Below are 115,343 nucleotides of genomic sequence, written 5' to 3'. Positions count from 1 at the left end.
CCTCGAGAACTTCGAACGCACCCGCACGGCCTTCCGCGAGTACGTCACGACGATGCTGAGCCTCGCCGGTGTCGCGGATGCCGCGGCGCAGGCCGATCGTGTGCTCGCACTCGAGACGGAGCTCGCCGGCCACCACTGGGACAACGTCCGCAGTCGCGACGCCGTCGCGACCTACAACCTGATGGCCTGGGATGACGTGCAGGAGCGGGTGGGTGTCGACCTGGAGGGCTGGCTCGACGCCGTCGCCGGGGAGCACCGCGACGGATTCACCGAGATCAACGTGAACCAGCCGAGCTATCTCGACGGCCTCGGCGCTCTCCTCACCGAGGAGCGGCTCGAGGACTGGAAGGCGTGGCTGCGGCTGCACGTCGTGCGCGCCTCGGCTGCGTTCCTGTCCGACGACTTCGTGAGCACGAACTTCGCCTTCTACGGCACCGAGCTCACCGGGGTTCCGGTCAACCGCGAGCGTTGGAAGCGCGGCGTGAGCTTCGTCGAGGCGGCCCTCGGTGAAGCGGTCGGGAAGGTCTACGTCGAGCGGCACTTCCCGCCTCGCGCGAAAGAAGAAATGGACGAGCTCGTCGCCCACCTGATCGAGGCGTATCGGCAGTCGATCTCGGAGCTCGAGTGGATGACCCCCGCCACGCGCGAGCGCGCGCTCGAGAAGCTCGCGGCCTTCACGCCCAAGGTCGGCTTCCCGGTGAAATGGAAGGACTACAGCGCGCTCGAGGTCGACGCGGACGACCTGATCGGCAACGTCCGCCGCACGAACGCGTGGGAGCACGACCGGCAGCTTGCCAAGCTCGGCTCGCCCATCGACCGCGATGAGTGGTACATGACACCCCAGACCGTCAACGCGTACTACAACCCGCTGATGAACGAGATCGTCTTCCCGGCCGCGATCCTGCAGCATCCGTTCTTCGACATGGATCGGGATGCTGCGGCCAACTACGGCGGCATCGGCGCCGTGATCGGCCATGAGATCGGCCACGGCTTCGACGACCAGGGCAGTGCCTTCGACGGCACGGGAGCACTCAACGACTGGTGGACCGACGAGGACCGCTCGGCCTTCGAGGAGCGCACCAGCGCCCTGATCGCGCAGTACAACGATCTCGTCCCGCAGGGGCTCGCCGCCGAGCACACCGTCAACGGTGCCCTCACGATCGGCGAGAACATCGGCGACCTCGGCGGGCTCGGCATCGCGCTGAAGGCCTATCGGTTGCACCTGGGCGAGGATGCCGGCGACGGACCGGTGATCGACGGGTTCACCGGCATCCAGCGTCTGCTGCTCAGCTGGGCGCAGATCTGGCAGCAGAAGGGGCGGGATGCCGAGACCATCCGCCTGCTGACGATCGACCCGCACTCGCCGAACGAGTTCCGGTGCAACCAGATCGTCCGCAACGTCGACGAGTTCTACCGGGCGTTCGAGGTTGCCGAGGGTGACGAGCTGTGGCTCGAGCCCGACGCACGCGTCACGATCTGGTGACCGAGCGGCCGAGTTCGCGCGCCGCGGCCCGGGCAGCCGGGTCCGGCGGCGCGGGTGCGGAGCGCGAGCTGCGCTCCCGTCGGGGCGGGGACTCTCGCGCGGTTGCCGGCGCGCGGCGCGCTCTCCGGCAACCGTCGCTGCTCGGCACGCTGAAGGCCCTCGACGCGCTCTCGACCGCCGGCGCCCAGGTGTCGGTGCGGGTCTCCGACCTCGACAGCGGTGACGGCATCCTCATCGGCGATGATCACCTGACCCTCCCGGTGGCGGGCCTGGGCATCGTGCCACTGCTGGTCGACGTCGCGGCGCAGATCGAGGCGCGAACGCTCGACCCGCTGGAGATCCTGGAGCGCCGGTCGGTCGACCCGGTCGGGGTCGCGGGGCTCTGGCAGCACCTCAAGGCGCCCGCGCTCCCGGTGTGCGACCTCGCGGTGCTCGCGGCGGCCGCCTCGGACGCGTCGGCGGCGAACGCCCTGCTCGCTCGGGTGGGGTTGGATGCCGTCCGCGCGCGCATCGAGTCGATCGGCCTGACGAAGACCGCCCTGCTCGACCGCTTCCGTGATGTGCGCGGACCCGATGACGCCCCGCAGGTCGCGCTGTCCTCTGCCGGTGAACTGGCGGCCCTGTTCGCCGGGATCGTCAACGCACAGGTCGTCTCTCCGGCCGTCAGCGCCCAGGTCGGGGAGTGGCTGAACCTCACCCAGGACCTTGCGCTCGTGGGGTCGGCGACGGCGATGGACCCGTTCGCCCACGAGGATGATCGTCACGGCCTGCTGTTCGTGAACAAGACCGGGCGCGCCGACGGCATCCGTGCCGAAGCCGGAGTGATCGCCGGCCCGCGCGGAGGCCTTTCTTATGCGCTGATCGTCTGCTTCGACGATCTGTCGATTGCGCACCGCCTGCGGGCGAACGAAGCATTCCACACGCTGGGCCTCGACCTCATGGAATACGTGTTCTGACCCGCGTCCCACTCTGGGCACCGTGTGTCCCACTTGCGACACAGCATGTCCCACTTCTGGTTGCTTCTGGTGCTCAGAAACGACCAGAAGTGGGACATGGGGTCAAAACACGATCGTGTGGTTGCCGTCGCGCAGCACGCGGTCTTGCGCGTGCCACAGGACCGCACGCGAGAGCACCTGACGCTCAACGTCAGCGCCGCGCCGCGCAAGCTCGGTCGCCGACTCGGCGTGCGTGACGCGGACGGTGTCCTGCTCGATGATCGGCCCCTCGTCGAGGTCGTCGGTCACGTAGTGCGATGTCGCCCCGATGAGCTTGACGCCGCGCTCCTTGGCTTTCTTGTACGGCTCGGCGCCGATGAAGGCGGGCAGGAAGGAGTGGTGGATGTTGATGACCGGCACGCCCAGCTGCGACAGGAAGTCGCCGGACAGAATCTGCATGTACCGGGCCAGGACGACGAAGTCGACGTTGCCGACGAGCAGCTTCAAAATCTCGGCTTCGGATGCCGCCTTGTCAGGCCCGGTCACCGACGGCACGTGGAAGAACGGTACGCCGAAACTGCGGACATCCTCCGCAGTCGTCGTGTGGTTGGAGACGACCATCGGGATCGTGACGGGCAGGTCGCCGCGGCGGTGACGCCACAACAGGTCGAGCAGGCAGTGGTCCTGCTTGCTCGCGAGGATCGCCATGCGCTTCGGTACCGACTGGTCGGTGAGCTCCCACGAAAGGTCGAAGTCGGCGATGGTGCGAGCGACCTCCTGCTCGATCTGCGGTCGATCGGCGGCGAAATTCGGGCGGTGGAACACGACCCGCTGGAAATACGCGCCTCCGCGCGCATCGTCGGAGTACTGATCGAACGCGACGATGTTGCCACCGATGCGCGTGATCATCGCCGAGACCGCCGCGACGATTCCGGGGGTGTCCTTGCCCTGCACGATCAGACAGGCGTGAGCGGGCAGGAGGTGCGGTGTGTGGACCGGAGGCATGCATCGATTCTGCCGTGTCGGAGCACGCACACAGCACGATGCCCCCGCCGAGTCGGGCGGGGGCATCGTGTCGGGGGCTTACTTGAACGCGTCCTTGACGTTCTCGCCGGCCTTCTTCATGTCGGCCTTGGCCTGGTCGGCCTGGCCTTCAGCTTCGAGGCGCTCGTTGCCGGAGACCTTGCCGGCTGCTTCCTTGGCCTTGCCGGCGAGGTCTTCAGCGGCGTTCTTGATCTTGTCGTCGAGTCCCATGGGTAACCCCTTTCGCTCCGGTCGGCGTGGACACCGACCATCTGTGTCTCACGTTACGACGCGATCGAAAGGATGCCGATGGGGTTGACGCGTGGGCCGATGTGACCTAGACGGTGCTCAGCGCACGCCCCGCATCAGAGCCAGCACCGGCCTGACCGCCAACAGCAACGCGATGCCCATGACGATGGCGACTCCACCGATGGTGGAGAAATAGGGCACCTGGTCGGCCGGGTCGTACAGCTTCGCCTCGCGAGAACGGCCACGATCGCGCTTTGGCTCGGCATTCGGGTCCTGCGGCGGCGCGCGTGGTCATCCCGTGTGTTCACTCATCGACGCTTTCGGCGCGACCGAGGGCCGGGGCCGTCGGGCGTAGGGTGGCGCCATGAGTGAGGAGACCGCGTCCGCCGACATTGAGATCCGCGCGCTGGAGTCGGTGGAGCAGATTTTCACCGCGAGCGAGGTGCTGAGCGAGGTGTGGGGTGGCGATCGCACCGGCATGCCGCCGAATCTGCTCCGCGCGCTCGCGCACTCGGGAAACTACGCCGTCGGCCTCTTCGACGGCGATCGGATGATCGGCGCCTCCGCGGCCTGGTTCGCGGCGCCCGCCGAGCGGTCGATGCACTCGCACATCACCGGCATCCTGCCCGGCTACCGCGGCCGCGGTCTCGGGCGCCTCCTGAAGAATCACCAGCGCGCCTGGGCGCTCGCCCGTGACGTCGGGCACATCACCTGGACTTTCGATCCGCTCGTTGCGCGCAACGCCCATTTCAATGTGCGGGTGCTCGGCGTGCGTATCACCGAGTACCTGATCGATCACTACGGCGCGATGGACGACGGCGTGAACCGGGGCGACGAATCCGACCGGCTGATGGCCTCCTGGGCGCTGGCGGCGCCGGCATCCGCTCCGCGGGAAGAGGACGTCGTCACGTCGGTCCCGGTGCCGCACGACATCGAGGGGCTGCGCCGGGCCGACCCGACCGAAGCGCTGGAGTGGCGCTACCGCGTGCGTGACGCATTCGGCGGGCTGCTCTCGGACGGGTTCGTGGTCACCGGGTTCGACGACGAGCGCGGATACCTCTTCTCCCGCCGGATCTGAGCCGAGGGGCGGGTGTTTTCTGCCAACCTCCCGCCCGCGTGCCGGAGCGGTGGGTGCGAAACCCTACGCTGGCGGCTATGCCGATCGTCGATCTCAGCCACCCCATCCGCGCCGGACTCGTCACGTATCCGGGGCTTCCCGCCCCGGTCATCACGTCGCACCTCACGCGTGAGGCGTCTCGCGCGAACTACGCGCCCGGAACCGAGTTCGCGATGGATATCATCACGATGATCGGCAACACCGGTACGTACCTCGACTCGCCGTTCCACCGGTACGCCGAAGGTCCCGACCTTGCCGGGCTCGATCTCGCGACCCTCGTGGGCCTGCGCGCCGAGGTCTTCCACCTGCAGGATGCGGGCGCTCGCGGCATCGATGGCGACACCTTCGCCGGTCGTGACCTCGGTGGTGCGGCCGTCCTGCTACACACCGGGTGGGATCGGTTCTTCGGCACCCCGGAGTACGGCGTCGGGGCGCCGTTTCTGAGCGAAGACGGCGCGCGGACGCTGATCGCCGCGGGTGTCGGGCTCGTCGGCATCGACTCGGTCAACATCGACGACACGGAGTCCGGGGGCGAGCGGCCCGCTCACACGCTGCTGCTGGATGCCGGCATCCACGTCGTCGAGCACCTCACCCGGCTGGGAGATCTTCCGGCGTCGGGGGCGCGCTTTACGGCGGCACCGCCCGCAATCGAGGGATTCGGGACGTTCCCGGTGCGGGCGTACGCCGAGCTGAGCACGGCGAGAGGGGATGCGCACACCGGAGGGTGAATGCGGGGGATTCATCCTCCCGGGCGCACATCTCCTCTCCTCGCGCCCGCGGGCTGGCTGCCGCACTAGCCTGGGCGCATGCCGATCGACCGAGCCGCCGCATCCGTCGCCCTCGAGGGTGTCGAGCTTCGCGTGTTGCACCTGCCGCTGGTAGCGCCGTTCACGACCTCGTTCGGGACGGAGACCGTGCGCGAGGTCATCGTCGTACGGGCGCTGACCTCGGATGGCGACGGGTGGGGCGAGATCGTCACGCAACAGGCGCCCCTGTACTCGAGCGAGTACACGCAGGGCGCATGGGATGTCGCCGCGCGCTTCCTGATTCCCGCGCTGTTGGATGCCGGTACCCTCGCGCCCGAGTCCGTCGCGGGGGTGCTGGCGCCCTTCGTCGGGCACCGGATGGTCAAGGCGGGCCTCGAACTCGCGATCCTCGACGCCGCGCTCCGGGCCGAGGGGCGCCCGCTCGGCGAATACTTGGGCGCCACGGTCGATCGTGTGCCGAGCGGGGTGAGTGTCGGCATCCAGGCTGATCCCGCCGCTCTCGTCGAGACCGTCGGCGGCTATCTCGATGAGGGCTACGTCCGCATCAAGATCAAGATCAAACCCGGACGCGACATTCTCGACACGGCCGCGGTGCGGGAGGCGTTCGGGGCGATCCCGCTGCAGGTCGACGCGAACTCCGCGTTCACGCTCGCGGATGCGGACGCCCTCGCCGAGCTCGACCGCTTCGATCTCCTGCTCATCGAGCAACCCCTGCAGGAAGACGATCTCGTCGACCACGCCGCCCTCGCCCGCCGGCTGCGCACCCCCGTCTGCCTCGACGAGTCCATCACGTCCCGCAAGGCCGCGGCTGACGCGCTGGCGCTGGGCGCGGCATCCATCATCAACATCAAAGCCGGGCGCATCGGCGGCTACCTGGAGGCCGTGGCGATTCATGATCTGTGCCGCGAGGCGGGAATCCCGGTGTGGTGCGGCGGGATGCTGGAGACCGGCATCGGCCGCGCGGCGAACGCGGCGCTCGCCGCCCTCCCCGGGTTCACGCTGCCGGGCGACGTGTCAGCATCCGGCCGCTTCTACGCGCGCGATATCGTGACAAGCCCCGCCGTGCTCGAGGACGGGCACGTCCGCGTGCCGACCGGCCCGGGGATCGGCGTCGAGATCGACCGTGCGGCGCTCGACGCGTTCACCGTCGAGCGGGTCGAGATCCGGCGGTAGATCCGCCGCGGCCCGCGCTCCGGATCGGGCGTCAGGCCCCGGGCTGAGCTCCGGCGGCGAAACGTTCGCCGATCGCGGTGGCTTCCGCCAGGCCCGCCTCCGGGTCGGCCGCGGCGGGAGTCTCCGCCCGGTCGGATGACTGGGCAAGCCCCTGCGCCATCCCGCGGCCGGTGGCCTGCCCCTGGATCACGGCGCGCAGGTCGATGCCGGTCGTCGCCTCCACGGCGTCGAAGGTGGCGCGCATGCCGGATGCGGACTCCGCCGCAATGTGCGACGACGCACCTTCACCGCCGAGCACGGTGATCGAGCCGACCTTGTCGAATCCGCGGGCAAACTCGGTCATCATGGGCACGAGGGTCTCGAGCGCACGCTGGGCGAGCAGAGCTTCCTGGTTCTTCGAGAGGGCCTCGGCCTCGGCGGAGATTGCTTCGGCGCGGGCCTGTCCGACGAGGCGGACGGCATCTGCTTCGGCCTGCGCGCGCAAGCGGGTCGCCTCGGCTTCTTGCGCGGCGATCTGGGCGCGAGCCTCGGCGGCCTTGACCTGCGCGTATGCGTCGGCGTCGGCACCGCGCTGACGCTGGTAGAGATCAGCATCGGCGACCTTGTTGATGTCGGCGTCGAGTTGCGCCTGCTTGTTCTCGGCTCCCTGCAACAGGACCGCCTGCTCGCGCTCTGCGCGGGCGAGGGCTTCGGCCTGGTCGGCTTCGGCGCGGGCACGCCCGACCTCGGCGGCAGCCGAGGCGGAGTTCTTGTCGAACGCGGTCTGCTCGATCAGGTTCGCTTCGTCGGTCGCGATCTGGCGGGCCTTGACCTCGCGGGCGGCATTGATGCGCGCGACCTCGGCCTCGCGGCGGACGCGCTCGACCTCGGTGGCGCCGAGGGCGTCGATGTACCCGTTCTTGTCGGTCACGCCCTGGATCTGGAACGAGTCGAGGATAAGGCCCTGCGAGAGCAGGTCGCTCTTGATGCCGTCGGCGATCTGATCCGACAGTTTCTGCCGGTCGTTCATGAGCTGCTCGACGGTCAGCGTCGCCACGACGCCGCGCAGCGCACCCTCGAGCTGCTCGGTCGTGAACTGTTCGATCGCGCTGTCCTGCGACAAGAAGCGCTCCGCGGCGCGACGCACCAGCTCGGGATCCGACCCGATCTTCACCAGCGCGACACCGCTGACGTTCACCGTGACACCCGTCGAGGATTGCGCCGTCGGCTCGATCTTGATCTGGCGCGCGCGGAGCGAGATCATCTCGGCGCGCTGCGTCAACGGGTTCACCAGGGCCCCGCCACCGGTGATCACCGAGATGCGCGACGAATCACCGGCTGCGTTCCGCTGGTTGCGACCCACGACGACGAGGGCCTGGTCGGCCTTGGCGACCTTGTACCAGGCACGCACCATGATCAGGATGAAGACCAGCAGGAGGATGGCGGCGACGGCGGCGATCCCGATGATCACGAGCGTGCCTCCGGCGGCGAAGAGGTTGTCCACGAGCACTCCACTTTCTGTGTTGCGACTATGTCCTTCGACCGTACCCGGTGGCACTCGCGGAAGTCGGGCTATCCCGATTCCCGGGGGGATGCCGCAGCTTTAGGCTCGGATCATGACCATGCCCCCGCCGCAGCCCCCGTATCCCGCCGCGCCGCAGCCCTTGAACCCGTCCGACGAGAAGATGTGGGCGACCCTCATCCACGTCGGCGGGATCTTCTTCGGATTCCTCCCCGCCCTCATCGGCTACATCGTGCTGAAGGATCGCGGGCCGTTCGTGCGCGCGCACACCGCGACGGCGCTGAACTTCCAACTCACCATGCTGATTGCCGAGCTGGTCGGCTACGCGCTGATGTTCGTGCTCGTGGGCTTCCTCGTCGTCCCGGCCGTCTACATCGTGCGGATCGTCTTCTCGATCATCGCGGCCATCCGCGCGAACAAGGGCGAGTGGTACACCTATCCGCTGAGCATCACGTTCCTCCGATGAGCCGTCGGTAGAATCGTGGATGCCGCCATTTTGCGGCATCCGCGATTTCTCGCACTCCGCACACGACCATTTGGAGCCACCTGTGGCCGAGCAGTCCCGCCTCGATAAAGTCATCGCCCTCGCCCGTCACCGCGGGTTCGTGTTTCAGGCCGGTGAGATCTACGGCGGCTCGCGCTCCGCATGGGACTACGGTCCCCTCGGGACGGAGCTGAAGGAGAACATCCGCCGGCAGTGGTGGCAGACTTTCGTCCGCGGTCGCGGTGACATGGTGGGCCTGGACTCGTCGGTGATCCTGCCGAAGCGCGTGTGGGAGGCATCCGGTCACGTGGCGACGTTCACCGACCCGCTGGTGGAATGCCTGCAGTGTCACAAGCGCTTCCGCGCCGACAACCTCATCGAGGACTTCGAGGCACGCAAGGGGCGTACGGCCGAGAACGGCCTGGCGGACGTGCCGTGCCCGAACTGTGGCACGAAGGGTCAGTACACCGAGCCGAAGGCGTTCTCCGGTCTCGTGAAGTCCTACCTCGGTGTCGTCGACGACGAGACCGGACTGCACTACCTCCGGCCCGAGACGGCGCAGGGCATTTTCGTGAACTTCTCGAACGTGCTGACGTCCTCGCGGAAGAAGCCGCCGTTCGGCATCGGGCAGGTGGGCAAGGCGTTCCGCAACGAGATCACGCCGGGAAACTTCATTTTCCGCACGCGCGAGTTCGAGCAGATGGAGATCGAGTTCTTCGTCCCGCCCGCTGAGGCGCAGGAGTGGTTCGAGCACTGGGTGACGGCGTGCTGGGACTGGTTCATCGATCTCGGGATCGACCCCGAGAACATGCGGCAGTTCGACGTTCCCGAAGAGGATCGCGCGCACTACTCCGCCGGCACGATCGACGTCGAGTACCGGTTCGGCTTCACGGGCAAGGAGTGGGGCGAGCTCATGGGTGTCGCCAACCGCACCGACTATGACCTCACGAGCCACACCGAGGCATCCGGTCAATCGCTCACCTACTTCGACCAGGCCACGGGTGAGAAATACACGCCGTTCGTCATCGAGCCGTCGTTCGGTCTCACCCGCTCGATGATGGCGTTCCTCGTCGACAGCTACCGCGAAGAAGAGGTGCCGAACGCCAAGGGTGGTACCGACACGCGCACGGTGCTCGGGCTTGACCCGCGCCTGGCGCCGGTCAAGGTCGCGGTGCTGCCACTCAGCCGCAACGAGCGCCTCTCGCCGCTCGCGCGCGAGGTCGCCGATACGCTGCGCGCCCAGGGCTGGAACGTCGACTTCGACGACGCCGGTGCGATCGGGCGCCGCTACCGCCGCCAGGACGAGATCGGCACGCCGCTGTGCGTCACGGTCGACTTCGACTCGCTCGACGACAACGCCGTGACGGTGCGCGACCGCGACACGATGGCTCAAGAGCGCGTGCCGCTCGAGGCCCTCGTCGCATATCTGACCGAGCGCCTCCACGGCGCCTGACCCCGGCATCCCCCTGACCTTGTCCCACTCCGGGCAGGGTGTGTCCCACTTGGTGCGGGGTTTGTCCCAAAAGTGGCTGGTTTAGGGCGCTGAAAACAGCCATAAGTGGGACATGGTCCGGAGGCGAGAAGCCGCGGAGTCAGGCGGTGACGGTGATCGTCGCGTAGGCGTTGCCGCCGGAGGTCGTCGCGGTGTACGACGCGGTCAGGATGCCGCGCAGCACCTCGAGGTCGACCAGGGTCAGATCCTTCACATACAGGCAGGCGACGCTCGTCGTGTGCGGCCCGAGCGCGGCGAGGGCGGCCGTGTGGGCACCCGCATCGTCGAGGTAAATCGTGGATGCGGCCTTCCGTGGCGCGAAGGCGAGGAGCGGCATGTCGCCTTCGTTGCCGGTCGGATACCGGTAATGACAGCTGCCGAAGCCGATGACGGTGCCCCACAGCTCCGGTTCACGACCGGTGACCTCGCGCATCAGCGCGATGAGCGTGTCGGCATCGCGCCGGCGCGTCGCCGGAGTGACCTGAGCGACGAACGCGGCGACGGAACCACCCGTGGGTTGCATCTCAGGCGCCTTTCGCGGCGGCTTTCGCCGCACGCTTGTGCTCGCGCACGAGCGTGAGCGACTCGGGCGAGACAATGTCGGCGACCGAGCGGTACGCGCCTTCGTCGCCGTACGCGCCCGCCGCCTCGCGCCACCCGTCGCCGGTGAACCCGTACTGCTTGCCCAGCAGGGCGAGGAAGATCTTCGCCTTCTGCTCACCGAACCCGGGTAGGGCCTTCAGTCGCTTCAGGACCGTCGCCCCGTCGGGTGCGCCGCGGGTCCAGAGGGCTGCGGCGTCGCCATCCCAGTCATCCAGGAGCGCTTGGCAGAGTGCCTGCACGCGCCCGGCCATCGATCCCGGGTACCGGTGCACGGCCGGAGTCTGCCGGAACACCTCGACGAACGCATCCGGATCGGCGCCGGCGAGGGTCGCGGCATCCATCGCCCCGGTGCGCTGCTGGATCTTCAGCGGTCCGCTGAACGCCGCCTCCATCGCGATCTGCTGATCCAGCAGCATGCCCACAAGGAGCGCCAGGGGGTTTTCGGTCAACAGGGCGTCGGCGCCAGCATCGCCGGTGATGTGCAGGCTCATGTATTCAGTCTCGCAGGAGGATCACCAGGCCGATGAGCGGCAACTGCGCGACTACCGCTTCGTGACAGTCACCTCGACGGTGTCACCGATGTCTTTTCCGAGGGCTGTGCGGACCTTGGCGTTGAGAGACACCATGTGCCCTCCGGTTCCGGTCACCATCGCGCCGACGTTCTCCAGCCGGACATCGTCCACCGTGGCGTCGACTCTGACGGTCTTTCCCGTGCCGAAGAACTCCGCCGATCCGGGGATCTCCACGCAGCTCCACACGGCGCCTTTGACCTCGACACCGATCGTCGTCCGAAAGCTCAGCTCGTCTGTGCTCATGGTGACAGCGTATTGGGTGCTCCTCTCACCGGTTCTTCGGATCATGGATGGAAAGATGGCGGAATGCCCGATTCTGAAGATGTCGTCACGCACGTGCGCGAGCGCCGTGTCGTCGTGATCGGTGCGGGCGTCGCGGGTCTCGTCGCGGCGTGGGAGTGTGCGCGGGTGGGCCTGACCGTCACCGTGCTGGATGCCGCGGACCGCTCGGGTGGGTCGCTAGCTCCGGTCGAGATCGATGGCCTGACCCTCGACGCCGCACACATCGACATCGCCCCGGGTGACCCGGAGGCCGAGGCCGTGCTGCACCTCCTCGGGTGCGACACCGTGTCTGTGCCCGACGCCCGGATCGCGCTCGCCGGCGGTGGACCGCTGCCTGGAGACGAGCTGCTCGGGATCCCGGTGAACCCGTGGGCGCCGGAGGTGCGCCGCATCATCGGATGGTCCGGCACGTGGCGGGCCTATCTCGACCGGCTCCGCCCCCCGCTGACGATCGGCCGCGAACCGCGGCTCGGCGCGCTCGTCCGCACCCGTCTGGGCGAGCGCGTCGCCGATCGCCTCGTCACACCGCTCGCCGCGGCACGCTGGGAGACCACTCCGGATGATCTGGATGCCGATGCCGTCCTCCCGGGCATCAGCACGGCGCTCACGCGGACGGGGTCACTGACGGGTGCCGTCTCGCAGCTTCAGGCACATCCCGAGCCCGCGCGGCGGGCGCTTCGCTCCGGCTTCGCTTCGCTCGTCGCGGCGCTCGACACCCACCTGCGAGACCTCAGCGTCGAGGTTCACACCGGGCGGGAGGCGACGGGGATCACCGCGCGGGATGAGGGGTGGCGCGTCACGACGGGTGACGCCGACATCCACGCGGATGCCGTCATCATCGCCACCGGCGCCGCAGACGCGGGTCGACTGCTCGAACCCGTCCTCGGCGACGTGGAAGCCCTCGTTGCCGTCGACGAGGTCGACGTCGTCACCCTCGTGGTCGACGCGACGGATGTCGCCCAGGGCGGGCCGGATGTCCTCGTGTTCCCCCGCGGCTCCGAGGTGTACTCGGCGACCGACGTGACCGCCCGTTCACCCCAGGTGGGGCCGGCGCGCCGGGTTATTCGGGTCGTGCTCGCTGCGTCCGAGCGCGACGACGCCGCACTCGCGGCGGTGGCTGCGGCATCCGTCACCGACCTCGTCGGCGCCTCGCTCACGTCGAGCCGCGTCAGGGGTGTCGCCCGGTCTCGTCGGGTCGCGGCAGGGACCGGGCGCCGGGTCGCCGACTCGGCGCGACGGGAGGCGACACGGGCAATGATCGACGCACACGAAGGCCTGGACATCGTCGGCGGGTGGCTCGCCGGAGGGGACGTGGCCGACGAGATCGGAGACGCGGTGCGCACCGCCGAGCGCGTGCGACACGGTTTGCTCTGGGGCCGGGAGCCGGACCTCGGTACACCGTAACCGGGCCCGGCGCAAGAGGATGCCCGAATCGGCATACAGCGTTACGCTGAAGACCCATCACCACACCGACACCAGCGTGAGGAGACCCCATGAGGGGCAAAATCGGTATCGTCGTCGGGCTCGCCGCGGGCTATGTGCTCGGGTCGCGCGCCGGACGTGAGCGTTACGACCAGATCACGTCCAATTTTCTGAAGGTCTGGAACACCGATCCCGTGCAGAAGCAGGTGTCCAAGGCCAAGGATCTCGGCAAGACCGCCGCGCTGGCCCTGCCGAGCGCCGTCTGGGACGGCGCCGTGAAGGTGACCAAGGCGGCCACGCGCTCCGGCACGCCCGGGCAGAAGCTCGACAGTGCGCTCAAGGCGGGCAAGGCCTCGGCCGACGATGTCGCGCGAGGCGCGGAAGTCACCGCCGACGAGGTCAAGAAGGCGGCCGACAAGGCGGTCAGCGATCTCAAGAAGACCGCGGATCGCTGATGGCAACGCCCCGCGGCTTCCGTGATCGCACGGACCAGAGCCTGCTCACCCTCATCGGTGAGGTGCCCGAGCTGGTGCGCAATCTCGTGGTGGCCGAGGTCGACTCCGCGAAGGCGTGGGCCAAGAACGCCGGCAAGGACGTCGGGATGGGGGGCGTCTGGTTTCTCGTTGCGCTGTTCTTTCTGTTCTGGTCGTTGCCCGCTCTCGCCGCGTTCGCCATCATCGGGCTTTCCTCCTGGATGCCGGCGTGGCTCGCGAGCCTGATCGTCGTGATCGTGGCGCTCCTGGGTGCCGCCGTGTTCGCCCTGATGGGGTTGATGCGCATCAAGAAGCTGTCCCGCACGCAGAATCCCGCGCAAGCAGTGAAGGTCGACGCACGCATTGTGAAGGAAGTGGCCGATGAGTTCTGAGATGTCCATTCCGCGGACCGCGGTGGCCCTGGGGATCACCGACCCCGTCGAGCGTGCGCGCGCCGAGCTGAAAGCCACGCTCGCGGCGATCGAGGTGAAGGCCAATGTTCCCAAGCGCGTCGCCATCGCCACCGATCGCCGGGTGACCGAGGCGCGTCGCTTCACGAACCAGAATCCTCAGGCCGCCACGGCAGCCGTCGCCGGTGTCGCCGCTGCCGTCGGCTTCATCGTCTGGGGAATCGTCCGTCTGTACACGCGCTGACCTCCTCGCCGACGCGTGGCCAGCGCCGCGCGGGTATGCTCGTGTGCGAGGCAGTGGCAACGGTGCGCACTCTGCTGGCTGTGCCGACCCGATGCACAGCATCCGGAACCGACACGGTCGGACGCGCAAACCGGCGTGTGTTCCGACCTGAGCACCACGAGAGTCGAGCATGAATTCTGACGAGCGGGCCACAGCGGCCGCAAAGCCCCTCAAGGGCTGGCGCGTGCTCGTGCCTCGCGGTGGCCCCTGGGGCGACTCGGTTGCCGCGACGCTGCGCGGTCAGGGAGCGACTCCGGTCATCGCGCCGCTCATCAACTTCGCTCCCTCGACCGATCAGGAAACTCTCGAAGCCGCGCTCGCAGATCTCGCGGCCGGCGCGTTCGACTGGGTTACCCTCACGAGCGCGACGACCGTCGATGTGCTGTACGCCTACCGCGCCGTCATTCCCGCCTCGACGCGGGTCGCGGCGGTCGGCGAGACCACGGCCACGGCGCTGTCGGCGGTCGGCTACCGCGTCGACCTGGTCCCCGACGACGACAACTCCGCCGCCGGCATGGCCGCGCAGTTGATCGCCCTCGAGCCCGCGCCGCGCCGCATCCTGACTCTCCGGAGCGAGATTGCGAAGCCGGTGCTGACGCGCGAACTCTCCCAGGCCGGACACGACGTGCGCAGCGTCGTTGCCTACCGGACGGTCGGCGTGCCCGTGACCGAGCGCATCGCGCACGATGTCGCCAATGGGCGCATCAATGCGATCCTCGTGACCAGCGGCTCGGTCGCCGAGCAAGTCCGGTTGCAGTTTCCGCATATTCCCGACAGCACGATCGTCGCCGCGATCGGCCCCCGCACGGCCAAGGACGCCCGCCGTGCCGGTCTCGGGGTGTCCGCGGTGGCGCGGGAACAGACGGTCGACGGGCTCATCGCGGCGGTCTCGACATTCCCCCTTCCGCACGCGACGGACGAGTACGCCGTCTGAGACCGGATTGTTGCCGCGGAGGGTGTGTCCGACGCGCGCGACGCTGGCAGACTGATCCCATGGTGACCCTGCTGCTGGACTCGACGCAGCTCGATGTGGTGCTTTCCACTGCCGAGCGTGCGCTGTCGAGGCGCAAAGACGATCTGCGGATCGACCGCAGCCACATCGCGAAGGTCCAACTCGTCGACGACGCGTGGACCTGGCTCCGCGGCGTGCCGAGCCCGGGGACCTTCGTTCGCGGCGTGCTCGCGATGGGCACCTGGAAGTCCGCCGGCGGGTCCGATTTCGTCATCGTGCGCCGCCGGCATCCCGCCGTCGTCATCGACCTCGACGGCGACCCGGAGTTCGAACGCATCGTGCTCACGACCCGCAACGGGCTGGCTCTCGTGCAGGCGCTGCGCCTCGAGACCGATGACAAGCCGCAGGAGGTCACCGAGATCGTGACGTCCTCGCTTCCGGTGATCGGCGGAAAGCACGCCCCCGCGCCGCACCCGCGTCCTGCGCTCGCCTGACGCCCCGCGCCGCTGGGGCGCGGGTAACGTTGCGGGAGTGAGTGAACCGGCATCCATCCCCGACGCCCCGTCGAACGTGCGCCTCCGCCGCGAGGGGAGCGTCGGACGCATCACGCTCGATCGGCCCCGCGCGATCAACGCGCTCGACCTCGGGATGATCGACGCGATCGCCGCAGCCCTGGATGCGTGGGAGAACGATGTCGACATCGCACTCGTGCTCCTGGACGGTGCCGGGGAGCGCGGTCTCTGTGCCGGCGGCGATGTTCGCGGGCTGTACGCACAGATCGTCTCCGGCGACGCCGATCTGACCGGCGGTTTCTTCCGGGCGGAGTATGCGCTGAACGCACGCATCGCGGAGTACCCGAAGCCGATCGTCGTGTACGCGGACGGCATCACGATGGGCGGGGGTGTGGGCCTTGCCGGCCACGCGGCCGTGCGCGTTGTCACCGAGCGCTCGACACTCGCGATGCCCGAGACCCGCATCGGTTTCACTCCGGATGTGGGGGGCAGCTGGTTGCTCGGCCGAGCCCCTGGCCGGGTGGGCGAGTACCTGGCCTTGACCGGCGGCACAATGGATGCCGCGGACGCGATCTACGCCGGCTTCGCCGATCACCTCGTGCGATCTGAGCACCTCGATGATCTCCGCGATGCGTTCGTCACCCGCGCCGACCCCGAAACGCCCACCGAACTTGTCCTGCTCTTCGACGAGACGGCGCCGGCATCCGCTCTCGAAGCGGCGCGCCCGTGGATCGACGCCGCGTTCTCGGCCGACACCGTACCGGAGATCCTCGAGCGACTGCGCGCGCGGCCCGAGCCCGCCGCGGTCGCCGCGGCAGAGTTGCTGGCGGGTCTGTCGCCGACGGCGTTGACCGTGACGTTGGAGGCTGTGCGCGCGGCCCGGGAGCTCCCGAGCCTGCGCGCCGCGCTCGAGCAGGAGTACAGGCTCGTGCTGTGGTTCGCTCGGACACAGCCGGATCTGCCCGAGGGGATTCGCGCTCAGCTCGTCGACAAAGACCGCTCGCCCCGCTGGCAGCCGGCGACCCTCGCGGAGGTGCCCGCGCACCTCGGGGCACAGGCGCTGGCGTTCGAGCCGGAAACGGCACTCTGGTCCTGATGTTCGACAGTCCGCTCTCCGCCTCGGCGTACGAGGTACTCGCGGTGGCGCCCGACGCCACGGAGGATGATCTCCGGCGTGCCTATCGACTGCGCCTGCGGCAGACGCATCCCGACACCGGGGGAGACGCCGCCCTGTTCGTCCAGGTGCAGCGTGCGTGGGACCTCGTGGGAACGGCCGAGGCCCGCGCTATCTATGACCGAGGACACGGATTCGCCGCCGAACAGGTGTCATTCGCGCCGGAGTCGGCGATGTGGCGCCCGCCGGGGCGCCCGGTCGACACGCGGCCGCGCGCCCGGTCGTTCGGTCAGCCCGGCGGCTGGAGGCGCGAGCGGTACCTCACGCTCATGCGCGAATGGGTCGGCCGTGGAGTGGCCCTCGACGATCCCTACGATCCTGTCCTCGTGCGCACCGCCCCGCGCGAACTGCGACGGATGCTGGCCGACGCCCTCGCCGAAGAGGCCACCGCGCGGATCGTCGGTGACCTCGGGATGGGCTTCACCGTCTGGCACGATGTGGCCGCCGACGCGCACGATCCGAACGCGAAGCTCGACCATGTCGTCCTCGGCCCGAGCGGCCTGTACGCCGTCCTGTCGGAGGATTTCGGTGGGCCGGTACGCACGCGCCGGGGTGAGCTGATCGGTGACGACGTCGTCGGTGCACCGGTCGCGCAGCTCGTCGCGCGTGCCCGCACCCTCGCGCGCGCGGCCCGGGTGACGTTCGGCGGGGTCATCGTCGTGCTGCCCGACGACGATGTGGTGCTCGCGATCGAGGAGCTCGGCAAGGTGCGGGGCCTTCCCGTCGCCGTCGTCGGGCGGTCGGCCCTATCGACCGTGCTGCGGCGGGGACTCTCCGGCGCCCGCGACATCGGCGGCAACGAACTGTTCGATGTGCGTACCCGACTGCAACAGAGCATCCGCTTCGTCTGAGTCCGGGGTGGCTAGGGTGAAGCCATGGAACCGGCATCCTGGACCTTCCTGATCCTGGCGCTCGCGATCGTCGGTTTCGTCAGCGGGAAGATCCCCCTCGCTGTCGTGTCGATCGGTGTCGCGCTGGCGCTCTGGGCGACCGGAGTTCTGACCCTTCCCGCCGCGCTGGCCGGCTTCGGCGACCCGACCGTGTTGTTCATCGCCTCGCTGTTCGTCGTGAGTGAAGCCTTGGATGCCACCGGCGTCACCGCCTGGATCGGCCATCAGGTGATCACCCGGGCCGGGCGCGGCCGCTCGCGGCTCACGATGATCATCGGGTTCATGGCCGCCGTGATCGCCGCCTTCATCTCGATCAACGGCGCGGTCGCGGCGCTGCTTCCGGTCGTCGTGGTCGTCGCGGTGCGAGCGGGGATCGTGCCGTCGAAGATGCTGATCCCGCTCGCTTTCGCCGCGAGCGCCGGGTCGCTGCTGACCCTCACCGGAACCCCCGTCAACATCGTCGTCTCCGAAGCCGCCGCCGCGGCCGGCGGCCGGGAGTTCGGGTTCTTCGAGTTCGCGCTCGTGGGCATCCCGCTCGTGCTGCTGACGGTGTTCATCGTCACGCTCGCCGGCAACCGGCTCCTGCCCGACCGGGTCGCGGAAGACCTCGGCGACGGCGTGCCCGATCCGAGCGAGCACGCGGAGGTTCTGCGACAGAGCTACGACGTGGATCTGGACACCGGTGTGCTCTTCAATGTGCGGGAGGGGGTGGCGGAAGTCCTCGTCGCTCCGCGATCTTCTCTCATCGGACGGGTCGCCTGCGCCGGAATGACCACGCGGTCCGAGAATCTCGTCATCCTCGCCGTCCGCCGAGGGGAAGATGACGGGCCCAACGCGTCACGCGGCACCGGTGTCGCCGGCTCACTGGAGTTGCAGGCGGGAGATGCCGTGCTCGTCCAAGGGCCGTGGGCCGCTCTCACCCGCTACACCCAATCGCCGGATGTCATCGCGGTGACCCCGCCGCATGCCCTGCAGCGCACCGTTCCGCTCGGGCGCGGCGCGCGGCGGGCGCTGGTGATCCTTGCGGTCATGGTGGTGCTCTTGGCCACCGGGATCGTCCCTCCGGTGGTCGCCGGCCTCCTCGCGGCCGGCGCGATCGTCCTCACCCGCGTGTTGACGATTCCGCAGACCTACCGCTCGATCTCGTGGACGACCGTGATCCTCATCGCCGGGATGGTCCCGCTGTCGGCGGCCTTCATCTCCACCGGTGCGGCGGCGATCGTCGCCGACATCGTGCTCGGCATCATCGGCAGCACCTCGCCGCATCTCGCGTTGCTGGTGTTGGGTGTGCTCACCATGGTGCTCGGCCAGTTCATCTCGAACGTCGCGACGGTGCTCGTGGTGACCCCGATCGCCGTCGCGATCTCGCAGGCGATGGAGGTGAGCGTGCAGCCGTTCATGATGGCCCTCACGGTGGCCGGTGCGGCCGCGTTCATGACCCCGATCGCCACGCCGGTGAACCTCATGGTCCTGCAGCCGGGTGGCTACCGGTTCGGGGACTATTGGAAGCTCGGGCTGCCCCTCATGCTCGTCTTCCTCGCCGTCGCAGTGCTCTACGTGCCGCTGATCTGGCCGTTCAGATAAGTCCCCAGAGTTCCAGGGGATGCGTCAGGCGCCACCACGCATCCGGTTCGGGGATGTCTGCGGCCAGGTGCACGCCCACGGTCTGCGCAGTGAGCGGACCGGTCAGCGTCACGTCGCCCGCGGGGGCGTTCGCTGCACGCGCATCGGCCAGATCGAGATCGATCGTCGTCGTCGCCGCCGCGGCGTTCCACAGGATCGCGGAGGCATCGGCATCCGTCATGATCTCCACGCGTGACCCCCAGGGGGTCGTCACGACCCCGGCGACGGTGCCGGCGGGAAGCACCTGTGGCTGGGAGATCTCGCCGATCACCTGGTCGAGCAATCGTGCCGTCTCGCTGTCGCGGAGTTCGTCATCCGGTTGACCCAGCACGCTCGCGGTGACGCGCACCGTCTCGTCGCCGACGGTCGCGTCTTTCGCGGCGAGGAGGTTGTACGCGCCGAACAGGCTGCCGGTCTTCAGTCCGATCACTCCGGGATCTCCCAGGAGATCGTTGGTGTTGACCACGTCGCCGGCGCCCGGCAGAGTCACGCTCGGGGTGCGGACGATCTCGGCGACGACCGGGTTCGCGAGCGCCCTCGCGGCCAGTGCGATCAGGCTCGCGGGGGTCGCGGTGTTCGCCTCATCGATTCCGGTCGGGTCGACCACGGTGATGTCGGTCAGGCCGCGATCACGCAGCCACGTCGTGGCCGCGCGGGCGAAGACGGCATCCGTCGGCCAGTACGTGCTGGCCAGGCGGTCGGCGTAGTTGCCCGCAGAACCGATGAGGATCCCCTGCATCAGTTGATACTCCGTGAGCGTGCCGCCCACGGGGACATCGAGGGCCGACTCGTCGTTCGCGAGGTAATCCCAATACGCGGCGCGGTCGCTGCGCGTGAACGAGAAGGTCGCGCCCTCTTCGCCCAGCGTGAACGGTGCTTCGTCGAGCGCCATCAGCACCGTCACCAGTTTGGTGATGCTCGCCATGGGGGCGACGTCGGTGGTGGATGCCGGAACCGAGTCGATTCCGCGGACCGCGACGGCAGCCGACCCCACCTCCGGCCACGCGATCGTGGTGACCGGGGCGGCGATGTCCTCGATCGTCGCGGCGGTCACTGCCGGAGGGACGGCGTACAGGGGCCAGAAGAGCGTCGCGCCCGCGTAGACGCCCGCCATCGCGCACACGGCGAGGAGCGGGACGACGACCCCGGCGCGGAACGGCGACCGGCGCGGGCGCGTGGCCAGCAGGTCGGGCAGCGCCCAGCGGTACGGGGCGGAGGTATCCGGGGCGGTGCGAATGCTGACGGCATCCTCATCGACCCACCCCAGCGCGACGTGCGACCCGTTCTTCCGGGGCACGGCGACCGGGCCCGCCTGCTGCTCACGGAGCGCGCGCCGCGATGACGGGGGCGCGTCTTCGATGGTCACCCGCTAAAACTACCTGCTGATGGATATACTCGACGTCACAACCACGGGAGTCCGGTGAGCCGGGCTGAGAGGAAGCGATCCACGCTTCGACCGTCGAACCTGATCCGGATCATGCCGGCGCAGGGAGGAGAGAACATGCACGCTTCGGCGTCTTCGTCCACCGTCACATCGTCGTCCGCGACGCCGCCTGGCGGATCGCCCACGTCGGGCCGCTTCCGCTGGCGCATCGTCGACATCGTCGTCGCCAGCGTGATCGCGGTCGCGTGCGCGCTCATCTTCCTCTTGTGGAACGTCGGCTATGAGGGCCCCGCGTCGGTGCTCAAGCCGCTGCTCCCCGGCCTGCAGGGTCTGCTCGCCGGTCCGTGGCTGATCGCCGGGGTGCTCGGCGGCCTCATCATCAGAAAGCCGGGTGCGGCGCTCTACACCGAGACGGTCGCCGCCGTCATCTCCGCCCTCGTCGGCAACGCGTGGGGCCCGCTGACGATCGCGTCGGGCCTCGTCCAGGGCCTCGGTGCCGAGATCGTCTTCCTGGTCTTCCTGTATAAGGTGTGGACCCTTCCCGTCGCTCTCCTCGCCGGCGCGGCATCCGGCCTCGCCTGCGGCATCAACGACCGCATCCTCTGGTACCCCGGCGCCGACGTGCCGTTCACCGCCGTCTACATCACCTCCACGACGATCTCCGGAGCCGTCATCGCCGGTCTCGGCGGGTGGCTGCTCATGAAGGCCCTGGCCTCCACCGGCGCGCTCAGCAGATTCGCGTCGGGACGCGAGGCCACCGCACGCGTGTGACCGCCGCCCAGACCGAGGGGACCCGGGGCACGGGCGATCCGGGCGCTGCCGGCGTGACCGGTGCTGGCGTGACCGCCCCCGCCGCCATCGAGGCGCGCGGGTGGGGCTGGCGGTATGCGACGCGTCAGGCGTGGGCGGTGCGGGATGCCTCGTTCCGCATCGCGCCGGGGGAGCGGGTGCTGCTGCTCGGCGCCTCGGGCGCGGGCAAGTCGACGCTGCTGCAGGGCATCGCGGGCATCCTCGGCGGCGCGGACGAGGGCGAGCACGAGGGCGAGCTGCTCGTCGACGGGGCGCTCGCCGCATCGGTGCGCGGCCGGGCGGGCATGGTGCTGCAGGACCCCGACAGTCAGACGATCCTCGCGCGGGTGGGCGACGACGTCGCCTTCGGGTGCGAGAACCTGGGCGTGCCGCGCGCCGACATCTGGCCGCGCGTGCACGCGGCGCTCGCCGCCGTCGGCCTCGACGTCCCGACCGACCGCTCCACGGCGAACCTGTCGGGAGGGCAGAAGCAGCGCCTCGCGCTCGCCGGGGTCGTCGCGATGCGACCCGGGGCGATCCTGCTCGACGAACCGACCGCGAACCTCGACCCCGAGGGCGTGCGCGAGGTGCGCGACGCCGTCGGGCGGGTGCTCGCCGAGACGGGTGCCACGCTTGTCGTGATCGAGCACCGCGTCGACGTGTGGCTGCCGCTCATCGATCGGGTGATCGTGCTCGGTGAGGCGGGCGTCATCGCCGACGGCGCGCCCGCCGACGTGCTCGACGCGCAGGCGGCGGCGCTCGCCGAAGCCGGCGTCTGGCTGCCCCAGGCGGCGCTCCCGCTGCCGCCCCCGCCCGGGCCGCCGGGCGAGGTGCTGCTGTCGGCGCGGGAGCTCGTGGTCGGCCGCGAGCGCGGTGTCGCCGCCGCCGGACCGCTGAGCTTCGACGTGCGCGCCGGCGAGGTGCTCGGGATCGTGGGGCGCAACGGCGCGGGCAAGTCGACCCTCGCCCTGACCGTCGCGGGACTGCTCGCCCCGCTCGCGGGCGAGGTCGAGGCATCCGCCGCCCTGGCCGCGGGGGTGCGCGGGCGCTCCCGCCGCAGACCGCGTCGCCGCCCTGCGCCGCGCGCCGACGATCCGTTCGCCTGGAGCTCGAAAGACCTGCTGACCCGCATCGGCACGGTGTTCCAGGAGCCCGAGCATCAGCTACTCGCCCGCACGGTGCGTGGCGAGCTCGAGGTGGGGCCGAGGGCGCTCGGGGTGCCGGAAGACGAGATCGCCGAACGGGTCGACGACCTGCTCGGGCGGCTGCGACTCGCACCGCTCGCCGCCGCCAACCCGTACACCCTCTCGGGCGGACAGAAGCGGCGCCTGACCGTCGGTGCCGTGCTCGCCACCCGCCCCCGCGTGCTGGTGCTCGACGAGCCGACGTTCGGGCAGGATGCCCGCACCTGGACCGAGCTCGTCGCGATGATCGCGGCGCTGCGCGACGGCGTCGACGACCGCGGTCCGCTCGCCGTGGTCGTCGTCACCCACGACGAGCAGGTGCTCGACGCGCTCCACGCGCGGCGGCTGCGCGTCGGTGCGGCCGCGCCGACCGGCGACGGCGGGCGGACTCCGTGAGCGTCGACGCGGTCGCCGGCTCCGCCGCGGCATCCTCCTCCCGCTCCTCTTCTTCTTCTTCTTCCCGGCGCGCGTTCGCCACGATCAATCCGGTCGCCAAGCTCGCCGCGGCGCTGCTCATCGCGGTCGTGCTGGTGCTGTCGATCGACCCGGTGTCGGCGGGTGTCGCCCTCGTGCTCGAGATTCCGCTGCTGCTCGCAGCGGGGCTGCCGTGGCGCACCTTCTGGCTGCGGACGCTGCCGGTCTGGCTCGGCGCGTTCACCGGCGCAGTGACCGTCGCGCTGTACGGCGTGACGAGCGGCGAGGTGTACGTCGAATGGATGCTGGTGCGCATCAGCGAGGGATCGCTGCTGCTCGCCGTCGCGACCTTCCTGCGCGTGCTCGCGATCGGCCTGCCGGCGGTCGTGCTGTTCGTCACCGTCGATCCGACCGACCTCGCCGACGGGCTGGCGCAGGTCGTGCGCCTGCCGGCGCGGTTCGTGCTGGGCGCGCTCGCCGGCATGCGCCTGCTCGGTCTGCTCGCCTCCGATTGGCGGGCGCTCGAGCGCGCGCGTCGAGCGCGCGGCGTCGCCGACACCGGCCGGGTGCGGCGTGCGGTCTCGGCGGCCTTCGCCCTGTTCGTGCTCGCCATCCGCCGCGGCTCGGCCCTCGCCACGGCGATGGAGGCCCGCGCGTTCGGCGCCCCCGGCCCCCGCACGTGGGCACGAGCGTCGCGATTCGGCGGCCGGGAGTGGGCGCTCATCGCCGTCGGCGCCGCGATCGCCGTGATCGCGGTTACCGTCGCCGTCGCGACCGGCGCCTGGAATTTCATCCTCGGCCCCGGCTGACCTGGTATCCGCGCTGAGGGTGTTGCCGTGGCTGTCGCCGCGGCCGTCGCGGGACCTGTCGTTGAGCCCGTCGCGGGCTCTCGCGCTCAGCCCTCGAGCAGTCGCCGGGCGAGGCTCTCCTCGATCACGAGCTCGGTGATCAGCTGCGCGGCGAGCGCGCCCTTCAGCGCGTCGAGCTTCGACAGACTCGACACCGCGCACAGCCGCCGCGGGATCCGCCGGATCGCATCGAGGCTCGGCCCGCTCGAGCGCTCGTTCAGGCGGATGCCCGACGAGCTGCCGTCGATGCGGTAGAACACCGTCGCACAGTCGCCGACGATGCCGTCGCGCATGAGCGAGTGGAGGTCGTCGCCGCTGAGGTACCCGCCCGAGTAGACGTGCGAGGGCACGTCGGCGGTCGGCGAGCCGAGCCCGAACACGAACACCTGCACGCGCGCCTGGGCATCCAGCACGCGTCGCACCGAGCGCTCCCGCCACATCAGCTGCTTCGTCGACGGGTCGTCGAACAGCGCCGGCACGGGGAACTGCTGCACGTCGGCGCCGAAGCTCTGCCCGAACCGCTCCAGGATGGCGCCCGAGTAGGCGATGCCCGAGGTGATCTCGTTCGCCGCGCCGTTCATCTGCACGATCTGCGAGTTGTGCAGCCGCTTGGGCGGCAGGTGCCGTGCGATCGCCGACACGGTCGCGCCCCACGCGACGCCGATCGCGGCGTTCGGGTCGAGGGTCGCGGCGAGCGCCCGCGCGGCGGCGCGCGCCGTCCGCTCCAGCCGCTCGGCATCGGGGGTGCGCGGCGGCGAGCTCACGACGTGCACCGAGATGCCGTACCGCTCCGCGATCCGGCGGGCGACGGCGGTGCTGCCCTGCTGCGGGGAGTGCACCGTGATCTCGACCAGACCGATCTCACGCGCGTACGCGAGGAGGCGAGACACGGATGACCGTGACACGTTCAGCTCCGCCGCGATCTGCTCCATCGTGCGGTCCTGCTCGTAGTACAGCTGGGCCACGTGCAGGGCCTCGCGCGTGCGCGCGTCGGCTTCGATCCCGCTCATGGGTTCCCTCTCACTGCATATTCGTGCACCCGCGCTCGCCGCGCTGCACGTTCGTTCAGGCCTCTTGTGAATTCGTTCAGCGCGCACCAGTCTAGGTCTCACCAGCCGTGAAAAAGGAAGTGACATGACTACGTCAGCGACGACGAACCGATCGAACATCCAGGCCCTGCGGGACCGCCCGCACGCCGACGTGCTCATCGTCGGCGGCGGCATCAACGGCATCGCGACCTTCCGCGACCTCGCCCTGCAGGGCGTGGACGTGGCGCTCGTGGAGCGCGGCGACTACGTCAGCGGCGCCTCCTCGGCATCCAGCCACATGGTGCACGGCGGTGTGCGGTACCTCGAGAACGGCGAGTTCCGTCTCGTCCGCGAATCGGTCACCGAGCGCAATCGGCTCGTCCGCAACGCCCCGCACTACGTGCGGCCGCTGCCGACGACCATCCCGATCCACAAGACCTTCTCCGGCATCCTCACCGCCCCCTTCCGCCTGCTCGTCTCGCACGGCCGCGGCAAGCCGCGCGAGCGCGGGGCGCTGCTCATCAAGGCCGGCCTCGTCATGTACGACACGTTCTCGCGCGACGGCGGCGCCGTGCCCCGTCACCGCTTCCACGGGCGCAAGAAGTCGCACGAGCTCTACCCCGACCTCGACGACCGCTTCGCCTACACCGCCACGTACTACGACGCCTCGATGCACGACCCCGAGCGCCTCGCCCTCGACGTGCTGCGCGACGGCCAGCGCGAAGAATCGGCGCGCTCGGCGAACTACGCCCCCGTCGTCGGCGCCGACGGATCGTCGGTCATCATCCGCGACGACGTGACCGGCGAGGAGTTCCCCTTCACCGCGAAGGTGGTCGTCAACACCAGCGGACCGTGGACCGACATCACCAACGCCGAGCTCGGCCAGCCGACCCGATTCATGGGCGGCACCAAGGGCTCGCACATCGTGCTCGAGAACACCGAGTTGCTCGACGCGACCCGGGGCAACGAGATCTTCTTCGAGGCATCCGACGGCCGCATCGTCCTCATCTACCCGCTCAAGGGGCGCGTCATGGTCGGCACCACCGACATCGACGCCGACCCGTCGAAGCCGACCGTCTGCACCGACGACGAGATCGACTACTTCTTCGACCTGATCGCGCAGGTGTTCCCGCACATCTCCGTCTCGCGCGAGCAGATCGTCTACACGTTCTCCGGCATCCGCCCGCTGCCGCGGCACGACGACGTCGCGCCCGGATTCGTCTCCCGCGACTACCGCCTCGAGCGCGCGTCGCTGGGCGGAGTGCCGGTGCTGAGCCTCGTCGGCGGCAAGTGGACGACCTTCCGCGCCCTGTCGCAGCACATCTCGACCGACGTGATGGAGATCCTCGGGCGCGAGCGCACCGTGTCCACCACCGACCTCGCGATCGGCGGCGGCGCCGGCTACCCGCGCAGCGACGCCGACCGGCGCCGCTGGGTCGAGGCGCACCGCGGCGCGCACGCCGCCGAGTTCGCCGACCGCATGCTCGAGCGCTACGGCACGTACGCCACCGAGCTGCTCGCGACCCTGCCGGTCAGTCAGCACCCGCTCGCGCACGCCCCCGGCTACTCGCAGGAGGAGATCGCGCTGCTCGCCGAGCGTGAAGAGGTCGTCTCGCTCATCGACCTGCTGCTGCGCCGCACCTCGATCGCCTTCGTCGGCGGGGTGACCGGCGATACGCTCGTCGAGGTCGCGACGGCTGCGGCCCCCGCCCTCGGATGGGATGCCGAAGAGATCCACGCCCAGGTCGCCGCCGCCGCCGAGGCGCTGCGCGACGCCCACCGCATCGACGTCAGCACGGCTTCGCTCGCACCGCAGCCGGTCTGATCCCACCCGAACCCCGGCGTGCCTGACGCCGGTCATCCACCCTCAGGCGAACATCCCGTGCGCGGCGGCGTCGCTCGCGCACCTGCAGAAAGGTCAATGTCGACATGCAAGACATCAATCTCGGGCTGTACTTCCTGTCCGAACTCGTGGGAACGGCGATGCTGCTCCTGCTCGGTGGCGGCGTCGTCGCCAACGTCATCCTCGCCAAGTCGAAGGGTAACGGCGGCGGCACCCTGATGATCAACTGGGGCTGGGGCCTCGCGGTGTTCGCCGGTGTGCTCGTGTCGGCGTACTCGGGTGCGCAGCTGAACCCCGCGGTCTCGCTCGGTCTGCTCATCGCGGGCAAGATCAGCGGCGTGCAGTTCCTCATCGCCGTCTCGGCGCAGCTGATCGGTGCCTTCATCGGTGCCGTACTGTGCTGGCTGGCGTACAAGCAGCACTTCGACGAGGAGCCCGACCCGGCCAACAAGCTGGGCGTCTTCTCGACCGGCCCCGCGATCCGCTCGTACGGCTGGAACCTCATCACCGAGATCATCGGCACGTTCGTCCTGGTCTTCGTGATCTTCGCGTTCGCGGACTACGGCGACGTGCAGATCGGCGTGCCCGGCGCCCTCGGCCCGCTCTCCGCGGTGCCCGTGGCCCTGCTCGTGGTCGGCATCGGCGCGTCGCTCGGTGGCCCCACCGGCTACGCGATCAACCCCGCCCGTGACCTCGGCCCCCGCATCGCCCACGCGGTGCTGCCCATCAAGGGCAAGGGCTCGAGCGACTGGTCGTACGCCTGGGTCCCCGTGGTGGGCCCGCTCATCGGTGGCGCCATCGCCGCGTTCGCCGCACCCGTGCTGCTGCACCTCGTGAAGACCGTCGCCTGACCGGCGCACGGACGCAGACCGCACCAGTCATCCGCACCATCCGGCATCCAACCCGAAAGACAAGGAAGTCACCATGGCCAACTACATCATCGCCCTCGACCAGGGCACCACATCCAGCCGCGCGATCATCTTCGACAAGAAGGGATCGATCATCTCGGTCGGACAGAAGGAGCACGAGCAGATCATGCCGCGTGCCGGTTGGGTCGAGCACGACCCGATCGAGATCCGCGACAACATGCGCGAGGTGATCGGTATCGCGCTCGGTCGCGCGAACCTCACCCGTCACGACATCGCCGCGATCGGCATCACCAACCAGCGTGAGACCGCCGTCGTCTGGGACAAGAACACCGGCATCCCGGTGTACAACGCGATCGTCTGGCAGGACACCCGCACCCAGCCGATCGTCGACCGGCTCGCCGGCGACGAGGGCGTCGAGAAGTACAAGGACATCGTCGGGCTGCCCCTGGCGACGTACTTCTCGGGCACCAAGATCGCCTGGATCCTCGAGAACGTCGAGGGTGCGCGTGAGCGGGCCGAGGCCGGAGACCTCATCTTCGGCACGACCGACTCGTGGGTGCTCTGGAACCTCACCGGCGGCCCCGAAGGCGGCGTGCACGCCACCGACGTCACCAACGCCTCGCGCACGCTCTTCATGGACCTGAAGACGCTCGAGTGGCGCGACGACATCCTCGCCGACTTCGGCGTGCCGCGCTCGATGATGCCGGAGATCCGCTCCTCGAGCGAGGTGTACGGCGTCGCCCGCGACGCGTCGCTGCTGCGCGAGACGCCGATCGCCGGCATCCTGGGCGACCAGCAGGCGGCGACGTTCGGCCAGGCTGCATTCGACGCGGGTGAGAGCAAGAACACCTACGGCACGGGCAACTTCCTGATCTTCCAGACCGGCACCGAGATCGTCAAGAGCGAGAACGGTCTGCTGACGACGGTGGGCTACAAGCTCGGTGACGAGCCGGCTCACTACGCGCTGGAGGGCTCGATCGCCGTCACCGGTTCGCTCGTGCAGTGGCTGCGCGACCAGCTCGGCATCATCACCTCGGCACCCGAGGTCGAGGCGCTCGCCACGACCGTCGAGGACAACGGCGGCGTGTACTTCGTGCCGGCGTTCTCGGGTCTGTTCGCGCCGTACTGGCGTCCCGACGCGCGCGGCGCCATCCTCGGCCTCACGCGGTACGCCAACCGCGGCCACCTGGCCCGCGCCGCCCTCGAGGCGACCGCGTTCCAGACCCGTGAGGTACTCGACGCGGTCAACGCCGACTCGGGTGTCGACCTCACCGAGCTCAAGGTCGACGGCGGCATGATCGCCAACGACACGCTCATGCAGTTCCAGGCCGACGTGCTCGGCGTGCCGGTCGTGCGACCGGTCGTCGCCGAGACGACCGCGCTCGGTGCGGCCTACGCGGCCGGCCTCGCGGTCGGGTTCTGGAATGACCTCGACGAGCTCCGCGCCAACTGGCAGGAGGACCGTCGTTGGACGCCCAACGACGACGTCGAGGAGCGCGCCCGTCAGCTGCGTCTGTGGAAGCAGGCCGTCTCGAAGTCGATGGACTGGGTCAACGACGACGTTCGCTGACGCGTGACGCCCCGGCGCGCGGCATCCTTGGGGGGATGCCGCGCGCTGTGGCGTTGACCGGCGGTGGCGTGAGCCGGGCGGTGGCGTTGACCGGCGGTGGCGTTAGCCGGGCGGTGGCGTCGCGGCGTCGAGCGCCGTGATCAGCCGCTTCGGCGCGGTCAGGCGGTACGAGGCATCCATGAGTTCTGCGACCTCGGCCCAGTCGGTGTCGTCATCGAGGTCGAGCGCGAGCCAGCCGTGCGGCCAGAGATACGCCGGCTCCCAGAAGCGGGCGTCCTGCCGGAGGGCGGGCTCGTCGGCGGGATCGGGGCGGAAGACGAGGGCCGCGTCGTGACGGTCGGCGGTGTCGCCGCGCGGGCGGCCGCCGTAGTACGTGAACACCTTCGTCGTGAAGAACGTCGGACGCCCGTGCGTCACCTTCTCGGCCACCTCGGGCAGCGCGAGCGCGAGATCCCGCACGCGCGCGAGCAGCGGGTCGGCCTCATCGATCATCAGCGGATGCGCCATCCGCTCATCATGCCTCGCGATCAGGTCGCGTTCCAGAGGTCGCGGTAGTAGGAGAGGCGCTCCCGGTCGGGGTCGACGCCGTAGGCCGCGATGAGCGCGTCGTGCCATCCGGGTCCGTAGTTCCACTCAGTGCTCATGGCCGCGACGGCGATGTCGCCCCAGCGGTCGGCGACGCCGAGCGCGCCGAGGTCGACATGCGCGATCCACCGGCCGTCGTCGCCGAGCAGCGTGTTCGGCACGCAGGCGTCGCCGTGGCAGACGACGGCGAGGTCGATCGGCGGGGGAGTGCGGAGAGCGCTCGGCACCTGGATGCCCCGGGCTGCGGCGCCGGCGATTCGCGCCGGCACCGACCAGTCGAACGGGCAATCGGCGACGGGAAGCGCGTCGTGGAGGGCGCGCAGGCCCTCGCCGACGGCGCGCACCGCGACGGCCGGCTCGCCCAGCCAACGCGGGTCGACGGCCGAGCGGCCGGGGAGTGCGCGGGTGACGAGCCACTCTTCGCCGGGGTCTTCGCGGGCTTCCTCGCGGGTTTCTTCGCCCACGTCGAGCACTTCGGGCACCGGCGTGTAGCGGCCGGCCCAGCGCAGGCGCTCCGCCTCGGCGGCCATCGTGGTCTCGGGGTTCCGCGGCCCGACCTTGATGACGCGCGCGTCGTCGGTGCGGAACGTGACCCCGCCCATCGCGTTCTGCCACAGCGGCGTGAGGTGCGCGCCCCCGGCGAGGGCGAGCACGCGCGCCGGCACCGCGATGTCGGACGAGGGGATGCTCATGGCATCCATCCTGCCGGGGCCGGTGCCCCGCGGCGTCGGGCGCACGGCCCGCGACCACCCGTGGGACTGAGTGCCTCGGTTCCTGAAACGGCGTGTCGCCGGGTAGGCTGAGCGTCGAGTTCGAAGGAGAGCACACACATGGACATCGCCGGAGCATCCGCCCTCGTCACGGGCGGCGCCAGCGGACTGGGACTCGCCACCGCGCGGCAGTTGGCTGCGCGCGGAGCGCACGTCGTCATCATCGATCTCCCCTCCTCCGCCGGAGCCGATCGCGCGGCGGAGCTCGGCGGCACGTTTGCCCCGGCCGATGTCACCGATCCGGCGCAGGTCGCCGCCGCTGTGGCAGTGGCCAGCGCGCACGGGCCGCTTCGCGTCGTCGTGAACTGCGCCGGCATCGCGCCGCCCGCGAAGATGCTGGATCGCGACGGGTCGCCGACCGATCTCGCGCACTTCGAGAAGATCGTCCGTGTCAATCTGATCGGCACCTACAACGTCGTCGCGCAGGCGTCGGCGGCGATGGCGCAGACCGAATCCGCCGACGGCGGAGACCGCGGTGTGGTGGTGAACACAGCATCCGTCGCGGCGTTCGACGGTCAGATCGGCCAGCCCGCCTACGCGGCGAGCAAGGGCGGCGTGCACGCGATGACGCTGCCGATCGCGCGGGAATTGGCGCGCTACGGCATCCGTGTCTGCACCGTCGCGCCCGGAATCATGGAGACCCCGATGCTCGCGGGCCTTCCCGAAGCCGCCCAAGCGAGCCTCGGCGAACAGGTTCCCTACCCCGCCCGGCTCGGCCGCCCGGACGAATACGCCGCGCTCGTCATGCACATCGTCGACAACGGCTACCTCAACGGCGAGACCATCCGGCTCGACGGCGCCATCCGGATGGCGCCGAAGTGACCACCCCCGCCGACACCCCCACTTCCACCCCTACGCCCCCGGTCCGTATTCAGTCTGCGTGCGGGGGCGCCCCGGCAGCGGCCGCACGAATCCGCCATCGCCGCGGGCAGCCCACAGCGGCCGGACTGAATACGGACCGGGAACAGCTCGATAAGGAGACAGCGGCATGACCGACTCGATCATCTACACGCGTGAGGGCGCGCTCGCGCGCCTGACATTCAACCGACCGGCGAGCCTCAACGCGATGGGCTTCGAGATGGGCGGTCGCTGGCGTGACCTCGCCCATGAGATCACGTCCGACGAGACCGTCGGCGCCGTGATCCTCGATGCCGCGGGGCCGGCGTTCTGCGCGGGCGGCGACGTCGTCGAGATGGCGACGAGCGGCGCGGCCGGGGCAGACGTGACCGCCGCGGCGCACCGCATCCACGACGGGATCCGCACGTTCGTCGAATCGGACAAGCCCATCGTCGCCGTCGTCCAGGGCGCTGTCGCGGGCGGTGGACTCGGCCTGATGCTGACGGCCGACTACATTGTCGCCGCGCCGCGCGCGAAGTTCGTCAGCAGGTACGCCAACATCGGCCTCACTCCGGACCTCGGCGTCTCGACGCTGCTGCCGGCGGCGATCGGGCAGACACGGGCGCTCCGCCTCCTCCTCCAGGACGAGACGATCGACGCCGCGACCGCCCTCGACTGGGGGTTGATCACGGAGGTGGCCGACGATCCCGGGGCCCGGGGCGCGGAGATCGCCGCGTTCTGGATCGACCACGCGACGGCCGCCTTCGGGCAGGCCAAGCGCCTGATCCGCGCGGGCGCCCGCCGTTCCTTCACCGACAACCTCGACGACGAGGCCCGCTCGATCGGCGCCGCTTTCGACACCCCCGAGTCGCGGGCACGCGTCGCCGCGTTCGCCGCCGCATCCGCCAAGACCGCACGCTCCTGACCCACTCTTCGCATCCCCATCACCTGATCTCGCCGAGACCGCTCGGCAATCGCGTGCATATCCGGTCTCCTCGGGCCGATCATGTGATGTGGACGCACCTACGGAAGGATCCCCATGACCGAGTCTCCCCAGACCCTTGCCGGCAAGACCATCCTGATGTCGGGCGGCAGCCGCGGGATCGGACTCGCGATCGCGCTGCGCGCCGCGCGCGACGGTGCCAACATCGCGCTGATGGCCAAGACCGATACGCCCCATCCCAAGCTCGAGGGCACCGTGCACTCGGCCGCCGAGCAGATCCGCGCCGCGGGCGGGCAGGCGCTCCCGATCGTCGGCGATGTCCGCAATGACGACGACATCACCGAGGCGGTCCTGAAAACCCAGGGCGAGTTCGGTGGCATCGACATCGTCGTCAACAACGCGTCGGTGATCGACCTCTCCGGCTCACTCGACCTCTCCGCGAAGAAGTACGACCTCATGCAGGACGTCAATGTGCGGGGAACCTTCATGCTGAGCCGCGCGGCGCTACCGATCCTCAAGGATGCCGAGAACCCGCACATCCTGTCGCTCTCGCCACCGCTCAACACGACGCTGCGCTGGCTGGGCGCCCACACGGCGTACTCGATGGCCAAGTTCGGGATGACGATGGCGACGCTCGGCCTCGCGGCTGAGTTCGCGAAGGACGGGATTGCGGCCAACACGCTCTGGCCGGAGACGACGATCGCGACCGCCGCGGTGCAGTTCGCGCTCGGGGGAGACCGGATGATGAAGGTCAGCCGCACGCCCGACGTCTACGCCGATGCGGCCTACGCGGTCATGCTGCAGCCGGCGCGCGAGTACACGGGACAGACGCTGATCGTCGAGGACGTGCTGCGGGCCGCCGGGGTCACCGACTTCTCCGGGTACGCCGCGGTGCCGGGCACACCCGACAGCGCGCTGTTCCCCGACATCTTCCTCTGAGCGCTGACGGAGCGCTGAGAGCGCGACCGGCGGTCAGACGAGGCCGAGGGCGACGAACGCGTTCCACACCCCGTCGTCGAGCACGTCGGTCGTGACGTGATCCGCCCGCGCCTGAAGCTCGGGGTCGGCGTTGCCCATCGCGACCGCGGTCTCGACGACCTCGAACATCTCGACGTCGTTCCAGCTGTCGCCGATGCCGACAGTCCCTTCCACGCCCCGGTTGAGCAGCTCGAGCACCTCGAGGATCGCCGAGCCCTTGTTGACGCCGCGCACGGCGACCTCGCCGTTGGATCCGCCGGGCAGCGGAATCGACCCCGGGATCACGTGGAAGCGCTCGCCGAGTTCCGTCTCGACGTGGGCGAGCGTGTCGGACTTCATGCTGATGAACGTGCTTTTGACCACGGCATCGAAGTCGAGGCCCTCGATCGGACGGTAGCTCAGCGCCGGCAACGGGTCTTCGTCGACGTCGAGGCCCAGGCGGCGGAGGTCCTCATCGTGGCGGGCCCGCCGCTGCTGGAAGAACTCATCCGCGAACGCACCGACACCTTCGCTCGCGTACACGGCCTCGTTCGTCTGCAAGAAGTAGTGGATGCCGTGCTCCTCGAAGTAGCCGACCATCCGGTCGACGTCCTCTCGCGGCATGTGGTGCGATACAACGAGGTCGTCCCCGCGCGTCGCGAAAGCCCCACCGTTCGTGATCGCGCCGTCGAAACCGATCGCGCGTACCGAGGGGTGGAGATCGCCGGCCGACCGTCCGGTGCAGAGGTACACGAGGTGCCCGTTCGCGCGCGCTGTGCGGATCGCGGTCACGGTCGAGGGGGCGATGACGGACCCGTGTTCGAGGATCGTCCCGTCGACGTCGATGAACACGGTACGGGAGGCGGGAGTCGATGAGGTCACTGCCCCATTCTCTCGCGCCTAGATGAACGGATGCTCCGGGTCAGTGCTCGGGGCCGGTCACGAGCAGGATCGCACCGAGTCCGATCATCATGCCGCCGCCCGTTGCGGTCAGTGTCTCGATGCGACGCGGTGACCGGGCGAACCACGCCCGAGCGCCGGCGGCCATGAACACCCAGATCGAATCGGACACCAAAGCGATCATCGCGAAGACGAGGCCGAGTTCGAGCATCTGCAGCGAGACCGAGCCCGTCTGCAGATCGACGAACTGCGGGAGCACCGCGACGAAGAAGGCGAGCGTCTTCGGATTGGTGATCCCGACGACGAATCCCTGCCAGAGCTGACGGGCGGGGGATGCCGGCAGTGCGGTCGAGGTGACGTCGGCGGCGGCATCGCGCCGGTGACGGATCGCCTGAACGCCCAAGTACATGAGGTACAGCGCCCCGGCGATCTTCAGCACGGTGAACAGGGCGAGCGACTGTGCGATGATCGCGCCGACCCCGGCCGCGACCAGCGCGACGATCGGGATGAGCGCGAGGGTGACCCCGGCGACGCTGAGCAATCCGCCCCGGTGACCGAGGGTGAGCGTCCGACCGACCGAGAACAGCACCGCGGGTCCGGGGATCATGATGAGCACGATCGCGGCAGCGATGAAGGCCAAAAGGTTGTCGAGAGGGACCACGGGCCCAGCGTAACGACGGATTCCCGCGGAAAGACGCGGGAAAATCGGGAAAGGTAACAATTCCGCGCAAACACTGGCATGGTGACGTTCCCAGTGCTACCGTGTTACCGATAACAAGCGGAGACGTGCTCGACGAGGAGCCTTTGGATGCACAGCAGCATCCGTGATTCTCGAAGCCGCACTTCCCTCCGTACAGCGGTGCCCTCGCCCGGGGGCGAACCGTCGGGGGAACTCGACAACCAAGAGAATCACGGAAGGATTCGATCGATGCAACGATCCACCAAGCGCACAGCCATGACGCTCGCGCTGGGCCTGCCCCTCGCGTTGACGCTCGCTGCCTGCAGCGGAGGAACCGGCGATGCCGGTGACGGTGGCGGCGACGCCGGCGGCGACAACACGCTGACCGTCTGGGCCTGGGACCCGGCGTTCAACATCTACGCGATGGAAGAGGCCGAGAAGGTCTACCAGGCGGAGAACCCCGACTTCGAGCTCGACATCGTCGAGGTCACGTGGGATGACCTGCAGACCAAGCTCACCACGATCGCGCAGTCGCAGGCGTTCGACGAGCTGCCCGACATCTTCCTCATGCAGAACAACGCATTCCAGAAGAACGTCCTCAACTACCCGGACCTCTTCACTCCGTTCTCGGCGGATGCTGTCGACTTCTCCGAGTTCCCGAAGTCTGTCGTCGACTACTCGACGATCGATGGCGAGAACTACGGTGTGCCGTTCGACTCGGGCACCGCCGTCACCGCGCTCCGCACCGACGTCCTCGAGCAGGCCGGTTACACGGTCGACGACTTCACCGACATCACGTGGGACCAGTACATCACCATCGGCAAGGACGTCCTCGCCAAGACCGGTCAGCCGTTGCTGTCGGGTCAGGCCGGCTCCGCCGACCTCCCGGTCATGATGCTGCAGTCGGCGGGCGCCAGCCTGTTCGACAAGGACGGCAACCCGACGATCGTCGACAACGACGCGCTGAACGCGGCCGTCGACACCTACACCGAGCTCGTCGAGTCGGGCGTGCTCCTCGAGGTCAACTCCTGGGACGAGTACATCGGCACGCTGGTCAACGGCGCTGTCGGTGGCACGGTGAACGGCATCTGGATCGTCGGTTCGATCCAGACGGCTGCTGACCAGTCCGGCAAGTGGGCCATCACCAACCTGCCCAAGCTCGACGGCGTCGACGGCGCCACGAACTACTCCGCCAACGGTGGATCGTCGTGGACGATCAGCTCGACCGGTAACGCAGAGCTCGCCGAGAAGTTCCTCGCTGAGACGTTCGCCGGCTCGACCGAGCTCTACGACACCATCCTCCCGAAGGCCGGTGCCGTCGCCAACTGGATCCCTGCCGGTGACAGCGCCGTCTACGCGGAGCCGGTCGAGTTCTTCGGCGGCCAGCCGATCTTCCAGGAGGTCGTCGCGTTCGGTGCCGAGGTTCCCAGCAACAACACGGGCGCCTACTACTACGAGGGCCGCGACGCGGTCAGCGCAGCGATGACCAAGATCATCGGCGGTGGCGACCGCGATGCCGCTCTGGCCGAGGCTCAGGCCAACGTCGAGTTCGCAATGCAGTAATGCCCCCGGTGGCCGGGGAGGGTTCGCCCTCCCCGGCCACACCGGCATTGCCCACCCATAGACGAAAGCGAGATCGACGGTGCCTACTGACACGACCGCTCTGTCGCGGTCCGCGCGCAAGAAAGAAGCGCCACCGCTAAACAACTACATCGGCTCGAAGAAGCCGTGGCTCACCGGTGCGAGGCGCCGGAACCTCACCGGCTGGGTGTTCCTCCTGCCCGCGTCGATCATGATCTTCGTGGTGAGCTTCATCCCGATGATCCAGGCGTTCTTCCTGTCACTGCAGACAGGTCGAGGCAGCCGGCTCGATTGGGCTGACCCCCTCTGGTACAACTTCGAACGCATGCTGAGCGATGAGATCTTCAAGCTCACGATGTTCAACACGTTCCTGTACCTGATCATCCAGGTCCCGATCATGCTCATCCTCGCGATGGTGCTGGCGAACCTGCTGAACAACCCGAAACTCCGCTTCAAGGCGTTCTGGCGCACCGCGATCTTCCTGCCGGTCGCCGTGTCGCTCGTGTCGTACTCGCTCGTCTTCCGTACGCTCTTCGCGACCGACGGCTTCGTCAACGACATGCTCACCGGCATCGGCGTGCTCCAAGACCCGATCAACTGGCTCGGCCAGGCCGACACTGCTCGTGCGGTGCTCATCCTCGGACTCATCTGGCGCTGGACCGGCTACAACATGGTGTTCTACCTCGCCGCTCTCCAGAACGTCGACTACTCGAGCATCGAAGCCGCCCGCATGGATGGCGCGAACGCCTGGCAGGTGTTCTGGAACGTCACCGTGCCGCAGCTGAAGCCGATGATCGTGTTCACCGCGATCCTGTCGACCAACGGCACGCTGCAACTCTTCGACGAGTCGTGGGCGCTGACCCTCGGTGGTCCGGCGTACCACACGATGTCGATGTCGCACTATCTCTACGAAGTCTCTTTCCAGAAGAACCCGAACTTCGGCTACGCCGCGGCGATCTCGTACGTCATCTTGATCCTCGTCGCGATCCTCGCCCTGATTCAGATGAAAGTCGGTGACAAGCGTGACTAAGCGACGCTTCCGCGGCCTCCCGGGGTACCTGTTCCTGTCGATCTGGGCACTGTTCTCCCTGTTCCCGCTGTACTTCATGGTCGTCTCCTCGACCAACACGAGCGCCGCGGTGCTCGGCTCGAGCATGTTGCCGGGCGGCGAGCTGATGAACAACATCAGCAAGCTGTTCGCTGCCCAGGATGTCTGGGGCGCGATGGCGACGTCGTTCTACATCGCGGTCGGGACCACCATCCTCGCGCTCATCCTCTGCTCACTCGCCGGCTACGGCTTCGAGGTCTTCCACTCCAAGGGCAAGGACCGCTTGATGGCGGTGCTTCTTCTGGCACTGATGATCCCGTTCGCCGCGACGATGATCCCCCTGTTCCAGTTGTTCGCGCGCGTCGGCATGATCAACTCGATCTGGGCCGTGATCATCCCGGCGATCTCGACGCCGTTCCTGATCATGCTGTTCCGGCAGTCGTCGCGGTCGTTCCCGCACGAGATCATCGAAGCCGCGCGCATCGACGGGCTGAGCGAAGTCGCGATCTACGCGCGCATCTACATCCCGACGATGAAGGCGACGTTCGCTGCGGCAGCCGTGATCACGTTCATGATGGCGTGGAACAACTTCCTCTGGCCGAAGGTCATCCTCATCAGCGGAGACATCTTCACGATGCCGATGCTCATCGCCAACCTCGGCGGCGGTTACGTCGTCGACTACGGCGTGCTCATGCTCGGTGTGTTGCTGGCATCGCTGCCGACGATGGTGATCTTCTTCATCCTTCAGCGCCAGTTCGCTGCGGGCATCACGGGGGCCATCAAGTGAGGTTCGACGTCTCCCGTATCGCGGACCCGCGATACGTCTCTGAGGGGCGCCTGGGTGCGCACTCCGACCATCGCTGGTTCCGTGACGCGGGCGAAGCGGATGCCGGAGCAAGCGGGTACGAGCAGTCCCTGAACGGCCGGTGGAAGATCCACTACGCGAACAACGCCGGGGCGACCATTCCCGGATTCGAAGCGGTGGATGTGGATGTGTCGGGCTGGGATGACATCCCCGTCCCGGCCCACATCCAGCTCCACGGCTACGACCGCCCGCAGTACGTGAACGTCCAGTACCCCTGGGACGGCCGCGAGCAGATCGAGCCGGGCGAGGTGCCTGAGCGCTTCAACCCGGTGGCCTCCTACGTGAAGACCTTCACGCTCGACCGCCCGCTGGAGGCAGGGGAGCGGCTCAGCGTCACCTTCCACGGTGTCGAGAGCGCGATCGCCCTGTGGCTCAACGGCCGGTACATCGGCTACGCGACCGACAGCTTCACGCCGTCGGAGTTCGACCTCACGGACGCGCTCCAGGACGGCGAGAACCGCCTGGCGGCACAGGTGTTCAAGTGGACGGCCGCGTCGTGGATCGAGGACCAGGACTTCTACCGGTTCTCCGGCATCTTCCGCGACGTGACCCTCTACCGGCGCCCCGCGGCGCACGTGGAGGACCTCGTCGTACGCGCCGTGCCCGACGGCGACTACTCCGGCGCGGAGATCACCGTCGCGACAGAACTGGTCGGCGACGGCACCGTGTCGGTGCGTCTGGAAGGCGTCGGCGCCCTCGACGACCGCGGCGACGGCACGTTCGGCATCCGCATCGATGCCCCGCGCCTGTGGAGCCCCGAGAGTCCGGCGCTCTACGACCTCACGGTCGAGGTGACGGATGCCGCCGGCTCGCTCGTCGAGGTCATCCCGCAGCGCGTGGGCATCCGCCGCTTCGCGATCGACGACGGCGTGCTGTCCCTGAACGGCGTTCGCGTCGTCTTCAACGGGGTGAATCGGCACGAGTTCGGCCTGAACGGCCGGGTCGTCAGTCGCGAGCAGACCGATGCCGATCTCCGGGCGCTCAAGCAGGTGGGCGTCAACGCGGTGCGCACGAGCCACTATCCGAACAGCTCGGCATTCTATGAACTCGCCGACACGTACGGCCTGATGGTCATCGACGAGATGAACCTCGAGAGTCATGGCCTCTGGGACCGGATCCGTGAGCTCGACCGGCCCGTGGACGAATCGGTTCCGGGTGACAAGCCCGAGTGGCTGCCCGCGCTGCAGGATCGCGCCGCGAGCATGTTCCACCGCGACCGCAACCACCCGAGCATCGTGATCTGGTCGCTCGGCAACGAGTCGTTCGGTGGCACGAACCTCCGTGATGTGGCCGACTGGTTCCGAGGCGTCGATGACCGGCCCGTGCATTACGAAGGCGTGCACTGGGATCCGCGGTATCCGGAAACGACCGACATCACGAGTCAGATGTATACGACCGCCGCGAACGTCGAGGCCTACCTCGCCGAGAACCGCGACAAGCCGTTCATCCTGTGCGAGTACGCGCACGCGATGGGAAACTCCTTCGGCGCCGTCGACGAGTACATCGAGCTCGCCTATCGTGAACCGCTCTTCCAGGGCGGATTCATTTGGGACTTCGCCGACCAGGCGATCGAGCTCACCGACCGGTATGGCCAGACCTTCCTCGGCTACGGCGGAGACTGCGGCGAGTCGCCGCACGACGGTGACTTCTGCGGGAACGGCATTTTCTTCGCCGATCACTCGCCGACGCCCAAGCTCCAGGAAGTGGCGTATCTCTATCAGGGGATGCGGATCCGCATCGGTGCGACCTCGTTCGAGGTCGACAACCGGCTGCTGACCACCTCGACGAGCGCCTACCGCTGTGTCGTGACCCTCGCTCGCGAGGGCGTTGTTCTCCGCGAAGACGTCGTCGAGACGGATGTCGCGGCGCAGACGACCGGTGAGGTGGCGCTGCCCTTCGGCGCGCCCACGGGGGCCGGCGAATACACGGTCGATGTCACCTTCCGGCTGCCGGCCGCGACCAGCTGGGGCCCCGAGGGGCACCGGGTGGCCGGCGAGCAGACGGTGTGGACGGTGGACGGCCCGCCCGCGGTGATCACGCGCGCTCCGGCGCCCGAGCTCATCCGCGGTACGCACAACATCGGTGTGCGCGGCGACGGGTTCTCGACGCTGTTCTCGACGCTCTACGGCGGCCTGGCCTCGTATCGCTTCGGGCAGAGCGTTGACGGCGGGCGTGAGCTACTGGCATCCATGCCGAAGCCGAACTTCTGGCACGCGCCGACGGCCAACGAGCGCGGTTGGGGCGGTCCTTTCGAGGACGGCCAGTGGCTGCTCGCCAGCCGCTACGCGCGCGTTCAGAACCCGATGACGTCCACGCGCGTGCGCCAGGACGACGAGTCGGTGACCGTGTCGTATCGGTACGAGTTGCCGACCCAGCCGGCAACGGCCGTCGAGGTCGACTATCGCGTCGACGGGGCGGGCCGCGTCGAGGTGACGCAAACCCTGAGGCTCGTCCCGGGGCTTCCGGAACTCCCGGAGTTCGGGATGCTGCTGGCGGTGGATGCTGACTTCCACCGGCTCCGCGTCTACGGTGAGGGACCGGAAGAGTCCTACATCGACCGACGTGGCGGCGCGCGCCTCGATGTCTACGAGCGCGATGTGCGCACCGAGCTGACGCCGTACCTCCGGCCGCAGGAAGCTGGCAGCCGCACCGGCGTGCGCTGGGCGGAGGTCACCGATCGTCGCGGCGTCGGGGTGCGGGTCGACTGCGCCGGCGGCATGGAGTTCTCGGCGTTGCCGTGGACGCCGTTCGAGATCGAGAACGCCGAACACCACACCGAGCTTCCGCCGATTCACCGCACCGTGTTGCGCCCTGCGCTGATGCGGCGTGGCGTCGGGGGTGACGACTCGTGGGGCGCGCGGACGCTGCCGGAATATCGGCTGCCGCGTTCGGGTGAACTCGTGTTCCGGTTCTCCTTCCAGGGAATCTGACGTGCTCGAGCGCGCGTCGTCGATGCGAGACGTCGCCCGCATGGCGGGCGTCTCGCTGCAGACGGTGTCGCGCGTCGCCAACGGCGAACCGTACGTGGCCGACGCGAAGCGAGAGCGGGTGCTCGCGGCCATGCAAGACCTCGAGTACCGCCCTAATTCGGCGGCGCGGGCGATGCGGCGCGGTGCCTACCGGTCGGTGGGAGTGGTCTACCACTCCCTCCACTCGGTGGGCACCCACCGCTCGCTCGAGGAGATCTCCGAGCGCGCCGCCGGCCACGGGTACGGCACGACGATCATGCCGGTGGCCGCGGCATCCGGCCGTGCTGCGAGCAGCGCGTTCACACGGCTCGGAGAGATGGCGGTGGACGCCGTCATCGTCGTCTTCCCGTCTCCGTTCGGGCTCGATGCGACCCTCGAGATCCCGACTGCGGTGCCCCTCGTGGTCCTCGGTCCGCCGCAGGGCGGAGGGTCGTCGTCGGTCGGCTTCGACCAGGACGGCGGCGCCGTGCAAGCGATCGAGCACCTGCTCGAGCTCGGGCATCCGACGATCCATCACGTCGCCGGACCGGCCGAAAGCTTCGCCGGCGCCGCGCGCACGGCGGCGTGGCGCCGCTTGCTGGAGGCCGACGGGCGGAGGATCACGGCGTACGGCCACGGCGACTGGAGCGCCGAGTCCGGTTACACCCTCACCCGGCGGATGCTGGAAACTGAGCGCCCGTCCGCGATCTTCGTCGGCAACGACCAGATGGCGTTGGGGACGTACCGCGCGCTTGCGGAGGCGGGACTGCGGGTCCCCCAGGACGTCTCGGTGGTCGGCTTCGACGATGTCGACGAGGCACCGATGTACGCGCCGCCGCTGACGACCGTCGCCCAGGATTGGGAGGGGCTCGGCCGCGAGTCGCTCCGGATCGCTCTCTCGATGACCCGCGGCGGCGCACCCGAGGACGTGAATCTGCCGCTACGTCTCATCGTGCGGGACTCGACCGGGCCGTACCGTCCCGCCTGAGGTCAGATCAGGCCGTTGCGCACGAAGGCGTGGTGGATGCCGCCGGCGTCGATCGCCTCGGTCACCTGATCGGCAAGCTCCGCCACGCCCGGCGCGGCGTTGCCCATGGCAATCGACAGGCCACACACCTCGAACATCTCGGCATCGTTCCAGTTGTCGTCGATCCCGATCGCGTCGGCCGGGTCGATGCCGAGGTGCGCCAGGAGTCGGAGGATCGTGACGCCTTTGTTCGCACCCGCGGGGTGGCGCCCGCGGGTGCGCTCGGCGCCGTCGACGGCCTGGGAGACCGCCTCGACGATCGGGTACGGCACCTCGGTCAGCAGCTCACGCTCGCCGCCGCCGTCGGCGTGGCAGCTGCAGGCTAGATCGACGCGAGCGGGCCGTCTGCACCGCCCGCGGGCCGGTTCAGCCTGTAACCCGCACCGGTTCGGCCGCTGCCCAGCCGCCGCCGATACCCTGGAACCATGACGGAACCCGAATCCACCCCCGTGCGCACCACCCGCCCCCGGCAGGTCCGCCCGCGCACCGAGGGCTGGACCCAGAAGCTGGATGCCGACGGCAAGCCGCTTCTGCAGTTCGCTGCCCCGAAGAAGGGCATGCCGCCCGTCCACCTCGCCGACCTGACCCCCGACGAGCGCGTCGCGAAGGTGAAGGAACTCGGGATGCCGGGGTTCCGCGCCGCGCAGCTTGAGAAGCACTACTTCCAGCACTACACGTCGGATGCCGCGCAGATGACCGATCTGCCTGCGGCCGGTCGCGAAGAGCTCGTCTCCGGCATGCTGCCGCACCTGCTCACCGAGGTGCGGCGCCTGGAGACCGATCGCGGCGACACGATCAAGTTCCTCTGGAAGCTGCACGACGGCGCTCTCGTCGAGTCGGTGCTCATGCGCTACACCGGCCGCATCACGCTGTGCGTGTCGTCGCAAGCCGGATGCGGGATGAACTGCCCGTTCTGTGCGACCGGTCAGGCCGGGCTCACGCGCAACATGTCGGCCGCCGAGATCGTCGAGCAGGTCGTCCGCGCGGACCGCCTGATCGCCGAGGGCGGACTCGGCGACCCTCGTCGCGTCGGGCACGAAGACGAGCGCGTCACCAACATCGTCTTCATGGGGATGGGTGAGCCCCTCGCCAACTACAACCGGGTCATGCAAGCCGTGCGGACGATGGTCGACAAGAAGCACGGCCTCGGGATGAGCGCCCGCGGCATCACGGTCTCGACCGTCGGACTCGTGCCGGCAATCAACAAGCTGTCGGCAGAGGACATCCCGGTGACGTTCGCGCTGTCGCTCCACGCTCCCGACGATCTGTTGCGCGACGAGATGATCCCGATCAACTCGCGATGGAAAGTCGACGAGGCTCTCGACGCCGCGCGCGGGTACTTCGAGAAGACCGGCCGCCGTGTCTCGATCGAATACGCCCTGATCAAGGACATGAACGACCATGCCTGGCGTGCCGATCTGCTCGCTGAGAAGCTCAACGCCCGCGGCCGTGGGTGGGTGCACGTGAACCCTATTCCGCTGAATCCGACGCCGGGTTCGGTGTGGACGGCATCCGAGGTCCCGGTGCAGAACGAGTTCGTGCGGAGGCTGAACGAAGCCGGCATCCCGACGACCCTTCGCGACACCCGCGGCAAGGAGATCGACGGCGCGTGCGGTCAGCTCGTCGCGACCGAAGAAGACCAGGCCGTCGCGGCGGGCGTGCCCACCGTCTGACGGTTCGGGTCAGAACGGCGGCGGTGGACCGACCGCGAACGTGAGTACGCGCGCGGGGACATCGGGGTACACGCGCCCTGTCGGCGATGTCCATTCAAGGATGCCGCCGGGCTTCTGCTTGACCGTCCAGGCGGTGTGGTGCTTGAGCACGTGATGTCGGCGACACAAGTGGGCCAGATTGCAGACCTCGGTCGCCCCGCCGAGGGCGTGATCGATCGTGTGGTCGACGTCGCAGCGCCAGATGGGTTGTCTGCAACCGGGAAACCGGCAGTGTTCGTCGCGCGCGGCGAGGAGTTTGCGGAGCCGTGACGGCGGGCGGTACTGATCGACGGCCAGGACGCACCCGGAGGGGTCGGTATACAGGCGCGTCCACGTGCGCGCGGTCGCCGCCAGACAGCGCGCCGACTCCGCGTCGAGCGGGCCGCTTCCGGCGAGTTCTGCAGGGGCATCGCCCCCTTCGATCGTTGCGGCCGGAATCGTGATCTGCACGCGGGCGACGATCGCCTCGGCGACGGGGATCGTGCCGTCGGACTCTGCGGGGGTGGCATGCCCCGTGAGGAGAAGGTCGGCGAGGACATCAGCACGGATCTGGTTCAGCGTGCGGGTGTCGCGCGTGGGGGAGGCGTCGGCGCCTTGAGCGACCGCTTCTCGCTCAGCCGTGTCGGCGTGACGCGCATCGATGATCGCGTGGGCGATCTGGGTGGCCCGATCGAAGGCGCCGTGCGCGATGACCGCGGGCGCGCGCAGGGTGAGATCGGCCATGCCGTCGTCGCCGTCGGTGACCCACGCCCGTCGCTCTCCCGCCGCCGTGTCGTGCCGTTCCTGTGCCGCGATCGGATCGATCTGCTGCGCGAGCACCCGGAGGATCGGTCGGGCGCGCCCCGGCGTTTCGCGCCGACACACGCTGAGCGCGGCTTCTTCGAACACCGCTCGCGCCTCATCGTCGCTGATCCGACCGCCAGCCTCGGTGATCGCGACAAGGTGGCCCCGATCGATCCCGCCCGCGGCCAACGCCTCGACTGCACGAGCGAACCGGGCGACGACATCGGCGGCGTCTCCGAGCCGCGCCTGCACGGTGCGGTCAGATGCACGCACCGCCGCGGCCAGCTCGGCCGCGATCTCACGCACCGGCAGGTCGCTCTGGCGTGAGCTGACCGGGCCGAGTGCCGCCTGTCGACGAGCGGCCAGTTCCATCGCCTCGGCGAGGGCGCGGATCTCGGCCGCATCAGCCGCTGCGCGCGCTTTTCGGGCCGCGATGACCCGATCGGTGACTGCGCCCAGAGCCCGAAGGTCGCCCGGCGTGAAGTCGGGCGACGAGGTGGGTTCGGTCGAGCTGGACATGCTTCCATCATCCCCGGGGCCTCCGACATTCCCGTCGACGAATCCCAGGTCAGACGACAGTTGTGGATAACCCGTCAAAGACCCCGCCTGTGGAGGAGGCTCTGCCCCCATCGGCGCGTTGAATGAGCCTCATGTTGGCTGGATGGAGGTCAGTAGGACCATTCCCACCCGACCGCGCTGCCCGCTGGAGCCAGCACCACAATGCCGGTGGTTGCGGCGACATCCAGCACGATCCAACCCGACACGCTCTGCCCCGGGCCAATGTCTACCGGCAGCTGTTGCGCAGTGCTGAGGCACGACCACGCAGTGCCGATCGGGTCGTTCAGCCGCTTGCCGTCGGCGTCATACGCCTGCCAGTCGTACTCGGAGAACGACACCGTCGGGGAGGCGTCGTCGGCGAGTTCGGGCGTCGTCTCGACGTTGAGGTGGATGCCGAGGAAGTGACCATTCTGCGGTGACTCGGAGTAGCCGCTGTCGCAGGGCTGGTCGACCACGATGTTGGTGACGGCGAACCGCGACGTCACCGTGTCGGCTCCCGTGCTCGAGGCCGTGCCGGCCAATTGGCCGAGCTGCTTCACCAGGTTGCCGCGCGCGCTCTTCACCTGCTCGCCGAACTCTGACGCGACGGTGGGCGTGGGTGTGGGCGTCGATGACGCGACTGGTGCCGTGTCGGGCGTCTTGCCGGTGTCGGTTGTCGTGCCGGCGACGGTCGACGCGGGCGCGCTGCACCCGGCGAGGCCGAGGGCGAGGAGGGTGAGGGTTGCCGTGAGGGCGGATGCTGTGCGCATGAGGTTCTCCAGTGAGGGGGTGGGGAGTCCGGCAGGCGAGTCCCCCCAGCAATGACCCGCCTGCCGCAGCGGATGACCGCCGACACGACGCTAAAGGGAAACCTTCACTGCACCTCAGGAGCGCCGTGATAACCCGTGTTATCGGAGTATTCGGTGTTGACGTCCCAGCTCGCCCCTAGAGTGGCCTCATGTCCGCTCCTGCGCTGCTTATCGACTCCGCCGGCATCGCCCGGTTGGCGGCCGTGCGGCGCCCGGTGGTCTCGGTGTGGCGCGCACGGTTCGCACAGTCGGAAGACCCGTTCCCCGCGCCGCGGCGCACGGCGAGCGGGCGTGCGCTGTTTGACGCGGCCGAAGTCGCGCAGTGGCTCGTGCGTACCGAGCACGGAAACAACCTCGACGTCATCGCCGATGCCGCCGCAGCCGCCGCGCCCCTCGGCTTCGATTCCTCCGATCCGCAGCAGATTGCTGCCGTCGACGCGTTGCTCGTCCTGCGTGCGCTTACCGGTGAGCCGGTGGGTGGGGCATCACTCGACCGGCTGGCAGACAAGGCCCGTGCCGCCGATCCCGAGGATCTGTGTCTCGTGCGAGAGATCGGCGCCGCCGATGCGGCCTCGGCGACGTGGGCTGACGCCCTCGCCGACGCTGCCTACTCCACCCTCGATGGCGCGCGCGTGCTCGAGCGCCGCCACGCCGCGTCGGGCGCCGTCGGCGGTTCGCGTGGACCGCTTTCCGGGTTGGGTGAACGGATGCTGGTGGCGCTCGCCGCCGCACTCGGGGTGGACCGGTCGCGTGTCGCCTTCGCCACGGGGGTGGCTCCCGATCTCGCCATGCGCATTCTCGACGCGATCGGTTCAGAACCCGATGTCCTCGTCGATAGCGACGACGATGCCGGCCGCGCACTCCGGCGCCGCGCGCTGTTGTCGGGCCGCGTCGTCGAGCCGGGCGACACCGCCGACGGTGACCTGATCGTTTCGCGGTTCCCCACGCCCGCAGCCTCGAACGCGGCTGATGTGTTGCGGGCGATCGACGAGTTGAGCCTGGGGCTCGCGCCGGACACGCGTGCGGTCGTGGTGGCGCCTGCCTCCGTGTTGACCGATGCGCTCGTCTCTGCCGATGACCGACATCGCTCTGCGATCTTGCGTGCGGGCACCGTGCGCGCGATCGTGCGGCTTGAACCCGGCCTGGTGACATCGGCGCCGCGCGAGCGCCTTGCGGTGTGGGTGTTGACTCCGCCCCCCGTGTCACCGATCGGCGAGCGCTACACGGCCCTGGTTGATCTCACCGATGCCCCGTTGACGTCGGCGACGATCGGCGACCTGGTCAGCGACGTCGTCGCTGCACTCGGCACGGCGCGTGACGTCCGTGCGCACGCGTTCCGCTTCACACGCATCGTCCGCACGGCGTCGCTGCTGGCTACCCGAGGCTCACTTCTCGGCGCTGATTCACGCGCGGGGCTGCCCGCCAGCATCTCGCTCGGCGAATTACCCGCCCGCATCGACCATGCTCGTGCGGCGCTGGGCGTCGAAACCGCCGAGGTCGCGCCGGCCTCCGCTCCTCCGCTCGCGCTGAGATCGGTCGAGGCCCTCATCGCCGACCGTCACCTTCGTCTCCTCGCGGGCACGCGCATCGATCCGGCGTCGACGTCGAGCGAGGGGCTCGTCGTCGTGACCGCCGACGATCTCGATCGACCGGCCGCGATCGGCGAGCGCCGCATCGACCCGCTGTTGCTCGCGACGCGGCATCCGTCGGCGCAGCTCACCGAGCCGGGTGACATCGTTTTTCGCACGTCGCCGTCGCCGCGCGCGTGGGTCGATCCGGACGGGTCGAAAGTCGTGGCCGCCCCCGCGCGGGTGTTGCGCGTGCGCAGCGCCGACGCCGGGGGACTCGTGCCCGAGCTCATCGCTGCGGACATCGACGAGTCTCGCGGCGGTCCCGGTGCGTGGCGCCGGTGGATGCTGCGGCGCGTCGCCCCGCGTGAGCGCGCACCTCTGCGGGCAACGCTGGGGGCGCTCGCCGCCGAACGCGACGCACTTCTCCGGCGCGCTGCCGCGCTCGATGACTATGCCCGATTGCTGACTGCCGGCGTTTCCGCCGGTGCCGTCACGCTTGCCGACGCTGCCGCTCCGGCATCCACTGCGAACTGAAAGAGATCCATGCCGCGCACCACGAAAGCCGCTCCGCAGGCGCCGTCGACCATGAAAGAGCTGAAGGACACGCTCTGGAAAGCTGCCGACAAGTTGCGCGGGTCGATGGATGCTTCGCAGTACAAAGACGTGATCCTGGGGCTCGTCTTCTTGAAGTACGTATCGGATGCCTTTGACGAGCGCCGCGAGCAGATCCGCGCCGAACTCGCCGCCGACGGGTTCGGTGATGAACAGATCGCCGCGCTCGTCGACGACATCGACGAGTACACGGGGCGTGGGGTGTTCTGGGTGCCGGCGAACGCGCGCTGGTCGTTCCTCGCCGAGAACGCGAAAGGCACCGGCGATGGGCAGCGCACGATCGGACTGTTGATCGATGACGCGATGGATGCCGTCATGCAGGCCAATCCGCAGCTCACTGGCACGCTGCCGCGCATCTTCAATCGCGACAGCGTGGATCAGCGGCGGCTGGGGGAACTGATCGATCTGCTCAATTCGGCGCGGTTCGCCGGCCAGGGTCAGGCTGGGGCATCGGGCCGTCGCGCCCGCGACTTGCTGGGGGAGGTGTACGAGTACTTCCTCGAGAAGTTCGCCGCCGCCGAGGGTAAGCGCGGCGGCGAGTTCTACACGCCGGCAGGTGTCGTGCGGGTGCTCGTCGAGCTGCTGCAGCCGACGCACGGCCGCGTGTACGACCCCGCGTGCGGGTCGGGGGGCATGTTCGTGCAGGCCGAGAAGTTCCTCGAGGCACACGAGGGCGAGGGCTCCGAGATCTCGGTGTACGGGCAAGAGCTCAATGAGCGCACGTGGCGCATGGCGAAGATGAATCTTGCGATCCACGGGCTTTCGGGCAATCTCGGACCCCGCTGGGGCGACACTTTCGCCCGGGATCTTCACCCCGAGCTGCAGGCCGACTTCGTCATGGCGAACCCGCCGTTCAACATCAAGGACTGGGCCCGCAGCGAATCTGACCCGCGCTGGAAGTACGGCGTGCCCCCCGCGGGCAATGCGAACTACGCGTGGATCCAGCACATCCTCTCCAAGCTCGCCCCGGGCGGGCAGGCGGGTGTCGTGATGGCGAATGGGTCGATGTCGTCGAACTCGGGCGGCGAAGGCCAGATTCGCGCCGAGATCGTCGAAGCCGACCTCGTCTCGTGCATGGTGGCGCTGCCGACTCAGCTGTTCCGCTCGACCGGGATTCCGGTGTGCGTGTGGTTCTTCGCGAAAGACAAGGGCGCCCGCGCGGGCGAGGTGCTGTTCATCGACGCCCGCAACCTCGGCCACATGGTCGACCGCGCCGAGCGCGCGCTTTCGGACGACGACATCGCTCGCATCGCCGACACGTTCCACGCCTGGCGCGCAACCGCGGCCGCCGATCCCGCCTCCCCGGTCGTTGAGCGAGGGAGCGAAGCGCCCGAGTCGAAACGCCCCGATCCCGCCTCCCCGGTCATTGAGCGAGGAAGCGAAGCGACTGAGTCGAAACGCCCCGATCCCACGAGCTACGCCGATATCCCCGGCTTCTGCTATTCCGCAACTCTCGCCGAGATCAAGGCCGCTGACTACGCCCTGACCCCTGGCCGCTACGTCGGCGCCGCCGAGGTCGAAGACGACGGCGAGCCGATCGAGGCGAAGCTCACCCGCCTGCGCGCCGAGCTTGAGGCACAGTTCGCCGACTCAGCCCGTCTGGCCGAGGTCGTGCGTGAGCAGCTGGGGAGGGTCAAATGAGGCTCGACCAGGCCTGCCTGTCCATCGTCGATTGCGAACACAAGACGGCGCCTCTTGACGATTTGGGTGAATACTTCGCCGTTGGCACGCCTGCGATGAGGGACCACAAGATCAACTACGCCGAGGCGCGACGTATCTCGCGCGAGACGTTCGAGATGTGGACGCGCCGGCTCCGCCCTGCGGCGGGCGATTTGCTCCTTGCGCGCGAGGCGCCGGTCGGACCCGTCGTTCTACTTCCGGATGCGGCGAACGTGGCCCCAGGGCAGCGCACCGTTCTCCTGCGACCGAATCCGGCAGTTTCCGACAGTCGATACCTCTACTACGCGCTTTCGGCACCCTCGTCTCAGGCAGCGCTTCAAGTCAAAGCGGAGGGCTCAACTGTTCATCATCTAAATGTTCCTGACATCAGATCATTCGATCTAGCTCTTCCCCCCCTCCCCGAGCAGCAGGCAATCGCCGAGGTGCTGGGCGCCCTCGACGACAAGATCGCCGCCAACACCGCCCTCGCTAACTGCGCTGATAGCTATGCCGCGGCGCTCCTCCTGTCCGAAGCAACCGGGCAGCTGCTCTCGCTCGGAGAGCTTGCGACGATCACGATGGGGTCGTCACCCAAGGGCGAGGATCTCAACGAGCGAGGTGATGGGGTGCCCTTTTTTCAGGGTGTACGTGACTTCGGGATGAGGACTCCCGCGCGCCGCGTCTTTACTACGGCACCGGTCAGGATGGCCGCCGCCGGTGACATCCTGGTGAGCGTGCGTGCTCCCGTCGGTGACGTAAACCTCGCAGCCGAAGCGGTGTGTGTTGGTCGAGGGGTCGCTGCAGTTCGCTCGCGGACGGGCAACCAGTCAACCCTATTTCACCAACTTCGAGCGGAGCGCGAAGCATGGGCGCCCTTCGAGGCGGAGGGAACCGTATTCGGCTCGATCAACCGCGATCAGCTTCATTCGGTGCGGCTGCAAACGGTCGCGCTTGAACGGCAAGGCTTTGTGGAGCGGCAGCTTTCGGCTCTCGAAGGTGTGATCGCAGGCTTGCTCGAAGAGAACCGCACCCTCGCCGGAACGCGCGATGCGCTGCTGCCGCAACTCATGTCCGGCAAGCTTCGCGTGCGCGATGCTGAGGCCGCGGCATCCGAAGCTGGAGCCTGAGTCGTGCGAACTGACTCTTCCCCACGCTTCCTCGCGGTGTTACGATTTAGGTAACAAATGCAACTCGAGTATGCGTCGCGCGACCTGGAGAGGACGTGCACCGATGAGCGCGCCATGCAGAAGAAGGTCGGTGCGCAGATTGCGAAGACGCTCAAACTGCGCATCACTGAATTGCGACGAGCGGTCGAGATGGGCGACCTCCTCCTCGGTACCGGCCGCTGGGAACAGATGAAAGGCGACCGCGCCGGAGAGTGGTCGGCACGACTGAGCGCAAACTGGCGTCTCGTGGTGCAGCCCGTCGATCGCGAGGTCGTGACGGTGCTCGTCGTCGAACTCATCGACTATCACAAGCGCTGAACGCGAGAGGAGGAAGAACATGACTGCAACACCCGACTACATCGTCACCACCGGCGACTTCATTGCCGAGTGGATGGAGGAAGAGGGCATCAACGCGGCCGAGCTATCGCGCCGTCTCGGCGTCACGCCCAAGCACGTCAGCGAGCTCCTCCGCGGTATCGCACCGCTCTCGCACGCGCACGCTTTGGGGCTCGAGCGCGTCACCGGCATTCCCGCGCGCATCTGGAATCAGTACGAGAGCGGCTACCGCGAAGACCTCGCGCGTGCGCATGAAGACGTCCAGCTCGCTGCACAGTATGACGAGGCGAAGGCTTTCCCCCTCGCGTATCTGCGCAAGTGGAGGTTCATCACGGTGCCCGCGAGGAACCGCGCCGACACGGTGCGGCAACTCCTCGGGCTACTGGGCGTCGCCACTCTCGATGCGTGGAAGACGACGTGGCGCGAAGGATCGGTCGCCTATCGTCGTGCTGCGATTGCGCGCAACAATGCGCCGGCTCTCGCCATTTGGCTCTCGCTTGCCGAGCGGCACCACGACGGAGTCCCCGACCTCGCCGACTTCGACCGCGATGCGGTGCGAGAACTGGTGCCGCAGATCCGTCGGCTGACACGACAAGACCCTGTCGAAGCGATCGCTGAGACGACGCGGCTCTTGCAGGCCGCTGGTGTCGTTCTGTGCTTCACTCCGCCGGTGCCGGGGCTCGGGATCCACGGGGTCACCCGGTGGATCAACGGCCACCCCGTCGTGCAGCTGTCGCTTCTTTTCAAGACCGACGATCAGCTCTGGTTCACGATCTTTCACGAACTCGGACACGTCCTCCTGCATGGCGACAAAGAGCTCTATGTGGAAGGCGAGGAGACCCTCGCTGAACGCGAAGCCGATGAGTTCGCGACTGAGGCACTCATCCCCGGGTCGTACCGCGACCGGCTACCACCCGCGCGCGATGTCGCCCGCGTGCGAGCGCTCGCCGACGAGCTGGGCATCGCGCCGAGCATTGTCCTCGGCCAAGCGCAACGAGCCACACGCGACTATGCGTGGGGGCATGAGCTCAAGGTAAAAGTCGAGTTCGCCACACATTCCCACGGAGGAGACAACGAATGACCACCACCACCGCAGCACGACGGCGGACGCCGCTCTGGGCGAAGATCCTCCTCATCCTCTTCGTTCTCTTCCTCATTGGGGCAGCCGGGTTTGGCGGGATGATCGTCGGCAAGTTCCTCGGCGCGAGCGAGGAACGTGACGTGCAGGTGATCCGATCGATCACGCGCGAAGAGCAGATCATCCTCGTGACGGCGGGGGTCGGTGACATCAAAGAAGAGAACAGCGACGGGCTCAAGGTCGCTATCCCGGGCCTCGAGGCCCTCGCCTTCGACGTGCCCGGAACCGACCGCTCGATCCTTGTCCGGTACGACTTCGACGCGAAGCTCGGCATCGAAGGGAAGGATGTCAAGATCGAACACCTCGGTGAGAAGTCGTACCGCATCAGCATCCCGGAGTTCATCTACCTCGGCAACGACGACCCGAAGATCTCCATCGCGAGCGAAAAGAATGGGCTGCTCAGCTGGACGACCCCCGAGATCGACAAGCTTGCTCTGGCCGAAGCGGTTCTCGATGACGAGACGGTTGTGAAGACCATTGAGGGCTCGCGCCCGGTGCTCGAAGAGCAGGCTCGCATTTTCTACACGAACATCATCACGGCGATCGACCCCGACATCACCCTCGACTTCGTCTACGCCGACTGACGGCACATCTGAGAAACGAGACCACGCCATGGCGAAGAATATTTCCAAAGCGAGCCCGGAGGGCGCCGTCGTCAGCGCCCTACCCGACGACTTCCAAGAGCGCGTCTTCCAAGCGATCGCTGTGCAACGGCCGGCGGCGACGGCGTACATCAAGGAGGTCCGCCGGAAGAAGCCGGATGCCTCGCCGGCCGAGGTGATGAAGGCGATCGAGTCGCAGTACGTGGCGACGACGACGATCGCAAGTGCCGCGATCGGTGCATCGGCCACCATCCCCGGCGTAGGTATTCCGATCGCGATCGGGCTCGGGGTGGGTGACTTGATCTTCTTCTACGAGACGACCGCGCTCTTCGCGCTCTGCATGGCGGAACTGCGAGGAATTCCCATCGACGACGCCGACCGCGCGAAGGCCATCGTCCTCGGGGCCCTGCTCGGCGAGAAAAAGCAGAGCAAAGTGACATCGATGGTCTTGGCGGCGTTGCCCGTCGGAACGACCATTGCCGGTGCACGTGCGATCGCGGGCGGGGTATCGCCCAAGTGGGGTGACATCATCTCGCAACAGCTTCCTGACTCGGCGCTCGTCCCCGTCACGATGGTGCTCGCCCGCGAGGCGATCGCCAAGGGTGCGGTGATGGGAACCGTGAAGATCAGTTCCAAGGCGATTCCGGTGATCGGCGCGGCGGCCGGTGCCGCGACAAGTTTCTACTTCGGCAGCAGTGTGGTGAAGTCGTGTCGCTCCGGGTTCTCCGATCCCATGACAGCGTGGCCGGAGTGGCTGGAATTGACCGATGCGGACGGTGATGGGATTCCCGACCCGCCGAAGGCTGTGCTCGCGATGCGCGCGGCATCGGATTCAGCCAAAGACTTCGGCGAGAACGTGTGGAGCAAGGTTGTCGACGGCACCTCGGTATTCCGAAGCGTCGACCTCGACGGCGACGGTGTCCCCGACGAAGCGCAGGCGGTGACCGCGGTCAAGGCGGCCGCAAACGCCGTGGGAGGGGCGACGGCAGGTGCGGCCAAGGCTGTCGGCGGTGCCGCCGCCGGCACAGCCGACGCTGTTGCCAGTCTGTTCAAACGCTCCAAGCGGTCGAACGGTGACACGGTGGATAGCGAAACCGAATGAGTGTCTCTCTCAACCGATAAAGGAAGCCGCCCGATGACAGCCATCTCTGAAGCCGACTGGGAGCAGGACGCGATCGAGACCCTCGGTGAGCCGCTCGGCTGGCACCCGCTGCGGGGCGATGAGATCGCGCCGGGCAGCGGTGAGCGCGAGACCTGGGATGAGTTGCTCATCCGTCCGCGCCTGCTCGACGCGATGCGCCGGCTCAACCCCGACGTGCCGGTGACCTACCTCCAGCAGGCGATCGCCGAAATCGCGGCGCCACGCTCGCTCGACGCGATCACCGAGAACCACCGCATCCACAGCTACCTCACCGGCGGCTACCCGATCAGCTACATCGACGCCGACGGCCGCGAGCAGAATCCCCGCATTCGAATGCTCGGCAGTGTCGACCAGAACGACTGGTTGGTCGTCAACCAGGTCACGATCCGCCAGGGCGACCTGCACCGGCGCTTTGACATCGTCTTGTTCGTCAACGGCATGCCCCTCAGCATTGTCGAGCTCAAAAAGGCCGGCTCGTCGTCGACAGGTGTCGGCCCCGCGCATGCGCAGCTACAGACCTACCTGCGCGAGTTCCCGATGGCGTTCCGATTCTGCGTGTTCACCCTCGCGAGCGACGGCGTCGCGGCAAAGTACGGCACACCCTTCACCCCGCTCAACCACTTCGCCCCGTGGAACGTCGACGACGACGGCGCGCCGCTCGTGCAACCGCGGATCGAAGACGGCGTCGACGTGCAGGCGCTCGATGACGCACTCAACGGCCTCTACAACCAAGAACGCTTCCTGCAGCTCGTGCGCGACTTCACCGCGTTCGACGAGGGCTCGGAGGGGCTCGTCAAGCGCATCGCGAAGCCGCACCAGTACTTCGCCGTCAACAAGGCCGTCGGCAGCACGATCCAAGCCGTCGAAACCAACGGCAAGGCCGGCGTCGTCTGGCACACGCAGGGCTCGGGTAAATCGATGGAGATGGAGCTCTACACGAACCGCGTCCTGCGGCATCCGAAGCTCAAAAACCCGACCGTCATCGTCGTCACCGACCGCAAGGAGCTCGACGGGCAGCTCTTCCAGACGTTCAGTCGCAGCCTGCTCCTCCCCGACCAGCCGGTGAAGGTCAGCGATCGTGCGCGGCTACGCGACGAGCTCAGCCAACGGGTCACCGGCGGCATCTACTTCACGACGCTCCAGAAGTTCGGGCTGAGCAAGGCCGAACGAGACGACGGCACCCAGCATCCCCTCCTCACCGACCGGCGCAACGTGATCGTGATCGTCGACGAAGCGCACCGCAGCCACTACGACGACCTCGACGGCTACGCCCGCCACCTGCGCGACGCGCTGCCGAACGCGACGCTCATCGCGTTCACGGGCACGCCGATCTCGTTCGCCGAGCGCAACACGCGAGACGTGTTCGGAAACTACATCGACATCTACGACCTCACCCGGGCCGTCGATGACGGGGCGACCGTGCCGGTGTACTTCGAGCCGCGGCTCATCAAAGTCTCATTCGCCGAGGGGACCTCCGAAGAAGACATCGACCGCGCCGCCGACGAGTTCACCGTGGGCCTCGACGATTCGGAGCGGGCTCGAATCGAAGCATCCGTCGCCGTCGTCAACGCGGTGTACGGGTCGCCCGAGCGCATCGCGACGCTTGCCGCCGACCTCGTCGCCCACTGGGAAGAGCGCCGGGCGCGCATGGCGCCGTTTATCGGATCGCCGGGCAAAGCGCTCATCGTGGGCGGCACGCGAGAGATTTGCGCGCGACTGTATCCGGCGATCGTGGCGCTTCGCCCCGACTGGCATTCCGACGCGCTCGACGGTGGAAAGATCAAAGTCGTCTACTCCGGTTCAGCCACCGATCAGCCACCGGTGAGCGACCACGTGCGGCGCGACTCCGCCAACGCCGCGATCAAAGACCGCCTGAAAGACGCCGCCGATGAGCTCGAACTCGTCATCGTCAAAGACATGATGCTCACTGGGTTCGACGCCCCGCCGCTCCACACGCTCTACCTCGACCGGCCGCTCAAAGGCGCGCTGCTCATGCAGACGATCGCCCGGGTCAACCGCACTTTCCAGGGCAAGCAGGACGGTTTGCTGGTCGCCTACGCACCGCTCGCCGACCATCTCGCCCGTGCGCTGGCGGAGTACACGACCGCCGACCAGGCGACCAAGCCCATCGGTCGCGATGTCGACGAAGCGGTGGAAATCGCACTCGAACTCGTCGCGCAGATCCGTGAGATGCTCGCCGGCTGTGACTGGCGTGGCGTGTTGCGTCGAGGCGGCCCGCGGGCCCTGCGCACCGCGGCGACCACGGCGACGAACCACCTGCGTGATGCCGCGAACCCGCAGAACGCCCCGGCGCTCGGTGGCGAACGGCTCGCCGCCCGCTACCGCACGGCTAGTGGCGCGTTGGCACGCGCGTGGGCGCTCGGATCGGGCCGCGCAGGGCTCGCCGAACTGCACGACGAGATCGCCTTCTACGAAGAAGTGCGAGTCTGGATGGCGAAGTACGACGCGACCGAGCGGCAATCCCGCGACGAGCCGGTGCCTGAAGAGATCGAGCGGTTGCTGAGTGGACTCGTCGCCGAAGCCCTCTCAACAGGAGAGGTGCTCGACATCTACGACGCCGCGGGTCTGCCGCGCCTCACGCTCGACAACCTCGGGCCGGAGTTCCTCGCACAAGCGCAGGCCGCGCCGAACGCGCACCTCGCAATCGAAGCGCTGCGCGCATCGCTGGTGGATGCCGGCGCGACCGCGACGCAAGGCAACCTGTTGCGCCAGCGCGCCTTCTCGGAGCGCATCGCCGACATCATGAAGCGCTACACGAACCAGCAGTTGACCTCGGCCGAGGTGATCGCGGCGCTCGTCGACATGGCGAAAGACGTGGCCGCCGAAGCATCGCGCGGTGCGCGATTCACGCCCCCGCTGTCACACGACGAGCTCGCGTTCTACGACGCGGTCGCCCAGAACGAGTCGGCGATGCAGACGCAAGGTGAGGGGGTGCTGGCCGACATCGCGCGCGAACTCGTCGCCGTCATGCGCCGTGACGTGCGCACCGACTGGACGGTGCGCGATGACGTGCGGGCGAAGCTGCGGTCATCGATCAAACGCTTGCTGGTGTGGCACAAGTATCCGCCCGACAAGCAGCCCGAGGCCATCAAGCTTGTGATGGACCAGATGGAGGCGATGGCGCCGCGCTACGCCGCCGAACGTCAGCCCTGAACTCCGCCCTCGCACTGGTGAGACGCCGGTAGCGTGGACCGCATGGTCAACTATCGCTATCTCGGCAACAGCGGCTTCAAGGTCTCGGAGATCACCTACGGCAACTGGGTGACGCACGCGTCGCAGGTCGGCAACGAGGCCGCCATCGCCACCGTCCACAAGGCGCTGGATCTCGGCATCACCTCGTTCGATACCGCCGACACGTATGCCAACACCGCCGCAGAGGTCGTCCTCGGCGAGGCGCTGAAGGGTCTCGACCGCACGGACTACGAGGTCTTCACCAAGGTCTACTGGCCGATCGGCAAGAAGGGCCCGAACGATCAAGGCCTCTCCCGCAAGCACATCTTCGACGGCATCCACGGGTCGCTCAGCCGGCTCGGCGTCGACTACGTCGACCTCTACCAGGCCCACCGCTACGACTACGAAACCCCGCTCGAGGAGACGATGCAGGCGTTCGCGGACGTCGTCCGTCAGGGCAAGGCGATGTACATCGGTGTCTCGGAGTGGACAGCGGAGCAGCTGCGCGAGGGCGCCGCGCTCGCGAAGGAGCTGAACTTCCAGCTCGTATCGAACCAGCCGCAGTACTCCGCCCTGTGGCGCGTGATCGAGGGCAAAGTCGTGCCGACCTCGGAAGAGCTCGGCATTTCGCAGATCGTCTGGTCGCCGATGGCGCAGGGCGTGCTGAGCGGCAAGTACCTGCCCGGGCAGCCCGTGCCCGAGGGGTCGCGAGCGACGGATGAGAAGAGCGGCGCGAACTTCATCTCGCGGTTCATGAAGGACGACGTCCTCACGGCCGTGCAGAACCTGAAGCCCATCGCGGAGCAGGCCGGACTCACGCTGCCGCAACTGTCGATCGCCTGGGTGCTGCAGAACCCGAACGTCGCCGCGGCGCTCGTCGGCGCGTCGCGTCCGGAGCAGCTCGAAGACTCGGTCAAGGCTTCCGGCGTCGTGCTGGACGCCGAGGTCCTCTCGGCAATCGACGCCGCCCTCGCGTCCGTCGCGATCACCGACGTGGAGCAGACGTACGAGGTGTCGCCGAAGGGCCGCCCGGCCTGACGCCATGGGGGTGACGAGCGCCGGCATCCTCCTCTTCCGGCTCGCCGGGGAGGAGATCGAGGTGCTCGTCGCCCACATGGGTGGGCCGTACTGGACTGGCAAGGACGAGGCCGCGTGGACCATTCCCAAAGGGGCCGCTGGATGAATGGATGCTCCTCGACACCGCTCGTCCGCGGCTCGTGAGGGGCCAACGCCCCGCGCACGACCGTCTGGCCGAGCATCTGGCCGCCGCGCGCTGAGGCCCTTGCGGCGGCGGCCTCTCAGGCGGAGACTGTGCGCGGCGGAAGGAGCCACCATGGCGCACGGCGACATCACCCACATCGACATCCCCGTCTCGGACATGACGACGGCGACGGCGTTCTATGCGGATCTGTTCGGCTGGCAGATCGCCGAGATGCCAGGGTTCGAGGGCTACCCCATGTGGACGGCCCCGAACGGCGTCTCCGGGGGCGGGCTGGCGCCCCGCAGCGACGGATTCACCCAACCGCGCTCGTACGTCGAGGTCGACTCGATCGACGAGACCATCGCGAAGGCCGAGGCGTCCGGCGCCACCGTCGCGATGGCGAAGGCGCCGATCACCGACACGAGTTGGTGGGCCGTCATCGCCGACCCGGACGGCAACCACATCGGCTTGTTCGAGGGCACGACGGACTGACGGGGACGCGCCGCGCCCGCGCCCGCGTGCGCGGCGCGTCCCCGTCAGCGCTTCTTGGCGGGCGCCGCGCTCACGTCGAGCACGGGGTGCAACCCGCCGAGACTCGACCACGCGCTCGCGGTGCCCTTCGCCGCGTGTTCCGCCCCCCGTACTGCGCGTTCGTCGGCCCACTCGTTGAGCACATGACCACGGTGGCCGCGGACGTGTTCGAGCACGACGTCCGGATGTCCGGCGGCGCGCCGTGCGTCGCGTGCGACGATCAGCTGCTCGAGGAGATCGCGGTTCTTGGTGGGGGCGCCGGTCGAGGTCTTCCATCCGCGGCTGCGGTGCGCATCCATCCACGACGCGTAGGTGTCGATCGCATACTTCGAATCGGCTTGCACCAGCAGGTCCGGCACATCGGCGTGGTCTTCGATGGCCTTCAGAAGCCCCATCAGCTCACCGACGTTGTTCGTCCCGAGGGGGATCGCACCGGCCGCCCAGTGCCCGTCTTCGCCGACCCATGCCCAACCGGTCGGTCCCGGGTTGCCCTTGCAGGCGCCGTCGGTCGCCACGGTGTAGGGCAGGGGGGAGTCACTCACTCGGGCAAGCGTAGTCGCGTCAGCGAAGGGCGCCGCGTTCGGCCTGCCATTCTGCCGCGAGCTGCGGCATCCGCTCGGCGAGGTACCGCAGGAAGTCGGCACTCGCGCGGGCGCGCGCCACTGAGAGCGGCGCACCGGCGTTGTCCGCCGCGATGCGATCCATCATCTCGGCGAGGCGCGCATACAGCGGTGAGTTTCCGGTGACGACGCCGGCGAACGCGTCGTCGGCGAGGTCGTAGCGGTCCCGGCGGTCACCGGGGCGCGACAGCCGCTGCGCGATGTGCATCGATTGCAGATAGCGCACCGCCCCGGACACCGCGGCGGCCGAGACCCCGAGGCGCTCGGCGAGCTCCGCCGCGGTATAGCCCTCGTCGGGAGAGCCGACGAGGGCCATCATCACGCGCGCGGGCATGCGCGCCATGCCCGCGGCGGTCATCATCGCGGCGGCTTGTTCGGCCGCTTCCCTGCCCGGATGTTCCTCGTTGGTCACGTGCCCTCCGCTCTCGAACTTATCCGGCCGGAGCGAGCTCTCGCCGTCGCATGAGGCGGAGCGCGGCGATCGAGCCGCCCACGGCGACGGTGACCAGCCACCACAGCCCGCGCAGGTCGACCTCGGTCCCGTTCAGCTGCGGGGACGCGGCGATGGGGGACAGGTGGGTGAGCCACTCGGGGAATGAGAAGATCGGCCCGAACACGCCGATCACCATGGCCGCCATGACGATCGACCAGCCGAGGGGGAGGGTGAGTCGCGGCGCGAGGACGAAGACGAGGGCGGTCAAAGCGACGAAGACGGATGCCGCGGCCACCTGGCCGAGTCCGACCACGAGCACGGTCTTCAGCAGGTCCGGGTCGCCGTCGCCGCCGGTCACGCCCACGACCGCTCCGGCGACGGCCGCGGTGACGACCGCGATGATCGCGGCGAAGGCGACGACGACGAAGCCGCGCAGCCAACGGACTCGGTCCAGCGGCGTGGCCAGCACGACCTCGGCGGTGCCGTGCGCTTCCTCGCTCCGAGCGCGGGTGACGACCTGGACCCCGACCGCGGCGGCGAGGATGCCGAGCATCGTGAAGAAGGTCGTGACCGTGCCCTGCTCGAGGCTGCCCTGACCCGCGATCTGGTCGAGGAGGTCCTGGATCGCCGGGTTGTCGGCACCGACGTCGTCGATGATCGAGGCGAGGCTCGTCGACAGCACGCCCACGATGAACCCCCCGAACACCCAGCCCGCGAGCGCGCTGCGCGTGAGTCGCCACACCAGACCGATGTGCCCGGACAGAGTCGCGGGGGCGACGGCGTGACCGTGCCGCTCGGCGATGAAGCTCTCGCCCACGTCGCGCACGGCCACCAGTGCGAGCGCGACACCGATGAGCACGGCGGCGGACGCCGCGGACAGCGCGAGGGGCCGCCACAGGTTCTCGTCGAGCGCCCGTGTGTTCTCGGCCCAGCCGATCGGCGAGAGCCACGTCAGCCACGAGCTCTCCATGCGGGTGAGGTCGTCGCTCGGTGTGCCGATCGCGTTGCCGAAGCCTGCGGTGAGCAAGGCGATCAGCAGAATCCACACGGTGAGGGCGTTTGCTCCGCGCGAGGTGCGCATGAGCTGAGCGGCGACCAGCCCGACGCCGAGGAAGACCACGCCGACGGACGCCGCCGAGATCCCGGCGAGGATCGATCCCTCGGCGTCCTGCCCGGCGCCGAGGAACGCGGCCGCGGTCAGGCCCGCGAGCAGCGTGTTGGCGATGAGGCCGTGCAGCACCGTCGCCGCGGCGGGGCGCACCCGACCGGCCGGCGTCGCGGCGACGAGCTCGGTGCGCCCGGGCTCCTCGTCTCCGCGCGTGTGTCGGACGGCGAGGAAGCTGCTCATGAAGCCGGCGAACAGGGCCAGCCACGGCATGATCAGGAACACGATGAACGCCCCCTCGTCGGCGCCCGAGGGCAGCCCACGGAAGAGCAGGATGACGGGGTTGGCGAGTGCTGCGGCGAGCAGGGATCGGCGGTCCTGTTCGGTGGCGAAGGATTCGGCGACTCCGGTGAAGGCGAAGTACGCCAACGCCGCCGTGCCGATGACCCAGAGGGCCACTTGCACGCGGTCGCGGCGGAGCCGCTGCAGGACGAGCGCAAGGGTCATGCCCGGGTGCTTTCGCCGGCCGTGACGTGGTCACCGTAGTGGCGGAGGAACAGCTCCTCGAGCGACGCAGGCTCGACGCGCAGTCCCTGCACCCGTCGTTCGGCCAGGGCGGGCAGGATCTGCGCGATCGCGTCGCTGTCGACGGTGAAGCGCACGCGTCCGTCGCGGGCGGTGACATCGTGTGCGCCCGGGATGCCGGAGGCTTCCGCGGCGTCGATCCCCTCGAACGAGACGTCGGTCCGCGTGAGGTGTCGGAGATCGGCGAGGGTGCCCGATTCGACGATGCGGCCGGCGCGGATGATCGACACCCGGTCGCACAGATGCTCCACCTCGCTCAGGATGTGGCTCGAGAGGAGGATGGTCGCGCCGCGCTCGCGGAGGCGGGCGATCTCGTGGCGGAAGACGACTTCCATCAGGGGGTCCAGCCCGCTCGTGGGCTCGTCGAGGATGTACAGGTCGGCGGGCACGGCGAGCGCCGCGATGAGCGCCACCTTCTGCCTGTTGCCCTTCGAATACGCCCGTCCCTTCTTGCGCGGGTCGAACTGGAATGCGTCGCCGAGCCGTGCGCGTTCGGCGCGATAGTCGGCGCTGGCCCGGTCCACGCCGCGCAGCCGCGCGAGGAGGTCGATCGCCTCGCCTCCCGAGATGTTCGGCCAGAGACTGACGTCACCCGGAACGTAGGCGATGCGTCGGTGCAGTTCGGCGGACTGCGTCCACGGATCTGAATCGAAGACGGACGCCACGCCCCCGGTCTTGCGCGCGAGGCCCAGGAGCACGCGGATCGTCGTGGTCTTGCCGGCGCCGTTGGGGCCGAGGAAGCCGTGGACTTGGCCCGCAGCGACTTCGAGGTCGACCCCGTCGAGCGCGTGGACGCGGCCGTACCGCTTGGTGAGGCCGTCGGTGCGGATGACAGTGGTCATGGCGTTGAACCTACAGGGATTACATGAATTTGTGAAGACTCGGACGCGGATCGGTCAATGTATACACAGATCACGCAAAGGGACTTGCTTCGACCCGTCTGGCTCTCTAATGTATACAAAGGGACGAGGGGGTGAGGGCATGCGAGCCAGCGATCGCGCGTACCGCGCTCTCCTGATGGACATCCAGTCCGGCACCCTCGCGCCGGGGTCCGTCCTTGCCGAGGCCGGGCAGGCGGCGCGACTCGGCGTGAGCCGTACCCCCCTTCGCGAAGCGTTGGCCCGGTTGGTCGCCGATGGCCTGGTCGTCCAGGCATCGCCCCGCGTGACCGTCGTCGCCGACATCGACACCGGTGACATCCGAGAGCTCTTCGAGGTGCGCCGCGCGCTGGAAGAGACCGCTGCGCGACTGGCGTCCGCTCGCGGCGATGCCGCGTTGTTCGCCGCGCTCGCCGCCGAGTTCACCGACATGGATGCAGCCGCAACTCCCGACGCGTACTACGAGCTCATCGCACGCTTCGACGCCGCGCTCGATGCCGCGGTCGCCAACGACTATCTCACCGGGGCGCTGCGGACCATCCGCACGCACCTCGTGCGCGTGCGCCGCCTCGCCCGCGACAACCCGGCGCGCCTGGCGGCATCCGTTGCAGAACATCGACTGATCGCCACCGCCGTGGCCCACCGCGATGCCGAACTCGCGGCGCACGCCACTCACGTCCACCTGCACAACGCGCTGACCAGCATCCTCGGATCGCTGGAGAGCGATGAGACACCGACCGAAAGGGTCCCCGCATGACCGTCACACACCACGTCCGCGTCCACCGGAGCGAGGAAGAACTCGCCCGGGAAGACCAGCTCGCGTTCAAGATCGCCCAGGTCGCCGTCGACCCGGTCGAGGTGGAGCCCGACGTCGTCGACATGATCATCAACCGCGTGATCGACAATGCGGCGGTCGCCGCGGCATCCCTCACCCGTGCGCCGGTCAGCGCCGCGCGGGCGCAGGCGCTCGACCACCCCGTGTCGCGGAACGGCGCCGGTGCGAGCGTTTTCGGCACCGAGGAACTCTCGAGTCCCGAGTGGGCCGCCTGGGCCAACGGCGTCGCGGTGCGCGAATTGGACTACCACGACACCTTCCTCGCGGCGGAGTATTCGCACCCGGGCGACAACATCCCGCCGATCCTCGCGGTGGCCCAGCACGTCGGTGCCGACGGCGCCGCGCTCGTGCGAGGGCTCGCGACCGGGTACGAGATTCAGGTCGACCTGGTGAAGGCGATCTGCCTGCACAAACACAAGATCGACCACGTCGCGCACCTCGGCCCCTCGGCCGCGGCCGGCATCGGCACCCTCCTCGGGCTGGATGCCGGGGTCATCGCGCAGGCCGTCGCGCAGGCGCTGCACACCACGACCGCGACGCGCCAGTCGCGCAAGGGGGAGATCTCGACGTGGAAGGCGCATGCTCCCGCCTTCGCCGGCAAGATGGCCGTCGAAGCGGTGGACCGCGCGATGCGTGGCGAGACGAGCCCGGCGCCGATCTATGAAGGCGAAGACGGGGTCATCGCGTGGATGCTGGACGGACCGCAGGCCGCGTACGACGTGCCGCTGCCCGCCGCGGGCGAGGCCAAGCGCGCGATCCTCGATTCGTACACGAAGGAGCACTCGGCCGAGTACCAGGCGCAAGCCTGGATCGACCTTGCCCGAAAGCTCCACGACGAGGGCGCTTTCGACCCCGCAGATGTCACCTCGATCGTGCTGCACACTTCGCACCACACGCACTACGTGATCGGCTCGGGCGCGAACGATCCGCAGAAGTACGATCCCACCGCTTCCCGCGAGACTCTCGACCACTCCATCCCGTACATCTTCACGGTCGCGCTGCAGGATGGCGGGTGGCACCACGTGGACTCCTATCTGCCCTCGCGGGCACAGCGCACCGACACCGTCGCGCTGTGGCAGAAGGTCACGACGGCGGAGGACGCCGAGTGGACGCGGCGATACCACTCCGATGACCCGGCCGAGAAGTCATTCGGCGGACGCGTCGAGATCACTCTGGCCGACGGTTCGACCATCGTCGATGAGATCGCGGTTGCGGACGCGCATCCGCTCGGCGCCCGGCCGTTCGCCCGTGCGGACTACATCGCGAAGTTCCGCCTGCTGGCCGAGCCCGTACTGACCCCCGCCGAGATCGATCGCTTCCTCGACCTCGCGCAGCGTCTGCCCTCACTGACTCCCGCCGAGGTGCGCGAGCTCAACATCGTCGCCCGCGACGGCGTTTTGGCCTCCGCCCCGTCCCCGACGGGCCTGTTCTGATGTCGACTTGCGCCCGTCTGATGGCGACCCCCGCCCGTATTCAGTCTCCCCGCACGCCGCGCGCGCCGCGGATGGCGGAAATCCGCGAGGCGCCCCGCGCGAGCCGCTCGTGCAGACTGAATACGGATCGTGCGGTGCGGGTGAAGGGGGACGGCTGATGTTGTACTCCACGGTGTCGGCGGCCGAGAAGCGGCGGATTCTGCGGGAGCGGCTCGCCGCAGGTGACACGCTGCGCTTTCCGGGTGCCTTCAATCCGTTGTCCGCGCGGCTCATCGAGCAGAAGGGCTTCGACGGGGTCTATATCTCTGGCGCCGTCCTCTCGGCCGACCTCGGCCTGCCCGATATCGGCTTGACGACGCTGACCGAGGTCGCCGGTCGGGGTCAGCAGATCGCGCGGATGACCGAGCTGCCGGCGATCATCGATGCCGACACGGGCTTCGGTGAGCCGATGAACGTGGCGCGCACGATCCAGACCCTCGAGGATGCGGGCCTTGCCGGCACCCACATCGAGGACCAGGTGAACCCGAAGCGCTGCGGGCACCTCGACGGCAAGTCGGTGGTCGACGCGGACACCGCGATCAAGCGCATCCGCGCCGCGGTCGATGCCCGCCGCGACCCGAACTTCCTCATCATGGCGCGCACCGACATCCGCGCCGTCGAAGGGCTGCCCGCCGCGATCGACCGCGCGAAAGCGCTGGTGGATGCCGGGGCCGACGCGATCTTCCCCGAAGCGATGAAGGACCTCGGCGAGTTCGAAGCCATGGCCTCCGCCCTGGACGTGCCGATCCTCGCGAACATGACCGAGTTCGGGAAGAGCGAACTGTTCTCCGTGGATCAATTGACGGATGCCGGCGTTCAGATCGTCATCTGGCCGGTGTCTCTCCTGCGGATGGCGATGGGAGCCGCGGGCCGGGCTCTCGATACCCTGACGGAAGCGGGTCACCTCACGAGCCGCCTCGGCGAGATGCAGCATCGCGCCGATCTGTACGACCTGCTCGACTACGAGTCGTACAGCCACTTCGACACCAACGTCTTCACCTTCCAGATCGACCGATGACACCTTTCGCCCGGTGAACGGGTGATGAGAGAGGATCGAGCACTATGACGGACATCAAGAAGGGCCTTGCCGGGGTTGTCGCCGACGTCACCGCGGTCAGCAAGGTCAACCCGGAAACGAACTCGCTGCTCTATCGGGGATACCCGGTGCACGAGCTCGCGGCGACGCAATCCGCCGAGGCGGTCGCCTATCTGCTGTGGAACGGCGAACTGCCGGATGCCGCTCAACTCGCCGAGCTGCGGTCCACCGAGCGCGCCCACCGCGCGCTCGCCGATGATGTCAAAGCGGTCATCGACCTCACCCCGTTGGATGCGCACCCGATGGATGAGATCCGGTCGGCGGTCAGCGCTCTCGGCGCGCGGGACCTCGCCGGGACGGGGTCGGTGCTCGACGCGAGCGGAACCCCCGAGCAGAACCTCGAGCGCAGTATCCGCCTCTTCGCCGCGCTCCCGGCGCTCGTCGCGTACGGGCAGCGCCGCCGCCGCGGCCAGGAACTGATCCCGCCGCGCGACGACCTCGACTACGCCGCCAACTTCCTCTGGATGACCTTCGGCGAGGAGTTCGACGCCGTCGTCGTCGATGCGTTCAACCGCTCGATGATCCTGTACGCGGAGCACTCGTTCAACGCGTCGACTTTCACCGCGCGCGTCATCACCTCGACGCTGAGCGATCTGTACTCGGCGGTCGTCGGTGCGATCGGTGCGCTGAAGGGGCCCCTGCACGGCGGGGCGAACGAAGCGGTGCTGCACATCTTCGACGAGATCGGGGATGCCGACAACGTCGTGCCGTGGCTCGATCGCGCGCTCGCCGAGAAGCGCAAGATCATGGGCTTCGGCCACCGCGTCTACAAGCGCGGCGACTCGCGGGTGCCGACGATGAAGGCCGCGCTCGACACGCTGATCGCCTACTACGACCGCCCCGACGTCGAGGCGCTCTACACGACCCTCGAGTCGGAGTTCGTGGCCCGGAAGGGGATCTACCCGAACCTCGACTATCCCTCCGGCCCGGCCTACAACCTCATGGGCTTCGACACCCTCACCTTCACGCCGCTGTTCGTCGCGGCGCGTGTCGTCGGATGGACGGCCCACATCATGGAGCAGACTGCCGCGAACGCCCTCATCCGGCCCCTGTCGGAGTACGTCGGACCCGATGAGCGTCACATCGACGGCTTCATCGATGAGGTCGGCACCTCCACGATCTCGCTCCGCGAAGTGGAAGCCGAGGGCTGACGCGGAGGTCTGACAGGGCGGCTCACGCGCAGCCGGATTCGCCCGGCTGCCGGTATGAGAGACTTCTCATCCGAAACTGTGATCGGTCACAGTAGCGTCGGAGGCGACCGCAGAGGGCACGGCGCCGTGCCCGCACACCCCGGGAGCTCCGCGTGCCTCAGTCGACGACGACTTTCTCCACCTCCACCCGGCGAGCCCTCGCCTTGTTCACGAGCGCCCTCCTGGTCGCCGCCGGGTCCGTCGCCCTCGCGGCGACCCCGACGCTCGCGGCCGACCGCAGCCCCGCCATCGTGGGCGACCTGCAGAGCGAGCTCGGCTGCCCCGGCGACTGGGACCCGACCTGCGCGGCGACGACCCTCGAGGCGGTCGACGGGACGACGCAGTACGCGGCGACATTCGAAGTCCCGGCCGGCACCTACTCCTACAAGGTCGCGCTCGACGGTGGGTGGGACGAGAGCTACGGCGCCGACGGCGCGGCGGGCGGCGCGAACATCCCGCTGACGGTCGGCGGCCCCGCGACGCTCCGCTTCGTCTACGACGACGAGTCGCACCGCATCGGCATCGAGGCGCTGTCCCTGGCATCCGGCTACACGTCCGCCGACGACGCGCTGGTGTCGGCACCGGTGCGTCAAGCCGGCGACGGTCAGCAGTTCTACTTCGTCATGACCGACCGGTTCGCCAACGGTGACCCCGCCAACGACACCGGCGGGCTCTCGGGTGACCGGCTCGCCACCGGACTCGACAAGACCTCCTCCGGCTTCTACAACGGCGGTGACATCGCGGGGCTGCGGCAGAACCTCGACTACATCTCCGGTCTCGGCACGACCGCGATCTGGCTCACGCCGAGCTTCATGAACAAACCCGTCCAGGGCGAGGGTGCGAACGCGAGTGCCGGGTACCACGGGTACTGGATCACCGACTTCACCCGCATCGACCCGCACCTGGGGACGAACGACGAGCTCAAGGCCTTCATCGACGACGCGCACGCCCGCGGCATCGACGTGTATTTCGACATCATCACCAACCACACCGCCGACGTCATCTCGTACGCCGAGAACCAGTACACCTACGTCGATCAGGGCACGAAGCCCTACCGGGATGCCGCTGGGACGCCGTTCGACCCCGCCGACTACGCGGGGACCGGCACGTTCCCGGCGATGGATGCCGCCACGAGCTTCCCGTACACGCCGGTCGTGGCGCCCGCCGAGGCAGATCTCAAGGTGCCCGCCTGGCTCAACGACGTGACGCTGTACCACAACCGCGGCGACTCGACGTATTCGGGCGAATCGACCACCTACGGCGACTTCTCGGGTCTCGACGACCTCATGACCGAGAGCCCGACGGTCGTGAACGGCTTCGCCGACGTCTACAAGAGCTGGATCGATTTCGGCATCGACGGGTTCCGCATCGACACCGCCAAACACGTCGACTTCCCGTTCTGGAAGACCTGGACGAAGGACGTGCTCGACTACGCGCATGCGCAGGGCAAGCCCGACTTCTTCATGTTCGGCGAGGTCTACGACGCCGATCCTGCGACGCTCTCGCCGTACGTCCGCGACACCGACATGAACTCGGTGCTCGACTTCGCGTTCCAGTCGGCGGCGACGAGCTTCGCCAAGGGCGGTGACGCGCAGGTGCTGCAGAAGATGTTCGCCGGTGACGACCGTTACACGACGCCGGACTCGTCGGCGACCGCACTGCCGACCTTCCTCGGCAACCACGACGTGGGCCGCATCGGCTACTTCCTGAAGAACACGCCCGATGCCGCCGCCCGCGACCTGCTGGCGCACGACCTGCTCTTCCTCAGCCGCGGTCAGCCGGTCGTCTACTACGGCGACGAGCAGGGCTTCACGGGCGCCGAACCGGGCGGCGACAAGAGCGCGCGGCAGAGCCTGTTCGCCAGCCAGGTCGCCGAGTACCAGAACCAGACCCTGATCGACGGCACGACCGTCGGATCCGTCGACCGCTACGACACCGACACCGCGGTGTACACGCACGTCGCCGACCTCGCTGCGCTGCGGAAGGACCACCCGGCCCTCGTCGACGGCGCGCAGATCGAGCGCTATGCAGGCGACGGCGTCTACGCGTTCTCGCGCGTCGACGCGGGTGAGAAGATCGAGTACCTCGTCGCGCTCAACAACACCTCGTCCGCGGCGACCGTCACGGTGCCGACGCTGACGGCGGATGCCTCGTTCACGGGCCTGTACGGCGCGACCGGCACGGTCGCCACCGATGCCGATGCCGCGGCGTCCATCACGGTCCCGGCGCTCTCGGCCGTCGTCTACCGGGCCGGGTCGCCCGTCACGTCACCCGCCGAGGCGGTGCCGCTCGCGGTGTCCGTACCGGCAGCCGGCGCGGCGCTGACCGGCCAGGCCGCTGTCTCGGCGAGCGCCGATCAGTCGTGGCGGCAGACGAGCTTCGCGTGGCGCGTCGTGGGCGGCGACCAGTGGCAGTCGCTCGGCACCGCCGAAGACACGACCCCCGGCGTCTTCCACGACGTGACGGGCCTCGCCGCGGGAACCCTCGTGGAGTACCGCGCGGTGTCGACGGATGCCGCCGGCCACCGCTCCGCCGCGTCGACGTACGCGTCCGTCGGCAACCGGGTGAACCTCGCCGCCGACGTCGTGCCCGAAGAGCCCGACGACGCGACCCCGTACGGCGCCGTCAGCATCGCCGGCTCGCTCAACTCCGAGATGGGGTGCGCGGGCGACTGGGCCCCCGACTGCGACCAGGCGCAGATGACGCAGGTCGACGGGATCTGGCGGCTCACGGTCGACCTCCCTGCCGGCGACTACGAGTACAAGGTCGCGACGGAGAAGAGCTGGGACGAGAACTACGGCGCCAACGGCGTCGCGAGCGGGCCCAACATCGTGCTCACCCATCCGGGCGGCCCCGTGACCTTCTGGTTCGATCCGCGCACGAAGGTCGTGCAGTCGAGCGATGACGGCCCGGTCGTGACCCTCGCGGGATCGTTCCAGTCCGAACTCGGGTGTGCCGCCGACTGGTCGCCGGAGTGCCTGCGCGCGATGATGTTCGACGGCGACCGCGACGGCGTGTACACCTTCTCGACCAGCAAGCTGCCCACCGGGTCGTACGAGGTCAAGGTCGCGCACGGCCTCAGCTGGGATGAGAACTACGGCGCCGACGGTGCCGCGGGCGGCGCCAACATCGCCTTCTCGGCCACCGAAGGCAAGCGCGTGACCTTCACCTACGACGCCACGACCCACCGGCTCGAGATCGTCTCGGCCGACCCGCCGCTGGCCGGCACCGGTCAGTCGCGCGCGCACTGGATCGACGCCGAGACGATCGCCTGGCCGGGCGACCTCGGCTCGGCGACGGGCGCGAGCTTCGCACTCTACGGGTCGCAGACCGCCGGCCTCGCCGTCGCCGACGGGGAGGTGACCGGCGCTGAGCCCATCGCCCTCACCCGCGTCGAATCGGGGCTCACCGAGGCGCAGCGTGCGCGCTTCCCCGCTCTGTCCGGCTACCTCGCTCTGCACATCGAGGGGCAGGATCGGGATGCGGTCGCCGCGCTCCTGCGGGGACAGGTCGCCGTCGCGCAGCGCGCCGCAGACGGAAAGCTCACGGCGTTCACCGGCGTGCAGATCCCGGGCGTGCTCGACGACCTGTACGCGGACGCCGCGGAGGACGATGTGCTCGGGGTGTCGTTCCGGGGGTCGAAGCCGACCTTCCGTCTGTGGGCGCCGACGGCGCAGTCGGCGACGCTGCTCACGTGGGATGCCGGCGCCACCGGCGACCCGACGCGGCATGCGGCATCCTTCGATGCGGCATCCGGCACGTGGACCGTCGCCGGACGCACGGCGCTGAAGGGCGACGAGTACCTGTGGGAGGTGGTGGTCTACGCCCCCACGACCGCGAAGGTCGAGACCAACCGGGTCACCGACCCCGCGTCGGTCGCGCTCACGACGAACTCCACGCGCTCGGTCGCGGTCGACCTGGACGACAAGGCGTGGAAGCCCGCGGTATGGACGAAGGCGAAGGCGCCCGTGATCGCCCGCGACGTCGACCGTGCCATCTACGAGCTGCACATCCGCGATTTCTCGATCACCGATGAGTCGGTGCCCGAGAACGAGCGCGGCACCTACCTCGCGTTCGCGCGCGACGGCGCGGGCGCGGCGCAGCTGAAGCAGCTGGCATCCGCCGGCATCAACACGGTGCACCTCCTGCCGTCGTTCGACATCGCGACGATCGAAGAAGACCGCGCAGCCCAGGCCGTGCCGGGGTGCGACCTCGCGGCGCTGCCGGCCGACTCCGACCAGCAGCAGGCGTGCGTGCAGGCGGTCGCCGACACCGACGGGTTCAACTGGGGCTACGACCCGTTCCACTATTCGGCGCCGGAGGGCTCGTACGCGACGAACCCCGAGGGCGGAGCACGCATCGGCGAGTTCCGGACGATGGTGGGCTCGCTCCACAAGATGGGGCTGCAGGTGGTGCTCGATGAGGTGTTCAACCACACCTCGGCGTCGGGACAGGCCGACACCTCGGTGCTCGACCAGGTGGTGCCGGGCTATTACCAGCGGCTCGACGCCAGCGGTGCGGTGCAAACCTCGACGTGCTGCCAGAACGTCGCGACCGAGCACCGGGTGGCGCAGAAGCTGATGGTCGATTCGCTCGTGCTCTGGGCGAAGGAGTACAAGGTCGACGGCTTCCGCTTCGACCTCATGGGGCACCACTCGAAGGAGAACCTGCTGGCTGCGCGTGCCGCGCTCGACGAGCTGACGCTGAAGAAGGACGGTGTCGACGGCAAGAGCATCTATCTCTACGGCGAGGGCTGGAACTTCGGAGAGGTGCAGGATGACGCGCTCTTCGTGCAGGCGCGGCAGGGCAACCTCGGCGGCACCGGCATCGGGACGTTCAGCGATCGCCTGCGCGACGCCGTCCACGGCGGCAGCCCGGTCGACAGCGGCTCGACGTTCCGGCAGGGCTTCGGCACCGGGCTCGCGACCGATCCCAACGGCGATCCGATCAACGGGACCGCCGAGCAGGCGCTCCGAGACCTGGGTCATCAGACCGATCTCGTCAAGCTCGGGCTCGCGGGCAACCTGGCGGACTTCTCGTTCGCCACGGCCGACGGCGCGGTGAAGACGGGGGCCGAGCTCGACTACAACGGTCAGGCGGCCGGCTACGCCGCCCAGCCCGAGGAGATCATCAGCTACGTCGACGCGCACGACAACGAGACGCTGTACGACCTCGGTGTGCTGAAGCTGCCGACAGACACGACCATGGCCGATCGCGTGCGCATGAACACGCTATCGCTCGGCACGGTGACGCTCGCCCAGACGCCGTCGTTCTGGCACGCCGGCACCGAGCTGCTGCGGTCGAAGTCGCTCGATCGCAACAGCTACAACTCGGGAGATTGGTTCAACCGCATCGACTGGACCGGCCAGACCTCGACCTTCGGGTCGGGCCTGCCTCCCGCGGCCGACAACAAGGACAAGTGGCCCATCATGCAGCCGTTGCTCGCGGACCCGGCGCTCAAGCCCGGCGCGGCCGACATCGCCGCCGCCGAGGCCGCCGCCCTCGACCTGCTCCGCGTGCGCCGTGAGGTGCCGCTACTGCGGCTGGGTTCGGCGGAGCGTATCGAGCAGAAGGTGTCGTTCCCGAACAGCGGCCCGGGAGCCGCACCGGGCGTCATCACCATGCTGATCGACGACCGCGTCGGCGACGACGTCGACCCGGATCTCGCGGGTGCCCTCGTCGTGTTCAACGCGTCGCCCGAGCCTGTGACGCAGACGGTGCCCGCGCTCGCGGGCCGGTCATTCGCGCTGACCGCTGCCCAGGCGAACGGCTCGGATGCCGTCGTGAAGACGACGACGTGGGATGCCGCATCCGGTGCGGTCACGGTGCCCGCCCGGTCGGTCGCGGTGCTCACGGAGCCGCAGGTCACGGAGGTCGCGACCCACGTCTTCGCGCAGCCCGATCGCCCGCTGGTGCGCGCCGGATCGTCGGTCACGGTGGGAGGCCGCGTCACAGCGGACGATCGCAGCGCCCCCGTGGGCACGGTCACGGTGACCGACAACGGTCGGGTCGTCGCCACGGTGCAGATCGCCGCGGGCGACCGGGGCAGGTTCTCGGTGACCGTTCCGAAGCTCAGCCGGGGGCTGCACGTGCTGCGCGTCTCCTTCGACGGGGAGCCGGGCTGGCTCGACGCGCGGGCACGCGGGGTGCTACCGGTCGTCGCCTACTGAGGGTAGACGTCGACCCGGGAAGCGGGAGAATGCGCCCCGCATGGGGCTGAACATCAAGAACGAGCGCACGGTCGCCCTCGTCACGGAGCTCGCGGCCTTGACGGGAGCATCCACGACGAGCGCGATCGAGGATGCCGTGCGCCGACGCGTCGACGAGCTGGCCGGTGACGGCGAGCTCACGGCGAGCGTCGCCGCGCGGCGACGGACGGCGGACCGACTGCTCGAGGGGATCCGCGCGAGCATCGCCGGGACGCCGGGCACGTGGCGAGAGTACGAGCGCACGGAACTCTACGACGAGCGGGGTGTGCCGCGGTGATCGTCGACACCTCTGCCGTCATGGCGGTGATCGAGGAGGAGCGGGGTCACGAGGAGGTCGCCGCGCTTCTGGCGGCCGGGGGTGGCCGGATCTCGGCCGCGACGCTCGTCGAGCTCACCGCGGTCGTGCAGCGCTACGGCCGCCCCGAGGTGCATCGCATGGTCGATCGCCTGCTCGCGGCATGGCAGGTCGAGATCGCCCCGTTCGATGCCGCCCAGGCGCGCATCGCGCAGCAGGCTTACCGTGATTTCGGTCGCGGCAGCGGCCACCGCGCGGCGCTCAACCTCGGGTATTGCTTCAGCTACGCCCTCGCGACCGCGCAGAACGAGGAGCTGCTGTTCGTCGGCGAGGATTTCGCCGCGACGGACATTCCCACAGCCCTCGGCCCGTAGCGTCGCCTCGCCTAGACTGAGCAATGTGCCCTACCGGGCGCTGACGATGATGTCGATTTGTCTCACGAGGACGTGACCATATGAGCGTGACCGCCACCCCGACGACCCTTTCCGCCGGTGAGAGGGACGCCATCCTCCAGGCCGTCCGCGAGTTCGCGGCCACCCGACTGGCGCCGAACGCGCTCGATTGGGATCGCCGCAAGCATTTCCCCCGCGACGTGCTCGCCGAGGCCGGCGAGCTGGGGGTCGGCGGCATCTACATCCGCGAGGACGTCGGCGGCTCGGGGCTGCAGCGCGAGGACGCCGCCGCGATCTTCGAAGCCCTCGCGGCGGGCGATCCCACGATCGCGGCGTACATCTCGATCCACAACATGGTGGCGTGGATGATCGACACGAACGGCACCGACGAGCAGCGCCGCGCATGGCTGCCGCGCCTCGTCACGATGCAGGACCTCGGCGCGTACTGCCTCACCGAGCCGGGTGCCGGGTCGGATGCCGCGGCGATCACGACGAGCGCCATCGCCGACCGCGACGAATACGTGCTCACCGGCGTCAAGCAGTTCATCTCCGGCGCCGGGGAAGCCTCCGTCTACGTCGTCATGGCGCGCACCGGCGCCCTTCGACAGGCTCAGGAACCGCGGGGATCAGACGGCATCACGGCGTTCCTCGTCCCCGCGGATGCCGCAGGCCTGAGCTTCGGGCCGAACGAGCAGAAGATGGGCTGGAACGCGCAGCCGACGCGACAGGTGATCCTCGACGAAGTGCGGGTGCCGGCATCCGCCGTGCTCGGCGAGCTCGGCGGCGGATTCCGCATCGCCATGAAGGGGCTCGACGGCGGGCGCGTGAACATCGCCGCCTGCTCGCTGGGCGGTGCGCAGTGGGCGCTCGATCGGGCCGTCCGTTACGTGCACGAGCGGTTCACGTTCGGCGAGGCGCTCGCCGAACGGCAGTCGGTCGTGTTCACGCTCGCCGACATGGCCACGCAGCTGCAGGCAGCCCGCGCGCTCGTGCGCGACGCGGCGCGCGCGATCGACGAGGGTGCATCCGACGCCGCGGTACAGTGCGCGATGGCCAAGAGGTTCGCCACGGATGCCGGGTTCGAGGTCGCCAACCAGGCGCTTCAGCTGCACGGCGGCTACGGCTACCTGCAGGAGTACGGCATCGAGAAGGTCGTGCGCGACCTCCGGGTGCACCAGATCCTCGAGGGGACCAACGAGATCATGCGCGTGATCATCGGGCGCGAGGTCGTCGGAGGCTGAGCCCGGGCGCTGCGCGATCGGATCCCGAACGACAGCGTCGGATGCCGGAGAGCCCGGCATCCGACGCTGCTGCGTGTGAGTGGTCAGCTCAGCTTCGCCCGCCGCCGCACGGTCAGCACGATTCCCGCGACGAGCACTCCGAGCGCCAGGACCGTCACGAACCCGATCGGGAACGTGCCGCCGGTCGCGGCGAGCGTGCCCGGAGCGACGACCTCGACCGGCACGCGGATGTCGACCTGCCCGGGCGCGCTGATCACGAGCGTGTGCGCGCCGAGCGCGAGGTTCGACGGAACCCGCACGGTGAACGCCGTCCGTCCGTCCATCCCCGCGCTGGGGATCCCGGTGATCACGATCGGGTCGCTGTAGAGCGTCGCGCCGATCTGCTGCCCCGGGGTGAGACCCGACACGACGACCGGAAGGGCGCCGCCCTGCTCGACCCGCCCCGATCCGATGTCGATCGTCGCCCAGTCGGCGGCGCCGCCCGTCTCGGGCAGCTCGCCCTCGCCCGCGCCCGGCTCGGTCGGGTCGGTCGGGTCGACCGGTGTGCCGGCCCCGACGAGCGCGCGCCCGAGCGGCGACGGGTCGACGACGTCGTGCGCCGCGAAGTAGGCGACCGTCGCCGCCAGGTCCACCTGCCCGGTGTCGGTGCGGTCCGTGCCGGCCGCGAAGGTGACGAAGTTGTCGCCGCCGGCGGCGAGGAAGGAGTTCGTCACGACGGTGAACGACTCGGTCGCCGTCACGGGCTTGCCCGCGAACGCCATCGACACGATCCGCGATCCGCGTGGGGCGGACTCGTCGTAGCGGTAGGAGAATCCGTCCGAGACGCCGAGATGCAGCTTGGGCCGCTCCGACCCCGCCGGCTGCCATTGCTCTTCGAGCACGGCCTTCAGCTGCGCGCCGGTGAGGGTCACCGTCACCAGCGTGTTGGCGAAGGGCTGCACGTTCGCGACGTCGCGGTAGGTGACGGTGCCGTCCGTGCCGTAGAGCAGGTCGGTGCGGAGTCCCCCGGGGTTCATCAGACCGATCTGCGCCGGCGTGCCCGCGTAGTCCTCGTTCGAGGTGGCCCACAGGTACAGGTCGGCGACGGTGTTGCCGAGCGTCGACTCGACCCCGCGGTCGCTGCCGGCCGGTGTGCCGCCGCGGAGGATGTCGGCGCTGATCGCACCGACTTCGACGGCGCCCTTCTCGCCGGCGACCGCGACGGCATCCGCCACGATCTTCGCGACGGCGGGATCTGCCGGGAACGCCGCCGTTCCGCCGACGACGAGCGACTGCACGCCGCCTGCGATCGAGACGAGCTCCTTGGTTGTGGAGTCGACCGACAGCTGCAGCGTGCCCAGCGCCTTGCCGTACTCCGACGCCTGGATCACCGGGCGTCCGTCGATCTCGCACGCGTACGTCTGGTGCGTGTGCGCCGACACGATGGCGTCGATGTCGGGCGACGCCTCACGGATGAGGGTCCCGAAGGTGCTCGTGTCGGCGGCGACGTTCGCGCAGACCGAAGTCGCCGACCCTGAGTGGGTGAGCAGGACGATCACGTCGGCGGCATCCGCCGCGGTGATCTCCGCCGCCACCCGATCGGCGGCCTCGCGCTGGTCGCCGAACTCGATGCCCGCGATCCCGGTCGGTGTCACCATCGCAGCCGTGTCGGGCGTGACGGTGCCGATGAAGGCCACCCGCACACCGTCGACCTCACGGACGGCGTACTCGGGGAGCGCCGGCGTCTTCGTGCCGCGCAGGTACACGTTGGCGCCGAGGCCGAAGTCGCCGCTGCCGAAGCGGGGCAGCACGCGGCCCGTGAGGTCGTCGAATCCGGCGTCGAACTCGTGGTTGCCGACGGCGCCGAGGTCGAGACCCGCGGCGAGCAGCGCATCGATGGTCGGGTCGTCCTGCTGGATGAACGACGTGAACGTCGACGCTCCGATGTTGTCGCCGGCCGAGACGAACAGGGTGTTCGGGTTCTTCGCCTCGAACGCGTCGACGGCACCGGCGACGACCGCGGCACCGGCAACGCCGTTGCGGAGATCGGCCTCGAGCCGACCGTGGAAGTCGTTCACGGTGAGCACCTGGATGTCGGTGAGGCCGTCGTCGATGGCGAACAGCGTCGTCGTGCCCGAGACCTCGTTCGCGACCGCGAGCAGGGGCTCGCCGGTGGTCGAGGACTCCGCCGGGATGAACGTCACACCCTCGGCGCCGAGGTCCAGCGAGGCGGCGCTCGGATCGACGCCTGCCGCGAAGTCGCGGTTGTTGACGTACGTGACGAACGTGGATGCCGCGGGGTCGGTGATGTCGTAGACCATGATGCCGCCGACGCGCTCAAGCCCGACGAAGGCATAGGTCCGTCCGTTCACCGCGCCGATGGCGACACCCTCCGGCTCGGGGCCCTTCGCGGCGCTGCGCGTGTCGAAGCCGGTCTCATCGTGACCCGAGTTGACGTAGTCGGGCACAGCGGCGGCGAGGGTCTGCTCGAAGCCGTCGCCGGAGTCGAAGACCTGCCGGCCGTCGGTCGTCCAGATCGAGAAGGAGCGCCCGCCGTAGGAGTACAGCTCGCTGTAGCAGTCGGCGCCGTCGGCGATGCCGAGGTCGGTGGCGATCTTGAGGCGACCGAGGTCGGCATCCGCCTTCTGCGCGGCGAGCGGGCTGTCGGCGCAGACAGCCGCGAGACCCTTCTTGCCGAGGTCCTTCACCCGTGCCTCGTCGATGTAGTCGCCCCATTCGCGGGCGTCGCCCTCGTTCGCGGCGACCAGGTACGTCGCGCCGCCCGCCTGGTACGACGACATGCCGTCGGGCATGTAGATGCCCTTCAGGCCCGGGTAGGTGGCGATGTCGATCGCCTTGTCGCGGTCGCTGGCGTCGAGACCGTTGCCCGCCAGCCCGTGGTCCTTGAATCCCAGGGAAAAGAGGTCGGTGACGGTCGCGGACGCGAGGTCGACGACCGCGATCGCGTTCGCCTCCTGGATCGCGGCGTATGCCGTGCCGCCGTCGATCGTGACGTACTCCGGCTCGAGGTTGCGGCTCACGCGGTTGGATTCGAGCGGGCGCTCGCCCTGGTCGGGCGCGGCCACGTCGGGGCCGAACACGCGGACATCGGCCGGCAGGTTCGCGCCTTCGAACGCGCTGAATCCGGCGATGCGCACGGCGCTCTGCCCAGGTGCCTGCTTGGCGGCGGGCAGCGTCACGACGCCGATCGAGCCCTCCGGGTCGATCGAGAAGTCGCCCGCCGGCTCGCCCTCGTTCGCGACGACGGCGAAGGCGCCGTCCTTCGAGAGGGTGACCATGTCGGGCAGGGCGCCGACGGTGACCGATCCGAGAATGGTGGGCGCTGCGGCATCCGCGTCGAAGAACACGAGCGAACCCGCATCCGTCTTGGTCGGCGCCTCGAGGGCGATGACACCCAGGCCGTCGGACCGCACGGCGACGGAGTTCGCGATGCCGTCTGCGGTGATCTCGTACAGCTCGACCGGTGCGGCCGGGTCGGTGACGTCGAGCACCGTGACGGCGCCCGCCTGCGCGTTCACGACGAACAGGCGGTCGCCGTGGGCGGCGACGATCTCGGCAGCCGACGCTTCGAACACGCCCGTGCGGTGCGTGCCGATGGGGGTCAGTGAGATCGCGGCGTCGTCGGCGGAGTACGCGACGGGCGGTGTCGGGGCGGGCGCGGCCGAAGCTGCGGTGAGGGGGGTCAAGGCGAGCGTGCAGGCGAGGGCGGCCGTGGTGGCCCCCGCGATCGCACGACGTCGGACGGAAGAGCGCATCGATGTCCTCGGATGGGTGGGCAGGGATGCCTCCTGCCTACGGGCGCCGCGTGGCGCTCGTATGACGCAGAGGTGAACGGCAGGGGGCGGCGCGCACCGCTGGACCCTCCGCGAGAAACGGGCGCGGCGACGGCCCGCGTGACACGATGGGGACATGACCGAGTACACCTCGATCCTGACCTCGACGCGAGGACGCGTCGGCTGGATCACCCTCCACCGTCCCGAGGCGCTCAACGCCCTGAACTCGACACTCGTCGACGAGCTGGCGCACGCGGCATCCGCCTTCGACGCCGACGACGCCGTCGGATGCATCGTGCTGACCGGCTCGGAGAAGGCCTTCGCCGCGGGCGCCGACATCAAGGAGATGGAGGGCAAGTCGTCGCGGGACATGGCGATGCAGAACCCTTTCGTCGGCCTCGAGGCGTTCAGCCGGGTGCGCACCCCCGTCGTCGCCGCGGTGGCGGGGTACGCGCTCGGCGGCGGCTGCGAGCTCGCCATGACGTGCGACATCATCCTCGCCGCCGACACCGCGCGCTTCGGACAGCCCGAGATCACCCTCGGAGTGATCCCCGGGCTCGGGGGCACGCAGCGGCTCCCTCGCGCGGTCGGCTACTACAAGGCGGCCGAACTCGTGCTGACCGGGCGGATGATGGATGCCGCCGAGGCCGAGCGTGCGGGGCTCGTCTCGCGGGTGGTGCCCGCCGCCGACCTCCTCTCCGAGGCGAAGAAGGTCGCCGAGACGATCGCGGCCAAATCGCTGCCGGTCGTCTATGCCGCCAAAGAGGCGCTGCGCGCGTCTCTGGAGACCACAGCCGCCGAGGGCCTGCGGTTCGAGAAGCAGGTCTTCTCGTCGCTGTTCGCCCTCGACGATCAGAAGGAGGGCATGGCTGCCTTCCGGGAGAAGCGATCGGCGAATTTCACCCACCGCTGAGTCCTCCACGATCGGTGTGAATCTCAGTTCCACGCTTCGCGGCACTCAGTCGCATCTCGTATGATGAAGTCATCGCGAAGGAGAACCGATGAAGATCGTGGTGCTGGTCAAAGAAGTCCCCGACACCTATGGCGACCGCAAGCTCGACCTCGAGACCGGGCTTGCCGATCGGGCGGCGTCCGATCGCGTGCTCGACGAGATCGGTGAGCGGGCCCTCGAAGTGGCGCTGAGCCACGCCGACGCGCACCCGGGCACCGAGGTGCAGGTCGTGTCGATGGCGTCGGGAGATGCCGCCGCGACCATCCGCAAGGGCCTCGCGATGGGCGCCGGTTCAGCACTCCAGGTCGTCGACGACCGCCTGGCCGGCGCCGATCTGGGTGTGACGGCGCGGGTTCTGGCGGCCGCCGTGCGCCGCGCCGGCTTCGATCTCGTCATCACCGGAAACCTTTCCACCGACGGGTCGGGCGGCGTCCTGCCCGCCATGCTCGCCGAGCATCTGGCGGTGCCGCACGCGACCGCCCTGTCGGCGGTGACGATCGCCGACGATCGTGTCACGGGCACCCGCGCGAGCGATGCGGGCGTCGCGCAGGTCAGCGCCGCGCTGCCGGCCGTGATCTCGATCACCGAAGCGCTGCCCGACGCCCGCTTTCCCAACTTCAAGGGGATCATGGCGGCCAAGAAGAAGCCGTTCGAGATTGTGTCGCTCGATGACCTCGGCGTCGACATCGACCCGGCGATCGCGCCGCAGTCGATCATGACGAGCGTGAGCGAGAAGCCGCCCCGCGGGGCCGGCGTGAAGATCGTCGACGAGGGGGATGCCGGCGACAAGCTCGCCGCCTTCCTCATCGAGAACCGACTGGCCTAAGGAGAGCATGATGGTCGATTTCGCAGGGGACGCGGTGCTCGTGCTCTTGGATGTCACACCCCAGGGCACGCTCGCCTCATCGTCGGCGGGCCTGGTCGGTGCCGCCGGGAGTGTCGGGACACCGGTGGCGCTCGTCGTCGCCGCGCCGGAGGCGCACGCGGCACTCGCCGCGGCGGCGGGCGAGCTCGGTGCGGCCGTCGTGCTGACGGCCGACCTCGGTGGCGCCGACGCGGCACTGTCCGTGCCGCTCGTCGACGCGCTCACGGCGGCTCACGCACTCGTGCGTCCGGACGCGGTGGTCGTCTCCAACTCGATCGAGGGACGCGACATCGCCGGGCGGTTCGCCGCCCGCGCATCGCTCGCGCTCGCCGTCGACGTCGTCGGCCTCGTGCGCGACGACGAGGGCGTCGTCGCGCAGCACTCGGTCTACGGCGGGTCGTTCAACGTGACGTCGGCGCCGACGTTCGGCACTCCGGTGGTCACCGTACGACAGGGCGCGGTCGATGCGCGTGCCGCCGCTGTCGCGGCGCCCGTCGTCGATCGCCTCGAGGTCGCGCCGTCCGGCGCACCGGCCGCGACGATCGAGTCGTTCCAGGCCGAGGTCGCGGCATCCAGCCGTCCCGAACTCCGCGGCGCGGCGAAAGTCGTCTCGGGTGGTCGCGGGCTCGGGTCGCAGGAGAAGTTCGTGCTGGTCGAGGAGCTCGCCGACGCTCTGGGTGCGGCCGTCGGTGCGTCGCGCGCCGCCGTCGACGCCGGCTATGTCCCCTACTCCGCGCAGGTCGGGCAGACCGGCGTGTCGGTCGCGCCGCAGCTGTATGTCGCTCTCGGCATCTCCGGCGCGATCCAGCACAAGGCCGGCATGCAGACGGCCAAGACCATCGTCGCGATCAATAAAGACGGCGACGCGCCCATCTTCGACATCGCCGACTTCGGCATCGTGGGCGATGTGTTCACGGTCGTTCCGCAGCTGATCGCTGCCCTGCAGGCGAAGAAGGCGTAGCGCGGTGGCCTCGTTCCCCGGGCTGCGTCGCGGCCTTCCTCGGATCGCCGGGGGTGACCCGTGGCCGCCCGCATCCGCCGCACCGGCCGCTGATCGTGCTGCGGACGCGGGGATTGCTGCGGCCGCCGGCGCTGCTGCTGCCTCGGGAGCTGCTGCTGCGGCCGCGGGCCCTACGCCGGTCGCTGAGCGTGGCGAAGCGGCGTCCCGCCCGTCCGACACCTCGACCAGCCCGGGGGGCGTGAGTGGCCGTGGCCCCGAACAGGTGGCGCAATCTGCCCCCGTTTCCGCCGAGGTGGGGCAGATCGCGACACCTGTTTCTGAGGGAGCGCCCGTGCTCGTGCGGCGGGGTCTTCCGCGCGCGCCGCAGGGAGAGCCCTGGCCCCCGGCCGACACGGCACCGCACGCACTCGGGTCTACGGGGCAGGTGGCGCATTCGGTGGGTTCCGTCGCCGGGGCCGGGCAGGTTGTGACCCCTGTTGCGGATGCTGCCGATGGCACGGGACCCGGGCCGGGCCCCGAACAGGTGGCGCACTCTGCCCTCAGTGCCGCCGAGGTGGGGCAGATCGCGACACCTGTTTCTGAGGGAGCGCCCGTGCTCGTGCGGCGGGGTCTTCCGCGCGCGCCGCAGGGAGAGCCCTGGCCCCCGGCCGACACGGCACCGCAAGCACTCGGGTCTACGGGGCAGGTGGCGCAATCTGCGCCCACTGCCGCCGAGGCGGAGCAGATCGCGACACCTGTTCCCGACATCGTCGTCGCGCCGTCTGCACTCGCGCCGGTGGCGCAGTCCCCGGCATCCACCGAACCGCGCGCGCCGCTCACCGTCCCTCGGACAGTCTGGCCGGGACGCGCCGCACGCCACCGGCCCGCCCCGAAGCCCGAGCCGCAGAAACTCGGGCCCTTCACGAAAGCGCAGTGGGCGGGCGCCGTCATCCTCGGCGGGGGTGGGCTGCTGTTCGCGGCCGCGCTCGCCGTCGTCTTCGTCCGGGCGTTCCTCAGCCTCGAGTTCATGCAGGACTTCCTCGCCACCTACCCGGGGGAGTATCACTTGCCCGAGGGGGCACCGGTGGGCTTCCCCGCGTGGCTGGGGTGGCAGCACTTCTTCAACGTGTTCCTGATGGTCCTCATCATCCGCTCGGGTCTCACGATCCGCACCGAGAAGCGCCCGTCGGTGTTCTGGACGCCCCGGGGCAATCCCAAGGGCAAGACCAGCCTCACGATCTGGTTCCACCAGGCGCTCGACATCCTCTGGCTCGCCAACGGGCTGGTCTTCATCGTGCTGCTGTTCGTGACGGGGCAGTGGATGCGCATCATCCCGACGAGCTGGGAGGTCATTCCCAATGCGGTGTCGGCGGCGCTGCAGTACGTCTCGCTCGACTGGCCGACCGAGAACGGCTGGGTGAACTACAACGCGCTGCAGCAGATCGCGTACTTCTCGACGGTGTTCGTGGCCGCGCCGCTCGCCGCCGTCACCGGCTACCGGATGAGCGGAATGTGGCCGAAGGGCAACGCCAAGCTCAACGCGGCCTATCCGATCGAATGGGCGCGCAAGGTGCACTTCCCGGTGATGCTGTACTTCGTGGTGTTCATCTTCATCCACGTCGCGCTCGTGCTCGCCACGGGCGCCCTCCGCAACCTCAACCACATGTACGCGGCCCAAGGCTCGGCCGATGGCGTCGCCTACGCCGACAACTGGACCGGGTTCTGGATGTTCGCCCTGTCGCTCGTGGTCATCGCGGCCGCCTGGGTGGCCGCCCGTCCCCTCGTGCTGGCGCCGATCGCGCGCCTCTTCGGCACGGTCAGCGGACGCTGAGGCTGCCGGCATCGCCGTTCCGGGGTCGCGTGGTGTCGCTTTCCCGGGGCGGATGCGGCACCAAACGACCCCGAAAAGGCCGCACGGTACTCCGGCGGCGGCAGTCGCGCCCGCCGCGTGACGCCGGGTAGGGTCAGCGGGTGAAGCGGACCTCGGTCAGCGTCTCGCCGAGGAAGGGCTCGGTGTGGGTCGTGCCGTCGAGCGTGAACCCGTTGCGCGTGTAGAAGCGGTGCGCTCGGGGGTTGTCCTCGGCGACCCAGAGGTAGACGTCTTCTTCTCCACCGACGACGGCGTCGAAGAGCTGCTGACCGGTGCCGGTGCCGTGGAAGGCGTCGAGCAGGTAGATGAAGTACAGCTCACGGGCACGGGGTGCGTCGCGGTCGCGGGCCGGGCCCGACCCGGCGAAGCCGATGATCTCGCCGGCGGAGAGCGCCGCGAACATGCGGAACGACTCGCCCTGCGCGGCCCAGTGGGTCCACAGTTCGGCGAGGCGCTTGGGCGACACCTTCTCGAGCGCCGCCTTGCTGATGAGGTGGTCGTAGGTCTCGTGCCAGCAGGTCGCGTGCACGCGGCCGAGCGCCTCGGCATCCACGTCACGCACGGGACGGACGACGATGTCGGTCTGTGCAGTCGAATCCACGGTGGCTTCCATGGCCAGACTCTACGTCGACCCTATGAAAATCTGAAATCGACGGATGCGGCCACTTTCCCGCCGGGAAACACAGGCTTTTGCGCTAGCATCGCGCCTCGTGAATGTGTGGTGGCGATCCCTCCTGACGATCTGGCGCGCGAAGGTGCTTCTGCACCGGCGTGGGCCGATTCCGCCGCACAGCGTGGGTCGGATCCGGCTGCGCACGATGCCCACCGACATCGACCTCCTGGGACACATGAACAACGGCCGCTACGCGTCGCTGTTCGACCTCGGTCGCTTCGACCTGCTCATCCGCACCGGCATCTGGGATGCGATGAACGCCCAGGGCTGGTACGCGGTCGTCGCGAGCGAATCGGTCACGTTCCGCAAGTCGCTGCAGCTGTGGCAACGCTTCACGGTGGAGTCACGCCTCTACGGGCACGACGACAAAGCCGTCTATCAGATCCACCGCGCGGTGGTCGATGGCGAGGTCTACGCAGAGATGATCGTGCGCGCGCGGTTCCTCCGCCGCACGGGCGGCGTGGTGAACACCGAGGAGCTGTTCGAGGCTCTGCACCGTCCGGACGACCTGCCGCCCCTGCCGGACTGGATCACGGAGTGGGCGAAAGCCTCGGCTCTGCCCTCGACGAAATCGCCCGCGCCGAGCACCTGGGACTGACCGGCACGCTCAGTGGGTCAGTCCCGCCGTCGCGAAGGCCTCCGCGATCGCGTCCTGCACGAGGCGGATGCCGGGACGCGATGCGCTGGAGCGACGCTCGGCGGTGAAGATCTCGCGGGCCGGATCGCCCGGCAGCGGCGTGAGGGTGACGGGCGCGGCCCCGCCCGCCCACAGCAGATCGGGAAGCATGCCGACGGCGTGACCGGCCGCGATGAGTGCGACGTGCGCGCCGAGGTCGGCGAGTTCGTAGCGGACGTCGGGTTCGAATCCCGCCGCCCGACACTGCTGCACGGCCCACTCTCGTGCCGCCGTCCCGGTGGGCTCCAAGACCCATGCGCGGTGCGCGAGCGCTGCGAGCGGGGCGCGGGATCCGTCGGTGGCGAGACGCACCGGGTCGGTGCCCAGCGCCCGCCTGTCGAGTCCCGGCCGGAGCTCGCGGGTGAGTCCCGGGTACTGCTCGGCGATCGCGAGGTCGAACCCGCGCGCCGCCAGCTCGAACAGTCCCTGTTCGGGCGGAACTTCGACCAGTTCGACACGGAGATCGGGCGCGCGCTCGCCGAGGAGCGTGAGCGCGGCCGGAACGACGGCGTGCGTGGCGGTCTGGAGGACGGCCACGCGCACCGGCGCGATGCCGGGCTGCAGCTCTTCCAGCTCTCCGCGGATCCGCTCGTCCGCCGCGAGTGCCCGCGCCGCGTGCACGGCCAGCGCCTGGCCGTGTGCCGTGAGGCGGACGCGTCGCCCGTCGGCGACGAGCAGCGGCACCCCTGCATCCCGCTCCAGCTGGGCGAGTTGCTGCGACACGGTCGACGGGCTATAGGAGAGGGCCTCGGCGACAGCCGCGAGGGTCCCGCGGAGGGCGAGTTCGTGCAGCAAACGGAGACGTCGCAGCTCCAACACGGCATCCACACCATTCATCGATAAAACCCAACGATATCCATCGTAGATCATCGCTTTTCACGAATCATGGTCGTGCCGCACGCTGAACGGATGGAGACGAGGCAGTCTGAGGACAACGTGAGCGCCGAGACGGCCACGCACGAGGAGGTCGGCATGCCCGAGCAGAACCTTTCGCCCCTGGTGGAGCAGTCGATCGCGCTCGCGCAGCGCTGGGTGCGCGAAGCCGCCGAGGTCGACGCCGACCCGGCCGCCGAGCGCCTCGCGGGCGTGCTGAAGGACCCCCAGGGGTTGCCCTTCACGATCGGATTCGTCGACGGAGTGATGCGACCCGAGTCGCACGCGGCCGCCGCGGCGAACCTGCAGCGGGTCGCGCCGCTCGTGCCGGGATTCCTGCCGTGGTATCTGCGGGGAGCCGTGCGCCTCGGTGGGGCTGTCGCGCCGGTGCTCCCGACTCCCGTGGTCCCGATCGCGCGCCGCGTGTTGCGTGAAATGGTCGGTCACCTCGTCGTCGACGCACGCCCCGACAAGCTCGGACCCGCGATCGAGAAGCTCCGCTCCGCCGGTGCGCGGCTGAACCTCAACCTCCTCGGCGAGGCGGTCCTCGGCGAGGCGGAGGCGAAGCGGCGACTCGACGGCATCCATGACCTCATCCGTCGACCCGACGTCGACTACGTGTCGGTGAAGGTGTCCGCGATCGCCAGCCACATCTCGATGTGGGCGTTCGACGAGGTGGTCGACTCCGTTGTCGAGCGCCTGCTCCCGCTGTACCTGACGGCATCCACCGACGCGACCTTCATCAACCTCGATATGGAGGAGTACCGCGACCTCGACCTCACGATCGCGGTGTTCACCCGCATCCTGGACGACCCGCGACTGCACTCGCTCGAGGCGGGCATCGTGCTGCAGGCCTACCTGCCCGACGCGCTGCCGGCCCTGCAGCAGCTGACCGCCTGGGCGCAGCAGCGCGTCGCGGACGGCGGCGCGCGCATCAAGGTGCGTCTCGTCAAGGGCGCGAACCTCGCGATGGAGCGGGTGGATGCCGTGATGCACGGCTGGGACCTTGCCACGCACGCGAGCAAGCTCGACTCCGACGCGAGCTATCTGCGGTGCCTCGATGAAGCCCTGCGGCCCGAGCACACGGATGCCGTGCGCATCGGCGTCGCCGGTCACAACCTCTTCGACATCGCCTACGCATGGTTACTCGCGGGTGAGCGCGGGGTCACGGATGGCGTCGAGTTCGAGATGCTCCTCGGCATGGCGCAGGGCCAGGTCGCGGCGGTCAGCGCCGACGTCGGTCACGTGCTGCTCTACGTCCCGGTGGTCCGGCCGGACGAGTTCGATGTCGCGATCAGCTATCTCGTGCGGCGCCTCGAGGAGAACGCGTCGAGCGAGAACTTCCTCTCGGCCGCGTTCGATCTGCACGATGACCCGCGTCTGTTCGCGCGCGAGCGCGACCGCTTCATCGCCTCGGTGGAGCGCGCCGGCGATCCGGCGCTACCGGTGGGGGCCAACCGGCGGCAGGACCGGGGCGCTCTCGCGGAGGCTCCGGCATCCATTCAGCGCACTCGCGAGACGGGCGAGCATGCGGCGGAGGGGCTCACCCAGGCCGTGCTCGGCATCGCCCGAGCGGGGCAGGAATATGTCGAGACGGCCGTCTTCTCGCCGCGTGAATCGGCGCAGCCCACCGAGGGTGCCCCGGGCTTCCGCAATGCGCCCGACACTGATCCGGCACTTCCCGCGAACCGCGCATGGGCGCGGGAGATCCTCGGCCGGGTGGCCACGTCCGACGCCGGCGAAAGGACGATCGCCGCCGCCCGTCTCGACGACGCGGACGCCCTCGAAGACACGCTCCGGCGGGTGCGCACGGCAGCGGCGGCCTGGGGTGCGACCCCGGCGGCCGACCGTGGCGCGGTGCTGCAGCGCGCCGCGCATGCGCTCGAGCGGCGCCGCGGTGAACTGATCGAAGTGGCGGCATCCGAGACAGGAAAGGTCTTCGCCGAGGCCGACGTCGAAGTCAGCGAAGCGGTCGATTTCGCCGCGTACTACGCTGCGACGGCGCGTGAACTCGACAGCATCGCCGGTGCGGTGTTCGTGCCCGCCCGGCTGACGGTCATCACTCCGCCGTGGAACTTCCCCGTGGCCATTCCGGCCGGGGGAGTGCTCGCGGCGCTCGCCGCCGGATCGGGAGTCGTCTTCAAGCCTGCCCCGCAGGCCCGGCGCTGCGCCGTCGTCGTCGTCGAGGCGCTATGGGACGCACTCGATGAGGCCGGAGTGTCGCGCGACGTCCTCGCACTCGTCGACATCGATGAAGGCGACCTGGGTCAGCAGCTGCTGTCCCATCCGGACGTCGACCGGGTGATCCTCACCGGCGCATGGGAGACGGCCGCGCTCTTCCGGTCGTGGCGCCCCGACCTGCCGTTGCTGGCAGAGACGAGCGGCAAGAACGCGATGATCGTCATGCCGTCCGCCGACTTGGACCTCGCGGCATCCGATCTCGTCAAGAGTGCATTCGGTCACGCCGGGCAGAAGTGCTCCGCTGCGTCGATCGCGATCCTGGTGGGTCCGGTCGGGCGCTCGCAGCGCTTCGCGCGGCAGCTGGTGGATGCCGTGGAATCCCTCCGCGTGGGCGCACCCACCGATCCGCTCAGCGAGGTCGGGCCGCTCGTCGAGGTGCCCCAGGGCAAGCTCGCGTGGGCGCTGTCGACGCTGGAAGACGGCGAGCGGTGGCTTGTCGAACCGCGCCCCGTCGAGGATGCCGACCCCTCCCTCGCCGGAAGGCTCTGGCGCCCCGGCATCCGCGTGGGCGTGCAGCCGGGCTCTCGCATGCACCGGGAGGAATTCTTCGGACCTGTGCTCGCCGTCATGCACGCGACGTCGCTCAGTCACGCGATCGAGTTGCAGAATGCCGTCGCGTACGGCCTGACGGCAGGCCTGTACACACAGAGCCCCGATGATCTCGCGCTTTGGCTCGACGACGTCCAGGCCGGAAATCTCTACGTCAACCGCGGGATCACCGGCGCGATCGTCCAGCGCCAGCCCTTCGGCGGATGGAAGCGCTCGTCGGTGGGCGCCGGCGCGAAGGCCGGGGGACCCAACTACCTCATCGGGCTCGGATCGTGGCGCGCGTCGGCGGGCGCAGCGCCGTCGTCGACCCTGCACCTGCGCGGACTCGACACCCGCATCACGACGCTCATCGAATCAGCCCAGCCCAGCCTCGCCTACGACGGTTTCGAGTGGCTGCGCCGCGGCGCGCTGTCGGATGCGATCGCGTGGGATCGGGAGTTCGGTCAGGTGCGCGATGTCTCGCACCTCGAGGTCGAACGTAACCTCTTCCGCTACCGCCCGGTCGACGTCGCGATCCGTGCCGCCGGTGACGCCGCCTGGCATGAGGTGCTGCGCGTCGTGATCGCGGGAGTGCGGGCCGGCTCGACGGTCACCTTCAGCGCTCCGGTCGGGCTGCCGGCGGGTGTGCGTCGTGCCCTCGGCGAGCTGAACCTGCCGGTGTCGGTCGAGACGGAGGAGGAGTGGACGGATCGGCTGCAGCCGGATGCCGCAGGCCGCCCCGCGCGCGTGCGACTCATCGGCACTCCGACATCCGTCGCCGAGATGCACCGCGCGCTCGCCGACGTGACGAACGGCGACCCGGATATCGCCGTCTATGACAACCCGGTGACGACGGCCGGGCGGATCGAGCTCCTGCCGTTCCTCCACGAGCAGGCGCTCGCGATCACGGCCCACCGGTTCGGCAATCCCGACCCGACGTTCGCCGACATCATCTGAGACGATTCATCAGAGAAACAACTTATCTTTCTAGATGCCGGGGCCTTCCGGCGGCACCATGAACATGGCGCTTCTGGGGAGCGCTCCGTAGGAGTCACCAGTTCCAGCACGGTCGGACCCGAAACTCCTGCCAGATGGCACACCGGGGGGAGTGTCGCTCTGGGGTCGAGGTTGATCGCTCGGCCCCGGGGCATCCCCGCGCCCGGCGGTCGTCAGCGCGCTGCGGGTTCGATCGGGACCATGAACTCGTTGACCAGTGCGCGGACACCGAGGGCGAACAGCGACCACTGCCCGGCGGGGACGTCGTCGCCCGCGGCAGCCGTGATCCGGGGGTGCGGGATACCCTCGAGTGCGCGCACCGCGAAGCCCTCACCGAACGCGGCCATCGCCTCGCTGAAGTCGGTGATCGTCAGGGGGGACTTCATTCGCATGCCGTAGGACGTCATCAGAAAACCGTAGAACTCATCGAAGGCCGCGATCGATTCGTCGTGGCGTTCCCTGCTGGCAGTCTTCAGTTCCGGCCAGGTATCGGCGGCGGTGCGCAGGGCGAGGGCGATCAGGAACGATTGCGCATCGAGGGCCTCGTCCGGGTCGTCGACATCGCTCATGGCGGTACGCACATGCGCGTCGGCCGCGGCGCGGATGACGTCGTCTCCCGGCGCGCCTGCCTCGACGAGCCCGGTCACCGCACCGCGCACATAGTCCGCCGGGTTGCTCAGACGCAGGCGCACCATCGCCACAGCCAGGTCGCGCTGGTAGTCGGTCTGATCGGCCCACAAGCGGTACGCCGCCCCCGTCGTCAGGTCCGCGCGCCGCAGCACATCCTGCAGGCGGATGTGCTGGATGCCGGCGCTCACCCCACGCTCGAGGAGCATCTGCATCCCCACGCGGAGCAGCAGCGCGCGCGTTTCTTCCCCCGTGCGTCTTGCCATAAGAAAAAATCTACTCACTTCGGCGTTCGCGTGCTCGGAATTCGCTTCCGCTGTGCGCTGTGCCGATCTGGCACAATGGAGTCCGGCGTGCCCGCCACGACCTTTCCTCCCTGGTGTTTTCGGGGAGTCGAAGCGCCGACGGGCCTCTGGACAGCGTCCGCCGCCCTTCGTCCGAGGAGCGAGTAAATGTCCACACCCCTCAGCCAGACCCTCCCGTCGGCATCACGCATCGCGCAGCGGCGTCGGTACCTCATGTGCCGCCCCGAGCACTTCACCGTCAGCTATCGGATCAACCCGTGGATGGAGCCGGCGAAGCCGACCGACACGGCCAAGGCTGTTGCGCAGTGGCAGACGCTCCACGACACCTACCTCGCGCTCGGCCACGAGGTCGAACTGATCGACGCCGTTCCGGGCCTTCCCGACATGGTCTACACCGCCAACGGCGGGTTCATCATCGACGGGCGTGCGCTGGGCGTGCGTTTCCGCGTGCCCGAGCGCAGCGGCGAAGAACGCCCCTTCATGGACTGGTTCGCGGCGAACGGGTTCGAGGTCGTCGAGCCGATCGAGGTGCAGGAAGGCGAGGGCGATTTCCTGCTGGTCGGCGACACGATCCTCGCCGGCACCGGGTTCCGGTCGGTGGGTGACAGCCACCGCGAGATCGCCGAGGTGTTCGGCCGTGAGGTCGTCTCGCTGCGGTTGATCGACCCGCGGTTCTACCACCTCGACACCGCGATCTCGGTGCTCGATCCGGTCGAGGGTCCGGGAGGCGTGGAGAACGCGAACATCGCTTACCTCCCCGCCGCGTTCGATGACGAATCCCGCCGCACTCTGGAGGAACGCTTCCCCGACGCGATCACGGTTTCGGACGAGGACGGCGCCGTCTTCGGGTTGAACTCGGCCAGCGACGGCTACAACGTGTTCATCTCGCCGCGGGCGACCGGGTTCGAAGCCCAGCTGCGCGAACGCGGCTACAACCCGGTGCTCGTCGACCTGTCCGAGCTGTTGCTCGGTGGCGGTGGAATCAAGTGCTGCACGCTCGAACTGCGAGGAAACCGATGACCATGACCGCTCCGGACGCCGCCGCCGAGCTCATCGACGCCGAAGACGCGCACGTCGCCCACAATTACCACCCGCTGCCGGTCGTCATCGCCCGCGGCGAGGGCGCATGGGTCACCGACGTCGAGGGCAAGCGCTACCTCGACCTCCTCTCGGCCTATTCGGCCGTGAACTTCGGTCACCGGCATCCGGCCCTCGTCGCCGCGGCAACCGAGCAGCTCGGGCGCATCACGTTGACGAGTCGGGCGTTCCACAACGACCAGCTCGGGCCGTTCGCGGGAGCGCTGGCAGCCCTCTGCGGCAAAGACCTCGTCCTGCCGATGAACACGGGCGCCGAAGCCGTCGAGACCGGCATCAAGGTCGCGCGGGCGTGGGCGTATCGCGTCAAGGGCGTCGCTCCGGATGCCGCCACCATCATCGTCGCCGACGGCAACTTCCACGGCCGCACCACCACGATCGTCAGCTTCAGCGATGACCCGCGGGCGCGCGAAGGCTTCGGCCCGTTCACGCCCGGGTTCGTCTCGGTGCCGTTCGGGGATGCCGCGGCAATCGAGGCCGCGATCGACGAGAACACCGCCGCCGTTCTCGTCGAGCCCATCCAGGGTGAAGCGGGCGTCGTGATCCCGCCGGAGGGGTACCTCCGCCAGGTCCGCGAGATCTGCGACCGACGGAACGTGCTGTTCATCGCCGACGAGATCCAGTCCGGTCTCGCCCGCGTGGGAACGACGTTCGCGTGTGATCGGGAGGGTGTCGTCCCGGACGTGTACCTGCTCGGCAAGGCGCTCGGTGGCGGCATTGTGCCGCTGTCGGCCGTCGTCGCGAATCGTGACGTGCTGGGTGTCATCCGCCCCGGCGAGCACGGATCGACCTTCGGGGGCAATCCGCTCGCGACCGCGGTTGGCCTCCAGGTGGTCGAGATGCTGGCATCCGGAGAATTCCAGACCCGTGCGACGGCGCTCGGCGAGCATCTCGCGGTACAGCTCGACGCGCTCATCGGACACGGCGTCGTCGCGGTCCGCGTCGTGGGATTGTGGGCCGGCGTCGACATCGATCCGGTCGTCGGCACGGGGCGTGAGGTCGCCGAGAAGCTCCTCGCGCGCGGCGTGCTCGTCAAGGACACGCACGGCCAGACGATCCGCATCGCCCCTCCGATCGTGATCCGCGCGACCGAGCTCGACTGGGCCGTCGAGCAGCTGCGCCTGGTCTTGTCGTCCTGACCCCCGCCGCGCCCGGCGGCATCCGACATACTGCCGAAACACGGCCCGGACTAGGCTCGTCCCATGGGTGACCTGTTCGACGGATACGGCTCCACGCTCGCGCCTCGCAAAACCGCGTCGGGGGTGCCGGCGTTCGATGAGATGTTCGCGGCGCCGACCAGCGCCGGAGCCGATGTGCCTTCGCGCACGGCCTATCGCGAGCTCTATCAGGCGCTCGCGAAGATGACCCAGGAAGAGCTGCGCGGGCGGACCGAATCGCTCGCCAGCTCGTATCTCGCGCAGGGCGTGACGTTCGATTTCGCCGGCGAAGAGCGGCCCTTCCCGCTCGACGCGGTTCCGCGCGTCATCGAATACGACGAGTGGTCGCGCGTGGAAAAGGGTGTGCAGCAGCGGGTCAAGGCGCTCGAGGCCTTCCTCGACGACGCCTATGGCCGTCAGCACTGTGTCCGCGACGGCGTTCTCCCGGCCGCGCTCATCGCCAGTTCGCAATACTTCTACCGGCAGGCCGCCGGCATCCACTCGGCCAACGGAGTGCGGATCCAGGTCGCCGGAATCGACCTCATCCGCGACGAGCACGGCGAAATGCGCGTACTGGAAGACAACGTGCGCGTGCCGTCCGGAGTGAGCTACGTCATCTCGAACCGCCGGGTGATGGCGCAGACCCTGCCCGAGCTCTTCGTCTCGATGCACGTGCGACCCGTCGGCGACTATCCCAACAAGCTGCTGCAGGCGCTCCGCGCGTCGGCGCCTCCCGGAGTGGACGATCCCAACGTCGTGGTGTTGACCCCCGGCGTCTACAACTCCGCGTACTTCGAACACACGCTGCTCGCCCGGCTCATGGGTGTCGAACTCGTCGAGGGTCGTGATCTCCAGTGCATGGGCGGGAAGGTCTTCATGCGCACGACCCGCGGGTCCAAGCGTGTCGACGTGATCTACAAGCGTGTCGACGACGACTTCCTCGATCCGCTGCAGTTCCGCGCCGATTCGATGCTCGGGGCGCCGGGCCTGCTCCTCGCCGCGCGCCTCGGCAACGTCACGATCGCCAACGCGGTCGGCAATGGCGTCGCCGACGACAAGCTCCTCTACACCTACGTGCCGGATCTCATCCGGTACTACCTCGCGGAAGAGCCGATCCTGAAGAACGTCGACACCTGGCGGCTCGAAGACCCGGGTGCGCTCGAGGAAGTGCTCGATCGGCTCGACGAGCTCGTCGTCAAGCCCGTCGACGGGTCCGGCGGCAAAGGCCTCGTCGTGGGGCCGGATGCGTCGCCCGCCGAACTCGAGAAGCTCCGCAAGAAGCTTCGCAAAGACCCGCGTGGGTGGATCGCGCAGCCCGTCGTCATGCTCTCGACCATCCCGACGCTCGTCGAAGACGGGATGCGGCCACGCCACGCCGACCTGCGTCCGTTCGCTGTGAACAACGGCGACGAGGTCTGGGTACTGCCGGGCGGGCTCACCCGGGTGGCATTGCCGGAGGGACAGCTCGTCGTCAACTCGTCGCAGGGCGGCGGCTCGAAGGACACCTGGATCGTCGGCGGTTCGGCGCCCGAGCGCGGTGAGTACGGCGGGCAGGGCGGCGTCGCGGGCCTCGTGACCGATCAGGCCGCGGTGACCGAGGCGATCTCGATCATCTACGACCCGCAGGACGCGCCGGACCACTCGCCCCAGGACGGCCCGCAGGACCTCCACCAGCAGCAAGAGCAACAGCAGCAGACCCTCACCCGCGCCGAGCCGACAGCATCCACGCGAACCGACAGCTTCGGTGCGCACCTACCTTGTCGGCTCGAGCAGAAGGTGTCGGCTCGCGGAGGGGTGGAGGCGGCGACATGCTGAGCCGCATTGCTGAATCGCTGTTCTGGATCGGGCGGTATATCGAGCGCAGCGACGGGACGGCCCGCATCCTCGATGTGCACCTTCAGTTGCTGCTGGAGGACCCGTGGATCGACGAGGACATCGCGTGCCGCTCGCTCATGGGCGTCATGGGCACCTTTCCGGAGGAAGACGGGGTGCGGGTCAGTCGCGCCGACGTGCTCAACCGACTTGCGGTGGACCGTGCGAACCCGTCGAGCATCGCCTACGCGATCCAGTCGGCGCGCGAGAATGCCCGCCGCGCGCGGGAGATCGTGTCCACCGAGCTGTGGGAGATCCTCAACACGACCCAATCGCGCATGCCGCGACGCATCAACGACGAGAAGACGCACGAGTTCTTCCAGTGGGTGCGCGAGCGTGCCGCGCTCGCCGTCGGCATCACCGATTCGTCGACGAGCCGCGATGAGGCCTGGCAGTTCTTGACCCTCGGCCGGTCGATCGAACGCACCGACATGACCGCGCGGCTGTTGGCGACGCGGTCGTTGACCGAGGCATCCGGCCCGTCGTGGACGACCATTCTGCGGTCGTGTGGCGCCTACGAGGCGTACTTGCGCACGTACCGCGGGATGCCGAGCGCCAGCAACGCGGCCGAATTCCTGCTGCTCGATCGCCTCTTCCCGCGCTCGATCATCCACTCGATCCAGCGCGCCGAGGAATGCATGAGCGCGATCGACCCGGTCGCCGACCGCGTCGGCCACTCCAACACCGTGCTGCGCGCGCTCGGACGCATCCGCAACGATCTGGAATACCGCCCGATCGGTGAGATCCTCTCGGAGTTGCCCGAGCACATGGAGCAGGTGCAGAAAGTCACGCGCGAGGCGTCGGAAGCTATTCGCGACCGGTTCTTCCCGACGCACGCCGAACCGAGCTGGATCGGAGAAACCTCATGATGCGCCTGCGGATCGAGCACGCCACCGGATTCACCTACCAGGGTGAGGTCGGCGCGTCCTACAACGAAGCGCGGATGCTGCCGAGCTCGACGGACAGCCAGTTCGTGTTGAGCTCGCAACTCGACATCGAGCCGTCGACGAGCGTGAACCAGTACCTCGACTATTTCGGCACTCGCGTCGCGTCGTTCGACGTGCTCGCGCCGCACTCGGCGCTGAGCATCACCGCGCGCTCGCTCGTCGAGGTGCGCCCGCGGCCGCTGGAGTTCTCCGACATCACGTGGGATGCGCTGGCACGCGAAGCAGAGCGCTCGATCGGCACGGTCGAGATGATGAGCGCATCCCCCCGCACCGCCGCGCATCCCGAGGTGGCCGAGATCGCCCGGTCGATCGCCGCGCAGCACGAGCACCCGGGGCGCGCCGCGTACGCGATCGCCGAAGCCGTCGGGGATGCCGTCGAGTACATGCACGGTGTCACCGGGGTGCACTCCACGGCTGCCGAAGCCTGGGTCGAGCGCAAGGGCGTATGCCAGGACATTGCGCACATCACCCTCGGCGCGCTGCGGGTCGTCGGGATCCCTGCGCGGTACGTATCGGGATACTTGCACCCGAATGCCAACGCCGAGGTGGGCGTCGCGGTGCCGGGCGAGTCGCACGCCTGGGTCGAGTGGTTCGCCGGCGACTGGCAAGGATTCGATCCGACGAACAACGCCGAGATCGGTGACCGCCACGTCCTCGTCGGGCGCGGGCGGGACTACAACGACATCCCGCCGCTGCGCGGTGTGTACGCCGGACCCTTCAAGAGCGAGTTGCACGTCAAGGTCACGGTCACCCGCGAGGCCTGATCCCCTCGCAGCCGGCCTGGGTAGCGGCATCCACCCTGCCGGTCACCATGCGGAGATCGTGCGGGCGTGCGGGGGCGCGGGCGGGAGGCCGGCAGACATGCGGGCGGGGCGGGGTGGCGTCAGTCGGGGGTGACGGTTGCCAGGAGCGCGCCGCGGGCGACCTGATCGCCGGGGCGCACGGCCACATGTACCGTGCCGGAGACCGTCGCGCGCAGGACGTGCTCCATCTTCATGGCCTCGACGACGAGCACGGCGTCGCCGGCATCGACTGCGGCGCCGTCGGTGGCCGAAACCACGACGACGGTTCCCGGCATCGGCGAGCGAAGTTCGGGGGAGGATGCCGCATCCGCCCGTCCGGCACGCGCGATCGCGACGTCGGTGAGCTCTACGGCACGCCCGTCGGCGACGAGCCAGTCCCCGGCGCTGATCACCGGGCGGCTGACGCCGTCGATCATGACCGTCGCCTTCGTGCTCCCCACTGAGACGGATGCCGCCCGCTCGGCACCCCCGTCGACGCTCACGCGGGCGACAGCGGGCGTGCCCCAGACGCGCACCTCGGCGTGCCGGTCCCCGGCCGCGAGCCGGTAGCGCGCGGGCGCGGCCGGGCCCAGCCGCCAGCCGTCGGCACGCTGCCAGGGCGCCGACGCGCGAGGGAGTGCGGCCCACCGCAGGAGGGCGGCTTCGGCGAAGGTCCGTTCCGACACGAGCGCGAACGGCAGGGTGTCGAAGACGCGCGCGATCAATCCGGTGTCCAGGTCGCCCCGCGCGACCGCGGGGTCTTCGAGCAGCAGGCGGAGGAACTCGATGTTGGTCTCGAAGCCGAGCACGATCGTCTCGCGGAGCGCCCCGATCAAGCGGCGCCGGGCCTCGTCGCGGTCGGCGCCCCAGGCGATGATCTTCGCGAGCATCGGGTCGTACTGCGTGCTGATGTCGAGGCCGTCGGCGAGCGACGTGTCGACGCGCACGCCCTCGCCCGTCGGGTGCCGCACCTCCCGCACCGGACCGCCGGTCGGCAGGAAGCCGGCGCGCGGGTCCTCCGCGTAGACGCGGGCCTCGATGCTGTGACCGGTGAGGGTGACATCCGATTGGGTGAACGGCAGCGGCTCACCCGCCGCGATCCGCACCTGAAGCTCCACGAGATCGAACCCCGTGATCTGCTCGGTGACGGGGTGCTCGACCTGCAGACGCGTGTTCATCTCCATGAAGAAGAACTCATCCGGGCGGTCGCCGGCGACGATGAACTCCACCGTGCCGGCTCCGACGTACCCGACGCTGCGTGCGGTCTCGCAGGCGGCCTCGCCGATGCGGGCGCGCGTGGCGGCATCCAGCAGGGGAGACGGCGCCTCTTCGATCACCTTCTGGTGGCGCCGTTGCAGCGAGCACTCGCGCTCTCCGAGGTGCACGACGGTGCCGTCCTGATCACCGAGGATCTGCACCTCGATGTGCCGTGGCAGGGAGAGGTAGCGTTCCAGAAACAGGGTGTCGTCGCCGAAGGATGCCGCCGCCTCCCGTCGGGCCGCGGCGAGAGCCTCCGGCATCCCTTCGGCCGATTCGACGACGTGCATGCCTTTGCCCCCGCCGCCGGCGGACGGCTTGATCAGGACCGGGAAACCGACCTCGGCCGCGCCGGCGACAAGCGCCGCGTCGGCCAGCCCGGGCGCCGCGATTCCGGGGACGGTCGCGACGCCGTGCGCCTCGACCGTGCGCTTCGCGCTGATCTTGTCGCCCATGACTTCGATCGCTTCGGGTGAGGGCCCGATGAACACGATGCCGGCGTCGGCGCACGCGCGGGCGAAGGCGGCATTTTCGGCGAGGAAGCCGAAGCAGGGGTGGATGGCGTGCGCTCCGCTGCGGAGTGCGGCATCCAGCACCCGGTCGATCGCGAGGTAACTCTCCGCGGCCGGTGCCGGGCCGAGCCGGATCGCCTCGTCAGCCAGGCGCACATGGAGTGCATCGGCGTCGGCGTCGCTGTAGACGGCGATCGAGCGGATGCCGAGACGCCGGAGCGTGCGGATGATGCGGCAGGCGATTTCGCCGCGCCCGTTGATGAGGACGGAGTCGAACACGGCGGTCACATCCGGAAGACACCGTAGCCCGGCGCCTCCATCGGGGCGCGCGTGACGACATCCAGGGCCAGCCCGAGCACATCGCGGGTCTCATCCGGGGCGATGATGCCGTCGTCCCACAGGCGCGCGGTCGAGTAATAGGGGCTCCCCTGCTCTTCGTACTGCGCGCGGATCGGCGCCTCGTACGCCGCCTGATCTCCGGTCGACCACTCCTGGCCGGCAGCTTGGAGCTGGTCGCGACGGACGGTCGAGAGAACGGATGCCGCTTGCGGCCCGCCCATGACCGACACCCGTGCGCCCGGCCACAGCCAGAGGAACCGGGGTGAGTACGCGCGCCCGCACATCGAGTAGGTCCCGGCGCCGAACGAACCGCCGACGACGACCGTGAGCTTGGGCACCCGCGCGCACGCGACGGCATTCACCATCTTCGCGCCGTGTTTGGCGATGCCGCCCTCTTCGTACTCCCGGCCGACCATGAACCCGGTGATGTTCTGCAGGAACAGCAGCGGGATGCCGCGCTGATCGCACAGTTGGATGAAATGCGTACCCTTGAGCGCCGACTCCCCGAACAGCACGCCGTTGTTGGCGACGATCCCGACCCGGTGTCCGTGGATGCGGGCGAAGCCGGTCACGAGCGTCGTGCCGTACTCGCTCTTGAACTCGTCGAAGCGGCTCTCGTCCACGAGCCGGACGATGATCTCGCGAGCGTCGTAGGGCGTTGTGAGGTCGACCGGGACGACATCGGCGAGGGGCGTCGTGACGTGGGGCTCGCGCGATTCGTCGGTGGGCGGTTCGGCCGGTCGCGGGAGAGTCTCCAGGATGGTGCGGACGATCTGCAGCGCGTGCGCGTCGTCGTCGGCGAGATGGTCGACGACGCCCGAGATGCGGGCGTGCGTGAGGCCACCGCCGAGGTCTTCTGCCGACACGATCTCTCCGGTGGCGGCCTTCACCAGCGGCGGTCCGCCGAGGAAGATCGTGCCCTGGTTCCTGACGATGACCGTCTCGTCGCTCATGGCCGGTACGTAGGCGCCGCCGGCCGTCGACGATCCCATCACCGCTGCGATCTGGGCGATGCCGTCGCGAGACATGCGGGCTTGGTTGTAGAAAATGCGGCCGAAGTGGTCGCGGTCGGGGAAAACTTCGTCTTGCAGCGGAAGGTAGGCGCCGCCGGAGTCGACGAGGGAGATGCACGGCAGCCGGTTGTCGGCCGCGACTTCTTGCGCACGCAGATGCTTCTTCACCGTCAGGGGGAAGTAAGTGCCCCCTTTGACCGTCGCGTCGTTGGCGAGAACCATGACGTGGCGTCCGTGGACGAGGCCGATACCGGCGACGACGCCGGCCGCGGGCGCTTCTGCGTCGTAGAGGTCCCACGCGGCGAGCGGCGCGAGCTCGAGGAACGGGCTGCCGGGGTCGAGGAGCGCGTCGATCCGATCGCGGGCGAGCATTTTGCCGCGCTCGAGGTGACGGCGCCGCGATGACTCCGGACCACCGAGGGCCGCGATCGCACGGCGCTCGTCGAGCTCGGCGAGCAGGTCGGTGTAGGCCATCCGGACCCCCTCGTTCGGTTACGGCGCGCTAACTGAAATCAGGTTAGTGACCGATAACCGAAATGTCGAGGGGTCAGGCGGGCGCGGCATCCGGGTCGAGCGTGGCGAGGGTATCGTCTTCGACGCCGTTGTCGGCCACGAGCTCGTCCTCGGTCGTCTCATCGCCGCCGAGCGGCGCTCCGTCGGTGGTCGGGTGGCTGTCGTCGGGAGTGCTCATGGCTCGAGGTTACGCGCGTGCGGCATCCCGTGGGCCAGCTCATCGAAGACATCGGCGGCATGATCGACGCGCGCGAGTGGCGCGCCCTGTCCCGCCCACAGCGATTGGAGGTCGCCGTCGCCGATCCGGTTGGCCTCGGCGCGCACGGCGCCGACCACCCAACTCTGCGCGGGGTAGGGCGCGATCGCGCCCGCCTCGATCGTCTCGATGAAGAGGTTCGGGATGCCCCGAGCCAGCCGTCCCGTCGCGGCGCGCGTCAGAACGGTGCCGTCCGCCGCGATCGCACCGAGGGCGGCGCGGTGCGCGTCGCTCGCCGCCGACTCGCGCGTGCGGAGAAACGCCGTGCCGACCTGGACCGCCGCCGCGCCGAGGGCGAACGCGGCAGCGACGCCGCGCCGGTCGGCGATGCCGCCGGCCGCGATCACCGGGATGTCGACGGCATCCACCACCTGCGGCACGAGCGCGAACGTCCCCACGAGAGAGCGATCGGCGGGGCGGAGGAAGCTCACCCGGTGTCCACCGGCTTCGAACCCACTCGCGACGACGGCGTCTGCTCCGGCGCGTTCGACCGCGATCGCCTCGGCCACGGTCGTTGCGGCGCCCACCAGGCGGATGCCGGCGGCGCGGAAGCGGTCGACGACGTCGGGCCCCGGCATCCCGAACACGAAGCTCGCGACCGCGGGGCGTGCATCGAGGACCGCGGCGAATTGCTCCTCGATGTCCGGATGCGTGGGCGTGCCCGTCGGCGGGTCGATGCCCAGGCGTGCGTAGAGCGGCGCGGCGGTCGCGAGCGCGGCGGTGACGTCGACGTCGGAGGCGGAGAGCTCATCGGCGGTCGGGATCCAGAGGTTCAGCGCGAACGGACGATCCGTCGCCGCGCGCAGCAGTTCTGCGGTCTGGACGATGCGATCGGGGGAGTAACCGTAGAGCCCGTATGAGCCGAGGCCCCCGGCCGTGCTGACGGCGGCTGTCAGAGCGACCGAGGACATTCCGCCGAAGGGGCCGAGCACGATCGGGGTGTCCACACCGAGAAGGGTCATGCCTCCAGCTTGCCCGCTCGCGGTGTCAGCGCGCGAGAAGCTCGTCGACCGTCACGCCCGGCAGCGAAAGCGTGACCTCGGTGCCCCAGGGGTCATGGGCGATGAGCGACGTGCCGTTGTCGGTGAACGTCTGCGCGTGTCCGCGGAGGCGCGCCGCGACCGCGTCGAGGTCGGCGCGGGTCGGCACCGTGATCGCCACTTCGCCGAGGCCGAGCCGCGCGGCGCGTGGGCCCGCGCCGCGGCTGTTCCACACGTTCATCCCGAGGTGGTGGTGGTACCCGCCCGCCGACGCGAACAGGGCCGTCGGGATGGAGGAGACAGTCGCCTCGAATCCCAGCGCGTCGACGTAGAACGCGCGCGCCGCGTCGATGTCGCCCACCTGCAGGTGCACGTGACCGACGCGTCCGGCGAGGGCGGGGCCGGCATCCAGCGCGTCCTGCGTGAGGTGGGTGCGGAGGTATTCGTTCGGGTCGAGATACAGGGTGTCCATGCCGATCTCGCCGTTGATGTGCTGCCACGTGTCACGGGCGCGGTCGGTGTACAGCTCGATTCCGTTGCCTTCGGGATCGGTGAAGTAGAAAGCCTCGCTGACGAGGTGATCGCTCGAACCGGTGAACTGGGTGCGGGCGTCGTGAGCGGCGCGATATACGGTGGCCGCGAGGCTCGCCTGCGTATCGAAGAGGAACGCGGTGTGGAAGAGTCCGGCCTCCCGGGGGTTGACCTCGGGAAGTTCCGGCGTGTGGATGAGGCGCATCATCGGCACGTCGCCGCGACCCAGAACGCGATGCACCTCGCGCCCGCGCGTGCGTTCTTCGATCGGGTTCAGCGCGAACGCCTCGCCGTAGTAGCCGCTCATCAGATCGAGATCGCCGACGCGGAGGGTGACCGCATCCATCTGCGTGTCGGGGTGGATGACGCGCTCGGCGTCGTGCAGAGAGGTCATGTTGCTCCTGTCGTGAACGCTCTCCACGATAGAAGCCCGCAGATGGGTGGGGCCGGTTTCGGCAGGAATCAGCTGCGCGGGTCGAACCGCCGCGGTGCGTGCGTGCGCGCGACGAGATCCCGGAGCGACTCGAGGCTGCCGGAGACGAAGCCTGCCGCGCGCGCCTGCACGAGCACGTTGCCGAGCGCGGTCGCCTCGACCGGACCGGCGAGCACCGGCACGCCGGCGCGGTCGGCCGTGCGCTGACACAGGAGGGCGTTGAGGGCGCCGCCGCCGACGATGTGGATCGTGCGGACATCGATCCCGCCCAGCCGGCCCGCGGTGGCGGTGGCCTCGGCGAACGCCTGCGCGAGTGATTCGACGATCGCGCGTGTGTACTCGGCGCGGCTCTGCGGTGCGCGCACCCCGTGGTCGGCATACCAGGCGTCGATCCGGGCGGGCATGTCGCCGGGCGGCAGGAAACGGGCGTCGTTGATGTCGAAGACGGGCACAGCGGATGCCGGGACGTCGGCTGCCGAATCGAGCAAGGTCGGCAGGTCGATGGCGTGCCCTTCCTGGCGTTCCCAGCCGCGGACGGTCTCGCTGAGCACCCACAGCCCCATGACGTTGTGGAGGAGTCGCACGCGCCCGTCGACGCCGCCCTCGTTCGTGAAGTTCGCCGCGAGTGCGTCGGGGGTGAGAACCGGGCGCTCGACCTCCACGCCGACCAGGCCCCAGGTGCCGCACGAGATGTAGGCCGCGGCATCCGCGTGCATCGGGATGGCGACGACCGCCGAGGCGGTGTCGTGTGAGCCGACCGCGACCACGGGCGCCTGTCCGCCGAGCGACGCGGCGACCTCGGGGCGGAGTGCGCCGAGGCGCTCGCCGGGCGCGATGAGCGGGGGGAGGATTCCGCGGGGGACACCGAGTCGCTCGATCAGGCTGTCGTCCCACGCGTGGTCGAGCCAACGCAGGAGTCCGGTCGTCGAGGCGTTCGTCAGCTCGGCGCGGGCGCTGCCGGTGAGCCAGAATCCCAGCAGATCGGGGATCATGAGCGCAGTGTCGGCGGCATCCATCAGGAACGGATCTTCCGCGGCGAACTGATAGAGCGTGTTGAACGGCAGGAACTGCAGGCCGTTGCGCTCGAACAGTTCGGCGTGCGGCAGCTGCGCGTGCACGGCGGCGACGCCGCGCGCGGTGCGCTCGTCGCGATAGTGGAACGGTGTGCCCAGGAGGCGCCCGGCGCGGAGCAGCCCGTAGTCCACGGCCCACGAGTCGATCCCGATGCTCGCGATCGCCGGCTCCGCGCGGAATGCCTCGCGGAGCCCGGCGAGGGCCGCGCTGTACAGCCCGAGCACATTCCAGTGCAGGTCGTCGCCGAGGGGGATCGGGTCGTTGGCGAAACGCGCGACGGTCGTCGTCTCGAGCGTGTCCGGTCCGACACGCCCGACGATCACGCGGCCGCTCGTCGCCCCGAGGTCGACGGCGGCGACGGAGCCCGCGGTGTTCATCACCGTTCCTGCCCTGTCGCATGGCCGCTGGTGCGGGAGAGCACTCGTGTGGCGGATGAGGCGCGCCGGGCGCTGCGCGCCATACCACGGAGCACGATCACCGGAGGAAGGCGGCCGCGACGCCGGAGTCGACCGGGATGTGCAGCCCCGTCGTGCGGGTGAGTTCCGGACCGGTGAGGACGTAGACGGCATCCGCCACGTTCTCGGGCACGACCTCGCGCTTGAGGATCGTGCGGTTCGCGTAGAACTGGCCGAGGTCCTTCTCTTCCACGCCGTAGGTGGCGGCGCGGTTGGCTCCCCAGCCGGCGGCGAAAATGCCGGAGCCGCGGACGACTCCGTCGGGGTTGATGCCGTTGACCTTCACGCCGTGCTCGCCGAGTTCGACCGCGAGCAGCCGCACCTGGTGCGCCTGGTCGGCCTTGGTCGCGGAGTATGCGATGTTGTTGGGCCCTGCGAAGACGGAGTTCTTCGACGAGATGTAGATGACGTCGCCGCCCATCTTCTGCTCGATGAGGGCCTTGGCCGCCGCCTTGCTGACGAGGAACGAACCCTTGGCCATGACGTCGTGCTGCAGGTCCCAGTCCTTCTCGGAGGTTTCCAGCAGCGGCTTCGACAGCGAGAGTCCCGCGTTGTTGACGACGAGGTCGATGCCGCCGAAGGCGAGCACGGTCGCGTCGATCGCGGCCTGCACGGCATCCGCGTCGGCGACGTTCGCGGCGACGCCGATCGCGACGTCGGTGCCGCCGAGCCCGGCCGCGGTGGCCTGCGCCTTCTCGAGGTCGAGGTCGGCGACGACGACGCATGCGCCCTCGGCCGCCAGGCGCGTCGCGATGGCCTTGCCGATGCCGGAGGCGGCGCCGGTGACGAAGGCGATGCGCCCCTGATGGGTCTTGGGCTTCGGCATCCGCTGCAGCTTCGCCTCTTCGAGAGCCCAGTATTCGATGCGGAACTTCTCCGCGTCGGAAATCGGGGAGTACGTCGAGAGCGACTCGGCGCCGCGCATCACGTTGATCGCGTTGATGTAGAACTCACCTGCGACCCGGGCGGTCTGCTTGTTCGCGCCATAGCTGAACATGCCGACACCCGGGATGAGGACGATCAGCGGATCGGCGCCGCGGATCGCAGGGCTTTCGGCGGTCGCGTGCGCGTCGTAATACGCCTGATAGTCGGCACGGTACTCGGCGTGAAGCTCCTGAAGGCGCGCGATCTGCTCCTCGACGGATGCCGTGACCGGCAGGTCGAGGATCAGCGGCTTCACCTTGGTGCGGAGGAAATGGTCGGGGCAGCTCGTGCCGAGGGCCGCGAGGCGCGGGGCTTCGGCGGACGCGAGGAAATCGAGGACGACGTCCGCATCGGTGAAGTGGCCCACCATCGGCTTGTCCGTCGACGCGATGCCGCGGATCGTCGGCGCGAGGGCCGCGGCGCGGGCAAGCCGGTCGGCCTCAGGGAGAGCCTCGAAACCGGGGCGGATGCTGCCGAACGGCTCGGCCGTGCCGTGCTCCGCGATGTACGCGGCGGCGGTGTCGATGATCCACGACGAGTTCCGCTCGGCTTCGTCGGACGTGTCGCCCCACGCCGTGATGCCGTGCCCACCGAGGATGCAGCCGACGGCCTGCGGGTTCTGCGCTTTGATCTCGGCGATGTCGAGCCCGAGCTGGAAGCCGGGACGACGCCACGGCACCCAGACGACGGTGTCGCCGAAGATCTGCGTGGTCAGCGCCGGGCCGTCGGCGGCAGTCGCGATCGCGATGCCGCTGTCGGGATGCAGGTGGTCGACGTGTGCGGCATCCACGAGCCCGTGCATCGCCGTGTCGATCGAGGGCGCCGCGCCGCCCTTGCCGTGCAGGCAGTAGTCGAACGCGGCGACCATCTCGTCTTCGCGATCGACCCCGGGGTAGACGTTCACGAGCGCGCGCATGCGGTCGAGTCGCAGCACTGCGAGGCCCTCGGGCTTCAGTGTGCCGAGGTCACCACCGGAGCCCTTGACCCAGAGCAGCTCGACGGGGTCGCCCGTGACGGGATCGGTCTCGGTGCCCTTGGCGGACGTGTTGCCGCCGGCATAGTTGGTGTTTTTCGGGTCGGCGCCGAGGCGGTTGCTGCGCGCGATGAGCTCAGCGGCGGTGGGGTTCGTCATGGGGAGTTCCTTAGGTGTGGTGCGCGACCCGACGGGATTCGTCGGCTGCGGCGTCCGGAATGGACGAGTCGCGTCGGCTCGGCAAAGTGGGGAGAAGGAAGGGCCGAGGGTTCAGGCGCCCCAGCCGGCCTGGGTGCCGCCGACGCGGGTCGCCTCGATCGTGGACTGGTAGCCGGATGCGGCGAACGCGGCCATCGGGTCGGCCGGCAGGCCGCGGCTCTCACGCCATTCGGCGAGAGCGGGGCGGACGTCGGTGTAGAAGGCATCCATGAACACGGCCTGCGCACCCAGCACGTCGTTTGCCGTGCGCGCCGCCGCCAGGGCGTCGTGGTCGAGGAGCAGCGCGCGAGCGGTCATCTCCTGCACGTTGAGCACCGAGCGGATCTGTCCCGGGATCTTCGCCTCGACGTTGTGGCACTGGTCGAGCATGAAGGCCACGTCGGGGTTGTTCAGCCCCCCGCCGCGGATGACCTCGACGATGATGCGGAACAACTGGAACGGGTCGGCCGCGCCGACGATGAGGTCATCGTCCGCGTAGAACCGCGAGTTGAAGTCGAACGAGCCGAGCTTCCCGAGACGCAGCAGCTGCATCACGATGAACTCGATGTTCGTGCCGGGCGCGTGGTGTCCGGTGTCGAGGCAGACCATCGCGCGGTCGCCGAGGGTGGCCACCTGCGCGTAGGACGTTCCCCAGTCGGGAACGTCGGTGTGATAGAACGACGGCTCGAAGAACTTGTACTCCAGCACGAGGCGTTGTTCGTCCGAGAGACGCTCGTAGATCGTGCGCAACGAGTCGTTCAGGCGGTCCTGGCGCGCACGCATGTCCATCTGGCCGGGGTAGTTCGAGCCCTCGGCGAGCCAGATCTTCAGGTCGCGCGAGCCGGTGGCATCCATCACATCGATGCACTCGAGGTGATGGTCGATGGCCTTGCGACGGATGCGGTCGTCCTCGTGCGTCAGGGCGCCGAACTTGTAGTCCTCGTCCTGGAACGTGTTCGAGTTGATCGTGCCGAGTGCGACGCCGAGGTCTTCCGCGTGGGCGCGGAGCGCGCTGTAGTCGTCGACCTTGTCCCACGGGATGTGCAGGGCCACCGACGGCGCGAGGCCCGTGACGCGGTTGACCTCGGCGGCGTCCGCGACCTTCTCGAACACGTCGCGCGGCGTGCCTTCGGTCGTCCAGACGCGGAAACGGGTGCCCGAGTTGCCGAAGGCCCAGCTGGGAAGCTCGATCCCCTGCTGCTCGAGGGTGGCGGAGATCTCGGGGGTGAACATGCTCACGATCGGTCGCTTTCGTGGTCGGTGTTGACGGATGCCGTCAACTGGTCGTGCAGGTTGAAGACTTCGGTGAGGCCGCTCGCGCCCTGGTCGGGGCGGCCGTCGAGGCCGAGGAAGAACTCGGCCATCGAGGCTTCCCAGCGGGCGGCCACCTCGGATGTCGCGAGATAGGCCTGCGCGGCTGCGTCATCGTCGGTTTCGTAGTAACCGAACAGGCGGCCGCCGTCGCCGAGGAAGAGCGAATAGTTGCGGCGACCGGATGCGGCGATCTCCGCCAACATCTCGGGCCAGACCGGGCTGTGGCGTGCGATGTATTCGTCGACGCGGTCGGGGGAGACCTTTAGTTCGAACGCGACGCGGGGCATGTCACTCCTCTGTGAGGCTCGCGCGGGTGGAGCATCGTGAAACGATCCAGATGTGAATCGTTTCAAACTGTAGTGTGAGATGCGGAACCCGTCAAGAGCAATGCAGCAGAGTCGGTGAGTGGACAGTGTCAGTGAGCATCAAGGATGTCGCCGCCGCGGCATCCGTGTCGGTGGGCACGGTCTCGAACGTGCTGAATCGGCGCGACAAGGTCTCGCCGGCCACCGCCCGACGAGTCCAGGCGGCGATCGATGAGCTCGGATTCGTCCGCAACGACGCCGCCCGCCAGCTGCGCGCCGGCCGGAGCCGCAGCATCGGACTGATCGTGCTCGACAGTGCCAACCCCTTCTTCGCCGAGGTCGCGCGCGGCGCGGAGGAGCGCGCTGCCGCAGCCGGGATCTCGGTGCTCCTGGGCAACAGCGACCAGGATCCGGCGCGCGAGGGCGCGTACCTCGACCTCTTCCGAGAGCAGCGCGTGAACGGCGTGCTGCTCACTCCGCACGACCTGAACGCGGCCATTCTGACGGATGCCGGCATCCCCCTCGTGCTGGTCGACGGTGAACTGCCCGGTGGTGACCTACCCTCGGTGGCGGTCGACGACATCGAGGGGGGGCAGCTCGCGGTCGCGCACCTGCTGGCGCAGGGGCGGCGGCGGATCGCGTTCGTCGGAGGACCCCTCGCCATCCGGCAAGTCGCCGATCGCTTGGAAGGCGCGCGCCGCGCCCTCGCGGAGGTGCCGGACGCGACGCTCGAGGTCATCGAGCTCGATGCGCTGACCGTACTGCGCGGCCGCGAGGCCGGTGAGGCGATCGCCGCGCGACAGGCCGATGCGCGACCGGATGCCGTGTTCTGCGCGAACGATCTGATCGCGGTCGGGGTGCTCCAGGGGACGGCGATTCTCGGGGGCATTCGCGTGCCGCAGGATCTTGCGCTCATCGGCTACGACGACATCGATTTCGCCCAATCGACGGTGGTCCCACTCTCGTCGGTGCGCCAACCCGCCAGAGAGATCGGGGCAAGCGCGGTCGACCTGCTCTTCGATGCGCTGGCCGACCCGACCTCGCCCCCTCGCCATGTGCGCTTCCGACCGGAATTGGTCGTCCGCGCATCCACCGTCCTGTAAGAACCGGAGTCTCCCTGTGATCCGCACCTCCCTGCACGACGGGTGGACCATCGCCCGCAAGCTCGCCGCGTTCGAGAGCCGCGACGGTGTGCCCGCGCCGGCCGCGGTCGCGGTGCCGCACGATGCCCTGCGCGACCTGCCGCGGTCGCCCGACAATGACGGCGGTGTGCACTCCGGATACATCCCCGGGGGTGTCTTCGAGTACGCCCGCGATCTCGAGGTGCCGGCCGAGTGGGCCGAGAAGACCGTGCTGCTGGAGTTCGAGGGCGTGTACCGTGACGCCGTCGTCTACATCAACGGCGCATTCGCCGCGCACGAGCCCAACGGGTACGCGGCCTTCACGGTCGCCGCTGACGCGTTCCTGCGGTTCGGCGAGACGAACACGATCACGGTCGAGGCACGGGCGCACCGCGACAGTCGCTGGTATACGGGCGCGGGAATATACCGGCCCGTGCACCTTGTTGTCGGCGACCCCGTGCACCTCGCCCTCGAGGGAACCACGGTCGTCGCGAACGACATCGACCCGGAGCGCGCGATCGTCGAGATCGCCACCCGCGTGGAGAACACGACGCGGCACACGCGCACTGTGCGGCTGGCGTGGCAGATCGTCGCCCCCGACGGCACGGTCGTCGCCGAGGCGGACTCGCCCGTCACGGTTCTCCCCGGCGGGGAGGCGACGGCCCGCGTGCGACTTCCGGTCGCCGAGCCCGCGCTCTGGGGCCCCGACAGCCCGGTGCGGTACGAGGCTCGGATGACCCTCCGCGACGGCGACGCGGTGATCGACGAGGATGCCGCGGCCTTCGGCATCCGGCGTCTACAGCTCGACGGCGTGCATGGCCTCCGGGTCAACGGGCAGACCGTCGATCTCCGCGGCGCGTGCGTGCACCACGACAACGGGCCGCTCGGTGCGATCACGCATCCGGATGCCGAGGATCGCAAAGTGCGCCTGCTCAAGGAGGGCGGGTTCAACGCGATCCGCAGCGCCCACAACCCGGCGAGTCGGGCCTTGCTCGAGGCGTGCGACCGGCACGGCGTGCTCGTCATGGATGAGCTGAGCGACGTGTGGACCCGCGCGAAGACGGTGTTCGACGCGTCGGTGGGCTTCGACAAGAAGTGGGAGAACGACGTCGCCGCGCTCGTCCTGAAGGACCGCAATCACCCGAGCGTGGTGCTGTATTCGATCGGCAATGAGATTCTCGAGCTCGGCACTCCGCACGGCGCGACCTGGAGCCGCCGCATCGCGGAGGAGTTCCGCCGCCTCGACCCGACGCGCTTCATCACGAACGGCATCAACGGGATCCTCGCGAACATGGACAAAATGGCCGAGGTCCTGGGCGACCTTGCCGAGGCCGATCCCAACACGATGATGGCCGGCATGGGCGAGCAGATGGCGGCATCCAACGCGTCGGAGCTCGTCACCCGCTCGACGGAAGAATCGGCGGCCGTGCTCGACGTCGTCGGCTTCAACTACGCCGATTCGCGCTACGAACTCGACGGCGAGCTGTTCCCGAACCGCATCATCGTGGGCTCCGAGACGTTCCCCGATCGCATCGCGGATCTCTGGCGCGATGTTCAGCGGTTCCCGTACGTGATCGGCGACTTCACCTGGACCGGCTTCGACTACATCGGCGAGGCGGGCATCGGGCGGGTCGAATACACGGATGTCGAGGGCTATCGCTCCACCGGCACGGCCGGTCCGTTCCCCTACCTCTTGGCCCAGTGCGGCGATATCGACATCACCGGGTACCGGACGCCGGCCTCGCTGTACCGCGAGATCGCGTTCGGATTGTCGGCCGGGCCCGCTTTCGCCGTGCACCGCCCCGAGCATCACGGCCGGCCGGTCGAGAAGACGCCGTGGTCGTGGGATGACGCCGTCGCCTCGTGGAGCTGGGGTGCCGAGCCCGGGTCGCCGGTCACGGTCGATGTCTATGCCGCTGCCGACGAGGTCGAACTCCTCCTCGACGGACGCTCGCTGGGTGTGGCGACCGTGGGTGCACCGCGTCCCCTGATCGCCCGTTTCGAGACCGAGTATCAGCCGGGCGAACTCGTCGCGATCGCGCGGCGCGGGGGTGCCGAGGTCGGCCGCTCCGCGCTCCGGACGGCCGGTGAGGTTGCGCTCCGCGCGGTCGCGGAAGCGTCGACGGTGGATGCTGCGGCCGGCCTCGCGTACCTCCCGATCACGCTGACGGATGCTGCCGGAATCGCGGTGTGCGACCGCGACGTGGAGGTGACCGTGGCGGTGTCAGGTCCGGGTGAGCTGGCGGGTCTCGGCTCGGGGCGTGCGCGGACGCTCGAATCGTTCGCGGGCCCGACCCGCAGGACCCACGACGGGCGGCTTCTCGCGATCGTCCGGGCTACGGCATCCGGCACGATCACGCTGACCGCGACCGCCGAAGGCTACGCACCCGCCGTCGTCGAGGTGCGCGCCGGCTGACGGTGTTCTGTGGGCGCGTATGCCCACTTTCGGCGCTGCGGGGGCAGGTGTGGTCGCATCCTCGCGAGGTTGCGGCACGAAGTGCCCCCTCAAGCCAAGAGGGGATGCCGGGGCTCAGCGGCGAGTGGGCTCGGGGAGGGTGATCGGGGTCGTCCCGGCAACCTCGTCGCTGAACTCCTCGGGTGCGACCACGTCGATCGGGCGCGTCTCGTCGAGCGACAGCGCGAAGCGGCGGCTTTCGTGACGGTGGAGGCGGCCCGAGATCAGCAGCCATCCGAAGCCGATCGCGAAGGCCACGGCGGCGGCGACGGCGCCCAGCAGGATCGCCGCCCGGGGACCGAACTCGCCGGCGACCCAGCCGACGATCGGTGCGCCGATCGGGGTGCCGCCCATCAGGATCGCCATGTACAGCGCCAACACGCGCCCGCGGAGCGCCGGGTCGGTCGTCGTCTGCACGTAGCCGTTGGCGGTGGTGAGGGTTGTGACGACCGCGAACCCGGTGAACATGAGCGTGAGGGCATAGAGCCAGTAGTTCGGCATGAACGCCGAGACGACTCCGGCGACGGCGAACAGTCCGGTGCCGACGATCACGAGGCGGATGCGGGCACGATCGCGTCGCGCCGCGAGCAGTGCCCCGGCCAGTGACCCGATCGCGAGGATCGAGCTCAGGAGCCCGTAGCCGTCGGCGCCCTGACCGAATTCCAGAGCCATCGTGGAAGCGAAGATGGGGAAGTTCATGCCGAATGCGCCGAGAAGGAAGACCATCGCGAACGTGACCACGAGGTCAGGGCGTCCACCGACATAGCGGAACCCGTCCGCCAGGCGTGAAGCGCCGGAGGCCCGGACGCGCGGGATCAGCTCGTCTTGGCGGATGAGAGTGAGCGCGAAGATCATCGCGAGGAAGGTCACGGCGTTGATCAGGAAGACCCAGCCGGTGCCGACGGCGACGATGACGATTCCGGCGACGGCGGGGCCGATCATCCGCGCCCCGTTGAAGGATGCCGCGTTCAGCGCGACGGCGTTCGACGCGTTCTCGCGGTCGACGAGATCGGAGACGAACGCCTGCCGCGTCGGGTTGTCGAACGCGGCGATGAGGCCGAGGCCGAGCGCGAACGCGTACATCATCGGCAGAGTCATGACGCCGCTGAGGATCAGGATGCCGATCGCCGCGCCCAGGAGAAGCAGCGCCGTCTGCGTCAGCATCAGGAGCCGCCGCCGGTCGAATCGGTCGGCGACCCACCCGGTGACGCTCACGAGGAGGAGCGGCGGCGCGAACTGGAGCGCCATCGTGATGCCCATCGCGCCGGCGTCGTTGTCGGTCAGTTGGGTCAGGACGACCCAACTGAGGGCGGTCGCCTGCATCCACGCGCCGACGTTGGAGACGAGTGCGCCGATGAACCAGACGCGGTAATTGAAGACGGAGAAGGAGCGGAACATCGGCGTCACCGGGCCGCCACCTCCCGCATGAGGGCAGCGGCGTCGTGCAACGTGCCGCGCTGCTGGGGAGTGAGGCTGTCGAGCGCCGCCTCCAGCCATGAGTCCCGGCGGCGGACCGTCTCCTCGACCACGTCGCGTCCCTCGGGAGTCAGCGCGATGTTGACCTTGCGACGGTCGACGTCGTCCGGAGTGCGGGTGAGATACCCCGACTCTTCGAGGCAGTTCACGGTGCGGTTCATCGACGGCGCTGTGACGCGCTCCCGCTCGGCGAGGTCGCCGAGCGTGTGGGCGCCGTGTACCTTGAGCGCCGCGAGAACGGCGAACTGCCCGTCGCTCATCGAGTCGACGGCGCGTTCGGCCCGGAGGCGCCGCGCGAGGCGAAAGGTCGCCATGCGCAGTTCGGATGCTTCAGAAGTCAGATCGGGAGTACTCATACAGATACTTAGCATAGCTCATTAGTTCTGCTAAGGATCTGGATGCCGGGCGCTGGCGAGGGCGTGCTCTACACTCGCGGTCATGCCCGAGTTCACTGACGCGCACGGCGTCGCGATCGTCTACGACGTCCATTCCGCCGAATCGCCCCGGGCCGTCATCCAACTCCTGCACGGTGTGGGGGAGCATGCGGGCAGATATACGGCGCTGATCGAACGCCTCGTCGCCGACGGATACACCGTGTACGCCGACGATCACCGCGGGCACGGACGGACCGGTGTGCGTCAACACGACGGCGAGCTGTCGAAGCTCGGCCGGCTCGGCCCCGGCGGACATCGCGCCGCGGTCGCCGCGGTCTGGCAGTTCACGCAGATCATCCGGGCCGAAAACCCGGACCTGCCGCTCGTCATTCTCGGCCACTCGTGGGGCTCGTTCCTCACCCAGATCCTCGTGAACGACCATCCGGATGCCTACGACGCGGTCATCCTGAGCGGTTCGTCGCTGCGCTGGCCTGGCTCGCTCAACTCCGGCGATCTCAACAAGCCCTGGAAGGCACCCGACGCCCTCGGCACCGAGTGGTTGTCGTCTGACCCGGCCGTTCATCGGGCCTTTCTCGATGACCCGCTGACCACCTCGACCCCGCTCCCGCAGCTGTTCGGGCCCCTCGACGTGCTCCGCCTGATCGGCAAGCCGCGCAAGGACCTCGGTGTGGACCTGCCGCTGCTCCTGATGGTCGGCCGCGATGACACGGTGGGTGGCCCGCGGAGTGTCCACCGCCTCGCCGACGCCTACCGCACTCGCTCGGGACTCACCGACATCACGACCCTCGTCTACCCGGGTGCGCGCCACGAAATCTTCAACGAGACCATGGCCGGCGACGTCTTCGCTGACCTCCTCGCCTGGCTCGACGCACGATTCCCCGCGCGGGACTGAACTGTGTCGCGCCCGCGCAAGAAGTCCCGCCCGCGACGGAGGACACCGGCATCCCCACCGCCGCCACCGCGCGTGCGCGAACCCGAACCCGCCTGGGCGGTGCGCCGCTGGGGCGTCATCAGGATCATCGTGATCGCGCTCGCGGCGGCGACTGCGCTGGGCCTGGGGTGCTTCGAGGCGGATGCCTTCCTCGCTGAGAAGCCGGGCTTCTGGGCACTCGTGGGCGTGGGCATCGGCGCGGCCGGCCTCGTCGCGGCGCTACGGATGATCGCCTTCCCGGTCGAAGCGGTCGTCGCGTACGAGAAGGGCGAACGCGGCCCGTGGGCGCGCGCTCTCGAGATCATTCTGGCGCGGACTCTCGCCGACACGGGCTGGCTCGTGGTCACGATTGTGGTCGGGGTGGCCGTGCGGAGCGCCGTCATCGTGGCCGGGTCCGGGTGGTCAGCCGGTGTCATCCGGAGTTTCGTGATCGCGCCGCTCGTCGGTTTCATCGTGTTCGCGTCGCTGCTGATCGTGGGCTGGTTGCTCGTGCTCGCCAGTTGCGGCCTCGCGCGCCTCGCGCGGATGCGTCGGACCGGGGAGCGCGTTCCGGCATCCGCCTGGTGGAGCATCGCTGTCGTCGCGGGGCTCGCGCTCGCCGTGCCGGCGACCTTCGCCGTGGGGCTCTCGGACACGACGTCGGTGTCGCTCGAGGGCGGCGACGCCATCGGCGCGTTCCTGTTCGGCGAGGTGTGGCTCGAGCATCCGTGGCAGTACTTCGTCCTGTGGATCGCCCGGATCGGCACGTACGCGACTGCGATCAGCCTCGTCGGTGTGATCGTCTCGCGGTGGCAGACGCGGCGGCGCGCCTAGGTGTACTGACCTCGACCGTTGTTGATTCGGTCGATGGGGGTTTTGCCTCCGATGCCGAGGTGGTGCCTGTCTA

General features: G+C 69.0%; 99 protein-coding genes and 1 riboswitch (1 of these 100 running past the window's edge). Of the genes, 65 read left to right on the top strand and 34 right to left on the bottom strand.

Features of this window, described 5'->3' with window-relative positions:
* Positions 1-1,483, top strand: the 3' portion of a protein-coding gene (locus Q0653_RS05515) for a M13-type metalloendopeptidase (protein ID WP_298943311.1). The gene continues 491 nt to the left of window position 1, outside the view; the window shows 1,483 of its 1,974 coding nt (coding positions 492-1,974); its start codon lies off the left edge, out of view; its stop codon occupies positions 1,481-1,483.
* Positions 1,447-2,439 carry a serine hydrolase gene (locus Q0653_RS05510; RefSeq protein ID WP_366521963.1) on the top strand — a complete coding sequence of 331 codons (993 nt, stop codon included), beginning with the start codon at positions 1,447-1,449 and terminating at the stop codon, positions 2,437-2,439. Before Q0653_RS05515 ends, Q0653_RS05510 begins: the two co-directional genes overlap by 37 nt.
* Before the next feature lie 102 nt (positions 2,440-2,541).
* Here the strand turns inward: Q0653_RS05510 and purU are convergent, their stop codons facing one another.
* Positions 2,542-3,423: a formyltetrahydrofolate deformylase gene (gene purU, locus Q0653_RS05505; RefSeq protein WP_298740685.1), complete on the bottom strand. Its 882-nt coding sequence runs from the start codon at positions 3,421-3,423 to the stop codon at positions 2,542-2,544.
* 78 nt (positions 3,424-3,501) lie between these two features.
* Positions 3,502-3,672 carry a CsbD family protein gene (locus Q0653_RS05500; protein WP_298943308.1) on the bottom strand — a complete coding sequence of 57 codons (171 nt, stop codon included), beginning with the start codon at positions 3,670-3,672 and terminating at the stop codon, positions 3,502-3,504.
* Positions 3,673-4,054: 382 nt separating this feature from the next.
* Here Q0653_RS05500 and Q0653_RS05495 point away from each other — a divergent pair, with 382 nt between their 5' ends.
* The 3 genes from Q0653_RS05495 (at position 4,055) to menC (ending at position 6,747) form a co-directional block, all read left to right on the top strand.
* The gene (locus Q0653_RS05495) at positions 4,055-4,768 is read left to right on the top strand and encodes a GNAT family N-acetyltransferase (RefSeq protein ID WP_298740680.1); all 714 of its coding nucleotides are present in this window, start codon (positions 4,055-4,057) and stop codon (positions 4,766-4,768) included.
* A 77-nt stretch (positions 4,769-4,845) separates the two neighbouring features.
* Positions 4,846-5,535, top strand: coding sequence for a cyclase family protein (locus tag Q0653_RS05490; protein ID WP_298740678.1), 690 nt, complete (start codon positions 4,846-4,848; stop codon positions 5,533-5,535).
* 78 nt (positions 5,536-5,613) lie between these two features.
* A complete protein-coding gene (gene menC, locus Q0653_RS05485; RefSeq protein ID WP_298943307.1) occupies positions 5,614-6,747 on the top strand; it encodes an o-succinylbenzoate synthase in 1,134 nt (377 codons plus the stop codon).
* 31 nt (positions 6,748-6,778) lie between these two features.
* Here menC and Q0653_RS05480 read toward each other — a convergent pair whose 3' ends face one another.
* On the bottom strand, positions 6,779-8,230 hold the full coding sequence (locus tag Q0653_RS05480) for a flotillin family protein (protein WP_298943305.1): 1,452 nt from the start codon (positions 8,228-8,230) through the stop codon (positions 6,779-6,781).
* A gap of 112 nt (positions 8,231-8,342) precedes the next feature.
* Between Q0653_RS05480 and Q0653_RS05475 the strand changes: the two genes are divergently transcribed.
* Both Q0653_RS05475 and Q0653_RS05470 read left to right on the top strand, forming a co-directional pair.
* A complete protein-coding gene (locus Q0653_RS05475; protein WP_298943303.1) occupies positions 8,343-8,714 on the top strand; it encodes a DUF4870 domain-containing protein in 372 nt (123 codons plus the stop codon).
* Between the two features lie 82 nt (positions 8,715-8,796).
* Positions 8,797-10,185 (top strand): glycine--tRNA ligase, encoded by a 1,389-nt coding sequence (locus Q0653_RS05470; protein WP_298943301.1) that lies wholly within the window; start codon positions 8,797-8,799, stop codon positions 10,183-10,185.
* A 139-nt stretch (positions 10,186-10,324) separates the two neighbouring features.
* On the opposite strand, the gene Q0653_RS05465 is transcribed toward Q0653_RS05470, so the two are convergent.
* From Q0653_RS05465 to Q0653_RS05455, 3 genes are read right to left on the bottom strand one after another with little or no spacing between them, the layout of a single operon-like run.
* Entirely contained in the window at positions 10,325-10,747 is a 423-nt protein-coding gene (locus tag Q0653_RS05465; RefSeq protein ID WP_298943299.1) for a DUF1801 domain-containing protein, read from the bottom strand.
* A gap of 1 nt (position 10,748) precedes the next feature.
* On the bottom strand, positions 10,749-11,318 hold the full coding sequence (locus Q0653_RS05460) for an HhH-GPD-type base excision DNA repair protein (protein WP_298740665.1): 570 nt from the start codon (positions 11,316-11,318) through the stop codon (positions 10,749-10,751).
* A gap of 51 nt (positions 11,319-11,369) precedes the next feature.
* The gene (locus tag Q0653_RS05455; RefSeq protein WP_298740664.1) at positions 11,370-11,642 is read right to left on the bottom strand and encodes a DUF1905 domain-containing protein; all 273 of its coding nucleotides are present in this window, start codon (positions 11,640-11,642) and stop codon (positions 11,370-11,372) included.
* Between the two features lie 12 nt (positions 11,643-11,654).
* Between Q0653_RS05455 and Q0653_RS05450 the strand changes: the two genes are divergently transcribed.
* The 9 genes from Q0653_RS05450 (at position 11,655) to Q0653_RS05410 (ending at position 19,381) form a co-directional block, all read left to right on the top strand.
* Positions 11,655-13,085, top strand: a complete 1,431-nt coding sequence (locus Q0653_RS05450; RefSeq protein ID WP_298943295.1) for an FAD-dependent oxidoreductase — start codon at positions 11,655-11,657, stop codon at positions 13,083-13,085.
* An 89-nt stretch (positions 13,086-13,174) separates the two neighbouring features.
* Positions 13,175-13,558, top strand: coding sequence for a hypothetical protein (locus Q0653_RS05445; RefSeq protein WP_298740660.1), 384 nt, complete (start codon positions 13,175-13,177; stop codon positions 13,556-13,558).
* On the top strand, positions 13,558-13,968 hold the full coding sequence (locus Q0653_RS05440) for a phage holin family protein (protein WP_298943293.1): 411 nt from the start codon (positions 13,558-13,560) through the stop codon (positions 13,966-13,968). The genes Q0653_RS05445 and Q0653_RS05440 overlap by 1 nt, the downstream gene beginning before the upstream one ends.
* The gene (locus tag Q0653_RS05435) at positions 13,958-14,230 is read left to right on the top strand and encodes a hypothetical protein (protein ID WP_298943291.1); all 273 of its coding nucleotides are present in this window, start codon (positions 13,958-13,960) and stop codon (positions 14,228-14,230) included. Before Q0653_RS05440 ends, Q0653_RS05435 begins: the two co-directional genes overlap by 11 nt.
* A gap of 169 nt (positions 14,231-14,399) precedes the next feature.
* Positions 14,400-15,203, top strand: coding sequence for a uroporphyrinogen-III synthase (locus Q0653_RS05430; RefSeq protein ID WP_298943289.1), 804 nt, complete (start codon positions 14,400-14,402; stop codon positions 15,201-15,203).
* Positions 15,204-15,262: 59 nt separating this feature from the next.
* Positions 15,263-15,715 carry a hypothetical protein gene (locus Q0653_RS05425; RefSeq protein WP_298943287.1) on the top strand — a complete coding sequence of 151 codons (453 nt, stop codon included), beginning with the start codon at positions 15,263-15,265 and terminating at the stop codon, positions 15,713-15,715.
* A gap of 37 nt (positions 15,716-15,752) precedes the next feature.
* Complete coding sequence (locus tag Q0653_RS05420; protein WP_298943285.1) at positions 15,753-16,829, top strand: enoyl-CoA hydratase/isomerase family protein; 1,077 nt, start codon at positions 15,753-15,755, stop codon at positions 16,827-16,829.
* Positions 16,829-17,758 carry a DnaJ domain-containing protein gene (locus tag Q0653_RS05415; RefSeq protein WP_298943284.1) on the top strand — a complete coding sequence of 310 codons (930 nt, stop codon included), beginning with the start codon at positions 16,829-16,831 and terminating at the stop codon, positions 17,756-17,758. Before Q0653_RS05420 ends, Q0653_RS05415 begins: the two co-directional genes overlap by 1 nt.
* A gap of 24 nt (positions 17,759-17,782) precedes the next feature.
* Positions 17,783-19,381 (top strand): SLC13 family permease, encoded by a 1,599-nt coding sequence (locus tag Q0653_RS05410; protein ID WP_298943282.1) that lies wholly within the window; start codon positions 17,783-17,785, stop codon positions 19,379-19,381.
* Here Q0653_RS05410 and Q0653_RS05405 read toward each other — a convergent pair.
* Positions 19,374-20,786 carry a D-alanyl-D-alanine carboxypeptidase gene (locus tag Q0653_RS05405; protein WP_298943281.1) on the bottom strand — a complete coding sequence of 471 codons (1,413 nt, stop codon included), beginning with the start codon at positions 20,784-20,786 and terminating at the stop codon, positions 19,374-19,376. The genes Q0653_RS05410 and Q0653_RS05405 overlap by 8 nt on opposite strands.
* 33 nt (positions 20,787-20,819) lie before the next feature.
* Positions 20,820-20,929, top strand: a riboswitch (TPP riboswitch).
* Here Q0653_RS05405 and Q0653_RS05400 point away from each other — a divergent pair.
* The 3 genes from Q0653_RS05400 to Q0653_RS05390 all read left to right on the top strand — a co-directional run bounded on the left by Q0653_RS05400 (position 20,922) and on the right by Q0653_RS05390 (position 24,000).
* Positions 20,922-21,575, top strand: a complete 654-nt coding sequence (locus Q0653_RS05400; RefSeq protein ID WP_279071938.1) for an ECF transporter S component — start codon at positions 20,922-20,924, stop codon at positions 21,573-21,575. (Overlaps the previous riboswitch by 8 nt.)
* A 68-nt stretch (positions 21,576-21,643) precedes the next feature.
* Positions 21,644-23,173 carry an ABC transporter ATP-binding protein gene (locus Q0653_RS05395; RefSeq protein ID WP_298943904.1) on the top strand — a complete coding sequence of 510 codons (1,530 nt, stop codon included), beginning with the start codon at positions 21,644-21,646 and terminating at the stop codon, positions 23,171-23,173.
* An 83-nt stretch (positions 23,174-23,256) separates the two neighbouring features.
* Positions 23,257-24,000, top strand: a complete 744-nt coding sequence (locus tag Q0653_RS05390) for an energy-coupling factor transporter transmembrane component T (protein WP_298943902.1) — start codon at positions 23,257-23,259, stop codon at positions 23,998-24,000.
* Positions 24,001-24,086: 86 nt separating this feature from the next.
* Here the strand turns inward: Q0653_RS05390 and Q0653_RS05385 are convergent, their stop codons facing one another.
* Complete coding sequence (locus Q0653_RS05385; RefSeq protein WP_298943278.1) at positions 24,087-25,049, bottom strand: sugar-binding domain-containing protein; 963 nt, start codon at positions 25,047-25,049, stop codon at positions 24,087-24,089.
* Between the two features lie 124 nt (positions 25,050-25,173).
* On the opposite strand from Q0653_RS05385, the gene Q0653_RS05380 reads away from it, so the two are divergent.
* The 3 genes from Q0653_RS05380 to glpK all read left to right on the top strand — a co-directional run bounded on the left by Q0653_RS05380 (position 25,174) and on the right by glpK (position 29,349).
* Positions 25,174-26,892 (top strand): glycerol-3-phosphate dehydrogenase/oxidase, encoded by a 1,719-nt coding sequence (locus Q0653_RS05380; protein ID WP_279071936.1) that lies wholly within the window; start codon positions 25,174-25,176, stop codon positions 26,890-26,892.
* 104 nt (positions 26,893-26,996) lie between these two features.
* Positions 26,997-27,761 carry an MIP/aquaporin family protein gene (locus Q0653_RS05375; protein ID WP_298943274.1) on the top strand — a complete coding sequence of 255 codons (765 nt, stop codon included), beginning with the start codon at positions 26,997-26,999 and terminating at the stop codon, positions 27,759-27,761.
* Between the two features lie 73 nt (positions 27,762-27,834).
* Complete coding sequence (gene glpK, locus Q0653_RS05370; RefSeq protein WP_298943273.1) at positions 27,835-29,349, top strand: glycerol kinase GlpK; 1,515 nt, start codon at positions 27,835-27,837, stop codon at positions 29,347-29,349.
* Positions 29,350-29,451: 102 nt separating this feature from the next.
* Here glpK and Q0653_RS05365 read toward each other — a convergent pair whose 3' ends face one another.
* A complete protein-coding gene (locus Q0653_RS05365; RefSeq protein ID WP_298943271.1) occupies positions 29,452-29,856 on the bottom strand; it encodes an MmcQ/YjbR family DNA-binding protein in 405 nt (134 codons plus the stop codon).
* 20 nt (positions 29,857-29,876) lie between these two features.
* Positions 29,877-30,626: an aminoglycoside 3'-phosphotransferase gene (locus Q0653_RS05360; protein WP_196324168.1), complete on the bottom strand. Its 750-nt coding sequence runs from the start codon at positions 30,624-30,626 to the stop codon at positions 29,877-29,879.
* 138 nt (positions 30,627-30,764) lie between these two features.
* Here Q0653_RS05360 and Q0653_RS05355 point away from each other — a divergent pair, with 138 nt between their 5' ends.
* The 3 genes from Q0653_RS05355 (at position 30,765) to Q0653_RS05345 (ending at position 33,423) form a co-directional block, all read left to right on the top strand.
* A complete protein-coding gene (locus Q0653_RS05355; RefSeq protein ID WP_298943270.1) occupies positions 30,765-31,526 on the top strand; it encodes an SDR family NAD(P)-dependent oxidoreductase in 762 nt (253 codons plus the stop codon).
* A 166-nt stretch (positions 31,527-31,692) separates the two neighbouring features.
* A complete protein-coding gene (locus Q0653_RS05350; RefSeq protein WP_298740633.1) occupies positions 31,693-32,466 on the top strand; it encodes an enoyl-CoA hydratase/isomerase family protein in 774 nt (257 codons plus the stop codon).
* A 114-nt stretch (positions 32,467-32,580) separates the two neighbouring features.
* Positions 32,581-33,423, top strand: a complete 843-nt coding sequence (locus Q0653_RS05345; RefSeq protein WP_298943268.1) for an NAD(P)-dependent oxidoreductase — start codon at positions 32,581-32,583, stop codon at positions 33,421-33,423.
* Between the two features lie 33 nt (positions 33,424-33,456).
* On the opposite strand, the gene Q0653_RS05340 is transcribed toward Q0653_RS05345, so the two are convergent.
* The gene (locus Q0653_RS05340; protein ID WP_298943266.1) at positions 33,457-34,323 is read right to left on the bottom strand and encodes an HAD family hydrolase; all 867 of its coding nucleotides are present in this window, start codon (positions 34,321-34,323) and stop codon (positions 33,457-33,459) included.
* 40 nt (positions 34,324-34,363) lie between these two features.
* Positions 34,364-35,002 carry a LysE family translocator gene (locus tag Q0653_RS05335; protein ID WP_298740627.1) on the bottom strand — a complete coding sequence of 213 codons (639 nt, stop codon included), beginning with the start codon at positions 35,000-35,002 and terminating at the stop codon, positions 34,364-34,366.
* A 267-nt stretch (positions 35,003-35,269) separates the two neighbouring features.
* Here Q0653_RS05335 and Q0653_RS05330 point away from each other — a divergent pair, with 267 nt between their 5' ends.
* The 5 genes from Q0653_RS05330 to Q0653_RS05310 all read left to right on the top strand — a co-directional run bounded on the left by Q0653_RS05330 (position 35,270) and on the right by Q0653_RS05310 (position 42,450).
* Positions 35,270-36,583: a carbohydrate ABC transporter substrate-binding protein gene (locus tag Q0653_RS05330; protein ID WP_298943263.1), complete on the top strand. Its 1,314-nt coding sequence runs from the start codon at positions 35,270-35,272 to the stop codon at positions 36,581-36,583.
* A gap of 79 nt (positions 36,584-36,662) precedes the next feature.
* Positions 36,663-37,631, top strand: a complete 969-nt coding sequence (locus Q0653_RS05325) for a sugar ABC transporter permease (protein ID WP_298943261.1) — start codon at positions 36,663-36,665, stop codon at positions 37,629-37,631.
* Positions 37,624-38,436 (top strand): carbohydrate ABC transporter permease, encoded by an 813-nt coding sequence (locus tag Q0653_RS05320; RefSeq protein ID WP_298943259.1) that lies wholly within the window; start codon positions 37,624-37,626, stop codon positions 38,434-38,436. The genes Q0653_RS05325 and Q0653_RS05320 overlap by 8 nt, the downstream gene beginning before the upstream one ends.
* On the top strand, positions 38,433-41,444 hold the full coding sequence (locus Q0653_RS05315) for a glycoside hydrolase family 2 TIM barrel-domain containing protein (protein ID WP_298943257.1): 3,012 nt from the start codon (positions 38,433-38,435) through the stop codon (positions 41,442-41,444). The genes Q0653_RS05320 and Q0653_RS05315 overlap by 4 nt, the downstream gene beginning before the upstream one ends.
* Position 41,445: 1 nt before the next feature.
* Positions 41,446-42,450, top strand: coding sequence for a LacI family DNA-binding transcriptional regulator (locus Q0653_RS05310; RefSeq protein WP_298943255.1), 1,005 nt, complete (start codon positions 41,446-41,448; stop codon positions 42,448-42,450).
* 2 nt (positions 42,451-42,452) lie between these two features.
* Here the strand turns inward: Q0653_RS05310 and Q0653_RS05305 are convergent, their stop codons facing one another.
* Positions 42,453-42,761 (bottom strand): HAD hydrolase family protein, encoded by a 309-nt coding sequence (locus tag Q0653_RS05305; RefSeq protein WP_298943253.1) that lies wholly within the window; start codon positions 42,759-42,761, stop codon positions 42,453-42,455.
* Between the two features lie 153 nt (positions 42,762-42,914).
* Here Q0653_RS05305 and rlmN point away from each other — a divergent pair, with 153 nt between their 5' ends.
* Positions 42,915-44,162: a 23S rRNA (adenine(2503)-C(2))-methyltransferase RlmN gene (gene rlmN / locus Q0653_RS05300; RefSeq protein WP_298943252.1), complete on the top strand. Its 1,248-nt coding sequence runs from the start codon at positions 42,915-42,917 to the stop codon at positions 44,160-44,162.
* Between the two features lie 9 nt (positions 44,163-44,171).
* Here rlmN and Q0653_RS05295 read toward each other — a convergent pair whose 3' ends face one another.
* Positions 44,172-45,503: an HNH endonuclease signature motif containing protein gene (locus Q0653_RS05295; protein WP_298943251.1), complete on the bottom strand. Its 1,332-nt coding sequence runs from the start codon at positions 45,501-45,503 to the stop codon at positions 44,172-44,174.
* Between the two features lie 149 nt (positions 45,504-45,652).
* Entirely contained in the window at positions 45,653-46,291 is a 639-nt protein-coding gene (locus tag Q0653_RS05290) for a hypothetical protein (protein ID WP_298943250.1), read from the bottom strand.
* A 188-nt stretch (positions 46,292-46,479) separates the two neighbouring features.
* Here Q0653_RS05290 and Q0653_RS05285 point away from each other — a divergent pair, with 188 nt between their 5' ends.
* The 11 genes from Q0653_RS05285 to Q0653_RS05235 all read left to right on the top strand — a co-directional run bounded on the left by Q0653_RS05285 (position 46,480) and on the right by Q0653_RS05235 (position 59,440).
* Positions 46,480-48,435: a hypothetical protein gene (locus Q0653_RS05285; protein ID WP_298943248.1), complete on the top strand. Its 1,956-nt coding sequence runs from the start codon at positions 46,480-46,482 to the stop codon at positions 48,433-48,435.
* Between the two features lie 9 nt (positions 48,436-48,444).
* The gene (locus tag Q0653_RS05280; protein ID WP_298943246.1) at positions 48,445-50,154 is read left to right on the top strand and encodes a class I SAM-dependent DNA methyltransferase; all 1,710 of its coding nucleotides are present in this window, start codon (positions 48,445-48,447) and stop codon (positions 50,152-50,154) included.
* Positions 50,151-51,299, top strand: coding sequence for a restriction endonuclease subunit S (locus Q0653_RS05275; protein ID WP_298943244.1), 1,149 nt, complete (start codon positions 50,151-50,153; stop codon positions 51,297-51,299). Before Q0653_RS05280 ends, Q0653_RS05275 begins: the two co-directional genes overlap by 4 nt.
* A 57-nt stretch (positions 51,300-51,356) precedes the next feature.
* Positions 51,357-51,656, top strand: a complete 300-nt coding sequence (locus tag Q0653_RS05270) for a type II toxin-antitoxin system RelE/ParE family toxin (protein WP_298943242.1) — start codon at positions 51,357-51,359, stop codon at positions 51,654-51,656.
* A gap of 19 nt (positions 51,657-51,675) precedes the next feature.
* On the top strand, positions 51,676-52,755 hold the full coding sequence (locus Q0653_RS05265; protein WP_298943240.1) for an ImmA/IrrE family metallo-endopeptidase: 1,080 nt from the start codon (positions 51,676-51,678) through the stop codon (positions 52,753-52,755).
* Positions 52,752-53,396 (top strand): hypothetical protein, encoded by a 645-nt coding sequence (locus Q0653_RS05260; protein ID WP_298943238.1) that lies wholly within the window; start codon positions 52,752-52,754, stop codon positions 53,394-53,396. The genes Q0653_RS05265 and Q0653_RS05260 overlap by 4 nt, the downstream gene beginning before the upstream one ends.
* A 28-nt stretch (positions 53,397-53,424) precedes the next feature.
* Positions 53,425-54,516, top strand: a complete 1,092-nt coding sequence (locus Q0653_RS05255) for a hypothetical protein (protein ID WP_298943236.1) — start codon at positions 53,425-53,427, stop codon at positions 54,514-54,516.
* 33 nt (positions 54,517-54,549) lie between these two features.
* Positions 54,550-57,729 (top strand): type I restriction endonuclease subunit R, encoded by a 3,180-nt coding sequence (locus tag Q0653_RS05250; RefSeq protein WP_298943234.1) that lies wholly within the window; start codon positions 54,550-54,552, stop codon positions 57,727-57,729.
* Between the two features lie 42 nt (positions 57,730-57,771).
* On the top strand, positions 57,772-58,785 hold the full coding sequence (locus Q0653_RS05245; protein ID WP_298943232.1) for an aldo/keto reductase family protein: 1,014 nt from the start codon (positions 57,772-57,774) through the stop codon (positions 58,783-58,785).
* A gap of 4 nt (positions 58,786-58,789) precedes the next feature.
* Positions 58,790-58,930: a hypothetical protein gene (locus tag Q0653_RS05240; RefSeq protein ID WP_366521957.1), complete on the top strand. Its 141-nt coding sequence runs from the start codon at positions 58,790-58,792 to the stop codon at positions 58,928-58,930.
* Positions 58,931-59,080: 150 nt separating this feature from the next.
* Positions 59,081-59,440: a VOC family protein gene (locus Q0653_RS05235; protein WP_298943230.1), complete on the top strand. Its 360-nt coding sequence runs from the start codon at positions 59,081-59,083 to the stop codon at positions 59,438-59,440.
* Positions 59,441-59,484: 44 nt separating this feature from the next.
* On the opposite strand, the gene Q0653_RS05230 is transcribed toward Q0653_RS05235, so the two are convergent.
* Genes Q0653_RS05230 through Q0653_RS05215 form a run of 4 tightly spaced genes read right to left on the bottom strand, consistent with a single transcriptional unit; the run spans position 59,485 to position 63,064 of the window.
* Positions 59,485-60,021: a ribonuclease H gene (locus Q0653_RS05230; protein WP_298943228.1), complete on the bottom strand. Its 537-nt coding sequence runs from the start codon at positions 60,019-60,021 to the stop codon at positions 59,485-59,487.
* 19 nt (positions 60,022-60,040) lie between these two features.
* Positions 60,041-60,511, bottom strand: coding sequence for a MarR family transcriptional regulator (locus Q0653_RS05225; RefSeq protein ID WP_298943226.1), 471 nt, complete (start codon positions 60,509-60,511; stop codon positions 60,041-60,043).
* 19 nt (positions 60,512-60,530) lie between these two features.
* Entirely contained in the window at positions 60,531-62,144 is a 1,614-nt protein-coding gene (locus Q0653_RS05220; RefSeq protein WP_298943224.1) for a polyketide antibiotic transporter, read from the bottom strand.
* The gene (locus Q0653_RS05215; protein WP_298943222.1) at positions 62,141-63,064 is read right to left on the bottom strand and encodes an ABC transporter ATP-binding protein; all 924 of its coding nucleotides are present in this window, start codon (positions 63,062-63,064) and stop codon (positions 62,141-62,143) included. The genes Q0653_RS05220 and Q0653_RS05215 overlap by 4 nt, the downstream gene beginning before the upstream one ends.
* Positions 63,065-63,203: 139 nt before the next feature.
* Here Q0653_RS05215 and Q0653_RS05210 point away from each other — a divergent pair, with 139 nt between their 5' ends.
* From Q0653_RS05210 to Q0653_RS05175, 8 genes are all read left to right on the top strand, one after another.
* The gene (locus tag Q0653_RS05210; protein WP_298943219.1) at positions 63,204-63,857 is read left to right on the top strand and encodes a GntR family transcriptional regulator; all 654 of its coding nucleotides are present in this window, start codon (positions 63,204-63,206) and stop codon (positions 63,855-63,857) included.
* A complete protein-coding gene (locus Q0653_RS05205) occupies positions 63,854-65,368 on the top strand; it encodes an MmgE/PrpD family protein (RefSeq protein ID WP_298740601.1) in 1,515 nt (504 codons plus the stop codon). Before Q0653_RS05210 ends, Q0653_RS05205 begins: the two co-directional genes overlap by 4 nt.
* Before the next feature lie 157 nt (positions 65,369-65,525).
* Positions 65,526-66,425: a methylisocitrate lyase gene (gene prpB, locus Q0653_RS05200; RefSeq protein WP_298943217.1), complete on the top strand. Its 900-nt coding sequence runs from the start codon at positions 65,526-65,528 to the stop codon at positions 66,423-66,425.
* A 44-nt stretch (positions 66,426-66,469) separates the two neighbouring features.
* Complete coding sequence (locus Q0653_RS05195) at positions 66,470-67,654, top strand: bifunctional 2-methylcitrate synthase/citrate synthase (RefSeq protein WP_298943215.1); 1,185 nt, start codon at positions 66,470-66,472, stop codon at positions 67,652-67,654.
* A 152-nt stretch (positions 67,655-67,806) separates the two neighbouring features.
* Complete coding sequence (pulA, locus tag Q0653_RS05190; protein WP_298943213.1) at positions 67,807-73,863, top strand: pullulanase-type alpha-1,6-glucosidase; 6,057 nt, start codon at positions 67,807-67,809, stop codon at positions 73,861-73,863.
* 40 nt (positions 73,864-73,903) lie between these two features.
* Positions 73,904-74,179 (top strand): type II toxin-antitoxin system VapB family antitoxin, encoded by a 276-nt coding sequence (locus Q0653_RS05185; RefSeq protein WP_298943211.1) that lies wholly within the window; start codon positions 73,904-73,906, stop codon positions 74,177-74,179.
* Positions 74,176-74,571 (top strand): type II toxin-antitoxin system VapC family toxin, encoded by a 396-nt coding sequence (locus Q0653_RS05180; protein ID WP_298943209.1) that lies wholly within the window; start codon positions 74,176-74,178, stop codon positions 74,569-74,571. The genes Q0653_RS05185 and Q0653_RS05180 overlap by 4 nt, the downstream gene beginning before the upstream one ends.
* A gap of 80 nt (positions 74,572-74,651) precedes the next feature.
* Positions 74,652-75,830 (top strand): acyl-CoA dehydrogenase family protein, encoded by a 1,179-nt coding sequence (locus Q0653_RS05175; protein ID WP_298943207.1) that lies wholly within the window; start codon positions 74,652-74,654, stop codon positions 75,828-75,830.
* An 83-nt stretch (positions 75,831-75,913) separates the two neighbouring features.
* On the opposite strand, the gene Q0653_RS05170 is transcribed toward Q0653_RS05175, so the two are convergent.
* Complete coding sequence (locus Q0653_RS05170) at positions 75,914-79,585, bottom strand: choice-of-anchor I family protein (protein WP_298943205.1); 3,672 nt, start codon at positions 79,583-79,585, stop codon at positions 75,914-75,916.
* 154 nt (positions 79,586-79,739) lie between these two features.
* Between Q0653_RS05170 and Q0653_RS05165 the strand changes: the two genes are divergently transcribed.
* The 4 genes from Q0653_RS05165 (at position 79,740) to Q0653_RS05150 (ending at position 84,191) form a co-directional block, all read left to right on the top strand.
* On the top strand, positions 79,740-80,516 hold the full coding sequence (locus Q0653_RS05165) for an enoyl-CoA hydratase-related protein (protein ID WP_298943203.1): 777 nt from the start codon (positions 79,740-79,742) through the stop codon (positions 80,514-80,516).
* 88 nt (positions 80,517-80,604) lie between these two features.
* Positions 80,605-81,381 carry an electron transfer flavoprotein subunit beta/FixA family protein gene (locus Q0653_RS05160; RefSeq protein ID WP_298943201.1) on the top strand — a complete coding sequence of 259 codons (777 nt, stop codon included), beginning with the start codon at positions 80,605-80,607 and terminating at the stop codon, positions 81,379-81,381.
* Between the two features lie 10 nt (positions 81,382-81,391).
* Positions 81,392-82,381, top strand: coding sequence for an electron transfer flavoprotein subunit alpha/FixB family protein (locus Q0653_RS05155; RefSeq protein WP_298943199.1), 990 nt, complete (start codon positions 81,392-81,394; stop codon positions 82,379-82,381).
* 4 nt (positions 82,382-82,385) lie between these two features.
* Complete coding sequence (locus tag Q0653_RS05150; RefSeq protein ID WP_298943197.1) at positions 82,386-84,191, top strand: cytochrome b/b6 domain-containing protein; 1,806 nt, start codon at positions 82,386-82,388, stop codon at positions 84,189-84,191.
* Positions 84,192-84,324: 133 nt separating this feature from the next.
* Here the strand turns inward: Q0653_RS05150 and Q0653_RS05145 are convergent, their stop codons facing one another.
* Positions 84,325-84,843 carry a GNAT family N-acetyltransferase gene (locus tag Q0653_RS05145; RefSeq protein WP_298740582.1) on the bottom strand — a complete coding sequence of 173 codons (519 nt, stop codon included), beginning with the start codon at positions 84,841-84,843 and terminating at the stop codon, positions 84,325-84,327.
* Positions 84,844-84,940: 97 nt separating this feature from the next.
* Here Q0653_RS05145 and Q0653_RS05140 point away from each other — a divergent pair, with 97 nt between their 5' ends.
* Positions 84,941-85,501, top strand: a complete 561-nt coding sequence (locus tag Q0653_RS05140; RefSeq protein ID WP_298943195.1) for a thioesterase family protein — start codon at positions 84,941-84,943, stop codon at positions 85,499-85,501.
* Between the two features lie 9 nt (positions 85,502-85,510).
* Here Q0653_RS05140 and Q0653_RS05135 read toward each other — a convergent pair whose 3' ends face one another.
* Positions 85,511-86,398 (bottom strand): LysR family transcriptional regulator, encoded by an 888-nt coding sequence (locus Q0653_RS05135; RefSeq protein WP_298943900.1) that lies wholly within the window; start codon positions 86,396-86,398, stop codon positions 85,511-85,513.
* A gap of 153 nt (positions 86,399-86,551) precedes the next feature.
* Between Q0653_RS05135 and Q0653_RS05130 the strand changes: the two genes are divergently transcribed.
* The gene (locus Q0653_RS05130; RefSeq protein ID WP_298943898.1) at positions 86,552-90,178 is read left to right on the top strand and encodes a bifunctional proline dehydrogenase/L-glutamate gamma-semialdehyde dehydrogenase; all 3,627 of its coding nucleotides are present in this window, start codon (positions 86,552-86,554) and stop codon (positions 90,176-90,178) included.
* Between the two features lie 212 nt (positions 90,179-90,390).
* On the opposite strand, the gene Q0653_RS05125 is transcribed toward Q0653_RS05130, so the two are convergent.
* The gene (locus Q0653_RS05125) at positions 90,391-91,110 is read right to left on the bottom strand and encodes a hypothetical protein (protein ID WP_298943193.1); all 720 of its coding nucleotides are present in this window, start codon (positions 91,108-91,110) and stop codon (positions 90,391-90,393) included.
* Between the two features lie 186 nt (positions 91,111-91,296).
* On the opposite strand from Q0653_RS05125, the gene ddaH reads away from it, so the two are divergent.
* From ddaH to Q0653_RS05100, 5 genes are all read left to right on the top strand, one after another.
* On the top strand, positions 91,297-92,169 hold the full coding sequence (gene ddaH / locus Q0653_RS05120; RefSeq protein ID WP_298740576.1) for a dimethylargininase: 873 nt from the start codon (positions 91,297-91,299) through the stop codon (positions 92,167-92,169).
* The gene (rocD, locus tag Q0653_RS05115; RefSeq protein WP_298943191.1) at positions 92,166-93,383 is read left to right on the top strand and encodes an ornithine--oxo-acid transaminase; all 1,218 of its coding nucleotides are present in this window, start codon (positions 92,166-92,168) and stop codon (positions 93,381-93,383) included. The genes ddaH and rocD overlap by 4 nt, the downstream gene beginning before the upstream one ends.
* A 63-nt stretch (positions 93,384-93,446) precedes the next feature.
* The gene (locus tag Q0653_RS05110; RefSeq protein ID WP_298943189.1) at positions 93,447-95,216 is read left to right on the top strand and encodes a circularly permuted type 2 ATP-grasp protein; all 1,770 of its coding nucleotides are present in this window, start codon (positions 93,447-93,449) and stop codon (positions 95,214-95,216) included.
* On the top strand, positions 95,210-96,142 hold the full coding sequence (locus Q0653_RS05105) for an alpha-E domain-containing protein (RefSeq protein ID WP_298943187.1): 933 nt from the start codon (positions 95,210-95,212) through the stop codon (positions 96,140-96,142). Before Q0653_RS05110 ends, Q0653_RS05105 begins: the two co-directional genes overlap by 7 nt.
* Entirely contained in the window at positions 96,139-96,984 is an 846-nt protein-coding gene (locus Q0653_RS05100; RefSeq protein ID WP_298943184.1) for a transglutaminase family protein, read from the top strand. The genes Q0653_RS05105 and Q0653_RS05100 overlap by 4 nt, the downstream gene beginning before the upstream one ends.
* A gap of 119 nt (positions 96,985-97,103) precedes the next feature.
* Here Q0653_RS05100 and Q0653_RS05095 read toward each other — a convergent pair whose 3' ends face one another.
* The 9 genes from Q0653_RS05095 to Q0653_RS05055 form a co-directional block, all read right to left on the bottom strand.
* Positions 97,104-99,050 (bottom strand): biotin carboxylase N-terminal domain-containing protein, encoded by a 1,947-nt coding sequence (locus Q0653_RS05095; protein WP_298943896.1) that lies wholly within the window; start codon positions 99,048-99,050, stop codon positions 97,104-97,106.
* Between the two features lie 5 nt (positions 99,051-99,055).
* Positions 99,056-100,597: a carboxyl transferase domain-containing protein gene (locus tag Q0653_RS05090; RefSeq protein WP_298943182.1), complete on the bottom strand. Its 1,542-nt coding sequence runs from the start codon at positions 100,595-100,597 to the stop codon at positions 99,056-99,058.
* 73 nt (positions 100,598-100,670) lie between these two features.
* Positions 100,671-100,814, bottom strand: a complete 144-nt coding sequence (locus tag Q0653_RS05085; RefSeq protein ID WP_298740565.1) for a hypothetical protein — start codon at positions 100,812-100,814, stop codon at positions 100,671-100,673.
* Complete coding sequence (locus Q0653_RS05080) at positions 100,811-101,854, bottom strand: nitronate monooxygenase (RefSeq protein WP_298943180.1); 1,044 nt, start codon at positions 101,852-101,854, stop codon at positions 100,811-100,813. Before Q0653_RS05080 ends, Q0653_RS05085 begins: the two co-directional genes overlap by 4 nt.
* A gap of 25 nt (positions 101,855-101,879) precedes the next feature.
* On the bottom strand, positions 101,880-102,797 hold the full coding sequence (locus tag Q0653_RS05075) for a VOC family protein (protein ID WP_298943178.1): 918 nt from the start codon (positions 102,795-102,797) through the stop codon (positions 101,880-101,882).
* Between the two features lie 68 nt (positions 102,798-102,865).
* Positions 102,866-104,287, bottom strand: a complete 1,422-nt coding sequence (locus Q0653_RS05070; protein ID WP_298943176.1) for a rhamnulokinase family protein — start codon at positions 104,285-104,287, stop codon at positions 102,866-102,868.
* A gap of 97 nt (positions 104,288-104,384) precedes the next feature.
* Entirely contained in the window at positions 104,385-106,421 is a 2,037-nt protein-coding gene (locus tag Q0653_RS05065; protein WP_298943174.1) for a bifunctional aldolase/short-chain dehydrogenase, read from the bottom strand.
* Between the two features lie 111 nt (positions 106,422-106,532).
* A complete protein-coding gene (rhaI, locus tag Q0653_RS05060; protein ID WP_298742296.1) occupies positions 106,533-107,693 on the bottom strand; it encodes an L-rhamnose isomerase in 1,161 nt (386 codons plus the stop codon).
* 2 nt (positions 107,694-107,695) lie between these two features.
* Positions 107,696-108,061: an L-rhamnose mutarotase gene (locus tag Q0653_RS05055; protein ID WP_298943172.1), complete on the bottom strand. Its 366-nt coding sequence runs from the start codon at positions 108,059-108,061 to the stop codon at positions 107,696-107,698.
* Between the two features lie 125 nt (positions 108,062-108,186).
* Here Q0653_RS05055 and Q0653_RS05050 point away from each other — a divergent pair, with 125 nt between their 5' ends.
* Positions 108,187-109,182, top strand: coding sequence for a LacI family DNA-binding transcriptional regulator (locus Q0653_RS05050; protein WP_298742079.1), 996 nt, complete (start codon positions 108,187-108,189; stop codon positions 109,180-109,182).
* A gap of 16 nt (positions 109,183-109,198) precedes the next feature.
* Complete coding sequence (locus Q0653_RS05045; protein ID WP_298943170.1) at positions 109,199-111,616, top strand: glycoside hydrolase family 2 TIM barrel-domain containing protein; 2,418 nt, start codon at positions 109,199-109,201, stop codon at positions 111,614-111,616.
* Between the two features lie 114 nt (positions 111,617-111,730).
* Here the strand turns inward: Q0653_RS05045 and Q0653_RS05040 are convergent, their stop codons facing one another.
* Both Q0653_RS05040 and Q0653_RS05035 read right to left on the bottom strand, forming a co-directional pair.
* A complete protein-coding gene (locus Q0653_RS05040; RefSeq protein ID WP_298943894.1) occupies positions 111,731-113,053 on the bottom strand; it encodes an MFS transporter in 1,323 nt (440 codons plus the stop codon).
* Between the two features lie 5 nt (positions 113,054-113,058).
* Positions 113,059-113,487, bottom strand: a complete 429-nt coding sequence (locus tag Q0653_RS05035; protein ID WP_298943166.1) for a MarR family transcriptional regulator — start codon at positions 113,485-113,487, stop codon at positions 113,059-113,061.
* An 82-nt stretch (positions 113,488-113,569) separates the two neighbouring features.
* On the opposite strand from Q0653_RS05035, the gene Q0653_RS05030 reads away from it, so the two are divergent.
* Together Q0653_RS05030 and Q0653_RS05025 are read left to right on the top strand one after the other, a co-directional pair.
* Positions 113,570-114,418, top strand: a complete 849-nt coding sequence (locus Q0653_RS05030) for an alpha/beta fold hydrolase (RefSeq protein ID WP_298943164.1) — start codon at positions 113,570-113,572, stop codon at positions 114,416-114,418.
* 72 nt (positions 114,419-114,490) lie between these two features.
* The gene (locus tag Q0653_RS05025; RefSeq protein ID WP_298943162.1) at positions 114,491-115,270 is read left to right on the top strand and encodes a hypothetical protein; all 780 of its coding nucleotides are present in this window, start codon (positions 114,491-114,493) and stop codon (positions 115,268-115,270) included.
* Positions 115,271-115,343 lie beyond the last annotated feature (73 nt).

It is taken from the genome of uncultured Microbacterium sp. (genome assembly GCF_947488465.1).
Classification (GTDB): domain Bacteria; phylum Actinomycetota; class Actinomycetes; order Actinomycetales; family Microbacteriaceae; genus Microbacterium.
Note: the sequence above shows the minus strand (reverse complement) of the source record. Positions and strands in the feature narration are given on the sequence as shown.

Bases quoted from the DNA above. Each gene is read 5' to 3' on its own strand.
- Q0653_RS05435 (WP_298943291.1), top strand. From the start codon at position 13,958: ATGAGTTCTGAGATGTCCATTCCGCGGACCGCGGTGGCCCTGGGGATC.
- Q0653_RS05260 (WP_298943238.1), top strand. From the start codon at position 52,752: ATGACCACCACCACCGCAGCACGACGGCGGACGCCGCTCTGGGCGAAG.
- Q0653_RS05125 (WP_298943193.1), bottom strand. From the start codon at position 91,110: ATGGCAAGACGCACGGGGGAAGAAACGCGCGCGCTGCTGCTCCGCGTG.
- rhaI (WP_298742296.1), bottom strand. From the start codon at position 107,693: ATGTTCACCCCCGAGATCTCCGCCACCCTCGAGCAGCAGGGGATCGAG.
- Q0653_RS05100 (WP_298943184.1), top strand. From the start codon at position 96,139: ATGATGCGCCTGCGGATCGAGCACGCCACCGGATTCACCTACCAGGGT.
- Q0653_RS05220 (WP_298943224.1), bottom strand. From the start codon at position 62,144: ATGACCCTTGCGCTCGTCCTGCAGCGGCTCCGCCGCGACCGCGTGCAA.
- Q0653_RS05415 (WP_298943284.1), top strand. From the start codon at position 16,829: ATGTTCGACAGTCCGCTCTCCGCCTCGGCGTACGAGGTACTCGCGGTG.
- Q0653_RS05065 (WP_298943174.1), bottom strand. From the start codon at position 106,421: ATGACGAACCCCACCGCCGCTGAGCTCATCGCGCGCAGCAACCGCCTC.
- Q0653_RS05275 (WP_298943244.1), top strand. From the start codon at position 50,151: ATGAGGCTCGACCAGGCCTGCCTGTCCATCGTCGATTGCGAACACAAG.
- rocD (WP_298943191.1), top strand. From the start codon at position 92,166: ATGACCATGACCGCTCCGGACGCCGCCGCCGAGCTCATCGACGCCGAA.
- Q0653_RS05070 (WP_298943176.1), bottom strand. From the start codon at position 104,287: ATGAACACCGCGGGCTCCGTCGCCGCCGTCGACCTCGGGGCGACGAGC.
- Q0653_RS05145 (WP_298740582.1), bottom strand. From the start codon at position 84,843: ATGGAAGCCACCGTGGATTCGACTGCACAGACCGACATCGTCGTCCGT.
- prpB (WP_298943217.1), top strand. From the start codon at position 65,526: ATGTTGTACTCCACGGTGTCGGCGGCCGAGAAGCGGCGGATTCTGCGG.
- Q0653_RS05350 (WP_298740633.1), top strand. From the start codon at position 31,693: ATGACCGACTCGATCATCTACACGCGTGAGGGCGCGCTCGCGCGCCTG.
- Q0653_RS05290 (WP_298943250.1), bottom strand. From the start codon at position 46,291: ATGCGCACAGCATCCGCCCTCACGGCAACCCTCACCCTCCTCGCCCTC.
- Q0653_RS05400 (WP_279071938.1), top strand. From the start codon at position 20,922: ATGCACGCTTCGGCGTCTTCGTCCACCGTCACATCGTCGTCCGCGACG.
- Q0653_RS05130 (WP_298943898.1), top strand. From the start codon at position 86,552: ATGCCCGAGCAGAACCTTTCGCCCCTGGTGGAGCAGTCGATCGCGCTC.
- purU (WP_298740685.1), bottom strand. From the start codon at position 3,423: ATGCCTCCGGTCCACACACCGCACCTCCTGCCCGCTCACGCCTGTCTG.
- Q0653_RS05035 (WP_298943166.1), bottom strand. From the start codon at position 113,487: ATGAGTACTCCCGATCTGACTTCTGAAGCATCCGAACTGCGCATGGCG.
- Q0653_RS05055 (WP_298943172.1), bottom strand. From the start codon at position 108,061: ATGCCCCGCGTCGCGTTCGAACTAAAGGTCTCCCCCGACCGCGTCGAC.
- Q0653_RS05365 (WP_298943271.1), bottom strand. From the start codon at position 29,856: ATGGCGCATCCGCTGATGATCGATGAGGCCGACCCGCTGCTCGCGCGC.
- Q0653_RS05270 (WP_298943242.1), top strand. From the start codon at position 51,357: ATGCAACTCGAGTATGCGTCGCGCGACCTGGAGAGGACGTGCACCGAT.
- Q0653_RS05250 (WP_298943234.1), top strand. From the start codon at position 54,550: ATGACAGCCATCTCTGAAGCCGACTGGGAGCAGGACGCGATCGAGACC.
- Q0653_RS05455 (WP_298740664.1), bottom strand. From the start codon at position 11,642: ATGAGCACAGACGAGCTGAGCTTTCGGACGACGATCGGTGTCGAGGTC.
- Q0653_RS05255 (WP_298943236.1), top strand. From the start codon at position 53,425: ATGGCGAAGAATATTTCCAAAGCGAGCCCGGAGGGCGCCGTCGTCAGC.
- Q0653_RS05175 (WP_298943207.1), top strand. From the start codon at position 74,652: ATGAGCGTGACCGCCACCCCGACGACCCTTTCCGCCGGTGAGAGGGAC.
- Q0653_RS05160 (WP_298943201.1), top strand. From the start codon at position 80,605: ATGAAGATCGTGGTGCTGGTCAAAGAAGTCCCCGACACCTATGGCGAC.
- Q0653_RS05165 (WP_298943203.1), top strand. From the start codon at position 79,740: ATGACCGAGTACACCTCGATCCTGACCTCGACGCGAGGACGCGTCGGC.
- Q0653_RS05460 (WP_298740665.1), bottom strand. From the start codon at position 11,318: ATGAGCCTGCACATCACCGGCGATGCTGGCGCCGACGCCCTGTTGACC.
- Q0653_RS05085 (WP_298740565.1), bottom strand. From the start codon at position 100,814: ATGAGCACTCCCGACGACAGCCACCCGACCACCGACGGAGCGCCGCTC.
- Q0653_RS05380 (WP_279071936.1), top strand. From the start codon at position 25,174: ATGACTACGTCAGCGACGACGAACCGATCGAACATCCAGGCCCTGCGG.
- Q0653_RS05110 (WP_298943189.1), top strand. From the start codon at position 93,447: ATGGGTGACCTGTTCGACGGATACGGCTCCACGCTCGCGCCTCGCAAA.
- Q0653_RS05195 (WP_298943215.1), top strand. From the start codon at position 66,470: ATGACGGACATCAAGAAGGGCCTTGCCGGGGTTGTCGCCGACGTCACC.
- Q0653_RS05040 (WP_298943894.1), bottom strand. From the start codon at position 113,053: ATGTTCCGCTCCTTCTCCGTCTTCAATTACCGCGTCTGGTTCATCGGC.
- Q0653_RS05170 (WP_298943205.1), bottom strand. From the start codon at position 79,585: ATGCGCTCTTCCGTCCGACGTCGTGCGATCGCGGGGGCCACCACGGCC.
- Q0653_RS05360 (WP_196324168.1), bottom strand. From the start codon at position 30,626: ATGAGCATCCCCTCGTCCGACATCGCGGTGCCGGCGCGCGTGCTCGCC.
- Q0653_RS05210 (WP_298943219.1), top strand. From the start codon at position 63,204: ATGCGAGCCAGCGATCGCGCGTACCGCGCTCTCCTGATGGACATCCAG.
- Q0653_RS05495 (WP_298740680.1), top strand. From the start codon at position 4,055: ATGAGTGAGGAGACCGCGTCCGCCGACATTGAGATCCGCGCGCTGGAG.
- Q0653_RS05285 (WP_298943248.1), top strand. From the start codon at position 46,480: ATGTCCGCTCCTGCGCTGCTTATCGACTCCGCCGGCATCGCCCGGTTG.
- Q0653_RS05075 (WP_298943178.1), bottom strand. From the start codon at position 102,797: ATGACCTCTCTGCACGACGCCGAGCGCGTCATCCACCCCGACACGCAG.
- Q0653_RS05245 (WP_298943232.1), top strand. From the start codon at position 57,772: ATGGTCAACTATCGCTATCTCGGCAACAGCGGCTTCAAGGTCTCGGAG.
- Q0653_RS05265 (WP_298943240.1), top strand. From the start codon at position 51,676: ATGACTGCAACACCCGACTACATCGTCACCACCGGCGACTTCATTGCC.
- Q0653_RS05080 (WP_298943180.1), bottom strand. From the start codon at position 101,854: ATGACCCTTCTCGGTGTGGACACCCCGATCGTGCTCGGCCCCTTCGGC.
- Q0653_RS05500 (WP_298943308.1), bottom strand. From the start codon at position 3,672: ATGGGACTCGACGACAAGATCAAGAACGCCGCTGAAGACCTCGCCGGC.
- Q0653_RS05090 (WP_298943182.1), bottom strand. From the start codon at position 100,597: ATGGCCTACACCGACCTGCTCGCCGAGCTCGACGAGCGCCGTGCGATC.
- Q0653_RS05185 (WP_298943211.1), top strand. From the start codon at position 73,904: ATGGGGCTGAACATCAAGAACGAGCGCACGGTCGCCCTCGTCACGGAG.
- Q0653_RS05295 (WP_298943251.1), bottom strand. From the start codon at position 45,503: ATGTCCAGCTCGACCGAACCCACCTCGTCGCCCGACTTCACGCCGGGC.
- Q0653_RS05215 (WP_298943222.1), bottom strand. From the start codon at position 63,064: ATGACCACTGTCATCCGCACCGACGGCCTCACCAAGCGGTACGGCCGC.
- Q0653_RS05385 (WP_298943278.1), bottom strand. From the start codon at position 25,049: ATGAGCGGGATCGAAGCCGACGCGCGCACGCGCGAGGCCCTGCACGTG.
- glpK (WP_298943273.1), top strand. From the start codon at position 27,835: ATGGCCAACTACATCATCGCCCTCGACCAGGGCACCACATCCAGCCGC.
- Q0653_RS05330 (WP_298943263.1), top strand. From the start codon at position 35,270: ATGCAACGATCCACCAAGCGCACAGCCATGACGCTCGCGCTGGGCCTG.
- Q0653_RS05355 (WP_298943270.1), top strand. From the start codon at position 30,765: ATGGACATCGCCGGAGCATCCGCCCTCGTCACGGGCGGCGCCAGCGGA.
- Q0653_RS05280 (WP_298943246.1), top strand. From the start codon at position 48,445: ATGCCGCGCACCACGAAAGCCGCTCCGCAGGCGCCGTCGACCATGAAA.
- Q0653_RS05375 (WP_298943274.1), top strand. From the start codon at position 26,997: ATGCAAGACATCAATCTCGGGCTGTACTTCCTGTCCGAACTCGTGGGA.
- Q0653_RS05105 (WP_298943187.1), top strand. From the start codon at position 95,210: ATGCTGAGCCGCATTGCTGAATCGCTGTTCTGGATCGGGCGGTATATC.
- rlmN (WP_298943252.1), top strand. From the start codon at position 42,915: ATGACGGAACCCGAATCCACCCCCGTGCGCACCACCCGCCCCCGGCAG.
- menC (WP_298943307.1), top strand. From the start codon at position 5,614: ATGCCGATCGACCGAGCCGCCGCATCCGTCGCCCTCGAGGGTGTCGAG.
- Q0653_RS05410 (WP_298943282.1), top strand. From the start codon at position 17,783: ATGGAACCGGCATCCTGGACCTTCCTGATCCTGGCGCTCGCGATCGTC.
- Q0653_RS05425 (WP_298943287.1), top strand. From the start codon at position 15,263: ATGGTGACCCTGCTGCTGGACTCGACGCAGCTCGATGTGGTGCTTTCC.
- Q0653_RS05465 (WP_298943299.1), bottom strand. From the start codon at position 10,747: ATGCAACCCACGGGTGGTTCCGTCGCCGCGTTCGTCGCTCAGGTCACT.
- Q0653_RS05155 (WP_298943199.1), top strand. From the start codon at position 81,392: ATGGTCGATTTCGCAGGGGACGCGGTGCTCGTGCTCTTGGATGTCACA.
- Q0653_RS05490 (WP_298740678.1), top strand. From the start codon at position 4,846: ATGCCGATCGTCGATCTCAGCCACCCCATCCGCGCCGGACTCGTCACG.
- Q0653_RS05475 (WP_298943303.1), top strand. From the start codon at position 8,343: ATGACCATGCCCCCGCCGCAGCCCCCGTATCCCGCCGCGCCGCAGCCC.
- Q0653_RS05440 (WP_298943293.1), top strand. From the start codon at position 13,558: ATGGCAACGCCCCGCGGCTTCCGTGATCGCACGGACCAGAGCCTGCTC.
- Q0653_RS05235 (WP_298943230.1), top strand. From the start codon at position 59,081: ATGGCGCACGGCGACATCACCCACATCGACATCCCCGTCTCGGACATG.
- ddaH (WP_298740576.1), top strand. From the start codon at position 91,297: ATGTCCACACCCCTCAGCCAGACCCTCCCGTCGGCATCACGCATCGCG.
- Q0653_RS05205 (WP_298740601.1), top strand. From the start codon at position 63,854: ATGACCGTCACACACCACGTCCGCGTCCACCGGAGCGAGGAAGAACTC.
- Q0653_RS05240 (WP_366521957.1), top strand. From the start codon at position 58,790: ATGGGGGTGACGAGCGCCGGCATCCTCCTCTTCCGGCTCGCCGGGGAG.
- Q0653_RS05430 (WP_298943289.1), top strand. From the start codon at position 14,400: ATGAATTCTGACGAGCGGGCCACAGCGGCCGCAAAGCCCCTCAAGGGC.
- Q0653_RS05345 (WP_298943268.1), top strand. From the start codon at position 32,581: ATGACCGAGTCTCCCCAGACCCTTGCCGGCAAGACCATCCTGATGTCG.
- Q0653_RS05445 (WP_298740660.1), top strand. From the start codon at position 13,175: ATGAGGGGCAAAATCGGTATCGTCGTCGGGCTCGCCGCGGGCTATGTG.
- Q0653_RS05030 (WP_298943164.1), top strand. From the start codon at position 113,570: ATGCCCGAGTTCACTGACGCGCACGGCGTCGCGATCGTCTACGACGTC.